This is a genomic window from Rhodococcus sp. X156, assembly GCF_004006015.1.
GTDB lineage: Bacteria > Actinomycetota > Actinomycetes > Mycobacteriales > Mycobacteriaceae > X156.
Genome location: NZ_CP034766.1, coordinates 907677 through 1020734 on the forward strand (window position 1 = coordinate 907677; position 113058 = coordinate 1020734).

Annotated in this window: 111 protein-coding genes and 2 pseudogenes (1 of these 113 cut by a window edge); 70 read left to right on the forward strand and 43 right to left on the reverse strand. The window is 71.7% G+C overall.

Translation table 11 applies throughout. From position 1 onward, the window contains the following. The first annotated feature begins 145 nt into the window (after positions 1-145). The 8 genes from ELX43_RS04305 to ELX43_RS04340 all read left to right on the forward strand — a co-directional run bounded on the left by ELX43_RS04305 (position 146) and on the right by ELX43_RS04340 (position 6188). Positions 146-703: a DNA starvation/stationary phase protection protein gene (locus tag ELX43_RS04305; protein ID WP_127782287.1), complete on the forward strand. Its 558-nt coding sequence runs from the start codon at positions 146-148 to the stop codon at positions 701-703. Positions 704-918: 215 nt separating this feature from the next. Beyond that, positions 919-2118, forward strand: coding sequence for an acyl-CoA dehydrogenase family protein (locus tag ELX43_RS04310; protein WP_127782288.1), 1200 nt, complete (start codon positions 919-921; stop codon positions 2116-2118). 87 nt (positions 2119-2205) lie between these two features. Beyond that, positions 2206-2721, forward strand: coding sequence for a general stress protein (locus ELX43_RS04315; protein WP_127782289.1), 516 nt, complete (start codon positions 2206-2208; stop codon positions 2719-2721). Positions 2722-2752: 31 nt separating this feature from the next. After that, positions 2753-3328 (forward strand): suppressor of fused domain protein, encoded by a 576-nt coding sequence (locus tag ELX43_RS04320; protein ID WP_127782290.1) that lies wholly within the window; start codon positions 2753-2755, stop codon positions 3326-3328. 165 nt (positions 3329-3493) lie between these two features. Then, the gene (locus ELX43_RS04325; RefSeq protein WP_127782291.1) at positions 3494-3997 is read left to right on the forward strand and encodes a MaoC family dehydratase; all 504 of its coding nucleotides are present in this window, start codon (positions 3494-3496) and stop codon (positions 3995-3997) included. Positions 3998-4090: 93 nt separating this feature from the next. Continuing rightward, the gene (locus ELX43_RS04330) at positions 4091-4963 is read left to right on the forward strand and encodes a PHP domain-containing protein (protein ID WP_127782292.1); all 873 of its coding nucleotides are present in this window, start codon (positions 4091-4093) and stop codon (positions 4961-4963) included. Continuing rightward, positions 4960-5865: a PD-(D/E)XK nuclease family protein gene (locus ELX43_RS04335; protein WP_206518105.1), complete on the forward strand. Its 906-nt coding sequence runs from the start codon at positions 4960-4962 to the stop codon at positions 5863-5865. Before ELX43_RS04330 ends, ELX43_RS04335 begins: the two co-directional genes overlap by 4 nt. Beyond that, positions 5862-6188: a hypothetical protein gene (locus ELX43_RS04340; protein ID WP_241249780.1), complete on the forward strand. Its 327-nt coding sequence runs from the start codon at positions 5862-5864 to the stop codon at positions 6186-6188. Before ELX43_RS04335 ends, ELX43_RS04340 begins: the two co-directional genes overlap by 4 nt. Here ELX43_RS04340 and ELX43_RS04345 read toward each other — a convergent pair. Continuing rightward, positions 6151-7035 (reverse strand): oxygenase MpaB family protein, encoded by an 885-nt coding sequence (locus ELX43_RS04345; protein WP_127782293.1) that lies wholly within the window; start codon positions 7033-7035, stop codon positions 6151-6153. The two genes, ELX43_RS04340 and ELX43_RS04345, sit on opposite strands and share 38 nt — an antisense overlap. A gap of 88 nt (positions 7036-7123) precedes the next feature. Here ELX43_RS04345 and ELX43_RS04350 point away from each other — a divergent pair, with 88 nt between their 5' ends. Beyond that, positions 7124-7921, forward strand: a complete 798-nt coding sequence (locus tag ELX43_RS04350; RefSeq protein ID WP_127782294.1) for a ParA family protein — start codon at positions 7124-7126, stop codon at positions 7919-7921. On the opposite strand, the gene ELX43_RS04355 is transcribed toward ELX43_RS04350, so the two are convergent. Both ELX43_RS04355 and ELX43_RS04360 read right to left on the reverse strand, forming a co-directional pair. Then, on the reverse strand, positions 7914-9155 hold the full coding sequence (locus tag ELX43_RS04355) for a hypothetical protein (protein WP_127782295.1): 1242 nt from the start codon (positions 9153-9155) through the stop codon (positions 7914-7916). The genes ELX43_RS04350 and ELX43_RS04355 overlap by 8 nt on opposite strands. Positions 9156-9166: 11 nt before the next feature. Beyond that, positions 9167-10798, reverse strand: coding sequence for a DEAD/DEAH box helicase (locus ELX43_RS04360; protein WP_241249859.1), 1632 nt, complete (start codon positions 10796-10798; stop codon positions 9167-9169). A gap of 376 nt (positions 10799-11174) precedes the next feature. Here ELX43_RS04360 and ELX43_RS04365 point away from each other — a divergent pair, with 376 nt between their 5' ends. Together ELX43_RS04365 and ELX43_RS04370 are read left to right on the forward strand one after the other, a co-directional pair. Continuing rightward, the gene (locus tag ELX43_RS04365; protein ID WP_206518106.1) at positions 11175-11846 is read left to right on the forward strand and encodes a ferritin-like fold-containing protein; all 672 of its coding nucleotides are present in this window, start codon (positions 11175-11177) and stop codon (positions 11844-11846) included. 157 nt (positions 11847-12003) lie between these two features. Further along, the gene (locus tag ELX43_RS04370; RefSeq protein WP_127782298.1) at positions 12004-12234 is read left to right on the forward strand and encodes a DUF3107 domain-containing protein; all 231 of its coding nucleotides are present in this window, start codon (positions 12004-12006) and stop codon (positions 12232-12234) included. A 60-nt stretch (positions 12235-12294) separates the two neighbouring features. On the opposite strand, the gene ELX43_RS04375 is transcribed toward ELX43_RS04370, so the two are convergent. Next, positions 12295-12981, reverse strand: coding sequence for a TetR/AcrR family transcriptional regulator (locus tag ELX43_RS04375; protein ID WP_127782299.1), 687 nt, complete (start codon positions 12979-12981; stop codon positions 12295-12297). Positions 12982-13114: 133 nt separating this feature from the next. Between ELX43_RS04375 and ELX43_RS04380 the strand changes: the two genes are divergently transcribed. The 14 genes from ELX43_RS04380 (at position 13115) to ELX43_RS04445 (ending at position 27648) form a co-directional block, all read left to right on the forward strand. Next, on the forward strand, positions 13115-14101 hold the full coding sequence (locus ELX43_RS04380) for an alpha/beta fold hydrolase (protein WP_127782300.1): 987 nt from the start codon (positions 13115-13117) through the stop codon (positions 14099-14101). 46 nt (positions 14102-14147) lie between these two features. Then, on the forward strand, positions 14148-15104 hold the full coding sequence (locus ELX43_RS04385) for a DUF3152 domain-containing protein (RefSeq protein ID WP_346773865.1): 957 nt from the start codon (positions 14148-14150) through the stop codon (positions 15102-15104). A gap of 127 nt (positions 15105-15231) precedes the next feature. Further along, a complete protein-coding gene (gene moeZ / locus ELX43_RS04390) occupies positions 15232-16416 on the forward strand; it encodes an adenylyltransferase/sulfurtransferase MoeZ (protein ID WP_127782301.1) in 1185 nt (394 codons plus the stop codon). Positions 16417-16564: 148 nt separating this feature from the next. Further along, positions 16565-17410 carry a TIGR02569 family protein gene (locus ELX43_RS04395; RefSeq protein ID WP_241249781.1) on the forward strand — a complete coding sequence of 282 codons (846 nt, stop codon included), beginning with the start codon at positions 16565-16567 and terminating at the stop codon, positions 17408-17410. 65 nt (positions 17411-17475) lie between these two features. Beyond that, a complete protein-coding gene (gene ilvA / locus ELX43_RS04400; RefSeq protein WP_127784672.1) occupies positions 17476-18702 on the forward strand; it encodes a threonine ammonia-lyase IlvA in 1227 nt (408 codons plus the stop codon). A 159-nt stretch (positions 18703-18861) separates the two neighbouring features. Further along, positions 18862-20355: a nitrate/nitrite transporter gene (locus tag ELX43_RS04405; protein ID WP_127782302.1), complete on the forward strand. Its 1494-nt coding sequence runs from the start codon at positions 18862-18864 to the stop codon at positions 20353-20355. Further along, entirely contained in the window at positions 20352-22916 is a 2565-nt protein-coding gene (nirB, locus tag ELX43_RS04410) for a nitrite reductase large subunit NirB (protein ID WP_127782303.1), read from the forward strand. The genes ELX43_RS04405 and nirB overlap by 4 nt, the downstream gene beginning before the upstream one ends. After that, positions 22913-23338, forward strand: a complete 426-nt coding sequence (nirD, locus tag ELX43_RS04415; protein ID WP_127782304.1) for a nitrite reductase small subunit NirD — start codon at positions 22913-22915, stop codon at positions 23336-23338. Before nirB ends, nirD begins: the two co-directional genes overlap by 4 nt. 29 nt (positions 23339-23367) lie before the next feature. Then, complete coding sequence (locus tag ELX43_RS04420) at positions 23368-24516, forward strand: uroporphyrinogen-III synthase (RefSeq protein WP_127782305.1); 1149 nt, start codon at positions 23368-23370, stop codon at positions 24514-24516. Next, positions 24513-25193 carry a sirohydrochlorin chelatase gene (locus ELX43_RS04425; RefSeq protein ID WP_127784673.1) on the forward strand — a complete coding sequence of 227 codons (681 nt, stop codon included), beginning with the start codon at positions 24513-24515 and terminating at the stop codon, positions 25191-25193. Before ELX43_RS04420 ends, ELX43_RS04425 begins: the two co-directional genes overlap by 4 nt. 72 nt (positions 25194-25265) lie before the next feature. Next, the gene (locus ELX43_RS04430; protein WP_127784674.1) at positions 25266-25601 is read left to right on the forward strand and encodes a metalloregulator ArsR/SmtB family transcription factor; all 336 of its coding nucleotides are present in this window, start codon (positions 25266-25268) and stop codon (positions 25599-25601) included. Beyond that, complete coding sequence (gene arsB, locus ELX43_RS04435; protein ID WP_127782306.1) at positions 25598-26701, forward strand: ACR3 family arsenite efflux transporter; 1104 nt, start codon at positions 25598-25600, stop codon at positions 26699-26701. The genes ELX43_RS04430 and arsB overlap by 4 nt, the downstream gene beginning before the upstream one ends. Next, a complete protein-coding gene (locus ELX43_RS04440) occupies positions 26698-27111 on the forward strand; it encodes an arsenate reductase ArsC (RefSeq protein WP_127782307.1) in 414 nt (137 codons plus the stop codon). Before arsB ends, ELX43_RS04440 begins: the two co-directional genes overlap by 4 nt. Positions 27112-27132: 21 nt before the next feature. Beyond that, complete coding sequence (locus ELX43_RS04445) at positions 27133-27648, forward strand: GNAT family protein (protein ID WP_127782308.1); 516 nt, start codon at positions 27133-27135, stop codon at positions 27646-27648. Positions 27649-27654: 6 nt separating this feature from the next. On the opposite strand, the gene ELX43_RS04450 is transcribed toward ELX43_RS04445, so the two are convergent. The 10 genes from ELX43_RS04450 to ELX43_RS04495 all read right to left on the reverse strand — a co-directional run bounded on the left by ELX43_RS04450 (position 27655) and on the right by ELX43_RS04495 (position 37115). Beyond that, entirely contained in the window at positions 27655-28089 is a 435-nt protein-coding gene (locus ELX43_RS04450; protein ID WP_127782309.1) for a VOC family protein, read from the reverse strand. 39 nt (positions 28090-28128) lie between these two features. Then, positions 28129-28845: a hemerythrin domain-containing protein gene (locus ELX43_RS18165; RefSeq protein ID WP_127782310.1), complete on the reverse strand. Its 717-nt coding sequence runs from the start codon at positions 28843-28845 to the stop codon at positions 28129-28131. Positions 28846-28885: 40 nt separating this feature from the next. Next, positions 28886-29722, reverse strand: a complete 837-nt coding sequence (locus ELX43_RS04460; RefSeq protein WP_127782311.1) for an SDR family oxidoreductase — start codon at positions 29720-29722, stop codon at positions 28886-28888. Between the two features lie 112 nt (positions 29723-29834). Next, the gene (locus tag ELX43_RS04465) at positions 29835-30758 is read right to left on the reverse strand and encodes a manganese catalase family protein (RefSeq protein WP_127782312.1); all 924 of its coding nucleotides are present in this window, start codon (positions 30756-30758) and stop codon (positions 29835-29837) included. Positions 30759-30872: 114 nt separating this feature from the next. Continuing rightward, on the reverse strand, positions 30873-31115 hold the full coding sequence (locus ELX43_RS04470) for an acyl carrier protein (protein ID WP_127782313.1): 243 nt from the start codon (positions 31113-31115) through the stop codon (positions 30873-30875). Positions 31116-31486: 371 nt separating this feature from the next. After that, on the reverse strand, positions 31487-32530 hold the full coding sequence (locus ELX43_RS04475; RefSeq protein ID WP_127782314.1) for a formamidase: 1044 nt from the start codon (positions 32528-32530) through the stop codon (positions 31487-31489). Further along, entirely contained in the window at positions 32527-33987 is a 1461-nt protein-coding gene (locus ELX43_RS04480) for an amidase family protein (RefSeq protein WP_206518107.1), read from the reverse strand. Before ELX43_RS04480 ends, ELX43_RS04475 begins: the two co-directional genes overlap by 4 nt. A 25-nt stretch (positions 33988-34012) precedes the next feature. After that, positions 34013-35350, reverse strand: coding sequence for a cytosine permease (locus ELX43_RS04485; RefSeq protein ID WP_127782315.1), 1338 nt, complete (start codon positions 35348-35350; stop codon positions 34013-34015). A 54-nt stretch (positions 35351-35404) separates the two neighbouring features. Further along, on the reverse strand, positions 35405-36079 hold the full coding sequence (locus ELX43_RS04490; protein ID WP_127782316.1) for an isochorismatase family cysteine hydrolase: 675 nt from the start codon (positions 36077-36079) through the stop codon (positions 35405-35407). A 163-nt stretch (positions 36080-36242) separates the two neighbouring features. Further along, positions 36243-37115, reverse strand: a complete 873-nt coding sequence (locus ELX43_RS04495; RefSeq protein WP_127782317.1) for an endonuclease/exonuclease/phosphatase family protein — start codon at positions 37113-37115, stop codon at positions 36243-36245. Positions 37116-37240: 125 nt separating this feature from the next. Here ELX43_RS04495 and ELX43_RS04500 point away from each other — a divergent pair, with 125 nt between their 5' ends. From ELX43_RS04500 to ELX43_RS04540, 9 genes and pseudogenes are all read left to right on the forward strand, one after another. Beyond that, the gene (locus tag ELX43_RS04500) at positions 37241-37798 is read left to right on the forward strand and encodes a hypothetical protein (RefSeq protein ID WP_241249782.1); all 558 of its coding nucleotides are present in this window, start codon (positions 37241-37243) and stop codon (positions 37796-37798) included. 176 nt (positions 37799-37974) lie between these two features. Further along, positions 37975-39612: pseudogene (locus tag ELX43_RS04505) on the forward strand (hypothetical protein); the annotation flags it as partial. After that, on the forward strand, positions 39609-39914 hold the full coding sequence (locus ELX43_RS04510) for an urease subunit gamma (RefSeq protein WP_127782318.1): 306 nt from the start codon (positions 39609-39611) through the stop codon (positions 39912-39914). The pseudogene ELX43_RS04505 and the gene ELX43_RS04510, both read left to right, overlap by 4 nt. 1 nt (position 39915) lies before the next feature. Beyond that, a complete protein-coding gene (locus tag ELX43_RS04515) occupies positions 39916-40698 on the forward strand; it encodes a hypothetical protein (RefSeq protein ID WP_127782319.1) in 783 nt (260 codons plus the stop codon). Between the two features lie 55 nt (positions 40699-40753). Next, positions 40754-41161 (forward strand): urease subunit beta, encoded by a 408-nt coding sequence (locus tag ELX43_RS04520; protein ID WP_127782320.1) that lies wholly within the window; start codon positions 40754-40756, stop codon positions 41159-41161. Further along, positions 41158-42897, forward strand: coding sequence for an urease subunit alpha (gene ureC, locus ELX43_RS04525; protein WP_127782321.1), 1740 nt, complete (start codon positions 41158-41160; stop codon positions 42895-42897). Before ELX43_RS04520 ends, ureC begins: the two co-directional genes overlap by 4 nt. A 5-nt stretch (positions 42898-42902) precedes the next feature. Continuing rightward, positions 42903-43610: an urease accessory UreF family protein gene (locus tag ELX43_RS04530; protein WP_241249783.1), complete on the forward strand. Its 708-nt coding sequence runs from the start codon at positions 42903-42905 to the stop codon at positions 43608-43610. A 57-nt stretch (positions 43611-43667) separates the two neighbouring features. Then, positions 43668-44285, forward strand: a complete 618-nt coding sequence (ureG, locus tag ELX43_RS04535) for an urease accessory protein UreG (protein ID WP_127782323.1) — start codon at positions 43668-43670, stop codon at positions 44283-44285. Beyond that, positions 44282-45235, forward strand: a complete 954-nt coding sequence (locus tag ELX43_RS04540) for an urease accessory protein UreD (protein ID WP_241249784.1) — start codon at positions 44282-44284, stop codon at positions 45233-45235. Before ureG ends, ELX43_RS04540 begins: the two co-directional genes overlap by 4 nt. A 7-nt stretch (positions 45236-45242) precedes the next feature. On the opposite strand, the gene ELX43_RS04545 is transcribed toward ELX43_RS04540, so the two are convergent. Beyond that, positions 45243-45836, reverse strand: a complete 594-nt coding sequence (locus ELX43_RS04545) for a TIGR03086 family metal-binding protein (RefSeq protein ID WP_127782324.1) — start codon at positions 45834-45836, stop codon at positions 45243-45245. Positions 45837-45911: 75 nt separating this feature from the next. Here ELX43_RS04545 and ELX43_RS04550 point away from each other — a divergent pair, with 75 nt between their 5' ends. From ELX43_RS04550 to ELX43_RS04560, 3 genes are all read left to right on the forward strand, one after another. Then, entirely contained in the window at positions 45912-46775 is an 864-nt protein-coding gene (locus ELX43_RS04550; RefSeq protein WP_127782325.1) for a helix-turn-helix domain-containing protein, read from the forward strand. A 153-nt stretch (positions 46776-46928) separates the two neighbouring features. Next, the gene (locus ELX43_RS04555; protein WP_127782326.1) at positions 46929-47300 is read left to right on the forward strand and encodes an SdpI family protein; all 372 of its coding nucleotides are present in this window, start codon (positions 46929-46931) and stop codon (positions 47298-47300) included. Between the two features lie 171 nt (positions 47301-47471). Then, complete coding sequence (locus tag ELX43_RS04560; RefSeq protein WP_127782327.1) at positions 47472-48014, forward strand: DUF732 domain-containing protein; 543 nt, start codon at positions 47472-47474, stop codon at positions 48012-48014. Between the two features lie 3 nt (positions 48015-48017). Here ELX43_RS04560 and ELX43_RS18170 read toward each other — a convergent pair whose 3' ends face one another. From ELX43_RS18170 to ELX43_RS04580, 4 genes are all read right to left on the reverse strand, one after another. Continuing rightward, a complete protein-coding gene (locus ELX43_RS18170; protein ID WP_127782328.1) occupies positions 48018-50021 on the reverse strand; it encodes a SpoIID/LytB domain-containing protein in 2004 nt (667 codons plus the stop codon). A gap of 82 nt (positions 50022-50103) precedes the next feature. Continuing rightward, the gene (deoC, locus tag ELX43_RS04570; protein WP_127782329.1) at positions 50104-50781 is read right to left on the reverse strand and encodes a deoxyribose-phosphate aldolase; all 678 of its coding nucleotides are present in this window, start codon (positions 50779-50781) and stop codon (positions 50104-50106) included. Positions 50782-50832: 51 nt separating this feature from the next. After that, positions 50833-51204, reverse strand: a complete 372-nt coding sequence (gene trxA / locus ELX43_RS04575) for a thioredoxin (RefSeq protein WP_127782330.1) — start codon at positions 51202-51204, stop codon at positions 50833-50835. An 82-nt stretch (positions 51205-51286) separates the two neighbouring features. Continuing rightward, positions 51287-51478: a hypothetical protein gene (locus ELX43_RS04580; RefSeq protein ID WP_164860528.1), complete on the reverse strand. Its 192-nt coding sequence runs from the start codon at positions 51476-51478 to the stop codon at positions 51287-51289. A 279-nt stretch (positions 51479-51757) separates the two neighbouring features. Here ELX43_RS04580 and ELX43_RS04585 point away from each other — a divergent pair, with 279 nt between their 5' ends. After that, on the forward strand, positions 51758-53380 hold the full coding sequence (locus ELX43_RS04585) for an acyl-CoA synthetase (protein ID WP_127782332.1): 1623 nt from the start codon (positions 51758-51760) through the stop codon (positions 53378-53380). Between the two features lie 67 nt (positions 53381-53447). On the opposite strand, the gene ELX43_RS04590 is transcribed toward ELX43_RS04585, so the two are convergent. The 4 genes from ELX43_RS04590 to ELX43_RS04605 all read right to left on the reverse strand — a co-directional run bounded on the left by ELX43_RS04590 (position 53448) and on the right by ELX43_RS04605 (position 56763). Beyond that, the gene (locus ELX43_RS04590) at positions 53448-54191 is read right to left on the reverse strand and encodes an SDR family oxidoreductase (protein WP_127782333.1); all 744 of its coding nucleotides are present in this window, start codon (positions 54189-54191) and stop codon (positions 53448-53450) included. A gap of 74 nt (positions 54192-54265) precedes the next feature. Next, positions 54266-55183 (reverse strand): 3-oxoacyl-ACP reductase, encoded by a 918-nt coding sequence (locus ELX43_RS04595; protein WP_127782334.1) that lies wholly within the window; start codon positions 55181-55183, stop codon positions 54266-54268. 184 nt (positions 55184-55367) lie between these two features. Beyond that, the gene (locus ELX43_RS04600) at positions 55368-55874 is read right to left on the reverse strand and encodes a nuclear transport factor 2 family protein (protein ID WP_127782335.1); all 507 of its coding nucleotides are present in this window, start codon (positions 55872-55874) and stop codon (positions 55368-55370) included. Then, entirely contained in the window at positions 55867-56763 is an 897-nt protein-coding gene (locus ELX43_RS04605; RefSeq protein WP_127782336.1) for an LLM class F420-dependent oxidoreductase, read from the reverse strand. Before ELX43_RS04605 ends, ELX43_RS04600 begins: the two co-directional genes overlap by 8 nt. A gap of 175 nt (positions 56764-56938) precedes the next feature. Here ELX43_RS04605 and ELX43_RS04610 point away from each other — a divergent pair, with 175 nt between their 5' ends. Together ELX43_RS04610 and ELX43_RS04615 are read left to right on the forward strand one after the other, a co-directional pair. Continuing rightward, positions 56939-57799, forward strand: a complete 861-nt coding sequence (locus ELX43_RS04610) for an alpha/beta fold hydrolase (protein ID WP_127782337.1) — start codon at positions 56939-56941, stop codon at positions 57797-57799. A 55-nt stretch (positions 57800-57854) separates the two neighbouring features. Beyond that, positions 57855-59033, forward strand: coding sequence for an acyl-CoA dehydrogenase family protein (locus tag ELX43_RS04615; protein ID WP_127782338.1), 1179 nt, complete (start codon positions 57855-57857; stop codon positions 59031-59033). Between the two features lie 69 nt (positions 59034-59102). Here ELX43_RS04615 and ELX43_RS04620 read toward each other — a convergent pair whose 3' ends face one another. Beyond that, positions 59103-60620 carry an MFS transporter gene (locus tag ELX43_RS04620; RefSeq protein WP_127782339.1) on the reverse strand — a complete coding sequence of 506 codons (1518 nt, stop codon included), beginning with the start codon at positions 60618-60620 and terminating at the stop codon, positions 59103-59105. A 127-nt stretch (positions 60621-60747) separates the two neighbouring features. On the opposite strand from ELX43_RS04620, the gene ELX43_RS04625 reads away from it, so the two are divergent. Further along, entirely contained in the window at positions 60748-61446 is a 699-nt protein-coding gene (locus tag ELX43_RS04625; protein WP_127782340.1) for a TetR/AcrR family transcriptional regulator, read from the forward strand. Here ELX43_RS04625 and ELX43_RS04630 read toward each other — a convergent pair. Continuing rightward, entirely contained in the window at positions 61443-62372 is a 930-nt protein-coding gene (locus ELX43_RS04630; protein ID WP_206518108.1) for a TIGR03619 family F420-dependent LLM class oxidoreductase, read from the reverse strand. The two genes, ELX43_RS04625 and ELX43_RS04630, sit on opposite strands and share 4 nt — an antisense overlap. Positions 62373-62417: 45 nt before the next feature. Next, on the reverse strand, positions 62418-63221 hold the full coding sequence (locus tag ELX43_RS04635) for an SDR family oxidoreductase (protein WP_241249785.1): 804 nt from the start codon (positions 63219-63221) through the stop codon (positions 62418-62420). A gap of 274 nt (positions 63222-63495) precedes the next feature. Between ELX43_RS04635 and ELX43_RS04640 the strand changes: the two genes are divergently transcribed. Continuing rightward, a complete protein-coding gene (locus ELX43_RS04640; protein ID WP_127782343.1) occupies positions 63496-64227 on the forward strand; it encodes a PaaI family thioesterase in 732 nt (243 codons plus the stop codon). A 13-nt stretch (positions 64228-64240) separates the two neighbouring features. On the opposite strand, the gene ELX43_RS04645 is transcribed toward ELX43_RS04640, so the two are convergent. Next, entirely contained in the window at positions 64241-65269 is a 1029-nt protein-coding gene (locus ELX43_RS04645; RefSeq protein ID WP_127782344.1) for an alcohol dehydrogenase catalytic domain-containing protein, read from the reverse strand. A gap of 287 nt (positions 65270-65556) precedes the next feature. Between ELX43_RS04645 and ELX43_RS04650 the strand changes: the two genes are divergently transcribed. After that, positions 65557-66345 (forward strand): SDR family oxidoreductase, encoded by a 789-nt coding sequence (locus tag ELX43_RS04650; RefSeq protein ID WP_127782345.1) that lies wholly within the window; start codon positions 65557-65559, stop codon positions 66343-66345. Between the two features lie 13 nt (positions 66346-66358). Here ELX43_RS04650 and ELX43_RS04655 read toward each other — a convergent pair whose 3' ends face one another. Continuing rightward, positions 66359-66874, reverse strand: a complete 516-nt coding sequence (locus tag ELX43_RS04655) for a nuclear transport factor 2 family protein (RefSeq protein ID WP_127782346.1) — start codon at positions 66872-66874, stop codon at positions 66359-66361. A gap of 221 nt (positions 66875-67095) precedes the next feature. Between ELX43_RS04655 and ELX43_RS04660 the strand changes: the two genes are divergently transcribed. The 3 genes from ELX43_RS04660 to ELX43_RS04670 are packed head-to-tail and all read left to right on the forward strand — an operon-like array spanning position 67096 to position 70561. Beyond that, complete coding sequence (locus ELX43_RS04660) at positions 67096-68784, forward strand: AMP-binding protein (protein ID WP_127782347.1); 1689 nt, start codon at positions 67096-67098, stop codon at positions 68782-68784. Positions 68785-68787: 3 nt separating this feature from the next. Continuing rightward, entirely contained in the window at positions 68788-69663 is an 876-nt protein-coding gene (locus ELX43_RS04665; protein WP_127782348.1) for an SDR family oxidoreductase, read from the forward strand. Positions 69664-69676: 13 nt separating this feature from the next. Continuing rightward, entirely contained in the window at positions 69677-70561 is an 885-nt protein-coding gene (locus ELX43_RS04670; protein ID WP_127784679.1) for an LLM class F420-dependent oxidoreductase, read from the forward strand. A 9-nt stretch (positions 70562-70570) separates the two neighbouring features. Here the strand turns inward: ELX43_RS04670 and ELX43_RS04675 are convergent, their stop codons facing one another. Continuing rightward, positions 70571-71032, reverse strand: a complete 462-nt coding sequence (locus ELX43_RS04675) for a nuclear transport factor 2 family protein (protein ID WP_127782349.1) — start codon at positions 71030-71032, stop codon at positions 70571-70573. Between the two features lie 240 nt (positions 71033-71272). On the opposite strand from ELX43_RS04675, the gene ELX43_RS04680 reads away from it, so the two are divergent. The 14 genes from ELX43_RS04680 to ELX43_RS04745 all read left to right on the forward strand — a co-directional run bounded on the left by ELX43_RS04680 (position 71273) and on the right by ELX43_RS04745 (position 87236). Next, complete coding sequence (locus ELX43_RS04680; RefSeq protein WP_127782350.1) at positions 71273-72439, forward strand: acyl-CoA dehydrogenase family protein; 1167 nt, start codon at positions 71273-71275, stop codon at positions 72437-72439. Next, on the forward strand, positions 72436-73428 hold the full coding sequence (locus ELX43_RS04685; protein WP_127782351.1) for an OB-fold domain-containing protein: 993 nt from the start codon (positions 72436-72438) through the stop codon (positions 73426-73428). Before ELX43_RS04680 ends, ELX43_RS04685 begins: the two co-directional genes overlap by 4 nt. Then, positions 73428-74543 (forward strand): acyl-CoA dehydrogenase family protein, encoded by a 1116-nt coding sequence (locus ELX43_RS04690; RefSeq protein WP_127782352.1) that lies wholly within the window; start codon positions 73428-73430, stop codon positions 74541-74543. The genes ELX43_RS04685 and ELX43_RS04690 overlap by 1 nt, the downstream gene beginning before the upstream one ends. After that, on the forward strand, positions 74540-75004 hold the full coding sequence (locus tag ELX43_RS04695) for a MaoC family dehydratase (protein WP_127782353.1): 465 nt from the start codon (positions 74540-74542) through the stop codon (positions 75002-75004). Before ELX43_RS04690 ends, ELX43_RS04695 begins: the two co-directional genes overlap by 4 nt. Continuing rightward, the gene (locus ELX43_RS04700; RefSeq protein WP_127782354.1) at positions 75004-76182 is read left to right on the forward strand and encodes a lipid-transfer protein; all 1179 of its coding nucleotides are present in this window, start codon (positions 75004-75006) and stop codon (positions 76180-76182) included. Before ELX43_RS04695 ends, ELX43_RS04700 begins: the two co-directional genes overlap by 1 nt. 5 nt (positions 76183-76187) lie before the next feature. Next, a complete protein-coding gene (locus tag ELX43_RS04705; RefSeq protein WP_241249786.1) occupies positions 76188-77015 on the forward strand; it encodes a MaoC/PaaZ C-terminal domain-containing protein in 828 nt (275 codons plus the stop codon). A 40-nt stretch (positions 77016-77055) separates the two neighbouring features. Beyond that, on the forward strand, positions 77056-77832 hold the full coding sequence (locus tag ELX43_RS04710) for an SDR family oxidoreductase (RefSeq protein ID WP_127782355.1): 777 nt from the start codon (positions 77056-77058) through the stop codon (positions 77830-77832). 136 nt (positions 77833-77968) lie between these two features. Beyond that, positions 77969-79591, forward strand: a complete 1623-nt coding sequence (locus ELX43_RS04715; protein ID WP_127782356.1) for an ABC transporter substrate-binding protein — start codon at positions 77969-77971, stop codon at positions 79589-79591. 145 nt (positions 79592-79736) lie between these two features. Further along, positions 79737-81359 carry an ABC transporter substrate-binding protein gene (locus ELX43_RS04720; protein ID WP_241249787.1) on the forward strand — a complete coding sequence of 541 codons (1623 nt, stop codon included), beginning with the start codon at positions 79737-79739 and terminating at the stop codon, positions 81357-81359. A 61-nt stretch (positions 81360-81420) separates the two neighbouring features. Next, positions 81421-82374 carry an ABC transporter permease gene (locus ELX43_RS04725; protein ID WP_127782357.1) on the forward strand — a complete coding sequence of 318 codons (954 nt, stop codon included), beginning with the start codon at positions 81421-81423 and terminating at the stop codon, positions 82372-82374. Beyond that, positions 82361-83482 carry an ABC transporter permease gene (locus ELX43_RS04730; protein ID WP_241249788.1) on the forward strand — a complete coding sequence of 374 codons (1122 nt, stop codon included), beginning with the start codon at positions 82361-82363 and terminating at the stop codon, positions 83480-83482. Before ELX43_RS04725 ends, ELX43_RS04730 begins: the two co-directional genes overlap by 14 nt. Further along, positions 83479-84582: an ABC transporter ATP-binding protein gene (locus ELX43_RS04735; RefSeq protein WP_127782359.1), complete on the forward strand. Its 1104-nt coding sequence runs from the start codon at positions 83479-83481 to the stop codon at positions 84580-84582. Before ELX43_RS04730 ends, ELX43_RS04735 begins: the two co-directional genes overlap by 4 nt. Then, entirely contained in the window at positions 84579-85580 is a 1002-nt protein-coding gene (locus ELX43_RS04740) for an oligopeptide/dipeptide ABC transporter ATP-binding protein (protein WP_127782360.1), read from the forward strand. The genes ELX43_RS04735 and ELX43_RS04740 overlap by 4 nt, the downstream gene beginning before the upstream one ends. Before the next feature lie 45 nt (positions 85581-85625). Continuing rightward, entirely contained in the window at positions 85626-87236 is a 1611-nt protein-coding gene (locus tag ELX43_RS04745; protein WP_127782361.1) for an ABC transporter substrate-binding protein, read from the forward strand. Between the two features lie 89 nt (positions 87237-87325). On the opposite strand, the gene ELX43_RS04750 is transcribed toward ELX43_RS04745, so the two are convergent. From ELX43_RS04750 to ELX43_RS04780, 7 genes are all read right to left on the reverse strand, one after another. Continuing rightward, positions 87326-88690 (reverse strand): HNH endonuclease signature motif containing protein, encoded by a 1365-nt coding sequence (locus ELX43_RS04750; RefSeq protein WP_127782362.1) that lies wholly within the window; start codon positions 88688-88690, stop codon positions 87326-87328. Positions 88691-88816: 126 nt separating this feature from the next. Further along, entirely contained in the window at positions 88817-89191 is a 375-nt protein-coding gene (locus ELX43_RS04755) for a hypothetical protein (RefSeq protein WP_127782363.1), read from the reverse strand. Between the two features lie 4 nt (positions 89192-89195). Next, positions 89196-89942, reverse strand: coding sequence for an ABC transporter ATP-binding protein (locus ELX43_RS04760; RefSeq protein ID WP_127782364.1), 747 nt, complete (start codon positions 89940-89942; stop codon positions 89196-89198). Then, complete coding sequence (locus ELX43_RS04765; protein WP_127782365.1) at positions 89939-90673, reverse strand: ABC transporter ATP-binding protein; 735 nt, start codon at positions 90671-90673, stop codon at positions 89939-89941. Before ELX43_RS04765 ends, ELX43_RS04760 begins: the two co-directional genes overlap by 4 nt. Then, entirely contained in the window at positions 90660-92975 is a 2316-nt protein-coding gene (locus ELX43_RS04770; RefSeq protein WP_127782366.1) for an ABC transporter permease, read from the reverse strand. The genes ELX43_RS04765 and ELX43_RS04770 overlap by 14 nt, the downstream gene beginning before the upstream one ends. 319 nt (positions 92976-93294) lie before the next feature. Further along, positions 93295-94704, reverse strand: a complete 1410-nt coding sequence (locus tag ELX43_RS04775) for an ABC transporter substrate-binding protein (RefSeq protein ID WP_127782367.1) — start codon at positions 94702-94704, stop codon at positions 93295-93297. A gap of 273 nt (positions 94705-94977) precedes the next feature. Further along, a complete protein-coding gene (locus tag ELX43_RS04780) occupies positions 94978-96402 on the reverse strand; it encodes an ABC transporter substrate-binding protein (protein WP_127782368.1) in 1425 nt (474 codons plus the stop codon). 714 nt (positions 96403-97116) lie between these two features. Between ELX43_RS04780 and ELX43_RS04785 the strand changes: the two genes are divergently transcribed. Next, positions 97117-97899, forward strand: coding sequence for an IclR family transcriptional regulator (locus tag ELX43_RS04785; protein WP_241249789.1), 783 nt, complete (start codon positions 97117-97119; stop codon positions 97897-97899). Positions 97900-97980: 81 nt separating this feature from the next. On the opposite strand, the gene ELX43_RS04790 is transcribed toward ELX43_RS04785, so the two are convergent. The 4 genes from ELX43_RS04790 to ELX43_RS04805 form a co-directional block, all read right to left on the reverse strand. Continuing rightward, entirely contained in the window at positions 97981-99411 is a 1431-nt protein-coding gene (locus ELX43_RS04790) for an NCS2 family permease (RefSeq protein WP_127782369.1), read from the reverse strand. 126 nt (positions 99412-99537) lie between these two features. After that, on the reverse strand, positions 99538-100389 hold the full coding sequence (locus ELX43_RS04795) for an SGNH/GDSL hydrolase family protein (protein ID WP_127782370.1): 852 nt from the start codon (positions 100387-100389) through the stop codon (positions 99538-99540). Between the two features lie 70 nt (positions 100390-100459). Then, positions 100460-101197 (reverse strand): peroxide stress protein YaaA, encoded by a 738-nt coding sequence (yaaA, locus tag ELX43_RS04800; protein WP_127782371.1) that lies wholly within the window; start codon positions 101195-101197, stop codon positions 100460-100462. Between the two features lie 108 nt (positions 101198-101305). Next, positions 101306-102241 carry a DoxX family protein gene (locus tag ELX43_RS04805; protein WP_127782372.1) on the reverse strand — a complete coding sequence of 312 codons (936 nt, stop codon included), beginning with the start codon at positions 102239-102241 and terminating at the stop codon, positions 101306-101308. Between the two features lie 120 nt (positions 102242-102361). Between ELX43_RS04805 and ELX43_RS04810 the strand changes: the two genes are divergently transcribed. Next, the gene (locus ELX43_RS04810) at positions 102362-104098 is read left to right on the forward strand and encodes a proline--tRNA ligase (protein WP_127782373.1); all 1737 of its coding nucleotides are present in this window, start codon (positions 102362-102364) and stop codon (positions 104096-104098) included. A 17-nt stretch (positions 104099-104115) separates the two neighbouring features. Here ELX43_RS04810 and ELX43_RS04815 read toward each other — a convergent pair whose 3' ends face one another. Genes ELX43_RS04815 through ELX43_RS17565 form a run of 3 tightly spaced genes read right to left on the reverse strand, consistent with a single transcriptional unit; the run spans position 104116 to position 105556 of the window. Then, positions 104116-104526 (reverse strand): secondary thiamine-phosphate synthase enzyme YjbQ, encoded by a 411-nt coding sequence (locus tag ELX43_RS04815; RefSeq protein ID WP_127782374.1) that lies wholly within the window; start codon positions 104524-104526, stop codon positions 104116-104118. Next, complete coding sequence (locus ELX43_RS04820; protein WP_127782375.1) at positions 104523-104990, reverse strand: DUF4439 domain-containing protein; 468 nt, start codon at positions 104988-104990, stop codon at positions 104523-104525. The genes ELX43_RS04815 and ELX43_RS04820 overlap by 4 nt, the downstream gene beginning before the upstream one ends. After that, a complete protein-coding gene (locus ELX43_RS17565) occupies positions 104987-105556 on the reverse strand; it encodes a hypothetical protein (RefSeq protein WP_164860583.1) in 570 nt (189 codons plus the stop codon). Before ELX43_RS17565 ends, ELX43_RS04820 begins: the two co-directional genes overlap by 4 nt. A gap of 94 nt (positions 105557-105650) precedes the next feature. Between ELX43_RS17565 and rimP the strand changes: the two genes are divergently transcribed. The 8 genes and pseudogenes from rimP to ELX43_RS04865 all read left to right on the forward strand — a co-directional run. Next, positions 105651-106319, forward strand: a complete 669-nt coding sequence (gene rimP, locus ELX43_RS04830) for a ribosome maturation factor RimP (protein ID WP_127782377.1) — start codon at positions 105651-105653, stop codon at positions 106317-106319. After that, entirely contained in the window at positions 106316-107371 is a 1056-nt protein-coding gene (gene nusA / locus ELX43_RS04835; RefSeq protein WP_127782378.1) for a transcription termination factor NusA, read from the forward strand. Before rimP ends, nusA begins: the two co-directional genes overlap by 4 nt. 74 nt (positions 107372-107445) lie before the next feature. After that, positions 107446-107724 (forward strand): YlxR family protein, encoded by a 279-nt coding sequence (locus ELX43_RS04840; protein WP_346773869.1) that lies wholly within the window; start codon positions 107446-107448, stop codon positions 107722-107724. A gap of 88 nt (positions 107725-107812) precedes the next feature. Then, positions 107813-110751: pseudogene (gene infB / locus ELX43_RS04845) on the forward strand (translation initiation factor IF-2). A gap of 78 nt (positions 110752-110829) precedes the next feature. After that, the gene (locus ELX43_RS04850) at positions 110830-111123 is read left to right on the forward strand and encodes a DUF503 domain-containing protein (protein WP_127782379.1); all 294 of its coding nucleotides are present in this window, start codon (positions 110830-110832) and stop codon (positions 111121-111123) included. Positions 111124-111248: 125 nt separating this feature from the next. After that, on the forward strand, positions 111249-111740 hold the full coding sequence (gene rbfA, locus ELX43_RS04855; RefSeq protein WP_127782380.1) for a 30S ribosome-binding factor RbfA: 492 nt from the start codon (positions 111249-111251) through the stop codon (positions 111738-111740). Further along, positions 111740-112711, forward strand: a complete 972-nt coding sequence (locus ELX43_RS04860; protein WP_127782381.1) for a bifunctional oligoribonuclease/PAP phosphatase NrnA — start codon at positions 111740-111742, stop codon at positions 112709-112711. Before rbfA ends, ELX43_RS04860 begins: the two co-directional genes overlap by 1 nt. After that, positions 112708-113058 carry the start of an MATE family efflux transporter gene (locus ELX43_RS04865; protein WP_127782382.1) on the forward strand. It continues 1026 nt past the right edge of the window, so 351 of the gene's 1377 nt are visible here — the first part of the coding sequence; it begins with the start codon at positions 112708-112710; its stop codon lies off the right edge, out of view. Before ELX43_RS04860 ends, ELX43_RS04865 begins: the two co-directional genes overlap by 4 nt.

A 113058-nucleotide genomic window follows, 5' to 3' on the forward strand; every position in this document is an offset into this window, starting at 1 on the left:
CCCGATCCTGGCCACAGCGGAACCACGCATTTCGGGCGTCGCGATCTTTGCACACCGGCGCGGCCTTGTCCCGCCTCATCTGCGAAGATGCGTTCGGCCGTCGACTCCTCCGGCGCGCGTCGTGGCGAAGAAGTATGGTGCACGCATGGCCAATTCACTTCATTACACAGTTCCCGGAATGAACCCAGAGGACGGCGCGACGGTGGCCGCGACCCTCCAGAAGCGGCTCTACGCACTCAACGACCTGCACCTGACCCTCAAGCACGTGCACTGGAACGTGGTGGGCCCGCAGTTCATCGCCGTGCACGAGATGCTCGACCCCCAGGTCGAGGCGGTCCGTGCGATGGCCGACGCGGTCGCGGAGCGCATCGCGACCCTGGGCGCCTCGCCCAACGGCACCCCGGGCGCGCTGGTGCGCGACCGCACCTGGGACGACTACTCCGTCAACCGTGCGGGCTCCATCGCCCACCTCGGTGCCCTGGACGTGGTCTACACCGGCGTCATCGGTGACCACCGCAAGGCGATGGAGGAGGTCGGCGAGCTGGACCCGGTGACCGAGGACCTGCTCACCGGCCAGTCCGGCGAGCTGGAGCTCTTCCACTGGTTCATCCGCGCCCACCTGGAGAGCGCCGGCGGCGAGCTGTCCACCGACGGTGCGAGCAGCGAGGCCGAGGCGGCCAAGGACGCAGCCGACGCGGTCTGACCTGGGCGACAAGGCTTCTCCGCACGCCACCCGTGGCGTGCTCGTGAGGGGGTGTGCATCAGCACACCCCCTCGCGGCGTTGTGGGTGCAGCCGCCATACTGGCGAGTAACTTGTACGGGACCCGGTGTGCAGCCGGCGCTCCGACACGTTCGCCGGCAACCCGTCGCAGCGCTCACCACGCTGCGGCGTCCGACCCCTTGGAAAGGTGTTCTCTATGGCACGGCTCGCCCAGACTGCGGACCTCACGGAGATCCAGCAGGAGATCCTCTCCACCGTCCGTGACTTCGTGGACAAGGAGATCATTCCCCGTGCCCAGGAGCTCGAGCACTCCGACACCTACCCGCAGGAGATCGTGGACGGGATGAAGGAGATGGGGCTGTTCGGCCTCATGATCCCGGAGGAGTACGGCGGCCTCGGCGAGTCGCTGCTGACCTACGTGCTGGTGGTCGAGGAGATCGCCCGGGGCTGGATGAGCGTCTCCGGCGTCATCAACACCCACTTCATCGTCGCCTACATGCTGATCCACCACGGCACGCCGGAGCAGAAGGAGTACTACCTGCCCCGAATGGCCACCGGCGAGGTCCGCGGCGCGTTCTCCATGTCCGAGCCGGGCCTGGGCTCCGACGTCGCCGCCATTCGCACCAAGGCCACCAAGAACGCTGATGGTGACTACACCATCAACGGCGCCAAGATGTGGCTGACCAACGGTGGCTCCTCCACCCTGATCGCCGCGCTGGTGAAGACCGACGAGGGTGCGGACAAGCCGTACAAGAACCTCACCACCTTCCTCATCGAGAAGCCCTCCGGCTTCGGCGAGGTGAAGCCGGGTCTCACCATTCCCGGCAAGCTCGAGAAGATGGGCTACAAGGGCGTGGACACCACCGAGCTGGTGTTCGACGGCTACCAGGCCAAGGCCAGCGACATCCTCGGCGGCGTGCCCGGCAAGGGCTTCGGCCACATGATGGACGGCGTCGAGGTCGGTCGCGTGAACGTGGCGGCCCGGGCCTGCGGCATCTCCATCCGCGCCTTCGAGCTCGCCGTGGCCTACGCCCAGCAGCGCGAGACCTTCGGCAAGCCCATCGCCCAGCACCAGGCCATCGCCTTCCAGCTGGCCGAGATGGCCACCAAGGTGGAGGCCGCGCACCTGATGATGGTGAACGCCGCGCGGCTGAAGGACACCGGCAAGCGCAACGACGTCGAGGCCGGCATGGCCAAGATGCTCGCCAGCGAGTACTGCGCCGAGGTCACCACCCAGAGCTTCCGCATCCACGGCGGCTACGGCTACTCCAAGGAGTACGAGATCGAGCGCCTCATGCGCGAGGCGCCGTTCCTGCTCATCGGTGAGGGCACCAGCGAGATCCAGAAGACGATCATCAGTCGGGGCTTGCTGAAGGAGTACGCGCAGCGGCGCTGATCCGGACGACGAACCGGGCACGAAACGCGTGCTCGGTTCGTTGCACCGGAGAGACTGCAGTCCGTATCCCGATAAGGAGCTGAACCGATGACCAGCCCCATGTCCAACCGTGCGCTGTCCAACCAGGGCAAGGGGTTGTCGATGCCGACCCCACCGACGGGATGGCCCATCGGCTCCTACCCGACCTACGCCGAGGCTCAGCGGGCGGTGGACTACCTGTCCGACCGCGAGTTCTCGGTGGAGGACGTGACCATCGTCGGGGTCGACCTCATGCAGGTCGAGCGGGTGCTGGGGCGGCTGACCTGGCCCAAGGTGCTGGGGGCCGGTGCCGCCTCCGGCGCCTGGCTCGGCGTGTTCGTGGGACTGCTGCTCAGCCTCTTCGGCGAGGGCGGCCTGGCGGTGCCGCTGATCACCGGCATCGTCGTGGGTGTGGTGTTCGGCCTCATCTCCGGAGCCATGACCTACGGAGCAACCAAGGGCCAGCGGGACTTCTCCTCCACCATGCAGCTGGTCGCGGGACGCTACGACGTGCTGTGCGAGCCGCGCACCGCCGAGCGGGCCCGCGACCTGCTGAGCAAGCTGTCGATGGGCAACCAGGGCTGAGCCAGCACGACACGACTGGTTCAATGGGGCAATGGCTGAGGTGCTCGACCAGGTAGACGTCCACTTGCGCACCCACATCGTCGGGCCGGCTCCCGAGCGGGCGTCGGTGACCTTTCTCGGGGTGCAGTCGCTGGACGTGCTGCGCTTCGGGCCCGACTCCGACCGGATGGTTCGCTACGCCACCGTGGGCTGCTCGCGCCACCCCATGGGTGACCCCGAGGCGATCATGACCGACAGCGTGCACGGGCCCCGCGCCGAGCTGGTGCTGTCAGTGCGGGGCGGGGTCGACGGCGTGGTGCGCACGCTGGCCATCCTGGCCGCTGCCCCCGTCGTCGAGGGACTGGTGCTGCAGCCCGACGCGCTGATCGACCTGCGCGAGCCGCTCTGGGAGGGCTCGGCCTTCACCGCGGTGGTGCTGGGCGAGAGCGACGTCCCGGAGCTGGCGCTGGCCGAGCCGATGGACCCGGTGCGCTTCCTCGAGGTGGTGCCGGTGACCGGCACCGAGGCGGCCTGGGTCCGGCTGCGCGGCGCCCAGGCGCTGCGGGAGGCGTGGGAGGAGGCGGGTGTGGACGTCCGCGACCCCGGCCGCTCCGCAGTCACGCTGTGACGGCCCTGGGCAACGTCGGGCTCCCCGCGACCGGGTAGCGCGGCGGGCGGGCCGCCTGCGGGTCGCCGCACGATGGCCTGGCTCACTCCGTCACACTGAGACGTCACGTCGGACAAAGATCAACCGGGGCACTGCGCCCCGTGGAACCCAGCCTGGAGGTAGACGGTGCAGTTCGGTCGGTACTACGAGGAGTTCGAGGTCGGCGATGTGTACAAGCACTGGCCCGGAAAGACGGTCACCGAGTACGACGACCACCTCTTCTGCCTCATCACCATGAACCACCACCCGCTGCACCTGGACACCAACTACGCCGAGGAGACCACCGACTTCGGCAAGAACGTCGTGGTGGGCAACTACATCTACTCGCTGCTGCTGGGCATGAGCGTCGCCGACGTCAGCGGCAAGGCGATCGCCAACCTCGAGGTGGAGTCGCTGCGCCACGTGAAGCCGACCTTCCACGGCGACACCATCTACGGCGAGACCGAGGTGCTGGACAAGACCCCGTCGAAGTCCAAGGACGACCGCGGCGTGGTGTACGTGGAGACCAAGGGCTACAAGCAGGACGGCACCGTGGTCTGCATCTTCCGCCGCAAGGTGATGGTGCCCAAGCGCTCCTACGGCGAGGCGCGCGGCGGCGAGCAGCCCGGCCGCCCCGAGCCGAAGGCCTAGCGCACCAGCGACAGTCGCTTTCTGTCCTACCCGGCGGGCACGTGCCCGCCGGGCAGGACAGCCGATCCAGGGACCAGGAAGGAGTGAGGACGCGTGCGCATCGACCTGCACACCCACTCGAAGGTCTCGGACGGGACCGACACCCCCGCCCAGCTGGTGACCGCCGCCGCCGCGGCGGGGCTGGACGTGGTGGCGCTGACCGACCACGACACCACCTCCGGGTGGGCGGAGGCTGCTGCTGCGCTGCCGGAGGGCCTCACCCTGGTGCCGGGCATGGAGCTGTCCTGCGCCTCCCCGGCCGAGGGCTTCGGGCCCGGCGCGGGTGGGCGCCAGGTCGCGGTGCACCTGCTGGCCTACCTGTTCGACCCCGAGCACCCAGAGCTGGCCGCCGAGCGGCTCCGGCTGCGCGGGGAGCGCACCCGGCGGCTGCGGGTGATGGCGGAGCGGATGGCTGCTGACGGCCTGCCCGTCGACCCCGACGCCGTGCTGTCGGCGGCGGGCCCCTCGGCGGGCCGGCCGCACCTGGCCCGCGCGCTCATGGAGGCCGGAGTGGTGTCCTCGGTGGGCGAGGCGTTCAGCGACCTGCTGTCCAGCCGTGGCCGCTACTACGTGCACAAGGAGGACACCCCGCTGCTGCGCGGGGTGCACCTGGTGGCCGCCGCCGGCGGGGTGAGCGTGCTGGCCCACTGCCGGGCGCAGAGCCGCGGCGCGATGCTCACCGACGACGCCATCGCCGAGCTGGTCCCGGAAGGGCTGGGCGGGGTGGAGGTCGACCACGTGGACCACGACGACCGTGACCGCCGCCACCTGCGCAGCCTGGCCGCCGAGCTGGGGCTGTTCACCACCGGCTCCAGCGACTACCACGGGCGCAACAAGGTGGTGCGCCTCGGCACGCACACCACCGGGCCGCAGGACTACGAGCAGCTGCTGGACGCCGCCACCGGCGCCACGGTGGTGCGGCGGTGAGCGGCCGACGTCGGGCGGTGGCCCCCGGGGGCAGCGACCAGCTGGGCCTCGACGGGATGCCCACGAGGCTGGTCAAGGTCACCCCGTCCAAGCTGGGCACCTGGACCGCCTGCCGCCGCCGCTACCGGATGACCTACCTGGACCGCCCCGCGCCACCCCGGGCCGGGGCGTGGGCGCACAACACCGTGGGCGCGGTGGTGCACGCCGCGCTGCGCACCTTCTTCGACCAGCCCGCCGCCCGCCGCACGGTGGAGGACGCCCGAGCGCAGGTGCGCACCGCGTGGAGCGCGGTGCAGGGCGCCAGCGGGTTCGCCGACGCCGAGCAGTCCGCGCGCTACCGCGAGCGTGCCCAGGACTGGGTGGCCGACTACGTGGAGTCCCTCGACGGTGGCGCGGCCGAGGTGGAGCCCGTGGGCCTGGAGCGCTGGGTGGCCGCCCCGGTGGGCGCCATCGTGGCGGAGGGCCGCGTGGACCGCATTGACGCCCGGGTGAACGAGCAGGCACCGGAGGGCACCGAGCTGGTGGTGGTGGACTACAAGACCGGGCGCCGCCCGCTGACCGTGGACGACGCGCGGGGCTCGCAGGCGCTGGCCCTGTACGTGCTGGCCACCCGGCGCACCCTGCGCAAGCCCTGCCGCCGGGTGGAGCTGCACCACCTGCCCACCGGCGAGGTGCTCGCCTTCGACCACACGCCGGAGTCCCTCGCCCGGCACCAGCAGCGGGCCGAGGAGTCGGCGCAGGAGATCCAGCTGACCACGGACACGCTCGCTGCCGGAGGCGACCCCGACGTGCTGTTCCCGCCGAGCCCGGGGGCGCAGTGCTCCTGGTGCGACGTCCGCCGCAGCTGCGACCTGGGCCGGCAGGCGCCGGAGCTGGCGCCGTGGGCGGGGTTGGCGCCGTGAGCACCGTGCGCAGGAGAGAGACGTACACCGGGGGCCCGAGCGCGGGCGAGCGCCTGGCTGGGCTGGTGCGGATGATCTCCGGGGTGCTCACCGGCGGCCTGGTGATCCTCGCCGTGGTGGTGGTGGGCGCCACGGTGCTGGCCGCGCAGCGCGGGGCCATGGGCCCACCGGCCACCATGATGGCCGCGCACCTGCTGGTGGCGCTGGCCGCGGTGCTGGTGCAGGTCTACGGCGACCGCCGAGGGCCGGCCGCGGCCGTGGGCTCCGCTGCGGTGGTGCTGGCGCTCACGGGTGGTCTGCTGTGGACCCAGTGGTGGAGCTAGCCGCCCGCGCCCAGGCCTGCTGAACGGGCGGGCCCACCCGCACCCGCTCCGGCAGCGCCAGCGCCACGGTGCGCAGCCCGCGCAGCAGCACCCCCGCCGCCAGGTCGGTGGTGGGCAGGCCGGGCAGCCGGTACATCCGCCGCGCCCAGGCCGGCAGCAGGCTGAACCCGAGCAGCGCCACCGCCGACCAGGCCGGGCGTGCCGGGGTGAGCAGCTGCACCCGCCACGGCATCGGCGGCACCAGCAGCACCCGGGCGGCGTCGCGGGTGGCCGAGCTGCACCGCAGCTGCGGGCGCACCCGCTGCAGGTACTGCGCCACCTCCGCCCGGCTGGCGGGCACCTCGTCCGCCCCGAGCAGTCGCGCCGCCCGGACCTGCTCGGCCAGGAACTGGTCCTGCTCGGCCCCGGTGAGCGTCAGGCCGCCGCGCCGCGCCGTGTGCAGGAAGCTGGACACCTCCGTCACGTGCACCCAGGTCAGCAGGTCGGGGTCCTGGGCGGAGTAGCGCAGACCTGTCACCGCGTCGGTGCCGTGCACCAGGGTGTGCATCTGGCGCACCCGGGCCGCCACGGACTCCACCTGCGCGGTGGGGCTGAACCCCACGGTGCTGACGTACTCGGCGGTGTGGCGCAACCGTGGCCAGAAGCTCGCCTGGTAGTCGGAGTGCTCGTAGACCCCGGCCATCGCCAGCGGGTGCAGCGCCTGCAGGAACAGCGCCCGCAGCCCGCCGATCCCCATGGCCGGGTCGGCCAGCACCCGCCAGGTGATGCTGTCCGGGCCGAACAGGCCGAGGTCCTCAGCCGGGTCGGTGGCTGCGCCCGGCTGTGGGTTCGCGGTGAGCGGGGGCATCGTCCCAGCATGGCCCTGGTGCGGGACGCGCGCTAGCAGAGCTGCGTTGCTGCGCCTGACCGCGGTCCCGGCGTGGGAGTATCTGCCGGTGACCTTCACCCTGGCGGTAGCGAACCAAAAAGGCGGAGTGGCCAAGACCACGACGGTGGCGTCCCTGGGGGCGGCGCTGGCGGCGCTGGGGCGACGAGTCCTGCTCGTCGACCTCGATCCGCAGGCCTGTCTCACCTTCAGCCTGGGCCACGACCCGGACGGGCTCACCGCCTCTGCCCACGAGGTGCTGCTCGGCGACGCCACCGCCGCGACGGTGCTGCTGGACGTGGTCGAGGGCCCGCGCCTGATGCCGGCGACCATCGACCTGGCCGGCGCGGAGGCGATGCTGCTGATGCGCCCGGGCCGGGAGTACGCGCTCAAGCGGGCGCTGGCCACCGTGGCCGACGACTTCGACGTGGTGATCATCGACTGCCCCCCGTCGCTGGGGGTGCTCACCCTCAACGGGCTGACGGCCGCCGACGCGGTGCTGGTGCCGCTGCAGTGCGAGACGCTGGCGCACCGCGGGGTGGGACAGCTGCTGCGCACGGTGGCCGACGTGCAGGCCATCACCAACCCTGAGCTGGCGATGCTGGGCGTGCTGCCCACGCTGTACGACTCGCGCACCACCCACAGCCGGGACGTGCTCGCCGACGTCGCCGACCGCTACCAGCTGCCCCTGCTGTCGCCCCCGATCCCGCGCACGGTGCGCTTCGCCGAGGCGTCGGCGTCGGGCAGCTCGGTGCTCACCGGTCCACGCAACAAGGGCGCCCAGGCCTACCGCGAGCTGGCGGAGAACCTGCTGGCGCACTGGGACGACGGGGCGCAGCTGGTGACGGTCGACGTCGCCGTCAGCTGAGCGCCACCACCGTCGCACCGCGCTGCTCCAGCACCACCGTCCCGGCCACCGCCAGCTCCAGCGCCTGGCCGGGAGGTACTGACCCCGCCGGACGCGGCACGTCGATGGTGCGCATCCGCAGACCGGTGGCGGGGGAGAGCACCGCGATGCCCTCCGGCACCGGCAGCAGCAGCTGCGTGGCCATCTCCACCCCGGGGCCCAGCGCACCGGGCTGCGCCCACGCGGTGGAGTAGTCGCCGGTGCCCAGCGCCACGGTGGCGCGACCGGTCCACCACAGCAGGGTGGAACCCAGCGTGGTGGTGGGCTCCACCAGGCGCGCACCCTCGGCTGAGCCGGTGCGCGGGGGCGGGGCGTCGGCGGCGGCCACCGGGACGGTGCTCACCGGCCGCGCGCCGGAGTCGTAGACGGTGAGGACGGGCTGCTCACCGGGCAGGTAGACCACGGTGCGGTCGCCGGCCTCGGCCACCGCACGGGCGCCGTCCACGCCCAGCAGGGTGGTCGCCAGCTCGGCGGGCTTGGTGGCGTCGTCGGGGGTGGGGCCGAACAGCGAGAGCCGTTCGCCGGCCTCGCCGGGGCAGGAGAAGACCACCGCGACGCGGCTGGTGGAGGAGGCCACCGATCGGATCGCGCACCCCTCGCGGGGCTGCGAGCCGGGGTTGACCGGGGCGTCCACCCGGCCCAGCTCCATGGTGCGCACCAGGTCCGAGCGCCACACCTCGGTGCGGGTGGAGCCGATGGAGGCGAGGTAGACCCCGTCGCCGAGCAGCGTCACCTGGTCGTCGGCCAGGCTGGTCCGCTGCGCGCCGCGGGCTCCGGTGGAGGCCTGCAGCGCGGTGACGTCGCTGCAGCCGCGGTTGGTGCGGTACACCGCGACCACCAGGCTCCACTGCCCGGCTGCGGCACACAGCGTGCTGTTGGCGCGGGTGTAGCTCCACCGGGTCTGCCCGGTGCTGGGCGTGCGCCCGGCCACCTCGGAGCCGTCGGCGGTGGCCACCACACCACCGGCGACCACCGGGGCGGTGGTGGCGGCTGACGGCGCCTGCCAGGACTCGCTCAGCGTCGGTGGCACCCTGGTCGCGGCGACCAGCGCGGCGGCGGGCTCCTCGGCGACCATCGAGGTGGTGGCCCGGGCGTCGCTGCGCCACCACAGCAGCGCTGCGGCCACCACGACGACCAGGACGATCGCCGTGGCGGCCAGCACGTCAGCTCGCGTGCGCCGCTCCGGTGCCAGCACGGGGGAGCAGGTCAGTCAGCGCTGACGGTGCTGGTGGCCGGCGTCTCGCCCGAGGCGTTGACGCCCGATCCGCCGCGACGGCGACGACGGCGCTTGCGGGGTGCGTCGCCGCCCTCGCCACCCTCGGTGCCTGCCGTGGACGGAGCGACCGTGGCCTGGGTGCCCTCACCCGTGCCGGCGGGCGCACCGTCGGCGGAGCCGCCCCGGGTGCGCTTGCGCGGTCCGCGGCGACCGGCCCCTGCGGGCTTGTCGGTGCCCTCCTGGCGGCTGCCGTGCTCGTGCCGGTCGCCGCCGGCGGAGCGGCCCTGGCCGCCGGAACGAGCGCTCTTGCCGCCGGTGCGGGAGCCGGGCAGGTCCTCGAGCACCTCGGCGCCGAGGCCGGCGCGGGTGCGCTCGGCCCGGGGCAGGCGGCCGGTGATCCCCTCGGGGATGTCGAGGTCGCTGAACAGGCGCGGCGAGTTGGAGTAGGTCTCCTCGGGCTCGGGCAGCCCCAGGCCGAGCGCCTTGTCGATCAGCTGCCACTTGGGCAGGTCGTCCCAGTCCACCAGGGTGACCGCCACACCGGTCTTGCCGGCCCGGCCGGTGCGGCCGATGCGGTGCACGTAGGTCTTCTCGTCGTCCGGGCACTGGTAGTTGACCACGTGCGTGACGTCGGTGACGTCGATGCCGCGGGCCGCGACGTCGGTGGCCACCAGCACGTCGATCTTGCCGGTGCGGAACGCGCGCAGGGCCTGCTCACGGGCGCCCTGGCCGAGGTCGCCGTGCACGGCGCCCACGGCGAAGCCGCGGTCGGCGAGCTCGTCGGCGACCTTCTGCGCGGTGCGCTTGGTGCGGGTGAAGATCATGGACAGGCCGCGGTCCTTGGCCTGCAGCACCCGGCTGAGCATCTCCACCTTGTCCATCGCGTGGGCGCGGTAGATGTGCTGGGTGGTGCGATCGTGCACCGCGGAGGAGTCCGGCTCCTCGGCGCGGATGTGCGTGGGCTGGGTGAGGAAGGTGCGGGCCAGGGTGATGATCGGGCCGGGCATCGTGGCGGAGAACAGCATGGTCTGACGCTTGTCCGGCACCATGCGCAGGATGCGCTCGATGTCGGGCAGGAAGCCGAGGTCGAGCATCTCGTCGGCCTCGTCGAGCACCAGGACGCCGATCTTGCCGAGCACCAGGTGGCCCTGCTGGGCCAGGTCGAGCAGGCGGCCGGGGGTGCCGACGACGACGTCGACGCCCTTCTGCAGCGCCGCGACCTGGGGCTCGTAGGGGCGCCCGCCGTAGATGGACAGCAGCCGGATGCCGAGGTGCTTGCCCGCGTCCTTGAGGTCCTGGGTGACCTGCACGCACAGCTCGCGGGTGGGCACCACGATGAGGGCGCGGGGGGTGCCGTCCAGGGTGGTGGTGCCGGAGCCGTCGGTGGTGATGCGGTGCAGCAGCGGCACGCCGAAGCCCAGGGTCTTGCCCATGCCGGTGCGAGCCTGGCCGATCAGGTCGTCGCCGGCCAGCGCCAGCGGCAGGGTGAGCTCCTGGATGGCGAAGGTGCGCTCGATGCCCACCTCGTTGAGGGCCTCGACGATCTCCGAGCGCACGCCCAGCTCGGCGAAGGACGGCGACTGCGGGGCCACCGGCGCGTCGCCCACCAGGGGCTTGGCGATGGCGTCCTCGGGGGCGGTGCCCGCGGCGGTGTGGTCGACGCTCTGGTCGACGACGTTCTCGTTCACGGCGGTGTCCGTGGAGGTGGTGTCTGTGTCGGAAAGCGGTGAAGTAGTCAGGGGTCGTGCCTCTCTCGGGCCAGCACGCACCTGACGGATCCGGTTGGCAGACCCGGCCTGCACTCCGTGAGGCGCCCCCGCTGCGGCTGCCGCTGAGCGGCTCCGGCGAGGCGCGGCAGCGTGGGAGGCTGGTGCGCGCGCAGTTTCTGAGCACCCGCATGTCGCTTGGTGCTCGAACTACATGGTAACCGCAACTGGCACTGAAGTGGTCTCACCATGACAGATGCGACACGCGTCGGCCGGACTAGGCTCACGCCCCATGAGCATCGCCGAGAGCGCCGAGGTCAGCGCTGCACTGCACCCGGGCGTGGTCGACCTGATGGGGGTGCTGGCCTACGGCGAGCTGTCGGCCTTCGACCGGCTCGCCCAGGACTCGCGCACTGCACCCACCCTCGACGGCCGGGCGGCGCTGGCGTCCATGGCCGCAGCGGAGATGGGCCACTACCACCAGGTGGAGGCCTTCCTGGCCGAGCGCGGGGTGGCGGTGCAGGAGGCCATGCAGCCCTTCATCGCCCCGCTGGACTCCTACCACGAGTTCACCGCTCCCGACTCGTGGCTGGAGTCGCTGGTCAAGGCCTACGTGGGCGACGGGCTGGCGGCCGACTTCTACCGGGAGATCGCCGGGGCGCTGGACGAGGAGACCGGGGCGACCGTGCGCGCCGTGCTGGCCGACACCGGCTACTCCGCCTTCGCCGAGCAGGAGGTGAGTGCGGCCTGCGCCGCCGACCCCGCGCTGGCCGCCCGGCTGACGCTCTGGGGGCGACGGCTGCTGGGGGAGGCCGTGACCCAGGCCCAGCACGTGGTGGCCCGGCGCGACGACCTCGCCGAGCTGCTCATCACCAGCACCTCCGGGCTGGTCGGCTTCGCCCAGCTGTTCCGGCGCCTGCAGAACCAGCACACCCGGCGGATGCGCGCCATGGGACTGGGCTGACGCTCTGCTCCTCGGCTGCGGGCCCCGGGTTCGCTGTGGGCCCGGGTTCGCTGGGGGCCCCGGTTTCGCTGACAGCACAGCCGCGGGGTGCGTCCAGCGAGGGCGGCTGCACTAGCCTTCGGGCCGTAGGTAGTTGTCTGTGGACCGGAGGTTCCCCGTGGAGGTCAAGATCGGCATTGCGGAAAGTCCGCGCGAGCTGCTGGTGAGCAGCAGCCAGTCGCCGGACGAGGTCCAGGAGCTGGTCGACGCTGCCCTCAAGGGTGCGCGCGACGGAGTGCTGGCCCTCACCGACGACAAGGGACGCCGCTTCGTGCTGCCGTCCTCGCGCATCTCCTACGTCGAGATCGGCCCTGCTGACGGCCGCCGCGTGGGGTTCGGAACAGCCTGATCGCCCACCCGGACGGGCCGACGGGGACGATCCTTGCCCCGCGGCTCGTCCGGCCGGGTCTCAGCTCGGTCCGGCCGGCTCCCGCTCCTGTCCCGCGTGCAGCGGCAGGTGGCCGACCCCGGCCCAGGCCAGCGAGCTGATGATCTCCACCGCCTCTTCCTTGGGCACGGGGCGGTCGGAGTCCAACCAGTAGCGGGCGCCCACCTGGCTGGCGCCCACCAGGCCGGCCGCCAGCAGCCGGGCCCGCTGCGGGTCCAGCCCCGCGTCCGCCATCACCGCCTCGGTGACCGCGTCGATGCACTGCTCGGTTCCCCGGTCCACCCGCTGCTGCACCGACGGCTCGCCCAGCAGGTCGGACTCGAAGACGAGGCGGTAGCCCTGGCCGTCGGCGTCGATGAAGTCGAAGTACGCCGCCACCGCCGCGTGCACCCGCAGCTTGTTGTCCGGCGTGGAGTTGATGGCCTCTCGCACCAGGCGCACCAGGTCGTCGACGTAGCTGTGCAGCAGGTCCAGGTAGAGGTCGAGCTTTCCGGGGAAGTGCTGGTAGAGCACGGGCTTGCTGACCCCGGCGCGGAGCGCGATCTCCTCCATGCCCGTGGCGTGGTAGCCCCGGGCGACGAAGACGTCCCGGGCGGCTGCCATCAGCTGCGCCCGTCGTGCGGTCCGCGGCAGCCGCGCGTTGCGCCGAGGCACCGGGGTCGACCTCGAGGAGCCTGCACTGGCCTGGTCCGTGCCCACGTCCGTCATCAACCCGCCTTCGCTCGCTGGTGTGCCCGCCCAGGTTACTCGCGGGTAATGAGCTCGGGACGCATTCCGCCCACAGGCCGGGACGGCGGCACTGAGTCTGCGGGAGGGGCGCAGATGCCGCATCCTGGTTGCCATGCGCAACGCAGCCCCGGCCACCGTGGTCGCCCCGACCGCCCTCTCCACCGACGTGCACGCCGAGCTGGGTGCCGTCGACCTGACCCGGACGGAGTGGCCGGGGGAGATGGTCGACGTCGGTGGTCGGGCGGTGCACGTGCGCACCACGCCCGGCCCGGAAGGCGCTGTCCCGGCCGTGTACGTGCACGGCCTGGGCGGCTCGGCCACCAACTGGACCGACCTCGCCGGTGCCCTGGCCCCCCTCATGCCGGGCTACGCGCTGGACCTGCCTGGCTTCGGCCGCAGCGAGCCTCCAGCCGACGGTGACTACTCCCTGCCCGGCTGCGCCGACCTGGTGATCGACTACCTCGAGCAGCAACCGGCACCGGTGCACCTCTTCGGCAACTCCATGGGTGGGGCCATCGCCATCCTGGTGGCGGCGCGCAGGCCGGACCTGGTGCAGACCCTCACGCTCGTCTCGCCGGCGGTGCCTGACCTGCGTCCGGACCCGCGGCGGGTGTCCGACCTGCGGATGGTGCTCGCGGTGGTCCCCATCATCGGACGGCTGGTGCGCCAGCAGCTGGCCGAGACCCCGGCCGAGCGGCGGGCCGAGCAGATGATCCGGCTGTGCTTCGCCGACCCGGACGCGGTGCCGGAGAACAAGATCGCGGCGGCGGTGCAGGAGGCCGACGAGCGGAAGGGGCAGTCGTGGGCGTCGTCGGCGCTGAACAAGTCCTTCAACGCCATCCTGCAGACCTGGGTGACCCTGCCGCACCGCTCGCTGTGGTCGGTGGCCGGCAAGGTGCAGGCCCCGACGCTGGTGGTGTGGGGCACCAAGGACCGGCTGGTGACCGTGGAGCGCGCCCCCAAGCTGGTCGCGGTGATCCGGCGCAGCCGCCTGCTGGTGTTCAACCAGGTGGGGCACGTCGCGCAGATGGAGCGGCCGGTGGCCGTGGCTCGGGCCGTCCGCGGGATGCTGCAGGAGGTGCAGGAGGGCCAGTGGTGAGCGTGCCTCGGCGCCGGGCACGGCCCGGTGTGGCAACCTGGGCGCCGTGAGCCGGCCACCGGAAGACCGCGACGGCGACGAGCGGCCGGTGCCCCGCCCGACCGGTCTGCCCGCTTCGCGCCGCGGACCGCTGGGCCGCTTCGTGGCCGCCTACGGCTGGCGGGCCTACGCCGTTCCGCTGCTGGTGGTGCTCACGGTGATCGCCAGCGTGGGCGTGGTGCGCTCGGGGCCCAGCACCGCCACCTCGGCGGAGTCCGCGCCCCCGCAGCCCGCCCCCGGCACCCAGCTGGCCGGCTCCGGGACGACTGCCGAGCAGAGCGCGGTGCCGGGTCCCCCGGGCGACGGCACCTTCGCCCCCGACGTCCCCTCCGGGGTGCTCCCGAACGGCGGCCCCGTGCCCGACGTGCCCACCCGCACCTGGCACGTGGTGCCGGGAACGGGTCCCCGGGTGGGCGCGGAGACCGCCCAGCTGACCACCTACTCCGTCGAGGTGGAGGACGGCATGGACACCGCCTCCTTCGGCGGCGAGGAGTCGTTCGCGCGGATGGTGGACGAGACACTCAGCAACCCCAAGAGCTGGACCGGCGAGCTCAAGCACGCCTTCCAGCGGGTGGACTCCGGTCAGCCGGCGCTGCGGATCTCGCTGGCCACGCCGACCACGGTGCGCGAGGTCTGCGGCTACACCATCAAGCTGGAGGTGTCCTGCTACACCAGCGACCTCGACCGGGTGGTGCTCAACGTGGCTCGGTGGGTCCGCGGCGCGGTGGACTTCCAGGGTGACATCGGCTCCTACCGGCAGTACGCGATCAACCACGAGGTGGGGCACGGCATCGGCTACGCCGCCCACCAGGCCTGCGCGTCCGACGGCGGCCTGGCGCCGGTGATGATGCAGCAGACCATCAGCACCGCCAACAACACCATCGCCACGGTGGACCCCGGCGGTGTCGTGCCCGCCGACGGGTTCGCCTGTCGCTTCAACCCGTGGCCGTTTCCGCGCGGCTGAACAGCTCGGGAAGCCCCACGGCACTCCGCGCGTTGCAGGGTTGGAGAATCGCTTCTCGACACGCACGCACGCTCACGCAACGTCGCGCACCCCGCACGTGCGACGCACCGCCCGAACAGGAGAAACCATGGCGAGCGCCACCCAGCTGCCACCGCTGGTCGAACCAGCCGCCGAGCTGACCAAGGAGGAGGTCGCCCGCTACAGCCGGCACCTCATCATCCCCGACGTCGGCATGGACGGACAGAAGCGGCTGAAGAACGCCAAGGTGCTGTGCATCGGCGCCGGCGGGCTCGGCTCGCCCGCGCTGCTCTACCTGGCCGCCGCCGGGGTGGGCACGCTGGGCATCGTCGACTTCGACGTGGTCGACGAGTCCAACTTGCAGCGCCAGGTCATCCACGGCCAGTCCGACCTCGACAAGCCCAAGGCCGTCAGCGCCAAGGAGTCGATCGAGGAGATCAACCCGCTGGTCAACGTGGTGCTGCACCAGGTGCGCCTGGAGGCCGACAACGTCCTGGACATCTTCCGCGACTACGACCTCATCCTGGACGGCACCGACAACTTCGCCACCCGCTACCTGGTGAACGACGCCGCGGTGCTGCTGGGCAAGCCCTACGTGTGGGGCTCCATCTACCGCTTCGAGGGCCAGGCGTCGGTGTTCTGGGAGGACGCGCCCAACGGCAAGGGCCTGAACTACCGGGACCTGTACCCGGAGGCGCCGCCGCCGGGCATGGTGCCCTCCTGCTCCGAGGGTGGGGTGCTGGGCATCCTGTGCGCCTCCATCGGCTCGATCATGGGCACCGAGGCCATCAAGCTGATCATGGGCATCGGCGAGCCGCTGCTGGGCCGGCTGATGGTCTACGACGCGCTGGACATGACCTACCGCACCATCAAGCTGCGCAAGGACCCCGAGGCCACCAAGGTCACCGAGCTCATCGACTACGAGGCGTTCTGCGGCGTGGTCTCGGACTCCGCGCGGGAGGCGGCGACCGGCAGCACCATCACCGCCCCTGAGCTCAAGGACATGATGGACGCCGGCAAGGACTTCGAGCTGATCGACGTCCGCGAGCCGGTGGAGTGGGACATCGTCCGCATCCCTGGCGCCAGGCTCATCCCCAAGGACCGCATCCTCTCCGGCGAGGCACTGTCGGAGCTTCCGCACGACAAGCCGATCGTGCTGCACTGCAAGTCCGGGGTGCGCTCGGCCGAGGCGCTCGCCGCGATCAAGAAGGCGGGCTTCTCCGACGCCACGCACCTGCAGGGTGGTGTGCTCGCCTGGGCCAAGCAGGTGGACACCTCGCTGCCGACCTACTAGGACCGGCCAAGCTGCACCACCGGGCATGCCTCGGTGCATGGTGTTCCCGGCCCTTGTCGCCCTTCTCTGGCGTTGCCAGGGGCGACAAGGGCCCGGAACGCCCCGGGGATCCGGTGGTCGACAGGGCCGCACCGGTAGCCTGCGACGAGTGAGTGTCACTGATGCGTCCACCCCGCAGGCGAGCCCTGCGGACGAGCCACCTCCGCACGTGCTGGCCACCTTCGGCCTGCGCAACGTGGAGCCGGAGCCGCTGGGCTCGGAGTGGAGCAGCGGGTGGCGCTGCGGGGACGTGGTCCTCACCCCGGGTGCCGACCACGCCCGCGCCACCTGGTCAGCCGGGGTGCGCGAGACGCTGGTGATCGACCGCGTCCGTCTGGCCCGCCCGGTGCGCTCCACCGACGGCCGCTGGGTGGTCTCCGGCTGGACGGCCGACACCTTCCTCACCGGTCAGCCCGAGCCCCGCCACCTCGAGGTGGTCGAGGTCGCCCAGCGTCTGCACACCGCGCTGGAGAGCGCCAAGCGTCCCCGGTTCCTCACCGGTGCCGTGGACCCGGCCGACTTCCTCGCCGTCGCCGACGCGGCGGCCTGGGCGGAGCGCCCGGCCGGTGCGGGCCTGGAGGTGCTGCTGGCCAGCGACCTGTGGCAGGAGCTGGCCGAGGCGCGCACGCCGGTGGAGTCCCCGGCGCAGCTGGTGCACGGTGACCTGTTCGGCACGGTGCTCTTCGCCGGTGCCGCCGAGCCCGGCATCACCGAGCTCACCCCCTTCTGGCGCCCGGCCGCGTGGGGCTCCGCCGTGGCGGTGGTGGACGCCCTCGCCTGGGGCAACGCCGACGAGGAGCTGCTGACCAGCGGGGAGCAGCTGCCGGAGTGGCCGCAGATGCTGCTGCGCGCGCTGCTGTTCCGGCTGGCGGTGCACGCCCTGCACCCGCACTCCACGCCCGAGGCGCTGGACGGGCTGCTGCACACCTCGGTCCTGGTCCGCGAGCAGCTGTGAGCACCCACCCCAGCACACCCCCGCCCAGCGCCGCTCCCGCCAGCGCTGGTGACGTCGATGCCGCGATGGTGGAGGACGCCGCCCAGCGCCTGGCCGGGCAGGTGCCCACCACCCCGGTGGAGGTCAACCGCCGGCTCTCCGCCCGGGTGGGCGGCACCGTGCTGCTCAAGCGCGAGGACCTGCAGGTGGTGCGCTCCTACAAGGTGCGTGGCGCCTTCAACTTTGTGGCGCAGCTCGACGACGACGAGCGCGCGGCCGGCGTGGTCAGCGCCAGCGCCGGCAACCACGCGCAGGGCCTGGCCTACGCCTGCGCCACCACCGGCGTGCGGGGCCGCATCTACGTCCCCCGCACCACCCCGCGGCAGAAGCGCGACCGCATCGCCGCGCTGGGTGGCGACATGATCGAGCTGATCGTGCTCGGCGACAGCTACGACGACTCCGCCGCCGCCGCGGCGGCCGACTCCGCGCGCACCGGCGCCGTGGTGGTGCCCGCCTTCGACCACCCGCGGACCATCGCCGGGCAGGGCACCGCCCTGGCCGAGGCACTGGCCCAGCTGGACGGCCCGCCCGACACCATCGTGCTTCCGGTGGGCGGGGGCGGCCTGCTCGCCGGCGCGCTGTCCTGGCTGCGGGAGCGCCACCCCGGCATCCGCGTGGTCGGGGTGGAGCCGGCCGGCGCGCAGTGCATGGCCGCCGCGCTGGCTGCGGGTGGTCCGGTGGGCCTGGCCGAGGTGAACCCCTTCGTCGACGGCGCCGCCGTGCGCCGCGCCGGCGAGGTGACCTACCCGATCATCCGCGACTCCGGCGCCGAGCTGGTGAGCGTCGCCGAGGGCCAGGTGTGCGTGGAGATGCTGGCGATGTACCAGACCGACGGCATCATCGCCGAGCCCGCGGGCGCGCTCGCCGCGGCCGCGCTGGGCACCGTGGTGGCGGTGGAGCCCGGCACCACCACGCTGGTGATGGTCTCCGGTGGCAACAACGACGTGAGCCGCTACGGCGAGATCGTCGAGCGCGCGCTGGTGCACGAGGGCCGCAAGCACTACTTCCTGGTGGACTTCCCGCAGGAGCCGGGTGCGCTGCGCGGCTTCCTGGACGAGGTGCTGGGCCCGGACGACGACATCACCCTGTTCGAGTACGTCAAGCGCAACAACCGGGAGCGTGGGCCGGCGCTGGTGGGCATCGAGCTGAGCCGCCCGGACGACCTGCCCGCGCTGCTGGAGCGCATGCGGCTGGCGCCGCCGGACGTGCAGCTGATCCCGCCGGAGAGCCCGATCTTCCGGTACCTGCTGTAGCACCGGGCGCCCGTTGAGCAGGGCCGACGGTGCCCGGCACCTCCTCACACCGTCGCGCGCACGGGCGTGAGGAGGTCGTGACGTCGGGTTCACCGGGCGCAGGCTGGGCGCAACACGACGTCCCTACTGTGGGCCTCCCGCGAGGAGGAGAGGCCCACAGTGACCACGACGCAGGACAGCCACGCGAGCGGCAGCCGGACCCGCAGGCGCAAGCACTACATCGAGCACTGGGACGCCGAGGACGTCGCCGCCTGGGAGGCCGGTGGCAAGAACGTCGCCCGGCGCAACCTCATCTGGTCGGTGGTCGCCGAGCACGTCGGCTTCTCCATCTGGTCGATCTGGTCGGTGATGGTGCTGTTCATGCCGATGTCGGTGTACGGCATCGACGCCGCAGGCAAGTTCTTCCTGGTCGCCGTGCCCACCCTGGTCGGTGCCGTGCTGCGGCTGCCCTACACGGTGGCCACCGCGCGCTTCGGCGGACGCAACTGGACCATCTTCAGCGCGCTGGTGCTGCTGGTGCCCACCCTGCTCACGCTGTACTTCATGCTCAACCCCGCCTCCTACACCACCTACCTGGTGATCGCGGCCTTCGCCGGGGTGGGCGGTGGCAACTTCGCCTCCTCGATGACCAACATCAACGCCTTCTACCCGCAGCGGCTCAAGGGCTGGGCGCTGGGCCTCAACGCCGGCGGCGGCAACATCGGGGTGCCGGCCATCCAGCTGATCGGCCTGCTGGTCATCGCCACCGCGGGCAACCGGTCCCCAGAGCTGGTCTGCGCGGTGTACCTGGTGCTCATCGCCTGTGCCGCCGTCGGGGCCGCGGTGTTCATGGACAACCTGGGCAACCAGCGGGTGAACCTCCGCTCGCTGGGTGACGTGCTGCACTTCCGCGACGCCTGGGTGATGTCCTTCCTCTACATCGGCACGTTCGGCTCGTTCATCGGCTTCAGCTTCGCCTTCGGCCAGGTGCTGCAGATCAACTTCCTGGCCGACCTCACCGGCGGCGGGGCGGTGGCGGCCACGCCGGCCATGCAGGCCGAGGCCGCCCTGCACTCCGCGCAGATCGCCTTCATCGGCCCGCTGCTGGGCTCGCTGTCCCGCCCGCTCGGCGGCATGCTCGCCGACCGCATCGGCGGCGGGCGAATCACCCTCTACACGTTCGTGTCGATGATCGCCGCCGCCGGCGTGCTGGTGGTTGCCGGAACGGTGGACGACGGCGCCGCAGGGGCGGCCAGCGGCACGGTGATGGTCGCCTTCGTCGTCGGCTTCATCCTGCTGTTCATCCTCTCCGGCATCGGCAACGGCTCCACCTACAAGATGATCCCGGCGATCTTCGAGGCCAAGTCGCGCGGTGTGGTCGAGGCCGGCGGCACCGCGGCGGAGGCGGCCGCGTGGTCGCGCACCATGTCCGGGGCGCTGATCGGCATCGCCGGCTCGGTGGGTGCCCTCGGCGGGGTGGCCATCAACCTGGTGCTGCGGGCCTCCTACAACTCCCCGGCCAAGTCGGCGACCATGGCCTTCTGGGTCTTCCTCGGGTTCTACGCGGTGTGTGCCCTGGTCACCTGGGCCATCTACCTGCGCCGCCCCACCCTGCCCGCCGCGAGCGTCGCCGCCAACACGCCCGCCGGTTCGGCCCGGGGCGGCGTCGCATGAGCAGCCGGACCGTGATCGTGGTCGGCCACGGCATGGTGGGCCACCGGTTCGTGGAGGCGCTGCGCGAGCGTGACGTCGACCACACCTGGCAGGTGACGGTGCTCAGCGAGGAACCCGTGGCCGCCTACGACCGGGTCGCCCTCTCCTCCTACGTGGGCGGCTGGGACGCGAGCTCGCTGGCGCTGGCCGGCAACGACTACGCTGGCGACGAACAGGTGCAGGTGCGCCTGGGGGAGACCGCCCTGGCCATCGATCGCGCCGCGCGCACCGTCACCACCACCTCGGGGGAGGTGCTCGGCTACGACGCGCTGGTGCTGGCCACCGGCTCCTCGGCCTTCGTGCCCCCGGTGCCCGGACGCGACTCCGCCGGCTGCTTCGTCTACCGCACCCTGGCCGACCTGGACGGCATCCGCGCCGCGGCTGAGGCGGCCGCGGCCCAGGGTCGTCCCACCGGCGTGGTGGTCGGGGGCGGGCTGCTCGGCCTGGAGGCGGCCAACGCGCTGAACCTGATGGGCATCACCCCGCACGTGGTGGAGTTCGCGCCGCGGCTGATGCCGCTGCAGGTGGACGCCGGGGGCGGCGCGCTGCTGCGCAACCTGGTGGAGAAGCTCGGGCTCACGGTGCACACCGGGGTGGGCACCCAGGAGATCACCGAGCTGCCCGAGGGTGGGCTGCGCGTCGGGCTGTCCGACGGCGGCACCATCGACGCCTCGCTGGTGGTGTTCTCCGCCGGGGTGCGGCCGCGCGACCAGCTGGCCCGCGACGCCGGCCTGGCCGTCGGCGAGCGCGGCGGCGTGCTGGTGGACACCGGCTGCCGCACCAGCGACCCCGCCATCTACGCCGTCGGCGAGTGCGCCGCCATCGAGGGCCGCTGCTACGGGCTGGTCGGTCCCGGCTACGCGTCGGCGGAGGTGGTGGCCGAGCGGCTGCTGCACCGCGAGGCGAGCTTCCCCGGCGCGGACCTGTCCACCAAGCTCAAGCTGCTCGGGGTGGACGTGGCCAGCTTCGGCGACGCCCAGGCGGCCACCCCCGGCGCGCTGGAGGTGGTGCTCAACGACGCCGTCGCCGGGACCTACGCCAAGCTCGTCGTCTCCGACGACGCCCAGACCCTGCTCGGCGGGGTGCTGGTGGGCGACAGCAGCGCCTACGCCACGCTGCGCCCGCTGGTCGGGCACCCGCTGCCTGCCGACCCCGCGGCGCTGATCTCCCCGGCCGGAGCGCAGGTGGGAGTGGGCTCGCTGCCCGACGACGCCCAGGTCTGCTCCTGCAACGCTGTCACCAAGGGCACCATCGGCGCGGCCATCGCCGGCGGCTGCTGCGACGTTGCGGGCCTGAAGGCGTGCACCAGCGCCGGCACCACCTGCGGCAGCTGCGTGCCCATGCTCAAGACGCTGCTGGCCTCGGCGGGGGTGGAGATGTCCACCGCGCTGTGCGAGCACTTCACCCAGAGCCGGGCCGAGCTGTTCGAGATCGTCCGGGCCACCGGCATCCGCACCTTCTCGGCGCTGATCGCCCAGCACGGCAAGGGTGCGGGGTGCGACCTGTGCAAGCCGGTGGTGGCCTCCATCCTCGCCTCGCTGGGCACGGGGCACGTGCTCGACGGTGAGCAGGCGTCGCTGCAGGACACCAACGACCACTTCCTGGCCAACATCCAGCGCAACGGCACCTACTCGGTGGTGCCGCGGGTGCCCGGCGGGGAGATCACCCCGGACAAGCTCATCGTCATCGGCGAGGTGGCCCGAGACTTCGGGCTGTACACCAAGATCACCGGCGGCCAGCGCATCGACATGTTCGGTGCGCGGGTGGAGCAGCTGCCGGCCATCTGGAAGCGGCTGATAGACGCCGGCATGGAGTCGGGCCAGGCCTACGGCAAGTCGCTGCGCACCGTGAAGTCGTGCGTCGGCTCCAGCTGGTGCCGCTTCGGCGTGCAGGACTCGGTGGCCATGGCCGTGGCCCTGGAGAACCGCTACCGCGGGCTGCGGTCGCCGCACAAGATCAAGCTCGGCGTCTCCGGCTGTGCGCGGGAGTGCGCGGAGGCGCGGAGCAAGGACGTCGGCGTGATCGCCACCGACCACGGCTGGAACCTCTACGTCGGCGGCAACGGCGGCTTCACCCCGCGCCACGCCGAGCTGCTGGCCCAGGACCTCGACGACGCGACCCTGGTCAGCTACATCGACCGGTACCTGATGTTCTACGTCCGCACCGCCGACCGGCTGCAGCGCACCGCGCCGTGGATGGAGTCGCTGGGCACCGACGGGCGCACCGGCCTGGAGCACCTGCGGCAGGTGGTGTGCGAGGACAGCCTGGGCATCGGCGCCGAGCTGGAGGCGGCCATGCAGGCCCACGTGGACAGCTACACCGACGAGTGGGCCGGGGTGCTCAACGACCCCGACAAGCTGTCCCGGTTCGTCTCCTTCGTCAACGCCCCGGCCGAGCCCGACCCCACCATCGCCTTCACCGAGGCCGACGGCCGCAAGGTGCCGGTGCTGCTCGGGCTGCCCATCCGCCGCGACGACCGCTCGCCGAGCGTTCCCGACCCCCAGCTGGAGGCAGCGCGATGACCGTCCTGGACACCCCGGCCACCACCTGGGTGGACGCCTGCCCGCTCGACCACCTCATCCCGGGCCGAGGGGTGGCGGTGCTGCTGCCCACCGGCAAGCAGGCCGCGCTCTTCCGGCTGGCCGACGGCAGCCTGCACGCGCTGTGCAACCTGGACCCGTTCTCCGGGGCCGCGGTGCTCTCCCGCGGGCTGGTCGGTGACCGGGACGGCGAGCCCACGGTGGCGTCCCCGCTGCTCAAGCAGGTGTTCTCGCTGCGCTCCGGGGTCTGCCTGGACGACGAGACGGTCGCCGTGCGCGTCTACGATGTCCGAGTCGTGGACACTGGTGCCGGACGAGCGACGGTGCAGGTCGGGGCGCCCCGGACAGCGGCACCCCGGACAGCGGCACCACTGACAGCGGCACCACTGACAGCAGGGCCGTGACGCCCGCACGAACCAGGACGGAGGACGCTGTGGCGGCACCAGCGCAGGACACCTCCGGCCAGCCCCAAGCCCTTGCCGGGTTCACCATCGGGATCACCGCTGCGCGCCGCGCGGAGGACCTGGCCGCGCTGCTGGTGCGCAAGGGTGCCGCGGTGCTGCACGGCCCGTCCATCCGCATCATCCCGGTCGCCGACGACACCGAGCTGGAGCAGGCCACCGAGGCCGTGGTCGCCCACCCGCCGGACATCGTCGTGGCCACCACCGGCATCGGCTTCCGCGGCTGGGTGGACGCCGCCGAGAGCTGGGGCGAGAGCGGCCGGCTGGTGGACGCGCTGCGCGGTTGCCGGGTGCTCTCCCGCGGCCCCAAGACCACCGGTGCCATCCGGGCGGCGGGGCTGCGCGAGGAGTGGTCACCCCAGGGCGAGTCGGCGGTCGAGGTGGCCGAGCACCTGGTGGCCGAGGGCGTGGCCGGCAAGCGCATCGCGGTGCAGCTGCACGGCACCAACACCGAGTGGGAGGTGCAGTACGACATCTGCGCCGCCCTGCGCGACGCCGGCGCCGAGGTGCTGCCCGTGCCGGTGTACCGCTGGCTGCCGCCGGCCGACCTGGCACCGATGGACCGCCTGATCGAGACCTGCGCGTCCGGTGGGCTGGACGCCGTCACCTTCACCAGCGCCCCGGCGGTGGCCAGCGTGCTCAGTCGCGCCAAGGACCTCGGGATCGTCGACCAGCTGAGGGACGCGCTCCGCTCCGGGATGCTGGTGGCGTGCGTGGGACCGGTGACCGCCGGACCGCTGGAGGCCATCGGCGTGCCCACCGCACAGCCCACCCGGGCCCGCCTGGGTGCGCTGGCCCGCTTCCTGGTGGACGAGCTGCCCAGCCGCGTGCCGCAGCTGCAGGTGGCCGGCGCACAGGTGAGCATCCGCGGCCAGGCCGTGGTGGTGGACGGCGAGCTCAAGGCGGTGCCGCCGGCGGGCATGGCGCTGCTGCACGCCCTGGCGCGCCAGCCCGGCCGGGTGCTGTCCATGCAGCAGCTGCTGGCCGAGCTGCCGGGCAACAGCGGCGACACCCACGCCGTCGAGGCTGCGGTGGGCCGGCTGCGTGCCGCGCTCGGCCAGCCCCGGCTGGTGCAGACCGTGGTCAAGCGGGGCTACCGGCTGGCGGTGGAGCCGGTCTGAGCGCACCCGTGCTGCTGCTGGTCGCGCACGGCACGCGTGACCCGCGCGGCGTCGAGCTCGCCAGGCAGCTGGCGAGCGTGGTGGCCGCCGACGGCACCGACGTGCGGCTGGCCTTCGCCGACGTGCTCGGGCCGACGGTGTCGGAGGTGCTGGCCGAGCTCACCGAGCCGGTGGTGGTGGTGCCGGCGTTCTTCGCCGCCGGCTACCACGTGCGCACCGACGTCCCGGCGCAGGTGCGGGCCAGCGGGCACCAGCAGGTGCACGTGACCGCGGCGCTGGGGCCGGACCCGGTGCTGGCCCAGGCCCAGCTGGCGCGGCTGCACGAGGCGGGCTGGCAACCCGGCGAGGCGGTGGTGCTCGCCGCCGTGGGCTCGGCCGACGACCGCGCTCTGGCTGACGTGCGGGCGGCCGGGGACCTGCTGGCCGAGCTGCTCCAGGCGCCGGTGCCGGTGGGCTACCTGGTGGCGGCCCAGCCGCCGGTGGCCGAGGTGGTGGCCGGGCTGCGGGCCGAGGGAGCGGGACGGGTGCTGGTCTCGCCGTACCTGTTGGCGCCGGGGCTGTTCCACACCCGCCTGGCCCAGGCGCGCGCGGACGCGGTGGCCGAGCCGGTGGGGGTGCACCCGCTGCTGGTGGAGCTGGTGCGCCGACGCTACGCGGACGCGCTCGCCGAGCACTGAGCCCACCCGGTTGCCCGCTGGTTCACGGTCGGTCAATATAGAGGCGTGTCTAACTATGAGAGTGCGTGCGGGATGCCGCTGGTGCGCGAGCCGCTGAGCCGGCAGCGGTCGGAGGAGCTCACCCGCGGCTTCAAGGCGCTGGCCGACCCGGTGCGCCTGCGGCTGCTCAGCCTGGTGGCCAGCCACGAGGGCGGGGAGGCGTGCGTCTGCGACATCTCCGCCAGCTTCGAGCTGAGCCAGCCGACCATCTCCCACCACCTCAAGGTGCTGCGCGAGGCGGGCCTGCTGGACTGCGAGCGCCGCGGCACCTGGGTCTACTACTGGGTGGTTCCCGCTGCGCTGCAGCAGCTCTCCAGCGTGCTCAGCCCCACCACCGGTGCCCCGGCTGCCGCTGCCGTGCCCGCATGAGCGCGCCCGTCCGCGAGCAGGAGACCGTGCTCGGCAAGCTGTCCGTGCTGGACCGCTTCCTGCCCGTGTGGATCGGCGTGGCCATGGTGGTGGGCCTGGTGCTGGGCACCAACGCCCCGGCCGTCACCGAGGCGGTGCAGAAGGTGCAGGTGGAGGGCATCTCGCTGCCCATCGCGCTGGGCCTGCTCATCATGATGTACCCGGTGCTGGCCAAGGTCCGCTACGACCGGCTGGGCTCGGTGACTGGCGACAAGAAGCTGCTGGTCAGCTCGCTCATCCTGAACTGGGTCCTCGGTCCGGCGCTGATGTTCGCCCTGGCCTGGCTGCTGCTGCCCGACCTGCCGGAGTACCGCACCGGGCTGATCATCGTGGGCCTGGCCCGCTGCATCGCCATGGTGATCATCTGGAACGACCTGGCCTGCGGGGACCGGGAGGCCGCGGCCGTCCTGGTGGCGATCAACTCGGTGTTCCAGGTGGTCATGTTCGCCGTGCTGGGCTGGTTCTACCTCTCGGTGCTGCCCGGCTGGCTGGGGCTGGACCAGACCACCATCGACGCCTCGCCGTGGGAGATCGCCCGGTCGGTGCTGATCTTCCTGGGCATCCCGCTGCTGGCCGGCTTCCTGTCGCGCCGGCTGGGGGAGCGGGTGCGGGGTCGGCAGTGGTACGAGGACACCTTCCTCCCGCGGATCGGGCCCTGGGCGCTGTACGGCCTGCTGTTCACCATCGTGGTGCTCTTCGCCCTGCAGGGCGAGCAGATCACCGACAACCCGTGGGACGTGGTGCGCATCGCGCTGCCGCTGCTGGTCTACTTCGCGGTGATGTGGAGCGGGGGCTACCTGTTCGGCGCGGCCGTCGGCCTCGGCTACGAGCGCACCACCACGCTGGCGTTCACCGCCGCGGGCAACAACTTCGAGCTGGCCATCGCGGTGGCGATCGCCACCTTCGGTGCCACCTCCGGGCAGGCGCTGGCGGGGGTGGTGGGCCCGCTCATCGAGGTGCCCGTGCTGGTGGCGCTGGTGTACGTCTCCCTGGCGCTGCGCACGCGCTTCCGGGAGCGTCCGGTCAGCGGCGCCGTCACGACCACGCAGGTCACGTCGTGAGCGGACGGCCGAGCGTGCTGTTCGTCTGCGTGCACAACGCCGGCCGCTCGCAGATGGCCGCTGGGTTCCTCACCGCGCTGGGCGGCGGCGCGGTGGAGGTGCGCTCCGCCGGCAGCGCCCCCGCCGACACGATCAACCCCGCCGCGGTGCAGGCGATGGCCGAGGTCGGTGTCGACATCTCCACCCAGGCACCGAAGGTGCTCACCCCGGACACCGTGCAGACCTCCGACGTGGTGATCACCATGGGCTGCGGCGATGCCTGCCCGGTGTTCCCCGGCGTGAGCTACCGCGACTGGGAGCTGGCTGACCCGGCCGGCCAGGGCGTCGAGGCCGTCCGTCCCATCCGCGACGAGATCCGCACCAAGGTGCAGGCGCTGCTGGCTGAGCTCGGCGTGGAGCACGCAGGCTGAGGTTGGACCTAGCGTGGAGAGATGACGACGCTCTCCGGCTCCCAGGTCACGCTGCGCCCAGCGACCACTGCGGACATTCCGGCGCTGGTCCCGATCCGCGAGACGCCCGAGGTGCACGAGCGGTGGCGGGGCGGGCCGGACCTGGCGGCGGCGGTGGCCGAGGACCTCGACGAGGCGGGCTCCACGCCCTACGTCGTCGAGCTGGACGGGCTGGTGGTCGGCTGGATCCAGTGGGGCGAGGAGGCCGAGCCGGACTACCGGCACGCGTCCATCGACGTCTACCTCGACCCGGCGGTGCACGGTCGCGGGGTGGGCACCGACGCGGTGCGGACCCTGGCCCGCCACCTCGTCGACGACCACGGCCACCACCGCATCGAGATCGACCCGGCGGCGGACAACGCCGCGGCCATCGCCTGCTACGCCAAGGTGGGCTTCCGCCCGGTGGGCACCCTGCGCCGCTCCGAGCGCGGCAACGACGGCAGCTGGCACGATGCCCTGCTGATGGACCTGCTGGCCGAGGAGCTCACCGACGGCTAGGCGCGCTCACGCCTGACCGAGGTCGGGGATGGTGATCGAGCCGTCCGCGGCCAGCGGGAAGCCGGGGTTGTGTGCGACCTCCCAGGCGTGCCCGTCCGGGTCGCAGAACACCCCGGCGTAGCCGCCGTAGAAGGTCTCCGCAGCCGGCCGGGTGACCCGTGCGCCCGCCGCGGCGGCGGCCGCCAGCACCTCCTCAACCTCCGGGCGCGAGCGCACGTTGTGCGCCAGGGCGATGCCGCCGAACCCACCCGGGCCCGCGTCGGGCAGCCCACAGTCGGCGGCGAGCTTGTCCCGGCTCCACAGCACCACGCCGATGCCCCCGGCCTGTAGGAACACCGTCTCCTGCACCTCCTGGCCGGTCCACCCCAGGGCGGCGTAGAAGTCGCGGGCCCGGGCCAGGTCGGTCACGCCGAGCGAGATCAGGCTGAGGCGTTGCTCCACCCGTCGCAACCTACCCACAGCCCCACCCCGGGGAAAGGGCTAGCGGCTGGTGGGTGCCTTGTCGCCCTTGCGCATGATCGGCAGTCGCTCCACCGCACCCGCGGCGGTGGCCAGTGCCTGGTCGGCGGGTCCGATGAGGTGGTTCATCCGGCGGTCGGTCCGCTCGTTGAGCACCTGGAGCGCGTCGCGGGAGCGGTCGAGCACGGTCAGGGGCAGTGCCGAGAGCACCTGACCCGGCGGGCGCCGGGACACCATCGGGTGCGGCCGGGTGGGCGAGGTGCGCCGCAGGGCCCACCACTGCCAGCCCTGCGCCCGCAGCTGCTGCGGCGTCATCAGCTCCTGCAGCCGGGGCAGGAGGCGATCCTCCTCGTCACGGACGTCCTGGTCCAGGACGGTGAAGGCCCGCTCCATCAGCGCGTGGCGGCCCGGGTCGCCGGGCTCGGAGCGGTCGAGCTCGGTCATCACCTCGTTCACCTCCTGGTGCTCCTCCTCGATCTCCAGGGTGAGCGGGTCGCCCTCGGGCAGCGCCTTCCTGGCTGCGGGGAACAGCACCGACTCCTCGGCGAACGCGTGGGTGAACACCAGTCGCGCCACCGCGCGCAGGACCTGCTCGTGCTCCAGTCCCCCCGCCGCCTCGGTCTCCCGCGCCCTGGTCATCAGGTGGTCCAGGCGCTCGTGGTCGGAGCGCTGGCGGGCGAGGATGCTGGTGGGCCCGCCCAGCTCCTCGATGCTCTGGTGCGCGATGGACGTGGTCATCGAACGTCTCCTCCAGTCGGTGGTGCGGCCGGGTCTGCGGTCACAGGATGGGTTGTCCGCCAGTCACGGCGACCCGGGCGCCGGAGACGTAGCTGGCCTCGTCGGAGGCGAGCATCACGTACACCGGGGCCACCTCGGCGGGCTGGCCGGGGCGGTTGAGCGGAACCTGGTTGCCGAACTCCGCCACCTGCTCCGGCGGCATGGTGGAGGGGATCAGCGGCGTCCAGATGGGGCCGGGAGCGACGCTGTTGGCCCGGATGCCCTTGCTGGCCAGCAGCTGGGCGAGCGCGGCGATCATGTTGGCGATGCCGGCCTTGGTCACGTCGTAGGGCATCAGGGTGGGCACCGGGTTGTCGGAGTTGACCGACGTCGTCCCGATGATGGAGGAACCGGGCTGCATGTGCGGCACCGACGCCTTGACCAAGTGGAACATCGCGCTGAGGTTGGTCGCGATGGTGTGGTCCCACTCCTCGTCGGGGATCTCCTCGACGGACTCGTGGGTCATCTGGAAGGCGGCGTTGCTCACCAGCACGTCCACCCGGCCGAGCTCCTCGACCGCCCGGGAGACCACTGCGCGACAGTGTGCGGGCTCGGCGAGGTCGCCCGGCACCAGGATTGCCCGGCGCCCGGCCGCCTCCACCCACTTGCGGGTGTCCTCGGCGTCCTCGTGCTCGTCGAGGTAGGAGATCACCACGTCGGCGCCCTCCCGGGCGTAGGCGATCGCCACGGCCTTGCCGATCCCGCTGTCCGCTCCGGTGATGACGGCGGCCTTGCCCTCCAGGCGACCCGAGCCGCGGTAGCTCTGCTCACCGTGATCGGCCCTGGGGGTGAGGTCCTGCTCGGTGCCCGGGGGCTGCTGCTGAGCTGGCTGGTTCATCGTGTCCTTCGGTGCTGGGTGGGGCCCTGCCGGCTCCGGGCCGGTCGCCACGCGGGGAAGCGGACGACCCGACCCGGAGCCGGGCAGGGCTGCTCAGGTGCCGGAGCGCCGGCTACTCGTCCGGCGTGAGCTTGTCCTTCACCTTGCTCACCACGTTCTGCGCCCCCTGCAGGTGCGCGCCGGCGGCGTCGCCGGTCTTGGGCGTGCCTGCGTTGCCGTCGTAGGTGACGAACAGCTTGGGGTCCGGCGGCGGCAGCATGCCGTCGTCCGCGCTCGGGGCAGGGTTGACCACGTAGTTGACGTCGGCATCACCGAGCATCGTGCGACCGTTGGCCCACATGCCCTCGTGGGCCTGGCTGTCGGGGTCGAAGCCGTAGTAGGTGCGGCCGGCCTCCTCGTTCTCGAACTCGGCGTTGCTGGTCTCGATCTCGCTCTCCACCAGGCCATCGGCGACGAGCTGCTCGATGCCGCGCAGCCACTGCTGCTGGTGGAAGGTGTCCCGGGCCAGGTTGAACGCCAGGGTCTGCTTCACCCCGTGGTCGTCGGTCATGTTGTAGAGGCGGCTGGTCATCACCCGGCTCTGCGCCTCGGCGGCCACGTTGGAGCGGAAGTCGGCCAGCAGGTTGCCGCTGGCGACGATGTAGCCGGCGTTCCACGGCACGCCCTGGCTGTCCCGGGGCAGGGCGTTGCCACCGCTGACGATGGCGTGCTGGGGGTTCATGCCGCCGATGACGGCGGCGAGCACGGGGTTGGCGGCGACGGACTTCTCCACGACCTCCGCGGGCGCACCCTCGAGGAGGCGGGCCAGCATCGTCGTGAGCATCTCGACGTGCCCGATCTCCTCGGTCGCGATGTCCATGATCATGTCCTTGTACTTGCCGGGCATCCGACAGGTGAAGCCCTGCCACAGGTACTGCATCATCACGGTCATCTCGCCGAACTGTCCGCCCAGGATCTCCTGGAACTTCATGGCGTAGAGGGCGTCGGCCTGCTCGGGCTTGCACTCGAACTGCAGTCCCTTGGTGTGGAGAAACATCAGCTACCTCCGAAAGGTGGTGCCTGGTGACGAGGACCTGTCCCTGCTGCGTCGCGAACGGCGCTGGACGAGCTCGGTGCTGAACCCGGAGACAGTGGGAAAGGTGCCCGGAGCTCAGCTGACCGCGGGGCCGGACGGAGAGCTGCCGCTGAGCTCGCCGAGGAAGTCGTGGCAGCGCGCGGCCCGCGCGGAGTCCTGCGACATCACTTCCTCGAAGAAGGACGCGATGTCCTCGCGCCCGGCGTTTCGGGCATCGCGGACGTACTGGCCGTAGTCGTGCCCGGCCTTGAGCGAGTGGTACTGGAGGGAGATCAGGTCGAACGACACGTCGTCGAAGCCAGTTTCACCGGTGGCCATGGGAGTTCGCCCTTCAGTGAGTGCTCTGCGGGAGCTGTTCACTGGCGCTCGGAGCCGGGAGCCGGGGTGCCCCTGGGGCGGGACCGCTGGACCGGGCGTCATCTGGCACGTGCGCGGCAGCCTGCTCGACCGCGACGTTGGGCTCGGGAACCACGCGGTGCGAACCGTGGCCGCCGGGCTGCCTCCTGTGTACCAGCGGCGGGCGGGCAGCGCTGGATGAGAACAGCGTGGTGCCCCCGTCGCGGGGACGGGGGCACCACGCTGTCGCCGACCAGTGTCCGGTCCTGCGCAAGGGGAAGGGCTCGCTCGAACCCTCCACTGTGCACCGACGAAGCTGGTCCACTGTGGAGGGCCGATGCGATCTGTGCCGGCTAGCCGGTGGTCTGCCGGGGAGCAGAGGCCGACTGGGTAGCCGTGGTGGTGCCCTTCTCCCGCGGCGGTCCGTGCCCGGCGCCGGTGCCGTCGGTCACCTCGACCTGGTCCTCCCACGGGACGCGGTACTGCTGTGCAGCCAGGTCGGTCATGTAGGTGTACGGGCAGTCGGTCGCACCGCCGCGCACGGCCACGTACCCACGGTGGCCCAGCTGGTAGATGTTGTTCTCCACTCCCCACCCGCGGCGAGCGGCGTCGGCGCGGGCGGGGACGACCTCACCGGTGACGATGCGGTCGGGGGTGTTGTCGCCCTGCTCGAGCACCACGCCGTCGACGTCGCAGATCATGGCCTCACCGATGGACCAGATCCCGGTGGCGTCGGCGCCGGCCAGCGCGACCGACGCCGTGTACGCCACGTTGGTGAAGGCGTTGACCTGGTTGGTGATGCGCCACTGGTGGCGGACCGGGTCGGTGTAGCCCGCCGTGCGCAGGATGACGTTGGCGCCCTTGTAGGCCGCCTCCCTGGCCATCTCCGGAAGCATCCCGTCGTGGCAGATGATCAGCGCGAGCGTGGAGCCGGCGGGTCCCTCGCAGACGGGTATGCCGAGGTTGCCCGGCTCCCACGGCTCCAGCGGCACCATGGGGTGCATCTTGCGGTAGTAGAGCGCGATCTCGCCGTCGGCGTTGACGATGATCCCGCTGTTGTAGGGCGCACCGTCGGGATTGCGCTCCATCAGCGAGAAGCAGCCCCAGACCGAGCTCTCCGCGCAGGCGGCGCGGAACAGCTGCACCTCGGGGCCGTCGAGCTCGCAGAGCATCTCCTCACGAGCCCACGACTGTGGGTTGAGCCCGTTGAGGCTGTACTCCGGGAAGACGAGCAGGTCCAGCGTGGGCAGGCCGGCCTTGGCGGAGCGCACCGTCGCGGCGATCTTCTCCGCGGTGCGCAGCAGGTCAGCCGGCTCGTCCACCACGGGGACCTGCTGCTGCACCAGGCCGAGCACCAGCGCCCCGGGTGAGGGGTTGAGCCCACCGAGGCCGGTCATGCGGCCACTCCCTCGGGCGTGCGGGCCAGCGTCGGCCACCGCTGCGCCCAGGGGGCAGCGGCCTCGAACGCGGCGGAGGCCCGCAGGACGCTGGCGTCGGCCAGGTGGCGCCCCACGATCTGCAGCCCGACCGGGAGCCCGGCGGAGGTGAAGCCCGCCGGCACGCTCGCCGCCGGCTGGCCGGTCATGTTGATCGGTGAGGTGAAGCCGAGCCAGGCGGTGGGCGGGACCATGCGCCCGTCCACCACCTCCGGGCCCTGCACGTGCACCGGGAACGCCGGCACGGTGAGGGTGGGGGTGAGCAGCAGGTCGTAGTCCGCCATGAAGCGCCACATGTGGTTCACCAGTCGTTTGCGGGCGGTGTCGGCGTCGGTGAGCTGCTCTGCGGTCCACGGCTTGCCCAGCAGCTCCACCAGGTGCGGCGACATCTCGTGGCCGTGCCGGCGCACCAGCTCCCGCATGCCGCTGAGGTCGGTGTCGGCCACCACCAGCGACCAGAACGCCTCAAAGGGGTCCTCCCAGCCGGGGTCGGCCTCGACCACCTCGCACCCCAGGTCGTCGGCGAACACCTGTGCGGCGCGCGCGGCGATCTCGCGAACCGCGGGGTCGACGGCGAGGTAGCCCCAGTCGGCGCTGAACGCGACGCGCAGACCCTTGATCCCGCCCCGCGGTGCCGTCAGCCAGCTGACGTCGTCGCACGGGATGGAGTGCCGGTCGCGGGGGTCCGGGCCGGCGAGGACCGACATCAACAAGGCTGCGTCGTCCACGGTGCGGGTGAGCGGACCGATGTGCTCGAGGCTCTCCCAGCTGGAGATGCCGGGGTATCGGTCGTCGCGGCAGCCCGGGTACAGCGGAACCCGGCCCATGGACGCCTTGAACCCGTACACCCCGCAGTGCGCAGCGGGGATGCGGATGGACCCGCCGCCGTCGCTGCCGAGCGCCAGTGGTGCCATGCCGGCCGCAACCGCCACGCCGGAGCCGGCGCTGGACCCGCCGGGTGTCATCGCCGGGTCCCACGGGTTGCGGGCGGTGGGCGACACCGGGCTGTGCCCGACGCCGCTGTAGCCGAGCTCCGGCACCGTCGTCTTGCCCAGGACCACCGCACCGGCGGCCTTGACGCGCTCCACCACGACGTCGTCCTCGTCGGGGATGAAGTCTCGGTAGGCGGGCGAGCCGCACCGGGTGGGGATGCCCTTGGTGGCGATGAGGTCCTTCACCGCGATCGGGACCCCGGCCAGCGGTCCGAGGGTCTCCCCGCGGGCCACTGCGTCGGCCACGGCCCGGGCCTGCTGGCGGGCCTGGTCGGCGGTCAGCTCGCAGAAGGCGTGCAGCTGGTCGTCGAGGGTGTGGATCTGGTCCAGGGCGGCCTCGGTCACGTCGACCGCGGAGACTTCTCCGGTGCGGATGAGCCGGGCGACCTCGGTCGCCGGCAGGGCGTGCAGCTCGTTCGGGTTCACGTCAGGCTCCTCGGTGGGGTGATGGTCACGCGGCCGGTACCGGCGCTGGTGCTGCGGTCTCCATGGTGGAGCTCCGGCCGCGGCTGAGCCCCTCGATGGCCAGGTAGGCCAGTCCGCCCAGCAGGATGCCGGCGATCGCCTCGCTCAGCTGCGGCGCCCACAGGTGCACGGCGTAGGCACCGGCGGCACCAATCACCCAGGCGGCGAACGGCTGCACGCGCAGCGTGCGCACGGCCCGGTTGCGGACCTTGCGCAGGACGAGCTGGTCGACGATGAGCACGGCGCCGATCGGTGGCACGAAGATGCCGAGCAGGTTGAGCCACTCGGAGAAGTGGCTCCAGACCCCGGCGAGGGCGGCGACCAGGCCGACGGCACCCAGCCCCAGGGTGAGCACCCGCATGCGGCCACCGCTGATCTGGCCCCAGCCCACCGCACCGTTGTAGAGGCAGTGGGTGCACACGGAGCCGAGGTTCACGAACACGAAGACGACGGCGAGCGAGGTGAGCACCGGGCCGTGGTCGGTGAGGATGGACAGGAAGTCGCCACCGTTGACCGCAGGGTCGATCGCGGCGCCGGCCGCCACGATGATCCCGCCCACCACCAGCGCGATGAAGTTGGCGACGGGGAAGGCGGAGAAGGCGGCCAGCACAGCCTCCTTGCCGGTGCGCGACCACCGGGTGAAGTCGGCGGTCATGGTCCCGGAGTCGGCGAAGGCGGCGATGACGATGGTGGCGGCCGCGCCGATGCTGAGCACGGTGGCGTCCGGGGCGCCGCCGGAGTAGGAGGTGATGCCGGACAAGCCCTGGTCGCGGGTGGCGAACCAGATCGCCAGCCCGCCGAGCACGACGAACAGCGGAGCGGCCACCAGGCCGATGATGGTGAGCGCCCGGATGCCGATGAAGGTGACTCCGATGTAGAGCACCCCGGCGAGCGCGATCATCGCGGTCTCGTTCCAGCCGAGCGCGGCGTTGAGGGTGGCCCCGGTGAGGCCGGTCTGGAAGGCGAACCAGCCGATCACCACGGTGGACAGGAAGCCGGCGGTGATGGTGGCACCCCTGGTGCCGAAGGTCTCCGCGGCGAGCAGGCCGAAGTTCTTGCCGGTCCGGCCGGCGGAGTAGCTGAGGGCGCCGACGTAGGCCATCAGCACCACGTTGCCCAGCACCATGGCGGCGAGACCCCGCCAGAAGCCGAGCCCGTAGACGATGGTGCCGCCGAAGATGGCGTTGGTGATGATCATGGGGAAGCCGAACCAGACGGCCGAGACCGAGCCGAGGGACCTGCGGTGGCTGGCGGGTACCGGCTCGTGCTCGAACTCCGACTCGAGGCCGTGCTCGACGGGTGGGGTGGTGGCGGTGCTAGTCATGGCGTGTCCTTCGGAGTGGAAGGGAGCAGGGGCGGAGAGGGAAGCGGGCTGGACTCAGAGCGCGGACAGCAGCTGCTCGGAGGTGGCGACGGCTCCGAAGACACCGCCCTGCATGGTGATCATGTTCAGGGCGGCCTCGTAGTTGTCCTTGTCGGTGGCGCCGGTGCAGTCGGAGAGCAGCAGGCACTCGAACCCGCGGTCGTTCGCCTCGCGCATGGTGGTGTGCACGCACACGTCGGTGGTGATGCCCGTGAGGATCAGGTGCGTGATGCCGCGCGTGCGCAGCACCAGCTCGAGGTCGGTGGCGTAGAAGGAGCCCTTGCCCGGCTTGTCGATGACGACCTCACCGTCCACCGGGGCGACCTCCGGAACGATCTGCCAGCCGACCTCGCCGCGGACCAGGATCCGCCCGCACGGGCCGGCGTCGCCGATCCCCGCCCCCATCTGCCGGGAGCGCCAGAGCTTGTTCGGTGGCAGGTCGGACAGGTCCGGTCGGTGTCCTTCTCGGGTGTGGATGACGAGCATCCCGGCGGCCCGAGCGGCGGCGAGCACCGTCTGGGTGGCGGGCAGCCCCGCCCGGGTCAGGGACAGGTCGTAGCCCATGGCGTCGACGTAGCCGCCCGGGCCGCAGAAGTCGACCTGCCAGTCGATGTTGACCAGGGCGGTGCGCTCGACGGACAGCTCGCCGTCGTACGGCCAGGCGTAGGGGTGTGCGGCGATCGTGGACATGGCAGCTCACAGTCGTGGGAGGAGAGAACGAGGACGTCGGCGCAGCCGTGTCGCGGTCGGCGGTGTCGGGGTCTGCGGCGTCGACTCGAGTGACGGTAGGGAGCACGCGTTTCGCGACGCGTACGTCCGTGTTACGGGCGCACACGTCCTCTCCGGATGCTGTTTACGGCTGGGTAAACCCGCTGGAGGCGGTGGCGGTGATGGTGGCCAGGACGGGGAAGTGGTCGGAGGCCTCGCGGTCGGCGGCAGGGGCCAGGGTGGTGCTGCTGACCCGCAGCCGGGGCGCCGCCCCGTCGCGGTGCAGCACACCGACGTGGTCGAGCACCTCCCGCACTCCCGGGTGCTGGGCGGCGGTGAGCGGGTTGCGGGTGGCGTCGAAGGTGGGCTCGTGGAGCTGGCCGTGGGTGAGCCCGCCCAGCACGCGGCACGCCTGTGCCCAGCGGCCGTCGGTGGCGCGGGCAGCCACGTTGAGGTCACCGGCCAGCACCACGGTGTGCTCCGGCGGGACGGTGGCGGTGACCAGCGCGCGCAGCTCGGCCAGCTGGGCCATCCGCACCTGGTGGGCGTCGCCGCGCTCGTCGGCCTGCAGGTGCGTGCCCGCCACCCAGGTTCCGGCGCCGGCCCCGCCCAGCGCCACCAGCACCACCCCCTTGTTCTCCAGCACCGACGAGGTGGTGCGGCGCTGCACGGCCCGGTAGACGTGCTGGTGGCACTGCTGCAGCGGCAGCCGGCTGAGCACGAACACCCCGCCGCCGACCAGCCGGCGCACCCCGCGCCGTCGGCCGCTCACCCCGGCCCACCGCCCACCGACGCCACCGAGGTAGGGAGAGCAGTGGTAGCCGGCCGAACGCAGCTGCGCCACCAGTGCGCGCGACGGTCGGTTGAACGCCTCGTTCAGCACCACCACGTCCGGGCTCGCGTCGAGGATCGCCTGCAGCGCCAGCTCGGCCCGGTGGCGTGACCCGCGCAGCCGCAGCTGCCAGAGGTTGAAGGTCATGACCAGCAGCGGGTCGTGCCCGGGCGCAGCAGTGCTCATCGGGATCCATGATCGTCGACCCGCCCCCTGGCGTGCGGGGGACTCGCTGGTGCAGAAAACTGGTGCGCACGAACGGGGCCGGTCGCGCCAGACCGGTCACCGCTGAGCAGGAGGGATGCACGCTCATGGCACACAGCTGGCACCGTCGGTCCGGGCTGAAGCAGATCCGCTGGACCCGGCAGGACGACACCGAGCCGATCGACGTGGGGCGGCGGGTCGGGCTGGGGGTCGCCAAGGGCCTGTTCGCCGGGGCCTGTGGGGTGGCGGTGATGACGCTGGGGGAGAAGGTGGAGCAGCGCCTCACCGGGCGGCCCGACTCCTACATGCCCGCGCACACCCTCGAGCGGCTGCTCGGCCGCCCGCAGAGCCCCGACTCCGAGCGGCACCTGATGAACCTGGGGATGCACACCGGGCAGGCCATCCTGCTCGGTGCCTGGCGCGGCGTCATGGCCGAGGGCGGGCTCCGGGGGCCGCGGGCGTCGGCAGCCTTCACCGTCATCCGGCTGTCGCTGGACCAGACCCTGGAGAACGTCACCGGCCAGGGTGCGCCACCGTGGACGTGGCCACGTCGGGAGCTGGTGGTGGACGTGCTGCACAAGGCGGTTTACGCATTTGTCACCGGAGCCGTGGCCGACGCGCTGGCGACGAATCCGCCGTCGTGGCAGGCCGCGCGCCAGCACTAGCCCGAATCGCCCGTGACTGATGTGTCCGATCGGCACAGGCGTTACGCATCGGAAACAAGGAGACACGGACAGGCAACACACCGTCACTAGGTTTCGCGGTCATGACGACGAGCAAGGGCGACACGGTCGCAACGGGTGGGGTGACGGCAGCGGGGCTGCCGCAGGGCTCGGACAAGATGCGCGAGACGCTGGAGGACTACACCCTCCGGTTCGCCCCGCGCAGCTATCGCCGCTGGAGCACCGGGGTGGTGGCCACGTCGGCCCTCGGGGGGATCGCCTACCTGGCCGACTTCTCGATCGGTGCGAACATCGGGATCTCCTACGGCACGGGCAACGCCCTGCTGGGGATCCTGGTGTTCGCGGTGGTCATCATGCTCAGCGGGCTGCCGCTGTCCTACTACGCGGCGCGGTACAACATCGACCTCGACCTGATCACCCGCGGCAGCGGGTTCGGCTACTACGGCTCGGTGGTCACCAACGTCATCTTCGCGACGTTCACCTTCATCTTCTTCGCCCTCGAGGGCTCGATCATGGCCCAGGGCCTGGAGCTGGGGCTGGGCATCCCACTGTGGCTGGGCTACGCGGTGTCCACCCTGATGGTCATCCCGCTCGTCATCTACGGGATGAACACGCTGGCCACGCTGCAGGTGTGGACCACGCCGCTGTGGCTGGTCCTGATGGTGGTGCCGGTGGGCTACCTCGTCATCCAGCACCCCGACTCGGTGGGGACCTTCCTGGCATACAGCGGGGAGAGCAACGAGGGCGTCAACTTCGGGTCCGTGATGCTGGCCGCCGGTGTCTGCCTCTCCCTCATCGCCCAGATCGCCGAGCAGATCGACTACCTGCGGTTCATGCCGCCCAAGACGCCGGAGAACTCCCGCCGGTGGTGGGCGGCGATGCTGCTGGCCGGACCGGGCTGGGTCATCTTCGGCGCCATCAAGCAGATCCTGGGCCTGTTCCTCGCGGTCTACCTCATCGCCAACGTCGCCGACGGCGCCGCCACGGCCAACCAGCCCGTCCACCAGTTCCTGGAGACCTACGAGAACATGGTCCCGCACTGGCTGGCGATGACCCTGGCCGTCGTGCTCGTGGTGATCAGCCAGATCAAGATCAACGTGACCAACGCCTACTCGGGCTCGCTGGCGTGGACCAACTCCTTCACCCGGGTGACCAAGACCTACCCCGGGCGCCTGGTGTTCGTGCTGTTCAACCTGGGCATCGCCCTGGTGCTGATGGAGGCGAACATGTTCGACTTCCTCAACACCATCCTGGGCTTCTACGCCAACTGCGGCATCGCCTGGGTGATCACCGTGGCGTCGGACATCGCCATCAACAAGTACCTGCTCAAGCTCTCGCCGATGGTCCCGGAGTTCCGGCGCGGGATGCTCTACAACGTCAACCCCGTCGGCTTCGTCTCCATGCTGCTCTCGGCGGGCATCTCCATCGCCGTCTTCTTCGGAGCGTTCGGCGACACCATCAAGCCGTACTCGCCGATCGTGGCCATCCTCATCGCCCTGGTCATGCCGCCGATCCTCGCGGTGGCCACCAAGGGCAAGTACTACCTGCGCCGCACCGACGACGGCATCGACCTGCCGATGTTCGACGAGCACGGCAACCCCTCCGGGGAGACGCTGCTCTGCCACCTCTCCGGCACCGAGTTCGAGCGCCCGGACATGATCGCCTCGGCGGTGCCCGGCCCGAACGGGGAGAAGCAGTACATCAGCTCGCTCATGCTCAGCACGGACAAGACTGGCGCACACGTGCTGCCGGAGCAGTCGAGCAGGACGAGTCCAGCGGTACGGTCCCAGGAATGAACCTCAGCCCGCGGGAGATCGACAAGCTGCACATCCACCTGGTGGCCGACCTGGCCCGCAAGCGCCGCGACCGCGGCGTCAAGCTGAACTACAGCGAGGCGGTCGGGTTGATCTGCGAAGCCATCGTGGAGGGTGCGCGGGACGGCAAGACCGTCGCCGAGTGCATGGAGCTGGGCAAGCACGTCGTCAGCAACGACGAGGTGATGCCCGGGGTGCGCGAGATGGCCGCCCTCATCCAGGTGGAGGCGACCTTTGTGGACGGGACCAAGCTGGTCTCCTGCCACGACCCGGTGGGGGCCTAGCTTGGCTGCTGCGGCCCCGGCCGTGGCCAGCGTCGTGCTGGTCGGCGGGCACGAGAGCGCGCACGGCCGTGACCTGCTCGGGCTGGTCCCCGGCGCGGTGGCGGTGCGGGCCGGCCGCGAGCTCGGGGCGGCGGTGCGGGCCGTCCTGCGCGAGAGCAGCGGGCCGGTGGTCGTGGTGCCGATGACCCTGGGCCGGGACCCGGCACTGGTGGCCGAGGCCGCCCGAGCCCTGCGGTGGCAGGGGGACGACGCGGACACCAGACGGTTGGCGCTGACCGAGCCGTTCGGCACCCCCGACCACCTGGTGGGCTGGTTGCGCGCCGCGGCCACCGGGGCCGCCGCGCGCTGGCCCGGCGACCGGGGTGCGCTGCTGGTGACGGCCGCGGCCAGCGGGCCGTTCGACGAGGCTGACCTGTTCCGGGTGGCCCGCCTGGTCCGCCAGCACGGACCACACCCCTGGGTGGAGGTGGCCCTGGCCGGCGGTGACCCGGACGTGACCGAGGGCCTGCGCCGGTGCGCGGTGCTGGGGGCCGGACGCGTCACCGTGGTGCCCGCGGCGTTCGGGCCGGCGCCCACCGCGGACGCGCCACCAGGAGTGCCGGTGCACGACGGCGGGCCGCTGCTGAGCACCGCCGCGGTGCAGGCGGTGGTGACGGCGCGCGTCACCGCGGCGCTGGACCACCTGGTGCTGGGCCACACCGGGATCGAGGCCGCCCTGCACGCCGAGCACGGCCACGGGTACGCCCACAGCCACGGCGCTGAACCCGCCCACAGCCACCACTAGCGACTCACCACCAGCGACTCACCACCAGCGACCCACGACCAAGGAGCTCACGACGATGTCAGCAGGTGCCAGGTATCTCTACGGCGAGGAGCCGGTGGAGATCAACGCCGGTCGGCGCACGGCCACGGTGCGGGTGAGCAACACCGGCGACCGCGCGGTGCAGGTGGGTTCGCACTACCACTTCTTCGAGGCCAACCGGGAGCTCGACTTCGACCGTGCCGCGGCCTACGGGATGCACCTGGACATCGCCTCCGGCACCGCGGTGCGCTTCGAGCCTGGTGACACCCGCGACGTGGCGCTGTGCAGCTACGGCGGCACCAGCCGGCTGATCGGCTTCAGCAACCTGGTGGACGGTGCGCTGGACAAGCCCGGCATCCGCGCCGCGGCGCTGCGACGAGCCGAGGCGCTGGGCTTCCTGGGTGCCTCCGACGGCGAGCTCGAGGCTGCGGAGGTGCAGCAGTGACCACGCTGCCGCGGCGCACCTACACCGACCTCTACGGCCCCACCGTGGGCGACCGCTTCCACCTGGCCGACACCAACCTCGTCGTGGAGGTGGAGCACGACCACAACCGCGGTGCCCACGGTGACGAGTCGGTGTACGGCGGCGGCAAGGCCATCCGCGACGGCATGGCGCAGGACCCGGCCGCCACCTCCGCCGCCGGAGCGCTGGACCTGGTGATCACCAACGTGGTGGTGCTCGACGCCGTGCTCGGGGTGGTCAAGGGCGACATCGGGATCCGGGACGGGCGCATCGTCGGCGTCGGCAAGTCCGGCAACCCGCAGGCCCAGGACGGGGTGCACCCGAACCTGCTGATCGGGCCGGGCACCGACGTCATCGCCGGTGAGCACCTCATCGCCACCGCCGGCGGCATCGACAGCCACATCCACTTCATCGCCCCGCAGCAGGTGGAGGAGGCGCTGTCCAACGGCATCACCACCCTCATCGGCGGCGGCACCGGGCCCAGCGACGGCTCCAAGGGCACCACCTGCACCCCGGGCCCGTGGAACATCTCCCGGATGCTGCAGGCGGTGGACGACCTGCCGGTGAACGTCGGGCTGCTGGGCAAGGGCAACGGCTCCCTGCCGGAGGCGCTGGAGGAGCAGGTCGTCGCCGGCGTCTGCGGGCTCAAGGTGCACGAGGACTGGGGCGCCACCCCGGCCACCATCGACACCGCGCTGAAGGTGGCCGACGCCTACGACGTGCAGGTGGCGCTGCACACCGACACCCTGAACGAGTCCGGGTTCTACGAGGACACCCTGGCCGCCATCGACGGCCGCGCCATCCACACCTTCCACACCGAGGGCGCCGGTGGCGGGCACGCGCCCGACATCATGCGGGTGGCGGGGGAGCGGCACGTGCTGCCCTCCTCCACCAACCCGACGCTGCCCTACACGGTGAACTCGGTGGACGAGCTGCTGGACATGGTGATGGTGTGCCACCACCTCAGCCACAACATCCCCGAGGATGTGTCCTTCGCCGACTCCCGGGTGCGGGCGGAGACCATCGCCGCCGAGACCGTGCTGCACGACGAGGGGGTCATCTCCATCATCTCCTCCGACTCCCAGGCCATGGGCCGGGTGGGGGAGTCGTGGACGCGGGCGTTCCAGACCGCCCACCACTGCAAGGACCAGCGCGGTCCGCTGCCGGAGGACACCGCGGCCGACGGCACCTCGCGCAACGACAACTTCCGGGTGCTGCGCTACGTGGCCAAGCTGACCATCAACCCCGCGCTGGTCACCGGGACCGCCGACCACATCGGGTCGCTGGAGCCGGGCAAGCTGGCCGACATCGTGCTGTGGCCGATCGACTCCTTCGGCGCCAAGCCGGCGCTGATCATCAAGGGCGGGATGATCTGCTGGTCGCAGATGGGCGACCCCAACGCGTCGCTGCCCACCCCGCAGCCGGTGTACTACCGACCGATGTTCGGCGCGCTGGGCAAGGCGGTGGCGCACACCCGCATCACCTTCACCTCTCAGGCGGCCCTGGACGCCGGCGTGCCGGAGCGGCTGGGGCTGACCAGCCGGGTGGTGGCCGTGCGCGGCTGCCGCACGGTGAGCAAGCAGGACATGGTGCGCAACAGCGGAACCCCGGTGATCGAGGTGGACCCGGAGACCTACCAGGTGACCCTGGACGGCGCCCCGGCCACCATCGAGCCGGCGCGCACGCTGCCGCTGAGCCAGCTCTTCTACCTGGTGTGAGCGACGTGAGCGACACCGGCACCGGCACGGGGCTGGGCTCCCTGCTGGTGAGCCTGCAGCTGACCGACTCGGCCTTCCCCAGCGGCTTCTACACGCTCTCCCACGGGCTGGAGGGCTTCGCCCAGGCGCGGGCGGTGGACGCCGCGGCGATGCCGGAGCTGCTGGCCGACGCCCTGCGCCACACCGTCGGTCCCGCCGACGCCACGGCGCTGGCCCTGGCCCACCGCGCGGCCGACACCGGCGACTGGGAGACCGTGGTGGCGGTGGACCAGCGCCTGCACGCCACCAAGCTCACCCGCGAGCTGCGGGTGGCGTGCACCCGCACCGGCGGCCAGGTGCTCGACGTCGCGCTGGCCTCCTTCGGCGGACCGATCCTGCAGCGGTACTCCGAGCTGGTCACCTCCCGCCGCACACCCGGCTGCCAGCCAGTGGCCGCCGGCGTGGCCTACGCGGGCACCGGGGTGCCGGTGGAGCACGCGGTGGCCTCGGACCTGTTCGCCTTCGCCACCAGCTTCGTGGGTGCGGCGCTGCGGCTGCGGCTCACCGACCACCGGGCCGCGCAGGCCGTGCTGCACCGCACCGCGGCGGTGATCGAGGAGGTCACCGCGGACGCGCTGCAGCGCGGGCTGGCCGACCTGGGCGGGTGCACCCCGATGTTCGACGTCATGTCCGGCCGGCACGAGCGGGCGGAGGCACGCATGTTCGCCACCTGATCCGCGCTCGAGCTCCCCACCCGCACCCCCACCACCCAGCAGAAGAAGGACCCCTCGATGGACAACGTGTTGAAGGTCGGCATCGGCGGCCCCGTGGGCACCGGCAAGACCGCCCTGATCGAGGCGCTCGTCCCGGTGCTCACCGCTCGTGGCCGCCGGCCGGCAGTGATCACCAACGACATCTACACCCAGGAGGACGCCCAGCACGTGCGCCGCACCCTCGCCGGCGTGCTCGACCCGGAGAAGGTGGTGGGCGTGGAGACCGGCGCGTGCCCGCACACCGCCGTGCGCGACGACCCGACGATGAACCTCGCCGCCGGCGCGGAGATGCTGCAGCGCTTCCCCGAGGTGGACACGCTGTTCTACGAGTCCGGCGGGGACAACCTGACCCTCACCTTCAGCCCGATCCTGGTGGACGTGTTCGTCTTCGTGCTGGACACCGGCGGCGGGGAGAAGATGCCCCGCAAGCGCGGCCCGGGCATCACCGACTCCGACCTGCTGGTGATCAACAAGATCGACATCGCCGAGCACGTGCGCACGAACCTGGACGTGATGGAGTCCGACGCCTACCGGGTGCGGGACAACCGGCCGGTGGCGCTGACCAACTGCCTCACCGGGCAGGGGCTGGAGCAGGTGGTGGCGTTCCTGGACGGCTACCGACGGGTGGCCGCGTGAGCCTGGCCCCCGAGCCGCTCGTGGTGGACCGCTTCGCCGCCGCCCACTACGCACCGCCGCAGATCCCGGTGGAGGTGCTGCGCCACACCGGCGTGCCGCAGACCCTGGGCGTGGGACGCCCGGGCAAGGTGGGGCTGCTGGAGCTGGGCTTCGAGGTGGTGGGCCCGCGCACCGAGCTGGTGCGGCACTACCAGAAGTCACCGCTGCAGATCATGCGCCCGCTGCACGTGGACCCGGGCCGGCCGGACCTGGCGGTGGTGTACCTGATGTCCACCGGCGGGGGCATCGTGCAGGCCGACCGGCTGCGCACCGACGTGGTGTGCGGCGCGGACACTGCGGTGCACCTGACCACCCAAGCCGCCACCAAGGTGCACCGGGCCGACGCCGACTTCGCCACCCAGCAGGTGAACCTGACCGTGGGTGCCGGCGGGTACCTGGAGCACCTGCCCGACCCGGTGATCCCGTTCGCCGGCGCGCGGCTGCACCAGCGCACCGTGGTCACCGTCGATCCCACTGCCACGGTGCTGCTCAGCGACACGCTGGTGGGTGGACGCCTGGCCCGCGGGGAGTGCCACGCCTACGACGTGGTGGCCACCGACCTGGAGGTGCGCCGCCCCGACGGCCAGCTGCTGGCGGTGGACACCGTGCGCCTGGAGCCCGGGCGTGCGGACGTGCGCGGCCCCGGCGTGCTGGCCGGGCACATGCTGATGGCCTCGTTCTACGTGGTGAGCCCGCTGGCCCCGGCCACCGACATCGCCGACGTGCTGCACGCCGCGCTGGCCGAGCACCCCGTGCAGCACGGGGTGAGCGTGCTGCCGCAGGACAGCGGCGCCTGGGCGCGGGTGCTCGGCAGCGACCCGCCGGCGGTGGCGGCAGCCATGGCGGCCGCGTGGGACGCGGTGCGCCGCTGCCTGATCGGGGTGCCCGCCCCACCGCTGCGCAAGGTGTAGGGCAGGGCTACGCCGGGGACCAGCGCGGGTCGCGGCCGGACAGCCCGAGCAGCTGGTCCATGGCCGGCGCGCTCGGCGGCACCGGTACCGGGTCGGCGAACATCTTGCCCTCGCCCTGGTAGTCGGGGCTGAGCATGCTCGGGGCGAACGCCACGATCTGGGCCGCGGCCGCCTCCGGAGGCGCCCACGGCTGTCCGGTGGCCCGCGCCAGGTCCCAGCCGTGCACCAGGTACTCCCAGAGGATCATGCCCAGCGCCATCTCCCCGGGCATGGCGTCGTCGCCGAGGTACAGCGGCTGCTCGGCGGCACCGGCCTGCAGCGATGCCACCAGCTGGTCGGAAGCGGCGCGCACCGCGGTCACGTGGTCGACGCTCGCACCGGGATCGGCCGGCGCCGCCTGCGCGCGGTTGTCGGGGTGGGCGAAGCCGTCGGCGAAGTTGCTCAGCCAGGCCAGCACGTGCTGGCGCAGCTGGGCCACGTCCATCTCGGTGCACGGGGTGGGATTGTGCAGCTGGCCGGGTCCGATGGTGGCGACGACGGTGCCGAGGTCATCGAGCACGGTGTCCAGCAGGGCGGTGGTGTGCTGCGTGGAAGAGGTCATGACCTCCACGGTAGAACCGCGCTGACCAGCACCGATTGAACAAAAGCGTCACCCGGCCGGGCTAGGGTCGCGGACGTGGTGAGGGAACCAGAGCCGGTGGAGCGGGACAGCCGCGGCATCCTCGACCCGTGGCTGCTGCGGCAGCGGGTGCGGCTCACCCGATACCCGGTGCAGCCAGAGCTGCTCGGGCTGGTCGACCGCTTCTGGGCGGTGCAGTGGGACCTGCCGGCCGGACAGGTGCACGCCCAGCAGGTGCTTACCCACCCTGGCGCCAACCTCTCGGTGGGCCATGCCGACGGGCGCAGCAGCAGCGCGGGCTCGGTGGTGGCGGAGTGCGCCGGGGTGTCCACCGGCCTGACCACCCGCACGCTCACCGGGCGCGGGTGGACCGTGGCCGCCCTGACCACCCCCGGCGGTCTGGGCGCCTTCCTGGACGCCGATGCCGCCACGCTGACTGATCGCACGGTGCCACTGGGGGCGGCGATCGGCGTGGACACCGACGCACTCGTGGCGCAGGTGTCCGGCGCCGCCGACGAGGCGGCCCGGGTGGGGGTGCTGACCCGGGCGCTGGTCGCAGCCGTGCGTCCCTCGCGGGCCGGCACGGCTCGGGAGGTGGCTCGGCTGGCCCGGGTGGCGGAGACCGACCGCACGGTGCGGGGGCTGGCGGACCTGTGCACGCGGGCTGCAGTCGGTCCGCGGACCCTGCAGCGCAAGTTCCTGCGCCACGCCGGGGTTCCGCCGACGTGGGTGCTCCGTCGCTACCGCCTGCTCGACGCCGCGGAGGCGGTGCGCGACGGCCGGCAGGTGGTGTGGGCGGAGGTGGCGGTGGAGATGGGCTACGCCGACCAGGCGCACCTGATCCGGGACTTCCGGGCGGCGCTGGGACAGACGCCCGCGGCGTACGCGCAGGCGCAGGCACGCCGGGCGGAGCGGGGCTAGGGCCTGGCTGACGGCTGCCGGTTCCGTGCCTGCGGTCGCGTCACCCGAACAGTTTGGCCCGCAAGCGGTTCGCATACAGTCAGGTGGTGCCCCAGCGGCACCTGAGCGGGGAAAGTTCGTGGTGGCAACACTCTGCCGAGAGGGGGCTGGACGGTGGGATCATCGGACTTGCTGGGTCTGACGACCTCGCTGACGGCCTCCACGCTCGTCGTCGCGCTCGTTGCCGGACTCATGCCGCGACTTGTCGGTGAGGAACCGAATCCCGTGGTGGGCATACGCACCAAGGCGACGATGTCGAGCCCCGAGGCGTGGCAGCTGGGCCATCAGGTTGCGCGGCCGCTTCTGCGCCGGACGGTGTGGACCGCCGGAGCGGGATTGTGCGTGCAGGTCGTGCTCGGTGTGGTGACCGGTTTCGGATCAGTGGTGTCGGCTGTCGCTGCACCATCGGTGTTTCTCGCAGTGTTCACCGTCCTGCTCTGTGCGGCGTTGAAGGGCAACGCCGCGGCGAAGTCGCTGCAGCGTTGATCCGGTCGTTCCCGGAGCTCCGGGTCGTGCTCGAAGTCGACGGGTTCGCCACCGTGGCGAGACGGTAGGGGCGCACCAGGCCGGGATGCCGGGTGGGCGAGGGTCGGCGGCGAGGTGCCGCAGCCGGGCGTACCTTGGCGCGGGCGCAACCCGACAGGCAAGGACGAGCCCATGCCAGTGAACACCCGGATCACCGGTGCGGTGGTCGCCCTCGCCGCGACGGCAGGGCTGGGAGCGACGGGGTGCGGAGCCGACGGCTCGTCCCCCGTGACGACCCCCTCGCCACCGCCTGCCACGACCCCGCCGGCCACGACCCCGCCTGCTGCCTCCCCGTCGGGCACCTCACCGCCGCTGGCAGCACCGCCGCCGGGGACCACGGTGTACGTGGTGCCGACTGGCTCCACCTACACCGAGTACGTGCCCTACCCGAGCTACCCCGGCTACGGCGGCTATCCCACCTATGGAAGCTCGTACTCCGACGCCGACTTCCTGGCTCGGATGCGCGCAAGGGACATCGTCACGCCCGACGACGCGGTGCAGGTGGTCGGCGCTCGCGGCGTGTGCCAGGGGCTGTCCCAGGGCAGCGGGCTGACAGCGGCGGCCAACGAGCTGATGGATCCGCCGTACGACTACTCCGCGGTGCTGGCCGGGTACTTCGCCGGCGAGGCAGTCAGGGTCTACTGCCCGCAGTACACCTACCTGCTGACCCCCTGAGGGTCAGCTGCGCACGACCTGCCCCGTGGCCCACGAGTAGGTCAGGGTGCCGCCCTGGAAGCGCGACGCCCGTCCGCCCGGCACGTCGTGCTCGTGGGAGGTGGGAAAGCCCAGCGAGCCGGTCTCCCAGCCACCAGCGGCCCAGGCCTGCCGGATCGCGCCGTGCACCTCGTGGGCCCCGGTGGCCGGCGACCAGTAGACCGACCCGCCCTCGAAGTGGTTGTACCGGCCGGTGCCCTTGCTGGTGGCCGTCTCACCGGTGGTGGGAAAGCCCAGGACGCCCGCCTCCCAGCGCTGCGCGGCCCACACGTCCCGGACAGCGCCGTAGACCTCCTGCGCGCCGGTGGCCGGCGACCAGTACAGCGACCCGGACTGGAAGTGGTTGTAGCGGCCACGACCGTTGGGTGTGCCCAGCTCGCCGGTGATCGGCAGGCCCAGGGGGCCGGCCTCCCGGCGCAGCCCCGCCCAGCGCTCCCCGATGGACCCGTAGACCTCACGGGCGCCGGTGGCGGGGGACCAGTAGATGGAGCCGCCCTGGAAGTGGTTGTAGCGGGCGACCCCGTCGGCGGTGCCCAGCTCGTTGGTGGTGGCCGCGCCGAGGATGCTGCGGGCGCCGCCCAGGGCCTGGTAGCGCTCGCCGATGGCGCCGCCCACGCTGAAGCCGGCGGGGGTGGTGCCCGGGACAGCGCCAGGGACAGCGCCAGGGACGGTGCCAGCGACCGCGATGCGGAACCAGTCAGAGCGCAGCCCCAGGGTGATGCGCACCTGGTCGCCGGTGCGGGTGACGGTGCCCTGGGTGCCGACGATGCGCACCTGCGTCGCCCGGCCGCCGTCGAGTCCGAGGCCGTTGCGGGCGCTGACGTCCATGCTCACCAGCTCGCCGATCCCGTAGGCGCGGGCGATGGAGCCGGCGGTGACGGTGGTGGTCCACGTGGCGTAGGGCGAGACGGCGTCGCCGGCGTCGGGCACCGCGGGGAACAGGCCACCCGCGGTGTGGCCGCCGGTGGAGGAGGAGAACTCGGCGCGCACCGCGGCGCCGCCCCGGGTGAGCACCACGCCGGCGGTGGCGAGGATGGCGGCGTCGCTGCGCCGGTCCTCGGCGCCGGAGCCGGTGTAGACCTGGCAGGACTGGGAGTCGCAGGTCTTGGCGTAGCGGTAGCGCGACTCCGACAGCGAGTACGACCGGGCGGCCACCGCCTGCGCTCGCAGCGCCGCCGCCCCGCCGCTGTCGGCCCAGCTGGCGGGGGACTCCGACGGCACCACCCCGCGCAGGTAGTCCTCCGTGGACAGCGAGCTGACGGTGCGCTGCACGCCGCCGTCGTTGACCGCCACCAGCGATCCGCGGTACCGGGTGCCGGTGCTGCACAGGCGGAGGTTCTCGGCGGTGGGGCGGTTCAGCCCCTCCACCGGCGGGTCGGCTCGGGTGCCCGCGGTGTCTCGCACCCAGTAGGTGCGTCCCCCGCAGCCGGCCGTCGCCGTCACCGTGGCGCCGCCGCTGGGCTTGGCGACCATGGTGACCGCGTCGCCAGGGGCGATCCAGGTACCACCGGCGTAGAAGCCGCGGTCGGAGAACACCGACATGGCGCGCCCGTCGCTGCCGGTCAGCCGCACCGTCATCAGCGGGTTGCCGACCTGGCTGAGCACGGTGTTGCCGTAGTAGTGCGCCAGGATCTGCTGGTGGCTCCAGCCGTGGCGGGTGGCGTAGCCGTAGGAGCCGTACTGGCCCATCCCGCGCCCGTGGCCGTAGCCGTGGCCGGTGATGGTGACCTGGGCGTCCGCGCTGAGGGCAGCCAGCCGGACCGGCGCCTCCACCGGCGGCGTGCCGGAGGTGGCGATCAGCGCGGCGGCCACCGACACGAGGGCGGCGGTGCGCGCGAACCGGCGGACGAACAGCCCACCGGCGCCGCGGCCCGGTGCGCGGGGCGTTACCAGGCGCGGCGGGCGGCGGCGAGCCGGCGCGCCGGGGTTGCGCAGGATTGAGCACAGTAAGTAATCAAAAGATGCCACAAGGTGACCATCGGCAGGGGCGAGCGCCCCATGAGCGCATCCCGGGACGGGGTCTGGGAGCGGGCGTGCCGGACTGCCCGGACTACTCGGGCAGCTCGGCCAGCACGGCCGCGGTGGCGCTCATGCCCAGCCGGGTGGCACCGGCGTCGAGCATCGCCTGGGCCGCCGCCAGGCTGCGGATGCCGCCGGATGCCTTCACCCCCAGCGCGGGCACGGACTGGTGCAGCAGCCGCACCGCCTCGGTGGTGGCGCCACCAGTGGGGTGGAACCCGGTGGAGGTCTTCACGAAGTCGGCGCCGGCCTGCTCGGCGGCCCGGCACGCGAGCACCACCTGCTCGTCGCTGAGCGCCGCGGTCTCCAGGATCACCTTGAGCACGTGGTCGGCCGGCGTGACGGCGCGCACGGCGGCGATGTCGTGCTGCACACCGACGAGGTCACCATCGACCACTCGGCCGAGGTCGGCGACCATGTCCAGCTCGGTGGCGCCCAGCGCGAGGGCCGCACGAGCCTCGGCGACCTTGCCCGCGGTGAGCACCGCGCCGGCGGGGAACCCGATCACCGTGCACAGCACGGTGCCGGTGTCCCGCACCACCGGGGCGGCGTCCACCAGGCGGGCGGAGCTGACGCAGACGGAGGCGCACCCCAGCCGAACGGCCTCGGCCGCAGCGGCGCGAACCGCTGCGGCCGAGGCCTCGGGCTTGAGGAGCGTGTGGTCGACCAGGCGCGCCAGTCCGGCGCGCGTGAGGGGTGCTGTCGGCATGGCCGGCACGCTACGGGTAGTGCGTGCCGGGCGATCCGCCAGCAGGCGGGCTCAGCTGGAGGCGCTGTCCGCGGTGGCGAGCTCGGCCCGCACCTTGTCCATGTCGAGCTCCTCCACCTGGGTGATGAGCTGCTGCAGCGACGCCTCGGGCAGGGCGCCGGGCTGGCTGTAGACCAGGATGCCGTCGCGGAAGGCCATCAGCGTGGGGATCGACATGATCTTCAGCGCCGCCGAGAGCTCGGGCTCGGCCTCGGTGTCGACCTTGGCGAAGGTGATCTCCGGGTGCTTCTCCGCGGCGGCGTCGTAGACCGGCGCGAACGCCCGGCACGGACCGCACCAGCTGGCCCAGAAGTCGACCAGGACCACTCCCGGCTCCTGGATCGCCGTGGGAAAGGTTTCCTTGGTCAGGTTGGTGGTCGTCATGACGTCCTTTCGGTGCTGATTACCCCGTGGCTCGGACAACGTCGCGACCCGGTGATTTCATCCCGGGCAGCGGCGCTCGTCCTCAGGCGCTGAGCAGCTCGCGCTCGTCGGCGGGCAGGCTGGGCAGGCAGTCACAGGCGCTGCCGAGCCGGTCGCAGGTGAGCAGCAGGTCGTGACGGGCGGAGTCCAGCACCACGCAGCCGTCCTCGGTGCACTCCAGGACGTGGCTGAGGTGCACGATCAGCGTGCCGTGGCAGTGGTCGCTCTCGCTCACGCAGTCAATGCACTGGTCACTCATCACACGCACCTCGCAGATCTGGGGGTCAAGCCTCGGTCAAGCTCTGCTGATGTTGGTACCACCAGGCCCTGACAGCTCCGCGCTCCTGGCCCGGCGTGTCGGCGAGCGCCCGGCCCGGCGTGGCGTGGTCCTGGTCTCACTGACCGGTAGCCGCGCTTGGTCGGCCCCCGCCGGGGTGCGGGAATGGCAGTGCCGCAGAACACACTGGCGCACCCGTGCCGCAGGCACCGCGCCGCCCGCTGACGAAGGACGACCATGTCGCTGAACCTCGCTGACCTGTACGAAGCCGTTTCGGACGCGATCCCGGACCGGGTGGCGCTGGTCTGCGACGGCCAGCGCAGGACCTACGCCGAGCTGGACACCCGGGCCACGCAGGTGGGGCACCAGCTGCAGGAGCTGGGGATCCGGCCCGGCGACCACGTGGGTCTGCACATGCGCAACAGCCTGGAGTTCGTGGAGTCGCTGCTGGGCTGCCTGAAGGCGCGGGCCGTGCCGATCAACATCAACTTCCGCTACACCGACGCCGAGCTGAGCTACCTGTACGGCAACGCCGAGCTGGTCGGCGTGATCGTGGACGGCGACCTGGCCGCCACCGCGGCCGCTGTGCTCCCGGCCTGCCCGACCGTCAAGCACGTGCTCACGCTGGGCCCCACCGACGCCGACCTCGGTGCGGTGACGCACGTGGACTACGAGCTGGGGGTGTCCGCCCAGTCCGCCGAGCGTGACTTCGGCGAGCGCAGCAACGACGACCACTACGTGATCTACACCGGCGGCACCACCGGGATGCCCAAGGGTGTGGTGTGGCGCCACGAGGACTTCTTCCACGCCGCGCTCGGCGGGGGCAACCACTATGGCGACTCCTACACCAGCGCGGCGGAGGTGGCCGCGGCCGCCGCTGCGGCGGAGACCCCGATGACCTTCCTGGTGACCGCGCCCCTGATGCACGGCGCCGCGGTGTACTCCTTGTTCAGCGGGTTCTTCATGGCCAGCAAGCAGGTGCTGATGCGCCAGTTCGACGCGGTCGAGGCGCTGCGCCTGGTGGAGGCGGAGTCGGTCAGCTGCGTGATGGTGGTCGGCGACGCCATCGCCCGGCCGCTGGCCGACGCCATCGCCGCCCACGCCGGTGAGCACGACCTCAGCTCGCTGTTCATGATCGGCTCCGGTGGCGCCCTGTGGTCGCGCACGGTGCAGGCCCAGCTCACGGAGCTGCTGCCCAACCTCTACCTGCGGGACAGCTTCGGCGCCTCGGAGTCCGGCGCCGACGGCACCTTGGCCATGGGGGAGGACGGGTCCATGCGCATGGCGCCCAGCGCCAACGCCGTGGTGGTGGACGAGACGCTGCAGCCGGTGGAGCCCGGTTCGGGCGAGCTGGGCTACCTCGCCCGGCGGGGCCACGTCCCGCTGGCCTACTACAACGACCCGGCCAAGACCGCCGCCACCTTCCCGGTGGTGGACGGTGTGCGGATGTCGGTGCTGGGCGACATGGCCCGGGTGGAGGCCGACGGCACCATCGTGCTGCTGGGCCGGGGCTCGGGCTGCATCAACACCGGCGGCGAGAAGGTCTTCCCCGAGGAGGTGGAGCAGGCGCTGAAGAGCCACCCTGCCGTGATGGACGCGCTGGTCGCCGGCGCCCCCGACCCGCTCTACGGCGAGCGGGTGGGCGCGGTGGTCCAGCTGCGCGAGGGCTTCGACGAGCCCAGCCTGGAGGACGTGCAGAAGCACTGCCGCACCCAGATCGCCGGGTACAAGATTCCCCGCTCGCTGGTGGTCGCACCGTTCATCGTGCGCTCGCCCAGCGGCAAGGCGGACTACCGCTGGGCCAAGGCCACCGTCGCCGAGGCCGGCGCCGAGGCAGCAGCGCCCAGCACCCGCGGCTAGCGCCGACGCGACAGGCCCGGACCTGCTGGTCCGGGCCTGTCTGCGTGCGTGGGGACGAGCGTGCAGCTCAGCGCAGCATGATGCTGCCGCCGTCGACCATCAGCGTCTGCCCGGTCATGTACCGCGCGTCGTCGCTGGCCAGGAACACCGCCACCCGGCCGATGTCCTGCTCGGGGTCGCCGAAGCGGTGCAGCGGAACACCGGAGAGCACCGCCTCGGCCATCGCCGGGTGCTCCTCCTGCCACTTGCGCACACCCTCGGTGGCAGCGAGCGGGCTGATGATGTTGACGGTGATGCCGTCGCGGGCCCACTCGTGTGCCGCCACCCGGCTGACCGCCCGGATGGCCTCCTTGGCCGCGGCGTAGGAGGTCTGGGTGGGTTGGCCGTTCAGGCCGGCCCCGGAGGCGAAGTTGATGACCGTGCCCCCGTGCTCCTTGAGCTGGGGGTGTGCGGCCTGCATCAGGTGCACCGTGGGGTAGAAGCCGGTGCCGAACGACAGGTCGAACATCTCCTGGGTGTGCTCCAGCAGCGGCGCCTGGCGAGAGGCGTGGGCGTTGTTGACCAGCACGTGCAGTCCGCCGAAGGCCGCCACCGCGGCGTCCACGATCTCCTGCGCCGCCTCGGGCCGGGAGATGTCGGTACGCAGGAAGCGCACCGACTCGCCCAGCTCCGACGCCAGGGCCTGGCCCGCCTCGTCGTTGACGTCGACGGCCAGGACCCGGGCACCTTCCTTGGTGAAGGCCTGCACGATGCCGCGGCCGATGCCGCCTGCCCCGCCGGTCACGATCGCGACTTTTCCGTCCAGGCGCATGGCGCTCCTAGCTGGTGCTGTAGGTCAGGCTCGGGTCCTGCGGGAGAGATCCGCGGGGAGGTGCCCGCTCGACGTCAGTCTATGGCGAGCGCGGGCTTCTCCAGCGCGGCGACGTTGTAGGCGGAGTAGGTCTCGTAGCGGCCGCGGCCGGAGAAGTACGGCGTCAGCTGGTCGTTCATCTCCTCGACGGAGAACGCCGAGCCCGCCGCGTCGAAGCGGTTCTCCACCTGCGGGGCGGCCATCAGCGCGACCATCTTGCCGTAGACGACGAACACCTGGCCGGTGATCTCCTCGGAGGCGGGGGAGGCCAGGTAGGCGACCAGGGTGCCGACGCGGTCCGGGGACAGCGGGTCGGCGCCGGGCTCGCTCTGCTCGCCGAAGGCCTCGGCGGTCATCGCGGTGCGCGCCCGCGGGCAGATGGCGTTGGCGCGGACGCCGTAGCGCTGCAGCCCCTGGGAGGTGGACAGCGTCAGCGCGGTGATCCCGGCCTTGGCGGCGGAGTAGTTGGGCTGGCCGGCGGAGCCGAACAGGAACGCCTCGGAGGAGGTGTTGATGACACGGCCGAAGATGGGGCCACCGGCGTCCTTGGACTTCTGGCGCCAGTGCACCGCCGCGGCGTGGGAGGTGGCGGCGTGGCCCTTGAGGTGCACCCGGATGACGTCGTCCCAGTCCGACTCCGACAGGTTGAAGATCATCTTGTCGCGCAGGATGCCGGCGTTGTTCACCAGGATGTCGAACGAGCCGAAGCTCTCCACCGCGGTCTGCACGAGCGTGTCGCCCAGCGACCAGTCGGAGACGTCGCCGAGGACGGCGACGGCCTGGCCACCGCTGGCCTTGATCTCGTCCACCACGTCGTGCGCGGCCGGGCCCATGTCGTTGACCACGACGGCGGCACCGGCACCGGCCAGCGCCAGCGCCTCGGCGCGGCCCAGGCCTGCGCCCGCACCGGTGACGACGGCGGCCTTGCCGTCCAAGCTCAGGGACTCAACCATTTGCGAACGGCTCCTTGTACGGGGGAGAGCAGGGGACTACCTGCCGGCAGATGCTAGGCAGGCTGACCGTGCGGCAGCGCCGACGTCCCGGTGATCGGAACACCTGGGTACGTCTGCAAGTACGCCCCAGCCGCCCCGCGCAGGTCAGCAACCGCTACCCACCACCGCCGCCCGGCGGCAGGGATCAGGGGCGCGAGACCGGCTGCCCGCCCACCCCGGCGGCCAGCATCTCGCGGGACTCGGGGCGGCCGTCCAGCACGCGACCGGTGCGCTTGGTGACCCGCCAGCCGTCGGCACCGCGGGCCAGCTCCCACCGGTTGGCGGTGAGCCGGGCGATGCGGAAGCCGGCGGCGTCCACCTTGTTCATGATCAGCTGCGTGTACTGGATCGCCACCGCGGTGTCGCCGTCCACGGTGACGCGGGCCGGCGCGGGGAAGTGGCCGCAGCCGTCGTGGATGTAGCCCTGGTGGGCCGAGGAGCCCACCATCGCCTCGATCTCCGCGCGGCCGTTCATCGGGCGCGGGTCCACGTCGTAGACGCCGTCCTCGGTCCACAGGCCCGACACCGTCGTCGCCGAGCCGCTGTCCACCGCCGCGGGGTAGGTGTAGATCAGCGTGGTGATGTCCAGGTGGTCCTGCAGCAGGGCGACCCGCTGCTCCAGGGCAGCCAGGCGGGCGTCGACGTCAGTCATCGAGGGATCCTTCGGTAGGCGGGGTGAAGCGCGCGCCGAGTGGTTCGGCGAGCTCGCGCAGGGCGTGCAGCTGGTCGCAGTAGTGCTGGGCGCCGGTGGCGTCGATCGCGACGCTCACCACGGTGGCGCCGGCGTCGCGCAGCCGGCTCAGCGCGGTGGCACAGGCGTCCGGGGCGCCCAGCGGGTCGAGCTGGCGGCCGGGGGAGAGCACCACCTCCAGCTGCGGGGGCAGCTCGGCGGCACCGAGCAGCTCGGTGAGCTCGCGCAGGCCCAGCCCGAAGGGCACCCACCCGTCGCCGTGCTCGATGGCGCGGCGCAGCGAGCGCGGGGTGCGGCCGCCGATCCACAGCGGGACCCGAGCCTGCTGGGCGTGCGGCGACACCAGGAAGCCCTCGTAGGAGTAGTGCTCGCCGTGGTAGCTCGGCTCCGGCTGCGACAGCGAGGCGCGCAGCGCTCGCAGCGCGTCGTCGGCGCGGGCGCCGCGGCCGCTGAACGGCGCGTCCAGCAGCTCGAACTCCTCGCGCAGGGTGCCCACGCCGAGCCCCAGCACCAGCCGGCCGCCGCTGACCACGTCCAGGGTGCCGTAGCGCTTGGCGATCTCCAGCGGGTGGTGGTAGCCGAGCACCAGCACCGTGGTGGTCAGCCGGACCTGGCGGGTGCGGGCGGCGAGGTAGCCGAGGGTGGCCAGCGGGTCCCAGTAGGTGCCGCCGCGCTCCTGGGCCACGTCCACCGGCACCGCCACGTGCTCGCTGCAGGTGAGGTGGTGAAAGCCCAGCCCGTCGGCGGCCTCGGCCACGCGCGCCAGCTCGGCGATGCCCGCGGAGCGCTCCCACTCGGACGTGGTGGACGGGTGCTGCACCACGATGGGTGAGCTGAGTCCGATGCGCACTGCTGGCACTTCCTCGGGGGCTGGGAGAGGTAAATGGACTAGGGCATGGTGTCGCGCCGCGCCGGGCGACCGGGTCGGGATCTCGCTGATCGGGACCGCGCGATTACCGGCGGGTTAGCGTGTCTAGCGTCACTGACGCGCAACGACGCGGCCGACTGTCACCTGAGGTGGATGAATGACTGATGTGAGCTTCGAGGGAACCCGGCGCGAGCTGGAGACCGACGCAGGCGTGCTGCGCTACCACGAGGCCGGCGACGGCCCCCCGCTGCTGCTGCTGCACGGCTCGGGTCCCGGCGTGACCGGCTGGCGCAACTACCGCGGCGTGCTCGGCGAGCTCGCGGAGGACTTCCGCTGCCTCATCCTGGAGTTCCCCGGCTTCGGCGTCAGCGACCCCACCGAGGGTCACCCGATGATGACCGCGGGCGTCTCCGTGGCCACCTTCCTGGACAAGCTCGGCCTCGGCGCGGTGGACATCATCGGCAACTCGATGGGCGGCATCGTCGGCGCCAACGTGGCGATCCACATGCCTCAGCGGGTGCACAAGCTGGTCACCATCGGCGGCATCGGGCGCAACATCTTCAGCCCCGGCCCCGGTGAGGGCATCAAGCTGCTGATGGAGTTCACCGACAACCCCACCCGCGAGGGCCTCGTCCGCTGGCTGCACTCCATGGTCTACGACCCGGCCGTGGTCACCGAGCAGCTCATCGAGGAGCGCTGGGCGCTGGCCACCGACCCGGAGACCCTGGCCGGCGCGCGCAAGATGTACAGCAGCAAGGCTTTTGCGGCCACCGCGGCGGCACAGAAGGACGCGACCCCGTACTGGGCGCAGCTGCACAAGATCACCGCGCCGACCCTGCTGACCTGGGGTCGCGACGACCGTGTCAGCCCGGTGGACATGGCGCTGCTGCCAATGCGCACCATCGCCGACGCCGAGCTGCACATCTTCCCCAACTGTGGCCACTGGGCGATGATCGAGGCCAGGGAGGCGTGGCTGCGCACAGTCAAGGCCTTCCTCACCCGACCCGACGCCAGCTGATCATCCCGCCCGCCATCCGGCGTCCGGCGAGCAACACCTAGAGGAGAACGAAGACATGGGCCAGGTTCTGGACACGATCATGGCGCGGGCGGACGAGATCCGGGCCAACGCCGAGGCGAACGAGGCGGGCGGCAAGCTCACCGACGCTGCCGCCAAGGTGCTGCGCGAGTCCGGCGTCATGCGGATGCTCGCCCCGAAGCAGTACGGCGGCACCGAGTCGCACCCCCGCGAGTTTGCCGAGACCGTGATGGCCACCGCCGCCCTCGACGGCGCGACTGGCTGGCTCACCGGCATCGTCGGCGTGCACCCGTGGGAGCTGGCGCTGGCGGACCCGAAGGTGCAGGAGGAGGTCTGGGGCGAGGACAACGACACCTGGACCGCGTCCCCGTACGCGCCGATGGGCATCGCCACGCCCACCGACGGCGGCTACATCCTCAACGGCCGCTGGTCGTTCTCCTCCGGCACCGACCACTGCCAGTGGCTGTTCATCGGCGCCATGGTGGGCAACCCCGACGGCACCCCGATCATGCCGCCGAAGGTCATCCACGTGCTGGTGCCGCGCCCCGACTACGAGATCGTGGACGGTAGCTGGGAGGTCGTCGGGCTCAAGGGCACCGGCAGCAAGGACGTCACCGTCAAGGGCGCGTACATCCCCGAGTACCGCACCATCGACGCCGCCAAGGTCGGCGACGGCACGCTGGTCAAGGAGCAGGGCCGCACCGAGACCCTGTACAAGTACCCGTACTGGGCCATCTTCCCGCTGGGCATCACCTCCGCCGTGATCGGCATCGCCGAGGGTGCGATGGCCTGCCACGTCGCGGCGCAGAAGAACCGCGTGGCGGTCACCGGCACCAAGATCAAGGAAGACCCGTACGTGCTCTACGCGATCAGTGACGCGGCGGCCGACATCGCCGCCTCGCGCGCCGCGCTGCTGGAGACCACCGACCGCTTCTTCGACGCCGTCGACGCCGGCAAGGAGGTCAGCTTCGAGGACCGCGCCCGGGGACGACGCACCCAGGTCGCGGCGGCCCGTCGGGCCGTGCGCGCGGTGGACGACATCTTCGACCGCTCCGGTGGTGGCGCGCTGCACCTGCACACCCCGCTGCAGCGCTTCTGGCGCGACGCCCACGCCGGGCTGGTGCACGCGGTGCACGTGCCGGGCTCGATCTACCACGCCACCGCGCTGCTCGAGCTGGGCGGCGACCCGCAGGGCATGATGCGCAACACCATCTGACCTGCGCCTGACGCACAGCAGCGGCCGTACCCCGGTGGGGTGCGGCCGCTGCTGCGTGGTGGAGGCTGGCTAGTGGGCCATGGCCGGCGCCCCGTGCGCGTCGTGGTTGGGGATCTCGTTGCGGTAGAGGATCGCCGAGAGCACCGCGCCGACGGCGAAGAACGCCGCGGCCAGCCAGAACGCGGAGTGGTAGCTGGACAGCGCGGCACCCTCGGCCAGGCGCTGCGCCAGCATGGCCGGGTCACCGCCGGCGGCCTGGGCGGCGGCCAGGTTGTCGCTGACGTAGCCCTCTGCGGCCGACGCCGCGACGCTGCTCAGCAGAGCCACGCCGATGGAGCCACCGACCTGCTGGGCGGTGTTGACGGTGGCCGAGGCCACGCCGGCGTCCTCGTCCTGCACCCCGCTGGTGGAGGCGGCGATGCCGTTGGAGAACACCTGGCCCATGCCGAGGCCGAAGAGGACGAGGCCGGGCAGGACACCGGTGACGTAGGAGCTGTCCACCTCGATGCCGGTGAGCAGCCCCAGGCCGAGCGCGGAGATGGCCATTCCCGCGCTGACCAGGATGCGGGGGCTGAACCGGGCGGACAGCGGGGCACCGAGCACCGACGCCGACACCGCGATGGCGGCGACCATCGGGACGAACGCACACCCGGTGACCACCGGGCTGTAGCCCAGCGTCTGCTGCATGTAGTAGGTGAGGAACAGGAAGATGCCGAACATGCCCACGGCGGCGATGAGCATCACCAGGTAGGACGTGCCGCGCAGCCGGTCGGCGACCACCCGCATCGGCAGCAGGGGGTGGCTCACCCGGGTCTCCACCCACACGAAGGCCGCGAGCAGCACCACGCCGAGCGCGAGGAACGTCAGGGTGAGCGTGTCCGACCAGCCGTGGGTCTCGGAGTGGGAGAAGCCGTAGACCAGGAAGAACAGGCCGCTGGTGGCCAGCAGCGTGCCCGGCCAGTCCAGCCGGTGCCGGTGGCCGCCCTCGGCCTTGCGGGGGAGGAACAGCACCGCGCCGACCAGGGCCGCGATCGCGAAGATCACGTTGACGTAGAGGCACCAGTGCCAGGAGAGGTACTCGGTGAGCACGCCACCGAGCAGCAGCCCGATCGCCCCGCCGGCACCGGCGATGGCGCCGAACACGCCGAAGGCCTTGGCGCGGTCGGCGGAGCCGGCGAACGTCACCGACAGCAGGGACAGGGCCGCCGGGGCGAGCAGCGCACCGAAGACGCCCTGCAGGGCGCGGGCGGCGACGAGCACCTCGAAGCTGGGGCCCCAGCCGCCGAGGGCGGAGGCGGCGGCGAAGCCGACCAGCCCGACGATGAAGGAGTTGCGGCGGCCGAAGAGGTCGTTGATCCGCCCGCCGAGCAGCAGCAGGCTGCCGAAGGCGAGGGAGTACGCGGTGACCACCCACTGGCGCTCGCTGTCACCGAACTCCAGCGAGCGCTGCGCCTCCGGCAGAGCGATGTTCACGATGGTGGCGTCCAGCACCACCATCAGCTGGGCAACGCTGAGCACCGCCAGGATCAGCCACCGGCGGCGGCTGTCCCCCTCGGTCGCTGGCGGTGTGCCGTGGGTCTGGGTCATGCGAAAAGGCCTCCGGGAGAGAAGCGGAACGAGAGATTCCGCGCCACGGTAACAGTCCGGAACGACAGGTTCCGCTTAGTTGCCGGTGGGGGCGCCGGCCCGAGATCACCCGCGTAGGGTCCGCGCCATGCCCCGCAACACCCCGGCGCTGCGCAGCGACGCGCGGGCCAACCTCGAGCGAATCCTGGACGCCGCCCGGCAGGTGTTCGCCCTGCGCGGGCTCGAGGCGACGCTGGCCGAGGTCGCCGAGCAGGCCCAGGTGGGCGTGGGCACCGTCTACCGGCGGTTCACCGGCAAGGACGAGCTCATCGAGCGCCTGTTCGTCTCCCGGCTGGAGGAGCTGATGGCCCTGGCCCGGTCGGCCACCGAGGTGGCCGACCCGTGGGAGGGGCTGGTGTCGTTCCTCACCGAGAACACCCGGATGCTGGCCGAGGACCGGGGGCTGCGGGACCTGGTGGTGGGTGGCCCGACCCGGGCCCTGTGCTCGGCCGACACGGCGACCCAGCGCGGCCTGGTGGACGCGGTGGAGCAGACCCAGCTGGTGCTGGAGCAGCAGGTGGCGCTGCTGGTGCGGCGGGCCAAGGAGGCCGGGGCGCTGCGGCCGGACGTCGAGGCCACCGACCTGCCGATCCTGGCGCTGTCGGTGCAGGCGGCCAGCGGCCACGTGGACGGCGGCCAGCCCGAGCTGTGGCGACGCACCCTGGGCATCGTGCTCGACGGGCTGCGGGCCAGCCGCGACAGCTGCACCGCGCTGGAGACCCCCGCGCTGAGCACCGAGCAGCTGCACACCACCATGCGCCGCATCCAGGGGCTGGGCTCGCGCTAGCGCACCGCCTCACCGGTGTGGGCCGAGGCGAAGGCCGCGGCCAGCGCCGGCAGCTGCTCGGCCGCCCGGTCGGGGTCCGGGTCGACCACCTGCAGCGCCACGTTGACGTCGGTGCAGCCCACCGCGAGCAGCGCGGCCGCGTCCGCGGCGGTGGCGTCCCAGTCGATCTCGCCGGACGCGCTGCGGGCCACCGCCAGGCGACCGCGCACCTGCAGCTGCTGCGGGTCCCGGCCGGCGTCGGCGAAGGCGCCGCGCAGCTGGTCGGCACCCCGGGCGATGTCGTCGTGGGTGGCGCCCATGATCGGGATCCACCCGTCGCCCCACGTGGTCAGCCGTCGCACCACCGGGGTGGACAGCGTCCCGGACACCCAGATCGGGATGCGGGCGCCGGCCGGCGGGCGGGGCATGCAGTAGGCGTCGCTGAAGGACACCGTGGGGGTGTCCACCGAGGCGGGGGCCTGCTCCCACAGGGCGCGGCACCCGGCGAGGGTGTCGTCGAGCAGCCGACCGCGGCGGGCGAAGTCCATCCCGGCGGCCTCGTACTCCTTGGCCTGCCAGCCGGTGCCCACGCCCAGGTCCAGGCGCCCGCCGGAGAGCAGGTCCAGGGTGGCGGCGGTCTTGGCCAGCACGGCGGCGCCACGCAGCGCCGCGATGACGATCCCGGTGCCCAGCCGGATGGTGCGGGTGCGCCCGGCCATCACCGACAGCACGGTGAGCGGCTCCAGCCACATCGCGTCCGGCTCGGTGGCGAAGGGGCCCCAGGTGTAGGCCGAGGTGTCGGGCCCCATCACCACGTGGTCGGTGACGTTGACGCGGTCGATCCCGGCGGCCTCGGCCTGCTCGGCCAGCTCGATGAGGTGGCGGTAGCCGTCGCGGGCCAGCAGCGGTCCGAAGTTGGGCACGTTCAGGCTGAGGGTGGGGCGCACGGGTGAGGATCCTTCGGCGTGGTCGGACGGTGGCAGGACAGGAGCTCAGGCGTTCATCGGTCGGTTGGTCCAGGAGCCGTCCGCGCGGGGGAACCAGCCGCCGGCGGCGTGGCTGCCGCCGTCCACGTGCAGCGTGGAGCCCGTCATGTAGCGGGACAGGTCGGAGGCGAGGAAGAGCGCGGGTCCGGCGACATCGGCGGGCTGGCCGGGTCCGCCGAGCGGGGCCCAGCGCGGCCACCGCTCGCGGTCCTCGGGCGCGACGAGGCGCTGGTAGGGCACCTGCGGGGTCTCGATGAGGTCGGGCGCGATGTTGTTCACCCGGATCTGGTGCCGACCGACCTCCAGGCTGAGGCTGCGGGTGAAGTGCCGCAGCGCCGCCTTGTAGGTGGAGTAGATGACGTGGCCGGGGATGCCGCGGTGGGCCTCCACGGTGGTGAGGTTGATGATCGAGCCGCCGCGGCCGCGGGCGATCATGCCCGGCAGCACTGCGTGGGTCAGCCGCAGCGCGTGGTTCAGGTTGACCTCCGCCAGGGGCTCCCACTCCTCGGGGGAGGCGTCGGCGAAGGTGACCGGCGCGCGCAGGAAGTGTCCGACGTTGTTCACCAGCACGTCCACCGGGTGCTCGGCCACCTGGGCCGGGAAGTCCGGGTCGGTGACGTCGGCGACCAGCGTCTGCACTCCTGGGGGCAGGTCCGCGAGTGCCGCCGCGTCGGTGTCCACGGCGAGCACGGTGGCGCCGTGGGCGGCGTAGAGGGTGGTGATGGCGGCACCGATGCCGGCGGCGGCCCCGGTGACCAGGGCGGTGCGGCCGGCGAGCAGCGCGGTGGGCGGTGCAACAGGGTCGGGCACAGGTTCTCCCTTGCTGAGGGTGTTCGCCGGCTCAGCCTGGCAGGCGCGCAGGGTGGTGTCCGAGCAGGTCTTGATCAGCGGAAGGCGCCTGCGGACAACGCGAACAGTGCCGCCGACCGGTGACAGGGACGGTGCGCGCCGGCCGCCGCAGCCGGGTGAGACGATCGGCGGGACCCGGCCACAGCGGTGGCTGGTGACCGGTGCTCGGGGGAGCGCGTTGGCCCCGGCGCGAGGTGCAGGCGGCGGTGCCTGTACGCGACCACGGAGGTCCAGCATGGACAGCAGTCCTTCCCCGCAGAGCCCTTCCCCACAGGACCGGGACACGCAGACGCCGTTCCTGGCCGGACCGGACCCGGTGGACCCGGACGGCGACGCCCGCGGCCCGGTGCTCACCTCTCCGCCCACCGGCGACCCCATCGACCGCGCCACCCGCGCCGCGCGGCGCCTCGTGGACGCCCTGCTGCGCACCAGCCGGGACAGCCCAGACCTCTCCCGGATCACCGAGGAGCTCGACTCCATCGCGGACAACCTGGAGGCGCACTGCCCCGAGGTGGAGGAGCGGCTGGCGGACATGTGGGGCGGCGAGGGCGTCACCCGGCACGACCCGGTGACCGGACCGGAGAACGCCATCGCCCCGCCGGTGGTGCTGGCGGGCAAGGACGACGGCTCCATCGAGGGCGTGGTCACGCTGACGCTGCCCTACCAGGGGCCGCCGCGGATGGTGCACGGTGGCGTGTCCGCGCTGCTGCTCGACCACACGCTCGGGGTGGCCAACTACTGGGCGGGCGACTCCGGCATGACCGCCGAGCTGACGCTGCGCTACCACCGGCCGACGCCGCTGTTCGAGCCGCTGACCATTACCGGGCGCCAGGTGTCGGTGGAGGGCCGCAAGATCCGCACCGAGGGCCAGATCGCCACGGCTGACGGGCAGGTGTGCGTCAGCGCCCAGGGGCTGTTCATCAACAAGCACCTGCCCCGTCCCGGTCACCAGCAGCCGGAGAGCTAGCGACCTCGCGCGCTCAGGGGACCAGGATCGCCCGGCCCAGCACGGTGCCGGCCTCCAGGTCGGCGAAGGCCTTGGCGCCGTCCTCCAGCGCGTACTGCTGAGCCTGCAGGTGCAGGTGTCCCTGCTCGGCCAGCGCGAGCACCGCGCGCTGGTCGCTGCGGGTGCCGGCGTAGGTGCGGCGCACGTCCACTCCCCAGGGCAGCGCGTCGGCGCCGGCGCTGTAGGGGAAGCTGCCGCCGGCCAGCCCGACGAAGCGCAGCGCACCGTCGGCGCCCACCACCGAGGTGGCCAGGTCCACGGTGGACTGCGAGCCGACGAAGTCCAGCACCACGTCGGCGCCGTGGCCGTCGGTGAGCTCCAGGATCGCCGCGGCGGTGGACTCGTCGCTGTCGAGCACCGCGTGGGCGCCGTGGCGGGCCGCCAGCTCACGCTTGTCCGGGGAGGGGTCTACGGCCACCAGCCGCGCCGCCGAGGTGGCCGCCAGGATCTGCAGGCCCACGTGCCCAAGGCCGCCGACGCCGAGCACGGCCACCGTGGCGCCGGGCTCCAGGCGCTGCCGCACCCCGTTGATGGCGTGGTACGGGGTGAGTCCCGCGTCGGCGAGCGGCCCCGCGGTCACCGGGTCGAGCGTGCCCAGCGGCTCCAGGAAGCGGGCCTTGACCGCGATGTACTCGGCCATCCCGCCGTCCAGGCCGAGACCCGGGCACGGTGGAAGTCCCTGGCGCCCGGCGGCGAGGCAGGCGTTGTCGCGGCCCTGCACGCACGCCCGGCAGGTGCCGCACGCCCACACCAGGTAGACCAGCACCGCGTCGCCCTCGGCGAAGCCCTCCACCGCCGGACCCACCGTGGCCACGTGGCCGGCCGTCTCGTGGCCCAGGGTCATCGCCCGTGGCGCGGGGAAGGGCAGGTGCAGCAGGTGCAGGTCGGAGTGGCACACGCCTGCGCCGGCCACCTTCACCAGCACCTCGTCGGGGGCGATGGGCGGCAGGTCGACCTCGCGGAGCGCCACCTGGCCGGGGGAGACGAGCTGCAGCGCCCGCACCTCAGCGACCCTCGGGGGAGGGCGCAGAGGCGCTGGGGTAGGACGGGCGGGCGAAACGGCTCACGGAGGTCTCCGGCGGGGTCGCGGGTCCGGGCGAGGCGGGTGCCCGGGGTGGACGGTGCTGCTCGGAGGCCCTGGTGGGCAGGACGCTATGACGGCGACACCGCGGTGTCAACGGTGCCGCACAGGAGTTCTCGGTGACCGAGATGCCCAGGTCAGCGCCTCGTCGTGGCACTTAGTGTCCGCGGAAAACGCACGCACCGTGACGGCAACGAGGAGCAGGAAACATGGGCAAGCTGGACGGTCGGGTCGCAGTCATCACGGGTGCGGGCATGGGCATCGGGCGCGGCATCGCCGGCGCGTACGCCCGCGAGGGTGCCTCGGTGGTGGTGGCCGAGATCGACGAGGCTGCCGGCCGCGAGACGGTGAGCTGGATCGGCGAGCAGTGGGGGACGCCGGCGGTGCTCGTGCCCGTGGACGTCACCGACAAGGCCCAGGTGCTGTCCATGGTGAACACCGCGGTGCAGCGCTTCGGCCGCCTGGACGTGCTGGTGAACAACGCCTGGCGCGGCAGCGGCTTCGCCCGGCTGGAGAAGATGACTGACGAGCAGCTGCGCGGCGGCTTCGACATGGCGGTGATGGCGGCGTTCTGGGCGATGCAGGCCGCGCTGCCGCACCTGCGCGAGCACGGCACCGGCCGGGTGATCAACCTCTGCTCGCTCAACGGCGTCAACGCGCACATGTACTCGGTGCAGTACAACGCCGCCAAGGAGGCGCTGCGCACCCTCACCCGCACCGCGGCCCGGGAGTGGGCCCCGCACCAGGTGTGCTGCAACGTCATCTGCCCCGGTGCGATGAGCGCGGCCTACCAGCGGATGGCCGCCGCCAGCCCGGAGAACGCGGCGGCGATGGCGGCGGGCAACCCGATGGGCCGCGTCGGCGACCCGCTGGAGGACATCGGTCCGGTGGCGGTGTTCCTGGGCGGCGACGACTGCCGCTACGTCACCGGCAACACCCTGTACGTGGACGGCGGCAGCCACATCAACGGCGTGCAGTGGGCGCCCACCGTCGACTGACGCTGAGCGCTCGCTAGCCGCGGACCGCGGCGCGGAGCTGGTCCACCGGGTCGGTGCCGTCGCGGCGTCCGCGCGGCCCCGCGGCCTTGGGCGGGACGAGCCGGCCCGCGTCGGAGCGGGTCCACTCGCGCACCGCCCAGCGCTCGGCGATGGCCCACCGGCCCTCGCGACGCTCCATCCGGTCCACGTAGCGGGCGCCGGAGGTGAAGCTCGCCTCCGGTGGTGCGTCCGGGGCTCCCCAGTGCGCGGCGCTCAGGTAGGTCTCGCTCACGGCCACGTCGCCGTGCAGCTCCACCAGGTGGTTGCCGACGTGGTGCATGGTGCCGCCCAGGCGGCGCAGCCCGCGCTCCACCCAGGCCAGGTACTCGTCCACGCCGCCGTCGAAGCCGGTGTGGTGATCGACGGCGTCGGGGTGGTAGCAGCTGCGGACGGCCTCCAGGTCCAGGCGGTCGATGGCGCGGCAGTAGCGCAGCACCACCTCGTAGATCGCCTGCTTGTCCAGCAGCTCCTGCAGCGCAGCGTCAGTCATGGGGCGAACGTCTCACGCAATCCTGCTGCCCACCACGGTGCTTCCGATGAGTGAGACGTTGCGGCCAGGGATCGCGCGCCGCCGCTAGCGTCCACCCCGACGCCCCTCGGGCGCGCGCCGGACGCCGGCCGTGACCACCAAGCCGCCCCCACCAGACGCGTCCCTGCGCGTCGCACGAGGAGACTTTTTCGTTGGCAAGCACGCAGGTAGCAAGCACCCAGTTGGCAAGCACCCAGGTCCCCAGCGCGCAGCAGCGCGCCACCGTCGCCGCCCAGCTCCTCGACCGCCTCGGCGACGAGCACCTGGGGCTGCGCACCCGTGAGCAGGACTGGACCTGGCACGAGGTGGTGCACGAGAGCGCCACCCGCGGCGCCCTGGCCCAGAGCCTGCGCCAGGACGGTCCGTTCCACGTCGGCGTGCTGCTGGAGAACACCCCCGAGTTCATCTTCTGGCTGGGCGGCGCCGCGCTGAGCGGGGCCACCATCGTGGGCATCAACCCCACCCGGCGCGGGGCCGAGCTCGAGGCCGAGGTGCGCTACGTCGACTGCCAGCTCATCGTCACCGACGCCGCGGGCATGGCCCAGCTTTCCGCGCTGGACCTGGGCCTGAGCGAGGACCGCTTCCTGCTGGTGGACAGCCCCGCCTACGCCGAGCAGCTGGCCGCGCACCAGGGCACGCAGCCCGCGGTCGCGCCGGGCGTGGACGAGCAGAGCCTGTTCCTGCTGCTGTTCACCTCCGGCACCACCGGCATGTCCAAGGCGGTGCGGTGCAGCCAGGGACGGCTGGCCCGGCTGGCCTACGCCAACGTCGCCAAGTACAGCCACGTCCGTGCCGACGTCGACTACTGCTGCATGCCGCTGTTCCACGGCAACGCGCTGATGGCGCTGTGGGCACCGGCGCTGGCCGTCGGCGCCACGGTCTGCCTCACCCCGAAGTTCACCGCCTCCGGCTTCCTGCCCGACGTCCGCTTCTTCGGCGCCACCTTCTTCACCTACGTGGGCAAGGCGCTGGGCTACGTGATGGCCACCCCCGAGCAGCCTGACGACGCCGACAACACCCTGGTGCGCGGGTTCGGCACCGAGGCGTCCCCGGAGGACAAGTCGGAGTTCCTCCGCCGCTTCGGTGCCGAGCTGTTCGAGGGCTACGGCTCCAGCGAGGGTGCGGGCTCGGTGGTGCTCGACCCCGCCGCCCCGTCCGGCGCGCTGGGCCGTCCCGCGCACGCCGACATCGCCATCGTCGACCCCGACACCCGGCAGGAGCGCGTCCGCGCCCGCCTCGGTGCGCACGGCCAGGTGCTCAACCCCGACGAGTCGATCGGGGAGATGGTGGACCGCGGCGGCGCCAAGCGCTTCGAGGGCTACTACAAGAACGAGGACGCCATCGCCGAGAAGATCCGGCACGGCTGGTACTGGACGGGCGACCTCGGCTACGTGGACGAGGACGGCTACATCTACTTCGCCGGCCGCAAGGGCGACTGGATCCGGGTGGACGGCGAGAACACCTCCGCCCTGATGATCGAGCGCATCCTGCGCCGCCACCCCCAGGTGATCGCCACCGGCGTCTACGCCGTGCCCGACCCCCGCTCGGGTGACCAGGTGATGGCTGCGCTGGAGGTGGCCGACCTGGACGACTTCGACCCGGCCGAGCTGGCCACCTTCCTGGGCGCGCAGGACGACCTCGGGTCCAAGGCCGCGCCACGCTTCGTGCGGGTGTCGCTGAGCCTGCCGATGACCGGCTCCAACAAGGTGCTCAAGCGGACGCTGCAGGGCGAGCGCTGGCGCTGCGACGAGCCGGTCTACCGCTGGGTGGGGCGTGGCGCGCCCACCTACACGCTGATGAGCGAGGCCGACAAGGACGCGCTGGACGCGGAGTTCACCACCCACGGCCGCCAGCGCTTCCTCGGGGTCTAGCCGATGAGCACCGGCAGGGTCGTCCTGGTCACCGGGGCCAGTCGCGGCATCGGCCGGGAGGTCGCGCTGAGCTTCGCCCGCGCCGGCTTCGACGTGGCCATCACCGCCCGCACGGTGCACGAGGGCGAGGGTGCCGTGGCCCCGCGGACCCGGTCGGACCCCGCCGGTCCCATCGCGGTGCCGGGCAGCCTGGACACCACCGCCGCCGAGATCACCGCGTGCGGGGTGCGGGTGCTGCCGGTGCCGATGGACCTGCTCGACCTTGCCTCGGTGCGGGCCGCCGGTGCCCGGGTGCTCACCGAGTGGGGCCGGGTGGACGTGCTGGTGAACAACGCCTACGCGCAGACCGCGGGCAACATGGACCGGCTGCTGGAGATCGACCTGGCCGACGCCGAGGCGATGGTGCGCGGCAGCTACCTGCACCAGCTCGCCCTCGTCCAGCAGGTGCTGCCGGCGATGGTGGCGGCCGGTGGCGGAGTGATCGTCAACCTGGCGTCGGGCTCGGCCACCACGGACCCGCCCGCCGCACCCGGCGAGGGTGGCTGGGGGCTGTCCTACGCCGCGTCCAAGGCCGCCTTCGGGCGGCTGGCCGGCGCGATCAACGCCGAGTACCGCAGCCACGGGGTCACCGCGCACAACCTCAGCCCCGGCTTCGTCATCACCGAGAGCGGGCGGGCCCGCGGCGGCACCGACGCCATCGAGAAGGCCGGCGCCACTGCTGTACCGGCCACGATGGCCGCGGACGCTGCCGTGTGGCTGGCCACCTCGCCGCAGGCGGACCGCTTCCTCGGCACGGTGGTCTCCGCGCCGCGACTGGTGCGGGAGCTGGCCGAGACACCGGCCGAAGACGTGGCACCGACAGGGAAAGAGGACCACTGAGATGACGTCCGACATGAAGATCGGCATGGTGATGCCGGTGGAGCTGGGGCAGGCCGGCGAGCCTGAGTGGATCCTGCGCTTCGCCAGGGCCGCAGAGTCGCTGGGCTTCCACGAGGTCTCCGCGGTGGAGCACTCCGTGGTGATCTCCCAGACCACCAGCACCTACCCGTACTCGCCCACCGGCAAGTCGCACCTGCCCGACGACTGCAGCCTGCCCGACCCGCTGGAGCTGCTGTCCTACCTGGCGGGGGCCACCACCACCCTGGGCCTGGCCACCGGCGTGCTGGTGCTGCCCAACCACAACCCGGTGGTGCTGGCCAAGCGGCTGGCCACCCTGGACCGCCTCTCCGGCGGGCGGCTGCGCATCTGCCTGGGGCTGGGCTGGATGCGCGAGGAGGTGGAGGCCTGCGGCGGTGACTTCGACCGGCGCGGCAAGACCGCCGACGAGGCGATCGCGGTGATGCGCGCGCTGTGGGCCGGCACCGACCCGGAGGGCGTCAGCTTCGACGGCGACCACTACTCCTTCCGCGGCGCGCACAGCTGGCCCAAGCCGGCCCGGGAGCACCGCGTCCCGCTGTACGTCGGTGGGCACAGCAAGGCGGCGGCCCGGCGCGCCGGACGGCTGGGGGACGGCTTCCAGCCGCTGGGCCTGGGCGGCGACGACCTGGCCGCGGCCGTGGCCGTCATGCGCGAGGCCGCCACCGGCGCGGGCCGGGACCCGCAGGAGGTGAGCCTGGTGCTCGGCGCGGGCCTGCACCGACTGGACGAGGCCAAGCTTGACTGGGCCCGCTCCCTGGGCTCCGACCGCATCCTGGTGTCGGCGTCGGGTCGGGCAGACAGCCTGGACAAGGTGATCGACGAGATGGCGGAGTGCTCAGCGCGGCTGGGCCTGGTGTGACGAGGCGGCTCAGCGCAGCAGGGTGACCGGGCGGTCCTCGGACAGGTCCACCACCAGCTCGCGGCGGCCGATGCGCCAGCCGTCGGCCACCCGGCGGTAGGTGTCCTGGTAGCGGAGGAACAGCACGTTGTCCCGGGTCTCCTCCCCGCGCTGGTAGAGGTGGTGGGCGGCGCAGTACGTCTCGCCGTGCGCCGTGTCGGGGTGCTCGCCGGCCTCGGCCAGCACCTGCTGGCTGACCACGTGGTGGGTGCCCAGCAGGTGCCCCGTCGCCTGCAGCAGGCCGGCCGCCACCGCCTCGGCGCCGACGATCTCCGCGCTGCGGCCCTTGCGGACGAGGGCAGCGGGCTGCACCAGCACCGCGTCGTCGGTGAACAGCGCCAGCAGCGCCGCCTGGTCGCGCCGGTCCACCGCCTGGGCGTAGCGGCCGGGCAGGTCGACCAGGGCCAGCTGGTCTGCGAGCGTGCGCGTCATCGGTGCGGTCTCCTGTGCTGGGCGGGTGTGACTGGAGGGGTGTGCCTGGAGGGGTGTGCCTGATGGGTGTGACTGCCATCTCAGCCGGTCGGGGCGTCGCCAGGCGAGCGCCCCTTCCGCTCACCGAGACACCGCACGGCGGGGGCAGGAGCGGCTGACTAGCGTCCGGGAGAGATGCGCGTGGTGGCCCCAGCGGCGCCGTGCCAGGTCTGGGTTGCACCGGTGATGAGGAGAGTGGTCATGGATCTGCGGGAGACGACCGAGCAGCGGGAGCTGCGCAAGGAGCTCCGGGAGTACTTCGCCACGCTCCTGCCCGAGGAGAAGCGACGCGCTGCCGGTGAGGGCGGTGTCGGTGGCTCCAGCTTCCGCGAGATCGTGAAGCTGCTGGGCAAGGACGGCTGGCTGGGCATCGGCTGGCCCACCGAGTACGGCGGCCAGGGTCGCTCCATCGAGGAGCAGTTCATCTTCTTCGACGAGGTGCAGCGCGCCGGTCTGCCGTTTCCCTTCGTCACCGTGAACACCGTCGGCCCCACGCTGATGAAGTACGGCACGCAGGAGCAGAAGGACCGCTACCTGCCCGGCATCCTGGCCGGCGACATCGTCTTCGCCATCGGCTACACCGAGCCCGAGGCGGGCACCGACCTGGCCTCGCTGAAGACCCGCGCGGTGCGCGACGGCGACGAGTGGGTGATCGAGGGCTCCAAGATCTTCACCAGCGGCGCCAACACCGCCGACTACGTCTGGCTGGCCGCCCGCACCGACGCCGAGGCGCCCAAGCACAAGGGCGTGTCCATCCTCATCGTACCCACCGACGACCCCGGCTTCTCCTGGTCGCCCATCGAGACCGTGGGCGGGCTCAAGGTCACCGCCACCTACTACAGCGGCATCCGCGTCGGTGACGGCGACGTCGTCGGCGACGTCAACGGCGGCTGGCGGCTGATCACCGCCCAGCTCAACCACGAGCGCATCGGCCTGGCCGCCATCGGCGGGCGCACCTACGGCCTGTGGCACCAGGTGCTGGACTGGGCCAAGGAGACCGGCGCGATCGAGCTGCCCTGGGTGCAGGCCGACCTGGCCCGCACGCACGCCAAGCTCGAGGCGATGCGGCTGCTGAACTGGAAGATGACCAGCGCCGTCGCCGCCGACACCCTCTCCGGTGCCGACGCCGGTGGCACCAAGACCTACGGCACCGAGACCCACATCGACGTCTACCGCACCCTGCTGGGCATCCTCGGCGCGGCCGGGCGCATCCGCCCGGAGTCCCCGGGCGCGGTGCTGGCCGGGCAGATCGAGCAGATCTCCCGCCAGGGCGTGGTGAACACCTTCGGTGGCGGCGTCAACGAGGTGCTGCGCGACATGGTCGCCACCATCGGCCTCGGCATGGCACGAGAGAAGAGGGTGAAGTGAGCGACTTCCTCACCAGGCTCAAGGCCTTCGAGGGCAAGACCCTGGTTCCCGCCACGTGGGGACCGGACGCGGTGAACACGCCGATGATCCGCCACTGGGTGGAGACGATGGGCGACACCAACCCGATCTACCTGGACGAGGCCGCGGCCAAGGCCACCGGACGTCCCGGCGTCGTGGCCCCGGCGATGATGCTGCAGGTCTGGACCATGAAGACCTTCGCCGAGAAGATGGCCGCCAACGCCGCCGCGGAGAGCGGTGCCGGCACCGGCGAGCCGTCGGTGGCCGAGCAGCTGCAGGCGGTCCTGGACGAGGCGGGCTTCACCTCCGTGGTGGCCACCGACTCCGACCAGGAGATCGTCCGCGAGCTGCGCCCCGGTGACGTGGTCAGCACCACCGAGGTGGTGGAGTCCATCTCGGACGAGAAGAAGACCGGCCTGGGCACCGGCCACTTCGTCACCACGCTGCGCACCTACCGCGACGCCGACGACGAGGTGGTGGGCACCCAGCGCTGGCGCCTGCTGCGCTTCAAGCCCACCGAGGCTGCCGCGTCCACCGAGGCTGCCGCGCCGGCACCCGAGCGTGCGCTGCGCCCCCGCCCGGCGCTCAACCAGGACAACCTCTTCTGGTTCGAGGCGGCCAAGGAGCACCGGCTGGTCATCCAGCGCTGCACCAGCTGCGGCACGCTGCGCCACCCCACCGGCCCCATGTGCGGGCAGTGCCAGTCGCTGGACTGGGACACCGTGGACGCCTCCGGGCGCGGGGTCGTCTACAGCTTCGTGGTCAACCACCACCCCAAGATCGATGCCTTCGACTACCCGCTGGTGGTCGCCGTCATCGAGCTCGAGGAGGGGACCCGACTGATCGCCAACATGACACACGTCCAGCCCGACGAGGTGACGATCGGCATGCCGGTCGAGCTGGACTGGATCGACGCAGACCCGGAGCTGACGCTTCCCGCGTTCCGGCCGGCCGCAGGAGAGAGCATCTGATGGACTTCACCCTGAGCGAGGAGCAGGAGGCCATTCGCGGCCTCGCTGCCGACATCTTCACCGGCAAGGCCACCACCGACCGGGTCAAGGAGGTCGAGAAGACCGCCGAGAACGTCGACCGCGAGCTGTGGCGCGAGCTGGCCAACAGCGGCCTGCTGGGCATCGCGCTCCCGGAGGACCTCGGCGGCGGCGGCCTGGGGCTGGCCGAGCTGTACGTGCTGCTGGAGCAGCAGGGCCGCCACGTGGCCCCGGTGCCGGTGTGGCCGCACACGCTGGCCGCGCTGGCCATCGCCGAGCACGGCACGCCCGCGCAGCGCACCGAGCTGGTCCCGGCCGCGGCCGAGGGCAGCATCATCCTGACCGTGGGTCTGGAGGAGTTCGGCACCTTCACCGACGGCGCCCCCACCGTGTCCGCCCGCCAGGACGCCGACGGCCAGTGGCGCCTCAGCGGCGCCAAGGCCGTGGTACCGGTGACCCACGTGGCCCACCGCGCCGTGGTCTCGGCCAGCACGGACACCGGCCCCGCGCTGTTCCTGCTCGACCTGGCCGCCGAGGGCGTGCAGGTGGAGCAGACGGTGTCCACCACCCACGAGGTGTGCGGCAACGTGGACCTCAGCTCCGCCCCCGCCGAGCTGGTCGGCGCCGCCGACGGCAGCACGGTGTCCTGGCTGCTCGACCGGGTGGAGCTGGCGCTGGCCGCCATCGCGATCGGCGTCGGCGACGGCGCCGTGCGCCAGGCCGTGGACTACCTCAACGGGCGCCACCAGTTCGGCAAGCCGCTGGCCACCTTCCAGGCCGTCGCCCACCAGATGGCCGACTGCTACATCGACCTGGAGGCCATGCGGGTCACCCTGTGGCAGGCCGCGTGGCTGCTGTCGGAGGGCCTGGACACCGGCACCTCGGTGCTGGTGGCCAAGTGGTGGGCCACCGACGGTGGACAGCGCGTGGTTCACCGCACCCAGCACGTGCACGGCGGCATCGGCGTGGACACCGACTACCCGGTGCACCGCTACCTGCTGTGGAACAAGCAGATCGCCGCGACCCTCGGTGGCGCCAGCTCCGACCTCGCCCGCCTGGGCGCGCAGCTGGCCGCCGGTGTCGAGGTGGCCTCGTGAGCGCCACCGCCGCAGCGCTGCAGGGCCGCAGCTACGACGACGTCCAGGTGGGGGAGCAGCTGCCCGAGCTGGCCGTCCCGCTCACCCGCACGCTGATCATCGCCACGGCGCTGGCCACCCGGGACTTCCAGGACGTTCACCACGACCCGACGCTGGCGGCCGAGCGTGGCTCCCGGGACATCTTCATGAACATCCTCACCAGCAACGGCCTGGTGGGCCGCTACGTCACCGACTGGGCCGGGCCGCAGGTCTTCCTGCGTCGGGTGAACATCCGGCTGGGTGCGCCCAACTACCCCGGCGACACCATGACCATGAGCGGTGAGGTGGTGTCCAAGCAGGACGGCGCCGTCGAGGTGAAGGTGGTCGGGGCCAACAGCCTGGGCAACCACGCCAGCGGCACCGTCACGGTCGTCTTCCCGACCGGCGCCTCCGCGGTCGCCACCGAAGGAGCGAACAGCTGATGGCTCCCAGCCCCCTGTCCGGCGCCGCCGCCATCGTCGGCATCGGCGCCACCGAGTTCTCCAAGGCTTCCGGGCGCAGCGAGCTCTCGCTGGCCTGCGAGGCCATCGTCGCCGCGCTGGCCGACGCCGGCATCGATCCGTCCGAGGTGGACGGGCTCTCCACCTACACCGCGGAGACCAACGGCGAGGTGCTGGTCGCCCGCAACTGTGGCCTGGGCGAGCTCAAGTTCTTCTCCCGCATCGGCTACGGCGGCGGCGCCGCGTGCGCCACCGTGCAGCAGGCGGCCATGGCCGTGGCGACCGGCGTGGCCGACGTGGTGGTCTGCTACCGCGCGTTCAACGAGCGCTCCGGGGTCCGCTACGGCCTCGGCCAGCACGACCGCCCGCTGGACAGCACCGCCGACCGGGCCGCCTACGCCTGGCTGACCCCGCAGGGGCTGTCCACGCCCGCGCAGTGGGTGGCGATGTTCGCCCGCCGCTACATGCACCAGCACGGTGCCACCAGCGAGGACTTCGGCCGAGTGGCCGTGGTGGCGCGCAAGCACGCGGCCAACAACCCCAAGGCGTGGTTCTACGAGCGCCCCATCACGCTGGCCGACCACCAGGCCTCGCGCTGGATCGCCGAGCCGCTGCACCTGCTGGACTGCTGCCAGGAGACCGACGGTGGCCAGGCGCTGGTCATCGTCTCCGCCGAGCGGGCCAAGGACCTCAAGCACACCCCCGCCATCATCAAGGGTGCGGCGCAGGGCTCGGGCAAGGACCAGCACATGATGACCAGCTACTACCGCCCGGACATCACCGGCATCCCGGAGATGGGCCTGGTCGGCCGGCAGCTGTACAGCCAGAGCGGGCTTGGCCCGGACGACGTGCAGGCCGCCGTCCTCTACGACCACTTCACCCCGCTGGTGCTCCCGCAGCTGGAGGAGCTGGGCTTCTGCGGCGTGGGGGAGGCCAAGGACTTCATCGCCGACGGCAACCTGGAGATCGGTGGGCGCCTGCCCAGCAACACCCACGGCGGCCAGGTCGGCGAGGCGTACCTGCACGGCACCAACGGCATCGCCGAGGCGGTGCGGGTGCTGCGTGGCACGTCCACCAACCAGCCCGAGGGCGTGCAGAACATGGTCGTCACGGCGGGCACCGCGGTGCCCACCAGCGGCCTGCTGCTCGGCCTGGCCTGAGCCCGGTGAGCACCACCACCGGCCTGGACCCACGGCCGGCGGGGGAGTGGGCCGGCACCGCGCTGGGCACCCGCACCGTCGCCTACGACGAGCGCGACGCGATCCTCTACGCGCTCGCCGTGGGCGCGGCGGCCACCGACCTCGACCTGGTCTTCGAGCGAGACCTGCGGGTGCTGCCCACGTTCGCGCTGTCCCTGGCGCAGTGGGCCCCGGACGCGCTGGGCTCAGCCGGCGGCTTTGACACCCGCACCTCGGTGCACGGGGCGCAGGAGCTGACGGTGCTCAAGCCGCTGCCCCGCTCCGGTGAGCTCACCATGTCCGCCTCGGTGGGGCAGGTGTGGGACAAGGGCGCGGCCGCGGTGTTCGAGGTCGCGGTGGAGAGCGAGTACTTCGTCGCCACCTGGTCGATCTTCGGCCCCGGCAGCGGTGGCTTCGGTGGCGAGCGCGGACCGGGCAAGCCGCCGGCGCCGAGCACGCCGCCCACCGACAGCCGCGCGCTGCCCACCTCACCACGGCAGGCGGTGCTCTACCGGCTCACCGGCGACCGCCACCCCATCCACGTCGACCCGGTGGCCGCCGCGGGCATCGGGCAGCCGCGGCCGATCATGCACGGCCTGTGCACCGTGGCGACGGCGATGCTGGGGGCCGCTGACGCCCTGGGCGCGCACCCGGCGGACCTCGCTGCCCTGGCTGGACGCTTCGCCGCGCCCGCCTTTCCCGGCGACACCCTGCGGCTGGACCTGTGGCAGCCGCAGGCCGGCCCGCTGGCGTTCGAGGTGCACGGACCCGACGGCGCCGCCGTGGTCAGCGCCGGCCGCCTCGCCTTCGCCTGACCCGAGCACCCCCCTCCGTCAACCCCTCTGGAGCGCACCCATGAGCACCGACTCCTCCCGCACGCTCGAGGGCAAGGTCGCCCTGATCACCGGTGCCGGACAGGGCGTGGGGCAGGGCATCGCCTTCGCCCTGGCCCGCCGCGGAGCGGCCATCGCGGTGGCCGGGCGCACCGAGCAGAAGCTGCTGGACACCTGCAAGGAGATCGAGGCGTTCGGCGGCCGGGCCGAGCCGGTGGTCTGCGACGTCAGCGTCGCCGCGCAGGTGGCCCCGGCCGTGGAGCGCACCGTGGAGCTGCTGGGCGGGCTGGACATCTTGGTGAACAACGCCAACTCCTCGGCCCTGGGGAGCCTGCTGGAGATCGACGTGGACCTGCTGGAGAAGGCGTTTGCCACCGGGCCGCTGGCAGCGCTGCGGCTGATGAAGGCCTGCCACCCGCACATGAAGGCCGCCGGCGGCGGAGCGATCATCAACATGGTGAGCTCGGCGGCGGTGCGCTGGGACACCAGCGGCTACGGCGCCTACGCCTCGGCCAAGGAGGCCATGCGCTCGCTCACCCGCACCGCGGCCAGCGAGTGGGGGGTCGACGGCATCCGGGTGAACGCCGTGGCGCCGCACGCGCTCTCGCCCGGCCTGAAGTGGTGGACGGAGAACCGCCCGGAGGAGGCTGCGGAGTTCGTCAAGACCATCCCGCTCGGCCGCATCGGTGACTGCGAGCAGGACATCGGCCGTGCGGTCGCCTTCCTGGTGGGACCCGACGCGGGGTACCTGAGCGGGGCGACCATCCCGCTCGACGGTGGTCAGGCCCGCTGGTCCTGACCCCGGCACGATCCCACTGAGCGGAATCCGGTGCCGCCGGGCTGATCTTTGCCACAAGATGGCGCATACCGAACGGGAAAGTGACCTGCGTCACTACGCCTGTTGCCGTGCAGGTGTGCCCCGTGGAGGTTTCCGGATGCTGCGTCCCCGTAAGAGCGTGGCCCGCCTTGGGCGCCTGGTGGCGGTAGCCCTGGCCGGCAGCGTGCTGCTGGCCTCGTGCGCCAGCACCAACGACGACGCCGACGGCGGTGCCGGCGCACCCGCCCCGGCCCCCGAGGCGGGGCTCGTCGGCAACCAGGACAACAGCGGGACGCCCGTCAAGGGCGGCACCATGACCTTTGCCCCCTACGGCTTCGTCGCCAGCCTGGACCCCACCAAGGCGCTGCCCGCCGGTGCCACCGGTGGCACCGAGGAGGCGGCGGTCTACGACCTGCTGATGCGCTACGACCACGACCGCAAGTCCTACGTGCCCAAGCTGGCCAAGTCCCTCGAGGTCAGCGACGACCAGCTGACCTGGACGCTCACGCTGCGGGAGAACATCACCTTCAGCGACGGCACTCCGCTGGACGCGGCCGCGGTGATCGCCAGCATCAACCGGTACAACGCCGGCCGCGGCTCGCTGAACGAGGTGTGGACCAGCACCGTCACCTCCGTCACGGCGACCGACCCGCAGACGGTGTCGATCACCGTGAACCAGCCGTACTCCGAGCTGCCGGCGCTGCTGGCCACCGGCCACGGCATGGTCCTGGCCCCGGCCGCCTACCGGGACCCCGCCAAGTTCAACCCGATCGGGGCGGGGCCGTTCACGGTGGAGCGCTTCACCGCCAACAACGAGCTGGTGCTCAAGGCCCGACCGGACTACTGGGACGGTGCGCCCCACCTGGAGCGGCTGCGCTTCGTGGCCATCAACGGCGAGCAGGCCAAGGCCGATGGGCTGAAGTCCGGTGGCAACACCGCGGCCTACCTGCGCAGCGCGGTGACCGTGGACGAGACCCTCAACGCCGGCTACCCCGGCTTCGTGGACGCCCCCGCGCTGAGCGCGACCGCCCAGATCAACACCCGGGCCGGCAAGCCCGGCGCCGACCTCACGGTGCGCCAGGCCATCGCCCACGCGGTGAACGAGAACGTCTTCAACGAGCGGGTCTGGGGCGGCAAGGGACTGCCCGGCCGCGACGTGTTCCCGGCGCACTCCGCGTGGAACACCGACGTCAAGGGTCTGGCCCACGACCCGGCCAAGGCCAAGGCGCTGCTGGAGGAGGCCAAGAAGAAGGGCTACGACGGCAGGCTCACCTACCTCGGACTGAACGAGCCGGCTGCGCAGCAGAGCGCGCTCGCCGTGCAGGCGATGCTCCAGGCCGTCGGCTTCACGGTGGACATCGCCTACGCCAACAACCTCACCGAGCTGGTCAAGAAGATGTACGTCGACCACGACTTCGACATCACCTACGGCGCATACAACGTCCAGGACGCCGCGCCGTTCACCCGGTTGAAGCCCGCCCTCACCACCGGGGCGTCCAACAACATCATGGGCTACAGCGACCCCGGGATGGACGCGCTGCTGCTCAAGCTGAAGAGCGCCGACGGCGACGACGCCAAGCGCACGGTGCTGGGCGAGATCCAGCAGAAGATCAACGACACCGTCCCGGTGGTGCCGATCGGGGCCTTCAAGACCTTCATCGCCTGGCAGCAGAACCTGCACGGGGTCAGCCCCAGCTCGGACGGCATCATGCTGTTCGAGAAGGCGTGGCTCACGCCCTGACCGGCCGCTCCGGTGTCCCACTGAGCGGAATCCGCCGCCGCCAGGCTGATCTTTGCCACAAGATGGCACCTGCCGAACAGTAATAGTGAAACGCGTCATAACGCTGCTGTTCCCCCAACTCACGTGTCGCCTGTGGAGGGTCTGAATGCTGCGTCCCCGAATGAGTCTTGGTCGCGCTGGTCGCCTGGTGGCGGTAGCCCTGGCCGGCAGCGTGCTGCTCGCCTCGTGCGCCAGCACCAACGACGAGGCTGACGGCGGTGCCGGCGCGCCGGCCGCGGCTCCGGTGACGGGGCTGATCGGCAACCAGGACGACAGCGGCACGCCCGTCAAGGGCGGCACCATGACGTTCGCGCCCTACGGGTTCGTCACCAGCCTGGACCCCACCAAGGCGCTGCCCGCTGGTGCCACCGGTGGCACCGAGGAGGCGGCGGTCTACGACCTGCTGATGCGCTACGACCTGGGCACCAAGCAGTTCGTGCCCAAGCTGGCCAAGTCCCTCGAGGTCAGCGACGACCAGCTGACGTGGACGCTCACGCTGCGGGAGAACATCACCTTCAGTGACGGCACCCCCTTCAACGCTGCTGCCGTGCTGGCCAGCATCAAGCGCTACAACGCCGCTCGTGGCTCGCAGAACGAGGTGTGGACCAGCACGGTCACCTCCGCCACCGCGACCGACCCGCTGACCATCAAGCTCACCGTGAACCAGCCGTACTCCGAGCTGCCGGCGCTGCTGGCCACCGGCCACGGCATGATCCTGGCCCCGGCGGCGTACCAGGATCCGGCCAAGTTCACCCCGATCGGGGCGGGGCCGTTCACGGTGGAGCGGTTCGCGGCCAACAACGAGCTGGTGCTCAAGGCCCGCCCGGACTACTGGGACGGTGCGCCGAACCTGGAGCGGCTGCGCTTCGTGGCCATCAACGGCGAGCAGGCCAAGGCCGATGGGCTGAAGTCCGGTGGCAACACCGTGGCCTACCTGCGCAGCGCCATCACCGTCGACGAGGTGCTCAACGCCGGCTACCCCGGGTACGTCGACGCGGCCGGACTGACCTCGATCCTGCAGATCAACTCTCGGGCCGGCAAGGCCGGCGCCGACCTCACGGTGCGCCAGGCCATCGCCCACGCGGTGAACGACCAGACGTACAACGAGCGGGTCTGGGGCGGCACGGGGCTGCTCGGACGGGAGGCCTTCCCTGCGCACTCCAAGTGGAACACCGAGGTCGACGGCCTGCCGCACGACCTCGCCAAGGCCAAGGCGCTGCTGGAGGAGGCCAAGAAGAAGGGCTACGACGGCAAGCTCACCTACCTCGGGCTGAACGAGCCGTCGGCGCTGCAGGGCGCGCTCGCGACGCAGGCCATGCTGCAGGCCGCCGGGTTCACCGTGGAGATCAGCTACGCCAACAACCTGACCGAGCTGGTCAAGAAGATGTACGTCGACCACGACTTCGACATCACCTACGGCGCCTACAGCGTGCAGGACGCGGCTCCGTTCACCCGACTGATGCCGGCGTTCACCACCGGGGCGTCCAACAACATCATGGGCTACAGCGACAAGGGCATGGACGAGCTGCTGCTCAAGCTGAAGAGCGCTGACGGCGACGACGCCAAGCGAGCGGTGCTGGGACAGCTCCAGCAGAAGATCAACGACACCGTCCCGGTGGCGCCGCTGGGTGCGTTCAAGACGTTCATCGCCTGGCAGCAGAACCTGCACGGGGTCCGCCCCAGCTACGACGGAATCATGCTGTTCGACAAGGCGTGGATCACCCCCTGACCGGCTCCGCCCGCAACACCTGCCATCAGCTCGTCACAAGAATCAGGAGGGGAACGCTCACATGGTGAGGACTGTCCTCAAAAAGCTCGGAGAGCTGCTGGCGGTGCTGTTCATCGTCAGCCTCGGCACCTTCGGGCTGCAAGCGCTCATCCCGGGCGATGCCGCCGTCACCCTGGTGGGTGAGGGCAAGCCGCCGGAGGAGTACCAACGGGTGCGCGACGAGCTGGGTCTGGACGACCCGTTCTTCCAGCGCTACTGGGACTGGCTGTGGGGCGCGCTGCACGGCGACCTCGGCCAGTCGCTGGTGCCGCCGCAGGACGAGATCACCGACCGCATCGGTGCGGCGCTCCCGGTGAGCGTGCAGATCGCGGTGATGGGCATCTTCCTGGCCCTGGCCTTCGCAGTGCCGCTGGCGCTGTGGTCGGCCAGGCACGCGGGCGGGCTCATCGACCGGGTGATCAGCGCCGGCACGTTCGCGGTGCTCTCGGTGCCCAGCTTCCTGGCCGGCCTGCTGCTGATCATGGTGGTGGTCAACGACCTCGGCTGGTTCCCGCGCTCGCAGTGGGTGCGCCTCAGCGAGGGGCTGGGCGACAACCTCTACCACGCGATCCTGCCGGCCATCACCATCGCGCTGCTGGAGATGGCGATCTTCATCCGAGTGCTCCGCAGCGACCTGATCACCACGCTGCAGGAGGAGTACATCACCGTCGCCCGAGCCAAGGGCATGTCCAACAAGCACATCCTGCTCAAGGACGCGCTGCGGCCGTCCTCGTTCTCGCTGCTGACCATGATGGGTCTGGCCCTGGGCTCCATGATCGGCAGCACCGTCATCGTCGAGACGCTGTTCTCCCTGCCCGGCCTCGGCACGCTCATCGTGCGGGCCGCCCAGCAGGGTGACATGCCCATGGTGCAGGGGGCGGTCCTGCTGATCGCCGTGCTGTACGTGGTCATCAACGGCGTCATCGACGCCCTCTATGGATACCTCGACCCGAGGAGCCGTCGTGCCCACGTCTAGCACTGCACCGGACGCGCTCGAGCCCGACCAGGTCGGCGAGCTGAGCAGCGTCATCGCGGGGGACAAGACCCTGCCCGACCCCGCCCAGCCGTCCGGCTCGGCCCGGCGCAGCTACCTGGTCGGCGCCGGTCTGCTGGTTGCCGGAATCGCCCTGGTCCTGGTGGGTGCGCTCGGAGTCCAGATCATGGTCGCCGTCCGCGTCCTGCTGGCCCTCGTGGGCCTGGTCCCGCTGTACAAGGGGATGCAGATCATCTGCCGCAGGCGGTTCGGGGCCCGCTTCGACCTCACCTTCTGGCTGTGCTGCACCTGGCTGGCGGTGCTGGTGGCCGCGGCGATCTTCGCCCCGCTGCTGCCGCTGGCCGAGCACGCGGACACGGTCAAGACGATCGCCGACCCCAGCTTCGCCTCGCCGGAGCTGTTCTCCGCGCACCCGCTGGGCACCAACAACTTCGGCCTCGACCTGCTCTCCCGGGTGATCTACGGGGCCAGGGCGTCGCTGGTGGTGGCGTTCTCCGCTGCGCTCATCGGGATGCTGGTGGGTGGTTCCATCGGGGTGCTCGCCGGCTACCTGCGCGGCAAGGTCGACACCGTGGTGGGCGTGCTCACCAACTCGCTGCTGGCCGTGCCCGCGCTGATCCTGCTGATCGCCCTGGCCTCGGTGCTGGCACCGACCATGCGCAACGTGGCGCTGGCGCTGTCCGTGCTGGCCATCCCGTCGATGATCCGGCTGGCCCGCGCCAACACGCTGACCTTCGCCCAGCGCGAGTTCGTGCTGGCCGCCCGGGCGATGGGCGCCACCCGGTGGCGGGTGATGTTCCGCGAGCTGGTGCCCAACGTGGTGCTCCCGGTGGCCTCGCTGGCCATGGTGATGATCTCGGTGCTCATCGTGGCCGAGTCGTCGCTGAGCTTCCTGGGCCTCGGCATCCAGCCCCCGCAGCCCACCTGGGGAAACATGATCGCCGAGGGTGAGGGCGGGGTCTTCGAGAAGCACCCGCACATCGTCCTGGTGCCCGGGCTGGTGCTGTTCCTCACCGTCTTCGCCTTCAACCTGGTGGGCGAGAAGGCCCGCCAGCGCGTCGGTTCCCAGCAGGAGCAGGTGCTCACATGACCACACAGTCCACGACAGCCACCGAGCCTCTGCTGCGGGTGGAGAACCTGCAGACGGCCTTCACCACCGAGCGCGGCGTGCTGCGCGCGGTGGACGGGGTCTCGCTCACCCTCAACCGCGGGGAGACCCTCGGCATCGTCGGTGAGTCCGGCTCGGGCAAGTCCGTGCTCGGGCGCACCATCATGGGGCTCACCTCCAACAGCGGCAGCACCCGCGTCACCGGCACGGTGTCCTTCGACGGCCGCGACGTGCACGCCATGAGCAGCGCCGAGCACCGTCGGCTGTGGGGGCCCCGGGTGGCCATGGTGTTCCAGGACCCGATGACTGCGCTCAACCCGTTCAAGCGGATCGGCGTGCACCTCACCGAGTCGCTCAAGGTGCACCTGGGGCTGCGCAAGGCCGAGGCACGCAGCCGGGCCACCGAGCTGCTGCGCAAGGTGGGCATCCCCGACCCCGCCCGCCGGCTGGACCAGTACCCGCACGAGCTCTCCGGCGGCATGCGCCAGCGGGTGGTCATCGCCATGGCGCTGGCCTGCGACCCCGAGCTGCTCATCGCCGACGAGCCGACGACCGCGCTGGACGTCACGGTGCAGAAGCAGATTCTGGACCTGCTGGAGTCGCTCAACGACGAGCTGGGCATGGGCGTCATCCTGATCAGCCACGACCTCGGGGTGGTCGCCGGCCGCGCTGACCGGGTGGCGGTGATGTACGCCGGGAAGGTGGTGGAGACCGCCGCCGCCGGTGAGGTGTTCAACCACCCGCGGCACCCGTACACGGAGGCGCTGCTGGCCTCCATCCCGCGGCTGGAGCAGCCGGCGCACACCCGGCTGGCCACGATCGGTGGTGGGCTGCCGGACATGACGCGCCCGATGCCGGGCTGCCGCTTCGCCGCCCGCTGTCGCTATGCCCAGCCCACCTGCCTGGAGAAGGAGCCGGACTTGCTGCCCTCACCCACCGTGGACGCGGCGGCGACGCCGCACAGCCACGCCTGCTTCTTCCCGGTCGGCACCCCCGAGGGGGAGCAGGCGCTGTCCGCCAACGCGGCGGCCGGCACGACCGCTGCCGGTCGCGAGCTGGCTCGGCCGGAGGTGGTGGCATGAGCGGCACGGACGTCGTGACCAGCCCGGCCGCGTCGCTGCCCACCGAGCAGGCGCCGGTGCTGGTGGTGGACGACCTGGTGGTGGAGTTCCCCGTCGGCCACGGCCAGACGGTGCACGCGGTGTCCGGGGTGAGCTTCACCCTGGGCGCCGGAGAGACGCTGGGCATCGTGGGGGAGTCCGGCTGCGGCAAGTCCACCGTGGGCAAGGCCATCATGCAGCTGCCCTCGCCCACCTCGGGCTCGGTGCGGCTCAACGACACCGAGCTCACCACCCTCAAGCCGGGGGAGCTGCGCCGCACCCGCACCCAGCTGCAGATGATCCTGCAGGACCCCATCTCGTCGCTGAACCCCCGGCGCAAGGTGAAGCACCTGATCACCGAGGGTCCGTCGATCTGGGGCGAGAAGGACAAGGCGGCCATCGAGCGCCGTGCCCGGGAGACGCTCACCGCGGTGGGCCTGGACCCGGACGTGGTGTGGGAGCGTCGCCCCCGCGAGCTCTCCGGCGGACAGTGCCAGCGGGTGTGCATCGCGCGTGCCCTCATGCTCGAGCCGACCCTGATGATCTGCGACGAGCCGGTGTCCAGCCTGGACGTGTCGGTGCAGGCGCAGATCCTCAACCTGCTCGAGGACACCAAGAAGCGCTACGGCCTGAGCCTGTTGTTCGTCGCCCACAACATGGCGGTCGTGAAGAACATCAGCGACCGCATCATGGTGATGTACCTGGGCAAGGTCTGCGAGATCTCGCCGTCGGACGGGCTGCAGGAGCAGGCGCTGCACCCGTACACCCGGCTGCTGCTGGCGTCGGTGCCAGGCCCGCGGACCCCGGGCGTCGAGGACGAGGCGCACGAGGTGGTGGGTGAGCTTCCGTCACCGCTGAACCCGCCGAGCGGCTGCCGCTTCCGCACCCGGTGCCCGCTGGCCACCGACCGCTGCGCGCAGGAGGAGCCGCTGCTGCGCCCGGTGGGGGAGAACCACCTGGTGGCGTGCCACCACGTCTGACCCGCTGTTTTCTGTCGTGATTCGGTTACCTGTGGAGGAAAAAACATGGCTCGACTAGCGCTCGTGCGCCTGGCCGGCGTGGCGATGGCGGGCAGCTTGCTGCTCGCGGGGTGTGCCGGGGGTGGATCTGACGACGACACCGCGGCCTCGCCCAGCGGTGACCAGGAGATCCAGCTCGGCCTGGTGGGCGACCAGCCCGACGGCGGGGACCCGGTGGCGGGAGGCACGCTCACCTTCGGCACCCAGGCCGCGGCCGCGACCATGGACCCGGCCAAGACCGCCGCACGCGGTTCCTCCGGTGGGTCGGAGCTGGCCGCGGTGTACGACGTGCTGGTCCGCTACAGCTCCGCGGACAAGAAGTTCGTGCCGCAGCTGGCCAAGTCGTTCGAGGCCAGCGCGGATGGGTTGACCTGGACGCTGAAGCTGCGCGAGAACGTGAAGTTCAGCGACGGCACCCCGCTGGACTCCGCCGCGGTGCTGTGGAGCTGGGACCGCTACACCCAGAACCGCGGCAACGGCAGCGAGCTGTGGAAGATGAACCTGGACAGCGCGGTGGCGGCAGACCCGTCCACCGTGGTGGTCAAGCTCAAGAAGGCCTGGCCCGAGCTGGAGGCCATGATGGCCCTGGGCCAGGGCATGATCGTGGCGCCCACCTCGATGAAGTCCGGCACCTTCCAGCCGATCGGCGCGGGTCCGTTCGTGCAGGAGCGCTACGCCCCCAACGAGGAGCGAGTGCTGGCCGCGCGTGCTGACTACTGGGGCGGCAAGCCGTACCTGGACAAGCTGCGGTTCGTGGCGCTCAACGGTCCCCAGGCCACCTGGGAGTCGCTCAAGAGCAACCAGCTGCAGGTCGGCTACCTGCGGGCCAGTGCCACGGCGATCTCGGACGCGCGGGCAGCGGGCCTGCCCGGCTACCTGAGCTTCCTCAACGCCGGAAGTGCCGAGATGATCAACAACCGGGAGGGCCGTCCGGGAGCCGACGTGCGGGTGCGGCAGGCCATCGCCTACGCCACCAGCCCGACCGCGGTCGACGACCGGGTGGACGAGGGCAAGGGCCGGCCCAGCTCGGGCCTGTTCGACCCGTCGTCGCAGTGGGCAGGCGACGTCAAGCCGGTCGCACACGACCCGGAGAAGGCCAAGCAGCTGCTGGCGGAGGCCAAGAAGGACGGCTACAACGGCGAGCTGAAGTACGTGGTGCTGCAGGAGCCGCGCGACCGGGCCATCGGCCTGGCCGTGCAGGCGCAGCTGCAGGCAGTGGGCTTCACCGTGACGATCATGCCGGCGAACAGCGCCGAGGACGTGGTGAACAACGTGTACATCAAGCGGGACTTCGACCTGGCGCACGCTGGGCTGGGCCTGTACGAGGACATCCCGTTCCTGGGTCTGTACACCACGCTGCAGAGCGCGTCGCCGTCCAACGTGGTCGGCTACAAGGACGCCCAGATGGACACCCTGCTCGGCGAGCTGCAGGCTGCGGGCACCGTGGACGCCAAGAAGGCGGTCATCGGCAAGATCCAGCAGCGGGCCAACGAGTCGGTGCCGTCGGTGAGCCTCGGCGCCATTCCGTCATACATCGCGTGGCAGAAGAACGTGCACGGCGTGACGCCGCACGCCACCGACATCATGCTGTTCGACAAGGCGTGGATGAAGCCCTGACACGTCAGCGCTGACGGTGTGCGGCCGGTTCCCCTTGCGGGGGACCGGCCGCACGCCGTTGTGCGGTTGGGTGGCTTTACCGGTGGTGGCTAAGCCGCGCCACGGTGGCACCGGGGTGGGTCGGGGTCGCTGAGGTCGGGTGGGTGGTGGATCGGGTTGGTGCGTGGAACCTGTTGTGGGTCAACGTGTCGGGGTGCGATCCACTCGATGCGGCCATGGCTGCCCATGCGGACGGTGAAGCCTTCGTGGGTGATGAGGCGGTGGTCGAACGGGCAGGCGAGCGCCAAGTTGTGCAGGTCGGTGGGGCCGCCGTGTTGCCACTCGGTGAGGTGGTGGACCTGTGTCCACTGGGCGGGCATCTCGCAGCCGGGCCGGGTGCAGCCACGGTCTCGGGCGTACAGGGCTAGTCGCTGTGCCGGGGACGCCAACCGCTGACCCTGACCGAGGTGAAGCACTTGCCCGGCGGAGTCCAGCACGCAGGGCAGCCACTTCGCGTCGGCGGCCATGCGGAGCACGTCGCGCACCGGCACCGTTCCGCCGGAAGCCGTTGATGCGGAACCCGCCCGGCGTTCCAGGTCCGCCAGTCCCATGGTCACCACCACCGTGGCCGGCAACCCGCGGTTGCTCGGCAGCTCACCACCCGCCAGCGCGTTGCGGCACAGCGTGGCCAGCGCGTCGTGGTGGCGCTGGGCGGCACTGCGCGGATCCGGCACGCCATCCTCGGTGACCGGCCGCGCGGCCGCGGAGAACGCCGCGTCCACCAGGGCACGCGTCATGGGATCGAGCTCGCCGCTGATGCGGCTCATCCCATCGGGGCGTTGCCTACCGATGGTGAACCCGCGCCGCCGCGCCCGATCGGCGTCTGAGGTTTCCCGCCCATCCGGGTCCAAGTAAGCCATCAGCCGCTCAGCGGCCTTGGCCAATTCCGACGGGCGCAGCGCGCAGGCCTGCGCGGCGAGGGTCTGCTCGGCCGCCCCGACAGTCTCGGCATCCAACGAGGCCGGCAGGTCGTGCATCGTCTTGGCGATGATGTCGGCGTGGCGCGGCGAGAGGGATCCTTCCGCCTCGGCTGCTGCTGTGGCGGGCTGCAGAGGACCGAGATCCTCACCGGTGAAGGACGTCCGAGGGCCCCGCACCAAGGCGGCTCGCACCCGAGCACGGGCCTCCTGGATGTCCAGGTGCAGCACTTCTGACAACAACCCCGCCGTGCCCCGGGCCAGGAACACCGTGGCCAAGGAACGGCACTCCATCTCCACAATCAGGCGGTGGTCCACCGTGGGCTTCATCCGGTGCACTCGCTCCACCTCGCGCACCACCGCCATCACCCCAGCATCGGACAGCCCGGCCAGCGGCAGCTGCTGCAGCCGCGCCATCATCGCGGCATGCTCAGCCAGCAGCGAGGAGACCTCGTCGGGGAGGTCCTCCACTGCCACCGCTGCGGCACTCGAACTCATGTTCGAATCATAGAACTCCGCCCCGACAGTTTCTGCCCCTGACCAGCAACGAAGCCCTGACAATGCAGAACCGCCGCCTCCCGGAGCGGGAGGCGGCGGCTTGCGTCCTGAGGATGACCAGCAAGGTCAGACGGTGGTCTTGTCCCTCTCGACACCGGAACCACCCAGGGCGGCGGCGAGCTGGTCCACGTGGGCCTGGCCCTCGTAGAGCTGGCGCAGCAGCCACAGCCGCAGCACCTTGGCCAGCGCACCGGCGAGGTAAAGCGCGGCACCGAGGACGGTGAGCGCGACGAACGCCAGGGTCAGCACCTGGGTGGACAGCACGTCCACACTGGTCTGGCTCAGCGACATGGAGTAGCAGACGAACGCGGCGATCACGCCGACGGCCATCCCGAGAACACCGAGTCCCTGCACCAGACCGTCGCGGCGGGAGCCACCGGTCTTGAGCTTGAGCTCGGCCACATCTGTCTTGAACTGCTCACGACGCTGCTCAGCAGTCATCAGGTCATCCTCCTAGGTAGCTGGTTGAAAGCTCGTTCTCGATCTCGTCCGGTGCGCCCACTCGCACCAGCCGGCCCTGCAGCATCAGCGCCGCCGAGTCCGCGATGGGCAGGACTGCCCGGGCGAACTGCTCGGCGACCAGGATGGTCAGCCCCTCTGCCGCCAGCTGGCCCACCGTGTCGTACATCTGCGACACGATCAGGGGAGCGAGCCCCATGGACAGCTCGTCGAGCAACAGGATCGTGGGGTCGGTGCCCAGTGCCCGGGACAGCGCCAGCATCTGCTGCTCACCACCGGACATGGACCCCGCCAGCTGGTTGCGGCGCTTGCCCAGGATGGGGAAGCGGGCGTACGCCACCTCCTCCATGTGCTCCAGGCTGGTGCCGGTGCCGGTGCCGATCCAGAGGTTCTCGCGGACGCTGAGGTTGGCGAACACCCCACGGCCCTCGGGGATGGAGCACACCCCGAGCCTGGCGAGGTCCGAGGCACCTGCGCCGTTGACGGCCCGGCCGGACAGCCGCAGCTCGCCCGAGCTGACCGGCACCAGGCCGGAGCAGATCTTCAGCGAGGTGGTCTTGCCGGCACCGTTGGGACCCAGCAGGGCCACCACCTGCCCGGGCAGCACCTGCAGGTTCACGCCGTGCAGCACCTCGATGGCGCCGTAGCCGGCGCGAACGTCGGCGAGCTCCAGGATCGGCTCGACGGCGGGGTGGGCCGGCCCGCTGCCGGGAGCGGTGAGCGTGTCGGTCATGCGACGTCCTCCGTGCCGATGTAGGCGGCGATCACTGCGGGGTCCTGGCGCACCTGCTCGGGCGTGCCCGAGGCGAGCAGCGAGCCGAAGTCCAGGACGTGGATCATCGAGCACACCCGCATCACCAGTGGCAGGTCGTGCTCCACCAGGCAGATGGCCAGGCCGCCGGCGGCCAGCTGGACCAGCAGGTCGGCGAACTGGTCGGTCTCGTGCTCGGTCTGGCCCGACGCCGGCTCGTCCAGCAGCAGCACGCGGGGCTCGGTCATCAGCGCCCGGGCCAGCTCGACCACGCGGGCACGGCCGGTGGGGATGTCGGAGACGTCCTGGGTGGCGATGTCGCCCAGCCCGCACAGCTCGAGCACCCGGTCGGTCTCGGCGTTGACGTCGATCCGCTTGCTGCGGCCGTTGGCGTTGTGGATGTCCCCGGCGACGCGGATGTTGTCCCGCACCGACAGCGACATGAACAGCTCCAGCCGCTGGAAGGTGCGGGCCAGGCCACGGTGCGCGCGCTTGGGCGGACGCATCTTGGTGATGTCCTCGCCGTCGAGCAGGATCTTGCCGGCGGACGGGCGCTGCAGCCCGGTGATGGTGTTGAACAGCGTCGTCTTGCCAGCACCGTTGGGGCCGATCAGCCCGGTGATGGTGGCGGGCTCGATGCTGATGCTCACGTTGTTGACGGCGACCAGGCCGCCGAAGCGGACCGTGATGTCGCGGCTCTCAAGCAGAGGCATTGGTGCTCAGCTCCTTGTTCTGGTCGGTGCCGTGGTGGCCGGCGGCGGGGGAGGCGGCGAGGCCGGTGGGGACCGCGCCGACGAACGCGGGCAGGCCGAGCTTCTGGTCCAGCGCGTGGCGGTCGCGCTCGGAGAACGGCACGTCCACCCCGATGAGCTCGGGCGGCGTGACCTTCCGGCGGGCGATCTCCTCCTTGCCGAGCACCGCCTCGGGCATCAGCATCTGGCCGAACACCGGCAGCAGGAAGACCAGGGTGATGGTCAGGATGCCGAACCACCACTTGTCGATGGTGTCGGTGTAGGCCAGCAGGTAGAGGATGACCTCGATGACCGCGCCACCGATGAGCACCGGCTTGGCGTTGCGCAGGGCGCGGTAGCCCTCGGTCACCTGGTGCACCGTGCCGCTGGGGTTGGCGCCGACACCGAGACCGATGAGGGCCGGGCTGACGGCGGCGATGTGGCCGAGCGTGGTGTACACCGAGGACAGGTTCTCGTGGTCCATCGCCAGGTCGTTGAACGTGGAGATGACCATCGTGAAGCCGACGCCGGACATGATGCCGCCGAACAGGGCGCCGGTGACGTAGCCGATGCCTGCCGCCACGGTGAGCATCAGCAGCGAGAGGCTGACCAGCACCGAGAAGCTGTCCGACTGGACCGAGCCGATGGCGCTGGACATCAGGATGCCGCCCAGGCCGGCGATGGCGGCGGAGATGACGAAGACGCTCAGCTTCAGCCGGACCAGGCTCTGGCCCAGGGTGGCCGAGGCCGCCTCGCTGTCCTTCATGGCGGCGAGCCGTCGTCCGTAGCCGCTGTTGCGCAGCGCCACCAGGCCGATGCCGATCAGCGCGAACAGCGCCGTGGTCGTCATCAGGAAGGTGTCACCGTCCTTGAGGTCCAGCGGGCCGACCTTGACCGGCGGGATCAGCAGGTTGCCGTCGGTGAACAGCGAGAACTTCTTGCCGAAGAGCTCGTGCTGGGAGATGTCGTTGAGGACCATGTTGGACAGGAAGACACCGAAGGCCAGCGTGGCCAGCGCCAGGTAGAGCCCCCGCAGTCGCAGTGCGGGCAGGGCGACGATGCCGCCGACCACCGCCGCGGCGGCCATGCCGAGCAGCACGCCCACCAGGGTGGTGCGGCTCTCGTAGCCGAACGTGGTGGTGCCGAAGTGGAAGACCACCACGGTGGCCACCGCGCCGAAGGAGATCGCCGCGAGGTTCATCTGCCCGGCGTAGCCGGTGAGCACGGTGAGCGAGAGGGCGATGATCGCGAACGTCATGCCGGTGGTGAGCAGGGTGACCGCGGAGTCGACCATGAGCAGCTTGATCAGGAACACCGCGACGACGAGGAACGCGCCCCAGGCGATGGCCGAGCGGACGGTGGGCACGTTGGCCCGCTCCCGGGTGCGCACCGCAGCGCCGGAGAGCCGGTCGTGCGGCAGCACGATGAGGACCATGAACAGCACGATCATCGGCAGCGAGATACGGAAGTTGCTGGTCCACGTCCAGGTGGAGGGGAAGTAGGCCAGCACGTAGGTGCTCGCCAGGCCCAGCACGATGGCGCCGACGAAGGTGCGGGGGATGCTCTTGAGCTTGCCGAACATCGCGGCGGCGAAGGCGTCGATGACGAGCAGCGTCAGCGCGTTGGCCTCCAGCGACCCGCCGCTGATGGGAGTGATGAGGATGCCGGCCAGCACGGCGAGCACGGAGCCCATGGCCCAGGAGGTGGCGGCGATGCGCTCGGGGTTGTGGCCGTTGAGGCGCAGCAGGTCCGGGTCGTCCACCGCGCCCCGCATGGACACGCCCATGCGGGTGCGGGTGAACATGATGCGCAGGCCGATTGCGATGAGCACGGCGACCACGAGGGCGATCAGGTCGTGGGTGCTGATGACCGACCCGAAGAGGTCGATCTGGCTGCTGTTGCCGAAGAACTTCTCCGAGCTGCGGGAGTCCTTGGGGTCCCAGAACCAGTGGGACAGGTAGATCGCACCCAGCAGGATGGACACCGTCACCACGATCTTGGTGACCTCGGCGGTGTTGCGCAGGCCCTTCATGATGAAGAGGTAGAGGCCCCAGCCCATCAGCGGGCCGATGACGCCGAGGGTGATGAGCAGAGCCACCGGGGTGGGCAGCCCCCAGCCGGAGCGCAGCTGCCAGTAGCAGAACGCACCGAGCATGGCCTGGGCACCGTGGGCGAAGTTGAAGATCCCCGAGGTGTTGTAGGTGAGCACGAGGCCGGACGCGGCAATCGCGTACACGGCACCGAGCACGAGTCCCAGGATCGTGAAGGTCACAAAAGCGTTCATCTACACACCTTCGGCAAGTGGGCTGGCTGGAGTGGCGCGGACTGCGGTGCCACTGGTGTTCAAGTTGTGAGCACCGGTGGTCGGCACTGGATCGTGGGGAGAGAGCTCCGAAAGACCTGCTCGGGGCAGCGCTGGGCCGTTCGCGCGGCCTGCTGAGCGCTGGACGGGCAGAACGCTATGGTGCGACCTAGGTCACTCCTGCACCCAGTCTCAGTGAGTGGGAGCACCGTGGTCACGTCCTGATCGGCCACGAGGGGTGGCACTCGTCGAATCGAGTGCCACCCCTCGTGGGCTGGTCCTGCCGCCGCTCGGGCCTGAGTCAGCTCTGCGGCAGGATCACGTTCGGCGTCAGGTACTTGGTGCTGATCCGGTCCGCGTTCAGCTGGGTGCCCCAGGCGGACTCCGAGATCTTGACCAGGTACTTGCTGTCGCAGTCGAACTCGGCGCGCTCCTTGGGCAGGATCTGGCTGAACTTGCCGTCCTCGAGCTTGACCGTGAGCGAGCAGTCGGTCGGCATGTTCTTGCCGGGGTCGGTCTTGGCGTGCAGCCCGCCACCGGTCCACTCGTTCACCGTGGACAGCTTGTTCACCATGCACTGGCGGGTGAGGTCGCTGCCGCACTCCTTGGCCGCGGTGGCCCACAGCAGGAACGAGGAGGTGGCCTGCATGCCCAGCAGAGCCGGCTTGGCGCCCGCGCCGTTGACCACGTCGAGGTACTTCTGCACCGCCGGCACCTTGTCGGCGTTCTCGAAGGGCTGGAAGGCCATGTCGATGTTCAGCTTGGGGATCTTGGTGGTGGCGTTCCACTTGGCGACGGCGTCGGTGTAGAAGGTGGTGCCCAGCATGTAGTTGGGCTGGACGCCGACCTGGTCGATGGCCTGCAGCAGGTTGTAGATGGCCGGGGTGCCGGCGCCGGTGTAGAACACCGTCTTCATCCCGCAGGACTTGTACTTCTCGGCGAACGGCACGAAGTTGGGCTCGCCGGCGTAGTTGGTGGTCACGCCGCAGTTCTTGGGGACGATGCCGGCGGCCTTGGCGCCCTCGGTGGCCTTGACGTTGGTGGAGATGACCGCGGGCAGCGTGGTCGCCATGATCTCGGTGCCGGCCTTGGCCTCCGGGTCCAGCTCGATCAGGTGCTGGAACTGGGAGTTGCTGAAGTAGTCCACCGGCGTCGGGAACGCCTCGTACATCATCGGGCCGTTGAGGGCGTCCGGGCTGACCACGAACCCGGGGACGGTCGCGAGGTTGCAGCCCACCCGGGTGGCCTCCCCGCCGGCGTCACCGGCGAAGCCCTGGCCGACCAGCATGAAGTCGCTCTTGCAGGCTTGCTGCATCACCGAGTTGACCTTGGTGATGGAGGCGTCGTACTGGTTGCCCTTGATCTCGCGGCCGTTGATCCCGCCCTGCTTGTTGCACCAGGCGATCATGGCCTTGACCGCGTCGCCCATCTCGGCGTTGAGGCCGGGGTTGATCGCGTAGCCACGGTCGTCGCCGTAGCCGATCGTGATCGACTGGTCGGTGACGCCCTGGTCGGTGGAGCCCTTGGCGTCGCCCTGGCCGCAGGGGGATTCCAGCGTGCCGAACTTCTCGGAGGCCGCGGTGACCGCGGTGGTGGGGGCGCCGGCGCCGGGGTCGCTGCCAGTGTCCGACCGGCTGGACGAACAGGCCGGGACCACCAGGGCAATCGCGGTCAGCGCCGCTGCCGTCTGGACGACTTTCCTCAGTCTCACAAGCTCTCTCCTCACCCTGTGCCCGAGGTGCCCCAGGCGTTGAACGGAACCTAGGGTGCGACGAACATCACGCCGGAAGCCTTCCCGTTGAGTGGGATGGACGTCGCCGTCAGGAGGAAGGTGTGGCAAGCGAACGACATGACAGACAGTGGCGTGGCGGCGCGCAGAGTCACTGCTTCTGGCAACGCAGAGGGGCGGCACCGCTCGCGCGGTACCGCCCCTCCGCCGGACCTGGGGGTCCGGCCAGCTCGCCTCAGATCAGCGCTGTCGTGATCAGCTCTGCGGCTTGATGGTGTTCGGTGTCAGGTACTTGGTGACGATCCTGTCCTCGTTCAGCTGGGTGCCCCAGGCCGACTCGGAGACCTTGACCAGGTACTTGCCGTCGCAGTCGAACTCGCCCTGCGTCTTGGGCAGGACCTGGTTGAACTTGCCGTCCTCGAGCTTGAGGGTCATGGAGCAGTTCGCCGGCTTGTTGGCGCCCGGGTCGGTGGTGGCGTGCATGCCGCCACCGGTCCACTGGTGCACCTTGGACAGCTCGTTCACCATGCACTGGCGGGTGAGGTCGCTGCCGCACTCCTTGGCCGCGGTGGCCCAGAGCAGGAACGACGAGGTGGCCTGCATGCCCAGCAGGGCGGTCTTGCCGCCGGTCGGGGTCACGATGTCCAGGTACTTCTGCACCGCGGGCACCTTCGACGCGTTCTCGAAGGGCTGGAAGGCGATGTCCACGTGCATGTTCGGAATCTTGGTGGCGGCGTTCCACTGAGCAACGGAGTCGGCGTAGAACGGCGTGCCCAGCACGTAGGTGGGCTGGGTGCCCACCTGGTTGATGGCCTGCAGCAGGTTGAAGATGGCCGGGGTGCCCGAGCCGGTGTAGAAGGCCGAGGTCATGCCGCACGACTTGTACTTCTCGGCGAAGGGCACGAAGTTGGGCTCACCGGAGAAGTTGGTGGTGATGCCGCAGTTCTTCAGCGTGAAGCCCGCCTCCTTGGCGCCCTCGACGGCCTTGAGGTTGGTCGAGGTGACCGCGGGCAGCGTGGTGGAGATGACCTCGGTGCCCGTCTTGGCGTCGGGACTCAGGGTGGCGAGGTGGTGGAACTGGGAGTTGTTGAAGTAGTCCGCCGGCGTCGGGAACGCCTCGTACATCATCGGGGCGTTGAGGGCGTCCGCGCTGGTCACGTACCCGGGCACGGTGACGAGGTTGCAAGCGACGCGGGTGGCCTCGCCACCGGCGTCGCCGGCGAAGCCCTGGCCGACCAGCATGAAGTCGCTCTTGCACGAGTCCTGCATCACCGAGTTCACCTTGGTGATCGCGGCGTCGTACTGGTTGCCCTTGATCTCGCGGCCGTTGATCCCGCCCTGCTCGTTGCACCACGCGATCATCGCCTTGACGGCGTCGCCCATCTCCTTGGACAGGCCGGGGCTCGCGGTGGCGCCGCGGTCGTCGCCGTAGCCGATGGTGATCGACTTGTCGGTGACGCCCTGGTCGGTGGCGCCCTTGGCGTCGCCCTTGCCGCAGGGGGAGTCCAGCGTGCCGAACTTCTGCGACGACGCGGTGCTGGCGCTCTCGCTGGACGAGGAGGTGCTGGAACCGCTGTCGGCGCCCACCGCAGTCTCGGTCCGGTCGGACGAACAGGCCGGGACCACCAACGCGATCGCGACCAGCGCTGCCGCCGTCTGCGCAGCTCTCTTGTATCTCACTGTTTCTCCTTCACCCTGTCCGCGCTCGCGGCAGGATCTGGTGCGCCTACTTGCAGGATCTGCCCAGACAGGGGCCCGGGTCCTGAGGAACCTAGGACGAGACCCAGGTCATACCGCGGGGCGTCTCAGTGAGTGAGATCACTCGAACTCACCGTCAGCGGGACCCGGATCGAGCGCTCCGACGTGCGGCAACGCGGTGACCATTGCCCGGCCGGGGGCGGTGTCGGAGGCGGTCCCGGGTTCCCGCCCGAGGTCGCCAGGGGGCCGCGAGCTCGCCCGCGGCGGGCGATGAGTGCGACGCACATCACACAGGGTGCCGTCTCGATGGCCGAGATCGTCGGTGTCACCGGGCGTGCTCCGGGTGCCGCCCTCGCGCGGTCGGGCTGGTGCGTCCCTAAGGGCCTGCTGAGAGCCCCTTGGCGACCGTTCGGACGGCTCTGCGCGGACCCGTGCGCGCGCGGTTCTAGACCAGTCTGCGACCCGCAACTCGCCGGTGTCCCGCTGTCTGGGAGCCTCGTCGCGACACGGACTAACAAGCACTCGCTTGGTTGTGATGCGCCCCACTGCTACAGTTTTCATAATTGAGTTCAGTTCTTCGGCGTTCCTGCAGGTGGGGGCCGTAATGAGTCAGACGGAGGCACGATGACAGCGGTCACGAACCCACAGGTTCAGGCAGCGGCCCGCCCAGCGCTCCCGCCCTCGATGGTGGAGCGGATGACGCTCATCGTCGATGCGTTCGACAGCCGCTTCACCCGGCTGAACCTCGAGCAGATCGCGTGTCGCACCCATCTGCCGCGCTCCACCGCGCACCGGATCCTCGACCAGCTCGTCCAGCTGAGCTGGCTGGAGCACACGTCCATGGGCTACAGCCTGGGCCGGCGGGCACTGGGCCTGGGCGGCCAGGACGGCGCGCACGGCGAGATCCGCAAGGCAGCGGCGGACGTGCTGCACAGCCTGCACCTGCGCACCGGCATGGTGGTGCACCTGGCGGTGCTGGACGGCTCCATGGAGATGTACCTGGACAAGGTGGGCGGCCGCTACGCCAGCGTGCTGCCCTCCAAGGTCGGCCAGCGCTCGGCGATCTACAAGACCACCGGCGGTCGCGCCATGCTGGCCTGGCTGGAGCCCGAGCGCGTCGACGACCTCGTCGGTGAGCGCATCACCCGTCCACCACAGCCGGGCAAGTGGGACCTGATGAGCCTGCACCGCGAGCTCAACCGGATCCGGGCCCGTGGCGGCATCTCCCTGGACCGCGGGGAGTTCACCGCGGAGTGCCCGAGCGTGGCCGCCGCCGTGCGCACGCACGAGGGACCGGTTGCCGCCATCAGCCTGTGCGCCGAGTCGGGCAGCGCCCAGCTCGACCGCGTGGTCCCGCTGCTGGCCGACGCCGCCCGCCGGGTCTCCCAGGCGCTGCTGCCCGACCCCGCACCGGCCAGCGCCTCCCGCTCCGTGCAGGCCCCCACGGTGGTTCCCCGCGGAGCAGCCGCCCGCCGCTGAGCCGTCCGGACCCAGCAACGCCAGACGCCCTGCCGCCATCCGTGAGGATGGGCGACAGGGCGTCTGTGCGTCCGAGGGGTGTCAGCCGATGAGGTCCTCGATCGGCCCGACGGCGAAGTAGGCGACGAACAGCAGCGCCACCACCCACAGCAGGGGGTTGATCTCCTTGCGGCGGCCGCGGGCGACCCGCAGCACCACCCAGGTGATGAAGCCGACGCCGATGCCGTTGGCGATGGAGTAGGTGAACGGCATGACCACGATGGTGAGGAAGGCCGGCAGCGCGATGGAGAGGTCGCTGAAGTCGATCTCCTTGATCTGGGCGATCATCAGCGCGCCCACCACCACCAGCGCGGGAGCGGCGGCCTCGATGGGGATCACCGAGTACAGCGGCGTGAGGAACATGGCCGCCAGGAAGAGCACGCCGGTGACCACGTTGGCCAGGCCGGTGCGGGCGCCCTCGGCGATGCCGGAGGCCGACTCGACGAAGACGGTGTTGGACGAGGCCGAGCCGACACCGCCGGCGATGGCACCCACGCCCTCGACCACCAGTGCCTTGCCGACACCGGGGAGGTTGCCGTCCTTGTCGGCCAGGTCGGCCTCCTTGGCCAGACCGGTCATGGTGCCCATGGCGTCGAAGAAGTTGGCCAGCACCAGGGTGAACACGAGCAGGCTGGCCGAGAGCGCACCGATGCGGGCGAAGGCGCCGAAGCTGACCTCACCGACCAGGCTGAGGTCGGGCAGGCTGGCGAAGACGTCCGGCAGGATCGGGACGCTGAGGTTCCAGCCCTTGGGGTCCACGCCGTTGGACGGGCCCACGTCGAAGATCGCCTGCAGGATGGCGGCGAGCACGGTGGTGACGACGATGCCGATGAGCAGGCCCGCGCGGACCTTGCGCACCACCAGCACGCCCATGAGCAGCACGCCGAAGACGAACACGAACGTGGGCCAGGACCCGATGGAACCCTCGATGCCCAGCCCGACCGGCACCGTGGTGTTGGCGGCGTCGGGCAGCCGGCGGACGAAGCCGGCGTCGACCAGGCCGATGAAGGCGATGAACAGGCCGATCCCGACGGCGATGGACGCCTTGAGCGCGCTGGGCACCGCGTTGAACACCCGGGTGCGCAAGCCGGTGAGCGCGAGCACCAGGATGATGATGCCGTCGATGACCACCAGGCCCATGGCCTCGGGCCAGGTCACCTGCGGGGCGATGGTGACCGCCAGCAGGGTGTTGATGCCGAGGCCGGTGGCGATGGCGAACGGGTAGTTGGCGATGACGCCGAACAAGATCGTCATCACGCCCGCCACCAGCGCGGTGACGGCGGCGACCTGGGCGACCGGGAGGATGTTGCCCACCACGTCGCGGTGCGCGCTGGGGGAGTCGGCGGAGAAGCTGCCGAGGATCAGCGGGTTGAGCACCACGATGTAGGCCATGGTCACGAAGGTGACGATGCCGCCCCGCACCTCACGGCCGACCGTGGACCCTCGTTCGGTGATCTTGAAGTAGCGGTCCATGAAGCTCGTCTGCGCCGGACGTGGCGAGGTCTGCGCCGTGGTCAAAGGTGTCTCCAGGGAGATGGGAAGTGGCCGCCGCTGCGATCGCTGCTGGCGTGGTGGTCACGCCGTTGTGACGCGGTGATACTAGCCGCAGGTGAGAGGGCCGATCGGCCGCAGTTCTGGGCGCTTGGCACCGAGCAGGTCGCCGGAGGACTCCCCCCGCATGCGCCGCTGCACCCAGGGTGCGAGGTGCTCGCGGGCCCATCGCGCCGTCTCCCTGGCGTTCTCGCGGCGGCTGGGCGTCGGCTGCACCGGCAGCGGGTCGGCCCACCCGGTCTCGGTGGGGGAGCAGCCCAGCGTGCTGAGCGCCTCGAGCGCCACGCGCCGGTGACCTTCGCTGGTCATGTGGATGCGGTCGTCGGCCCACATCCGCCAGTCCTGCAGCGGGGCGAGCCCCCACTGGTTGAGCACGTAGGCGTCGTGCTTGCGGGCGATGGTCCAGATGTGCGCGGTGTAGGTGGCCACCCGGCCGCGGGTGTGACGCACCACGGGCGCGCCCCGGGGGTCGGCGGGAGTGGCGATCAGCACGTCGGCCCCCGCGGCGCGCAGCCGGCCCACGGCGTCGTCGAGCTCGGCGGCCAGCGCCTCGACGTCGGCACGCGGACGCATGATGTCGTTGCCGCCCCCGCTGATGCTCACCAGGTCCGGGGCCAGCGCGATCGCCTCGTCGGTCTGGCGGCCGGCGATGTCCGCCAGCAGCCGGCCGCGGATGGCCAGGTTGGCGTAGGACAGCCCTGCGGCCGGGGTGTTCGCGTGCGCGGGGCCGCCGGAGCTGGCGCTGCCGTTCTCGGCGATGGCGGCCAGGTGCCCGGCCAGGCGGTCGGCCCAGCCCACGTAGTAGTCGGGCTGGTCGGGGTGGGCGTCGCTCATGCCCTCGGTGAAGGAGTCACCGATGGCGACGTAGCGGGTCCAGGGCCGGGACGGGCGGGCAGGCACAGCAGGGGTCTCCTGTCTGGGGGGGTGGAGCCGGGGGCGCCGGTGGGCGTGCCCGGAAGGCGAGGAAGCGTCAGGTGAGCAGGACGAGCTCGGTGGGACCGCTGACCTCCACCCGCAGCCCGGCGCGGCGCGCGACGGCGGCCACGCCGCGCACGTCGGCCGGCTCGGCACGGGTCAGGGCGAGCGCGCGGGCCAGCAGGCCCTTGTGGGACTTGTTGAAGTGGCTGACCACCTTGCGGCTGCCGTCGGGCTGCTCGGTGAGCACCGTGGCGGTGACCGCACCCGGCGCCGGACCGAGCGCGGCGTAGGCGCCGGAGCGCAGGTCCACCACCAGCCCGTCCACGGCCTCCAGCGCGGGCACCAGCACCGGGCGCCACCGGGCGCGCAGGGTGCCCACCTCGGGCAGCGTGGAGCCGGCGGAGAGCCGGTAGCGGGGGATGCGGTCACCGGCGCGGAGCAGGCCGAAGAGGGCGGAGCCCACGGCCAGGCGGGACAGCGCCCGGTCGCGCTGGGCGGCGGTGAACGAGCCGGCGTCGAGGGCGTCGTAGAGGACACCGGTGTAGCGGTCCAGCGCCGCGGTGGTGGGCGCCTCCCACAGGCGGGCGTTGTGCTCGGCCTCGTCGGCCTGCTTGGGGCCCAGGCCGAGCGCGGCCATCATCACCGGGGGGTCGGTGGCCAGCTTGGTGAGCGCGTCCAGCAAGCTGCGGCGCAGCTCGGTCAGCTCGGCGAAGCCGAGGGTGGCGAGGTCCAGCGGGAGTCCGTCGCCGCCGTGAGCCTTGGTCTCCGACGGCGGAAGCAGCACGAGCACTGACCTACCGTATCGCCGCCGGTCACGGCGGGACCGGGCGCCCCGACCGACCCCGGACAGACGCCGACGGCCCGGCAGGAACCTGCCGGGCCGTCGGTGATCGTCAGGTCAGAGCCAGCGACGCTCCGCCTTGCGACGCTGCTTCGCGCTCTCCTTGGCCAGCTCGGCGCCGCGCTCGCGGGCCTGCTCGGCCAGCTCGGCACCACGCAGGCTGGCGACGGTGGCGAGCTCGGCGCCACGGGCCCGGGCCAGGTCGGCCCACTCGGAGCCACGCTCGCCGGCCACGGCGGCGAGGACCGCGCTGCGGGCCTTGGCCTGCTCGGCCAGCACCGGTCCGCGGTCGCTGGCGACCTGGGCCAGCTCACCGCCGCGCTCGGCGGCCAGGCGGGCCAGCTCGGCGGCACGCACCCGGGCAGCCTGGGCCAGCTGCTCGCTGGAGGCCGACAGGCGCTTGGTGGTGTCGCTCTCGGCGACGCGGTGGGCCAGCTCCTGGCCACGCTCGGCGGCCTTGCTGGCGGCCCCGGCCAGGGACTCGCCCTTGCCGGAGGCGCCGGCGGCGGCGAAGGGGACCGCGGTGGAGACGGCGGCGCTGGCAGCCTTGGCGGCCTTGCGTCCGCGCCAGCCCAGCGAAGGCTTGCCCTCGGTGTCCACGGCGGCGAGCATCAGCCCGCCCAGCAGGCCCACGTTCTTGATGAACTGCTGCTGGTCAGCAGCCTTCTTCTTCGGGTCGGTGGCCTCCCAGAAGGGGTGGCCGGCGACCGTGGTGGGGATGAGCGAGGCCGCGAGCACGGTGGAGGCGAGGCGGGGTGCCTTGCCGGTGGCGAGCAGCAGCCCGCCCAGCACGTGCACGCCGGCGTTGATCTTCACCAGGGTGTCGGGGTCGGTCGGCACGTTGGCGGTGACGTCGTCGGGCAGGGCCTCCTCAGCCTTGGTGATGAGGGGGGTGGCCTGCTCGACCCGCGCGCTCGGGTTGCGCAGCGTGTTGATGCCCCCCGAGATGAACGAGGCGGCGAGCATGGGTCGAGCAAGACGACGGATCAGCACTGAATCCTCCTGTGGTGACGGTGATGGACCTGTAGGACCCTATTCGCCAACTCTACGAAGGGGAACGCCACTCCGCAGGACGGCGGGAGGCCCGCGCGTCGGCGACTACGCTGACCACCCGTGATCACCCGCCTGTCCTCCCTGTTCCTGCGCACCCTGCGCGACGACCCCGCTGACGCCGAGGTGCCCAGCCACAAGCTGCTGGTGCGCGCCGGCTACGTGCGCCGCATCGCTCCCGGCGTCTACTCCTGGCTGCCGCTGGGCCTGCGGGTGCTCCGCGAGGTGGAGCGGGTGGTGCGCGAGGAGATGGACGCCATCGGCGCGCAGGAGATCAGCCTGCCGGCGCTGCTGCCCCGCCAGGCCTACGAGACCACCAACCGGTGGACCGAGTACGGCCCGGCGCTGTTCCGGCTCAAGGACCGCAAGAACAACGACTACCTGCTGGGCCCCACCCACGAGGAGATGTTCGCGCTCACCGTGAAGGGTGAGCTGAACTCCTACAAGGACTTCCCGGTCACCCTCTACCAGGTGCAGACCAAGTACCGCGACGAGGAGCGCCCGCGCGCGGGCATCCTGCGCGGCCGCGAGTTCATCATGAAGGACTCCTACTCCTTCGACCTCGACGACGAGGGCCTGGCCAAGTCCTACGCCGCCCACCGCGGCGCCTACCAACGGATGTTCGAGCGCCTCGGCCTCAAGTACGTCATCGTCTCGGCCATGTCCGGAGCCATGGGTGGCTCGGCGTCGGAGGAGTTCCTGGCCGAGAGCGCGAACGGCGAGGACACCTTCGTCCGCTGCCTGGAGTCCGGCTACGCGGCCAACGTGGAGGCCGTCACCACGATGGCCCCGCCCGCCCGGTCGCTGGAGGGCCTGCCCGAGGCCCGGGTGCTGGACACCCCGGACACCGCCACCATCGACGCCCTGGTGACGTGGGCCAACGGTGCTGACCTGGGCCGCACCGTCACCGCGGCCGACACGCTGAAGAACATCCTGGTCAAGACCAAGCTCCCGGGCGGTGAGTGGGAGCTGGTGGGCGTCGGCATCCCCGGCGACCGCGAGGTGGACACCAAGCGGCTGGAGGCGGCGCTGGAGCCGGCCGAGGTGGTGCTGCTCACCGAGTCCGACTTCGCCAAGAACCCGTTCCTGGTCCGGGGCTACATCGGCCCGCGCGCGCTGGCCGCGAACGGCGTGCGCTACCTGGTGGACCCCCGCGTGGTCACCGGCACCGCCTGGATCACCGGCGCCGACGAGGCGGGCAAGCACGTGGTGGACCTGGTCTGCGGGCGCGACTTCACCCCCGACGGCACCATCGAGGCCGCCGAGGTCCGCGACGGCGACCCCTCGCCCGACGGCGGCGGGCCGCTGGTGGCCGCCCGGGGCATCGAGATCGGCCACATCTTCCAGCTCGGCCGCAAGTACACCGACGCGTTCACCGTGGACGTGCTGGGCCAGGACGGCAAGAAGGTCCGGCCCACCATGGGTTCCTACGGCGTGGGCGTGTCTCGCCTGGTCGCCGTCATCGCCGAGCAGTGCCACGACGAGCGCGGCCTGCGCTGGCCCGCCGAGGTGGCCCCGGCCGACGTGCACCTGGTGATCGCTGGCAAGGACGCCGACGCCACGGCGGGGGCGGAGCAGCTGGCCGCTGACCTCGACGCCCGCGGGGTGCGGGTGTTCCTGGACGACCGCAAGGCGTCTCCCGGCGTCAAGTTCGCCGACGCCGAGCTGCTGGGCGTGCCGGTGATCTGCGTGGTCGGCCGCGGCTGGAAGGACGGGATGGTGGAGCTGCGCGACCGCTTCGCCGGCACCAGCCGCGAGGTCCCCGCCGCCGAGGCACTGGAGCTGCTCAGCGGGCGGTAGCTCCCCGGAGGTCCGGCTCAGCCGCGCAGGTAGCTGAGCCGGACCTGGCGGGTGGTGTTGTCGCCGTTGGTGTCCACCAGGCACACCGACTGCCAGGTGCCCAGCGCCAGCTCGCCGCCGAGCACCGGGATGGTGGCGTGCGGGGCGACGAGCGCGGGCAGCACGTGGTCGCGGCCGTGGCCGGGGGAGCCGTGCCGGTGGCGCCAGCGGTCGTCGGCGGGCAGCAGCTCGCGCAGGATCGCCAGCAGGTCGGTCTCGCTGCCCGCGCCGGTCTCCAGCACCGCCACCCCGGCGGTGGCGTGCGGCACCCACACGTTGAGCAGGCCCTCGTCAGCGTCGCAGTCGGCGAGGAAGCGGGCGCAGTCGGCGGTCAGGTCGGCGACGGTCTCGGCGGAGCCGGTGCGCACCTCGAGCACGGTGGTCTTCATGGCTGTCCCGGGAAGGCAGTGGTGACGGGGTTGGTGGTCAGCGCGGCACGCCAGTAGGCGGCGCGCACCGCGCAGTCGGTGAGCGCCGCGGCGGCGGTGGCCCGCAGGCCGGTGGCGCTGGCGTCGGGCGCGGAGCGCTCCAGCACGGCCCGCCAGGCCACCGCGGTCTCGGTCTCCACCCGCACGCCCAGCTCGGCGGCCGTGATCGGGTCGTTGACCGCGACGGGCAGCGTGTAGCCGGCCGCGGCGTGCGGCGGGGTGGCGCCGGTGGCCCGCAGCGCCTCGCTGGTGGCGTCGCGGCGGGCGCGGTGTGCGGCGGAGACGGCGGTGACCCAGGCCTGGCGCTGCGGCGACGCGTGGGCGTCCACCACGCCGTAGGCGAACACGGCAGCGTGCTCGGCGGCCACGGCGTCGGCCAGGGCCTGCTGCTGCTCGGCGGCGTCGGGGGTGCGGGGGGTGCTCATGCCAGCACCGCCTGGTGGCTGGCGCAGGCGGCGGCGACGGAGCCCAGCAGCCCGGCGCGGTAGGCCGGCTCGGTCCGCGCCAGCTCGGCGGCGGCGCGCTCGTGGGCCTGCAGCTCGGTCTTGAGCTCGGCCACGGTGGCCGGGCCCGGGGTGGCCGGGGCCGTCGACCCGGCCGCGGACGTGGTGGCCGGCTGGGTGGTGCTGGTGGCCCCGGACTGCGGGGTGGCCGGGGTGGGGCCCGCGGCGCGGGTGACCTCCGCCTCGATGGCCTCGGCGTGCGCCGTGCGGTCGGCGGACACTGTGCTGAGCACCACAGCCTGCTCGGGAACGGTGGTGGCCAGCTGGGTGGCGGCGGCGGCGTCGGCACGGGCTGCGGCGGCGAGGGCGATCAGCGGGTCCACCCGAGGCTCGACGTCCTGTTCCTGCTGGTCAGGGCTGTCTGAACCGCCCAGCACCCCGCACCCGCTGGCCGCCAGGGTCATTGCCACCGCAGTGGCACCGAGCGCGAAGCGGCGGCGGGTGAGCACCGGCAGGACGGGGCTTGTAACGGGAGGCACGACGGTCATCTTGCCAGCCGCGAGCCGCTAGTCTGAGCATTCGCGGGCGCACTCCAGTCGCCTGCCACAACTGCACGCCTCAACCCAGCTGGGAGCCCCACTCATGCCCGTCCCGCCCCCAGACAAGGTCACCGAGCTCATCGGTGACGTCGTCGCCGGCTTCGCCTGCGACCTGGAAGGTGTCACGGTCTCCGCAGCGGGCCGTCGCAGCGTCGTCCGCATCATCGTGGACTCCGAGGACGGGCTGGAGCTCGACGAGGTCGCCGAGCTGAGCCGGGCCATCTCCGCGGTGCTCGACGCCACGCCCGGCGTGGCCGACTCCTCCTACACCCTCGAGGTCACCACACCCGGCGTGGACCGCCCGCTCACCCTGGAGCGGCACTGGCGCCGTGCCCGCGGCCGACGAGTCGCCGTGACCCTGGAGCAGGAGAAGGTGAGCGGCCGGGTGGGCGAGGTCGTCGACGGCACCGTGACGCTGGTGCTGACCGCTCGACCGCAGCCACAGGTGCGCACCGTCGCGCTGGCCGACGTCCGCTCCGCCGTGGTCGAGGTGGAGTTCTCCCGGCCGGACCCGGCCGAGCTGGCCATCACCGGAGCGCCCCGCGGTGCGGTCCCCGGGGAGCCGGTCGAGCTGGGGGAAGCGACCGGCGACACCCAGGACGACGACACCGAAGACCACGACACCGAAGACACCGAAGACACCGAAGACAGTGACGCGGGGGGATCGAGCACGGTGGACAACGCCGTGGCGGACAACGAGGAGAACAAGTGAATATCGACGTCGCGGCCCTGCGCGCAATCGAGTCGGAGAAGGGCGTGTCCATCGAGACCGTCATCTCGGCGATCCAGTCCGCGCTGCTCACCGCGTACAAGCACGTCGACGGCCACCAGCCGGACGCCCGCATCGACGTCGACCGGCGAACCGGCCTGGTCCGGGTGATGGCCCGCGAGGTCGACTCCGAGGGCAACCTCGTCTCCGAGTGGGACGACACCCCGGAGGGCTTCGGCCGCATCGCCGCCACCACGGCGCGACAGGTGATCCTGCAGCGGCTGCGCGACGCCGAGCACGAGCACACCTTCGGCGAGTTCGCCACGCACGAGGGCGAGATCGTCGGCGGCGTGGTGCAGCGCGACTCCCGGGCCAACGCCCGCGGCATGGTGGTGGTGCGCATCGGCAGCGAGGCCACCGGCGTGGAGGGCGTGATGCCACCGGCCGAGCAGGTGCCCGGGGAGAGCTACGAGCACGGCGAGCGGGTCAAGTGCTACGTCGTGGGCGTCACCCGCGGCCAGCGCGGGCCGGTCATCAGCCTCTCCCGCACCCACCCGAACCTGGTGCGCAAGCTCTTCGCCCTGGAGGTGCCCGAGATCGCGGACGGCTCCGTGGAGATCATGGCCGTCGCCCGCGAGGCCGGGCACCGGTCCAAGATCGCGGTGCGCACCAAGGTGGCGGGGCTCAACGCCAAGGGCGCCTGCATCGGTCCGATGGGGCAGCGCGTGCGCAACGTCATGAGCGAGCTGGCGGGGGAGAAGATCGACATCATCGACTACGACGACGACCCCGCCCGCTTCGTCGGCAACGCCCTGTCGCCGTCCAAGGTCGTCAGCGTCACCGTGGTGGACGAGGCGGCTCGCGCTGCGCGCGTGGTGGTCCCGGACTTCCAGCTGTCCCTGGCGATCGGCAAGGAAGGGCAGAACGCACGGCTGGCCGCGCGGCTCACCGGGTGGCGAATCGACATCCGCAGCGACGCGGCGCCGACCGACGAGACGGCCGCCGCGGGACCGGGTGAACGGGACGGTTCGTCGCAAGGCCGGCAGGAGCGCTAGACTTGTCCGTGGTCGAGCTTGACGCCCTGTGTTCCACTCGGTCCGCCGCGGCACACCAGCCGCAACGGACCTGTGTGGGGTGCCGGGTCCGGGCGTCGACCGCCGAACTGCTCAGGGTAGTTGCGCGAGGCTCGTGCGTGATCCCTGATCCGCAGCACAGGATGACCGGACGGGGTGCGTGGTTGCACCCCACCAGCCGGTGTCTGGACGCTGCGGAGCGGCGGCGAGCACTTCCCAGGGCACTGCGTGTTCCTGGTCCGCTCGACGTCAGTGCAGCAGCCGCCCTCGTGGCGGACAGTTCGGTGAGCACCACAGAGCATGCCCACCAAGGAAGACAGGCCAAGAACTCATGAGCACCCCGTGAAGTCTCAGTGATGAACGTCCGTCGGTTGTAACCGAGGTCGTGCGGATCTTGCCGCCGGCCTCCCAGTAAGGAGAGCAGTGGCAGGTAAGGCCCGCGTGCACGAGCTAGCGAAAGAGCTCGGTGTCACCAGCAAGGATGTTCTCGCCAAGCTCAAGGAGCAGGGCGAGTTCGTGAAGTCAGCGTCTTCCACGGTCGAGGCGCCAGTCGCCCGTCGACTGCGGGAGGCATTCCCCGGAGCGAACGGCAGCAGCGCGGCCCCCGCCGCGCAGCCCACGCCGGGTGGAGCCCGTCCGGGACCCCGTCCCGGCGCGCGTCCGTCCGCCCCCGAAGCGCCTGCAGCGCAGCAGCCGTCCGGCCCCCGGCCGGGCGCTCCCGCGCCGTCGCCGGCCCAGCAGGCTCCTGCCCCGCAGGCACCCGCCGCCCAGCGTCCGGAGCCGCAGGCCCCGGCCGCGCAGGCTCCGGCACCGCAGGCACCCGCGGCTCGGGCCACCTCGGCCAAGCCCGGTGCGCCCGCACCGCAGGCCCCCGCGGCAGCTCCGGCTCCCGCGCCGCAGGCTCCTGCCCCGCAGGCACCGGCAGCTCCGGAGCCCCAGGCCCCCGCGGCTCAGGCTCCCGCAGCCCAGGCTCCGTCGGCCCCGTCGCCGGCCGGACCCAAGCCTGGTCCCAAGGCTCCGGCGCCCAAGGCTCCGCGAGTGGGCAACAACCCGTTCAGCTCTGCCCCGACGCCGCCGCGCCCTGCGGCTGCCCCGCGTCCGGGTGCAGCGCCTGCCCCCGGTGCCGGTGCTCCGCGTCCGGGTGCACCGCGTCCGGCCGCCGGTCCTGGTGGACCGCGTCCGGCTCCTGGCGCCGGTGGTCCCCGGCCCAGCCCTGGCAACATGCCGCCGCGTCCCAGCCCGGGTGCGATGCCCCAGCGTGCGGCCCGTCCGGCTGCCGGTCCTGGTGGTCGTCCCGGTCGTCCGGGTGCTCCCGGCGGTGCTCGCACCGGCGGTCCCGGTGGCGGCGGCAACTACCGCGGTGGTGGCACCGGTGCGCCGGCAGGTCCCCCGCGGGCTCCGGCTTCCGGGGTCGTCCCGGTGGCGGCAACCGCGGTCGGGGTGCTGCGGCTGGTGCCTTCGGTCGCGCGGGCGGTCCCGTCCGTCGCGGTCGCAAGTCGAAGCGGGCGAAGCGCGCCGAGTACGAGAGCATGCAGGCGCCCGCCGTCGGCGGCGTGCGGCTGCCGCACGGCAACGGCGAGACCATCCGGCTCGCCCGCGGTGCCTCGCTGTCGGACTTCGCCGAGAAGATCGACGCGAACCCCGCTGCGCTGGTGCAGGCCCTGTTCCACCTCGGTGAGATGGTCACGGCCACCCAGTCGGTCAACGACGAGATCCTGGAGCTGCTCGGCTCCGAGATGAACTACGTCGTGCAGGTGGTCAGCCCGGAGGACGAGGACCGCGAGCTGCTCAACGCCTTCGACCTCACCTACGGCGAGGACGAGGGCGGCGAGGAGGACCTCGTCGTGCGTCCGCCGGTGGTCACCGTCATGGGTCACGTCGACCACGGAAAGACCCGACTGCTGGACACCATCCGCAAGGAGAACGTCCGCGAGGGCGAGGCCGGTGGCATCACCCAGCACATCGGTGCCTACCAGGTGCTCACCGAGCTCGAGGGCAACCAGCGACTGGTCACCTTCATCGACACCCCCGGTCACGAGGCGTTCACCGCCATGCGTGCCCGTGGTGCGAAGGCCACCGACCTGGCGATCCTGGTGGTTGCCGCCGACGACGGCGTCATGCCGCAGACGGTGGAGGCCATCAACCACGCCCAGGCAGCGGACGTGCCGATCGTGGTGGCGGTGAACAAGATCGACAAGGAGGGGGCCAACCCCGAGAAGATCCGCCAGCAGCTCACCGAGTACAACCTGGTGGCCGAGGAGTACGGCGGCGACACGATGTTCGTCGACATCTCCGCAAAGCAGGGCACGAACATCGACGCCCTGCTGGAGGCCGTGCTGCTCACCGCGGACGCGGCGCTGGACCTGCGGGCCAACCCGGACATGGACGCCCAGGGTGTGGCCATCGAGGCCCACCTCGACCGCGGCCGTGGCCCGGTGGCCACCGTGCTCATCCAGCGAGGCACGCTGCGCGTCGGTGACTCCGTCGTCGCCGGTGACGCCTACGGCCGGGTGCGCCGGATGGTCGACGAGCACGGCGAGGACGTCCTCGAGGCGACCCCGTCGCGCCCGGTGCAGGTCATCGGGTTCACCTCGGTGCCCGGTGCCGGCGACAACCTGCTGAAGGTCGACGAGGACCGCATCGCGCGGCAGATCGCCGACCGTCGCAACGCGCGCAAGCGCAACGCGCTGCAGGCTCGCTCCCGCAAGCGGATCAGCCTGGACGACCTGGATGCGGCGCTCAAGGAGACCAACGAGCTCAACCTCATCCTCAAGGGCGACAACTCCGGAACGGTGGAGGCCCTCGAGGAGGCGCTGTACAACATCCAGATCGACGACGAGGTGCAGCTGCGCGTCATCGACCGCGGTGTCGGTGGCATCACCGAGACCAACGTCAACCTGGCGGCCGCGTCCAACGCGATTATCATCGGCTTCAACGTCCGCGCGGAGGGCAAGGCCACTGAGCTGGCCACTCGCGAGGGTGTCGACATCCGGTACTACACGGTGATCTACCAGGCCATCGACGAGATCGAGAGTGCGCTCAAGGGCATGCTCAAGCCGATCTACGAAGAGGTCGAGCTGGGCCGCGCGGAGATCCGGGCACTGTTCCGCTCCTCCAAGGTCGGCACGATCGCCGGTTGCATGGTCAAGTCCGGCCAGGTCAAGCGCAACGCCAAGGCCCGGCTCATCCGGGACGGTCGCGTCATCGCCGAGAACGTCAACGTCACCTCGCTGCGGCGGGAGAAGGAAGACGTCACGGAGGTTCGCGAGGGCTTCGAGTGTGGTCTGACCCTGTCGTACTCCGACATCAAGGTCGACGACATCATCGAGACCTACGAGATGCGCGAGAAGCCGCGCGACTAGTCCGCAACGCGCGGGTTGGGTGTGCCACGAGCACACCCAACCCGCGCGGTTGTGGCTCGACCAGCCGGAGGTGCCGACGTGTACGTGGGTGTCCTCGAGCTGGACGTGCTCCTCGGTGACGTCGCCTCGCTCAAGCAGAAGCGCTCCGTGGTCCGGCCCGTGGTGGCCGAGCTGCGGCGCCGCTTCGAGGTGTCGGTGGCCGAGGCTGGACTGCAGGACCGGTACCGGCGCAGCGTGATCGGTGTTGCCGTCGTCTCGTCGGATGCTGCTCACATGCACCAGGTGCTGGACTCCTGCGAGCGTATGGTGGCCGGGCGGCCGGAGCTTGACCTGCTCTCGGCGCACCGCCGGGTCCTCGGCCCGCACGACTAGCCACCGCTGGTCTCAGTGGCACTGGCGGACAACGCTTCTCGTGCCGGGCCGGCGTCGGCCCCGCAGGCGCACGAACCCATACTGAACAACATTCATCCACGACACTGATGAGGACGGTGGCCGTCATGGCCGACCCCGCGCGGGCGCGCAAGCTTGCGAAGCGGATCTCCCAGATCGTCGCCACGGCGATCGAGCACGAGGTGAAGGACCCCCGGCTCGACCTGGTGACCATCACCGACACCAAGGTGACCGCGGACCTGCACGACGCGACGATCTTCTACACGGTGATGGGTGCCAAGGTCGACGAGGAGCCGGACTACCAGGGCGCCGCGATCGCGCTGGAGCAGGCCAAGGGTGCACTGCGCACCCGGGTGGGCGCCGGCACCGGCGTGCGGTTCACCCCGACGCTGACCTTCGTGGCCGACACGGTGCCCGACACCGCGCGCCACATGGAGGAGCTGCTTGCCAAGACCCGGGCCCGCGACGCCGAGGTGGCGGCCGCGGCAGCGCGGGCCGTCCCGGCCGGCGAGCCCGATCCCTACCGAGTCCCGCGCGTCCGCGAGGACGACGAGGACGTGGTGGACCGCAGCAGCCTCGGTGGTGCAGGCACCGACTGATGACCGCCTCGTCCGAGATCAGCGCGTCCGAGGCCGCCACCCTGCTGGGGACGGCGGAGGCTGTCACCGTGCTGTGCCACGTGAACCCGGACGCCGACGCGCTGGGCAGCGCGCTCGCCCTGGGCATCGCGCTGCGCCGCGCGGACATCGGGGTGCAGGTGTCCTTCGCCGACCCGGCGGTGCCCTCGGAGTCGCTGCGCTCGCTGCCGGGCCAGGACCTGCTGGTGCCGCCCACCGAGGTGGACCCCGCCCCCGGCCTGCTGGTGGTGGTGGACTGCGGCAGCAGCGGACGCCTGGGCGACCTGCGCGACCGGGTGGACACCGCCAAGCAGACGCTGGTGATCGACCACCACGCGTCCAACACCTACTTCGGCAGCGCCAACCTGGTGGACCCGTTCGCGGAGTCCACCACGGTGCTGGTGGCCGACGTGCTCGCCGCGTGGGGCGTGGAGCTCGACCGCGACCTGGCGTACTGCCTGTACGCCGGCCTGGTCACCGACACCTCCTCGTTCCGGCGCGCCCGGCCGCAGACCCACGAGCTGGCGTCCCGGCTCATCGCCACGGGGCTCAACCCGGTGGAGGTGGTGCGCCCGCTGATGGACACCCACCCCTTCGCCTGGCTGCAGCTGCTCTCCCGCGTGCTGGGCTCGGCGGTGCTGGAGCGCTCCGCCGCAGGTGGGCGCGGCCTGGCCTACGCGGTGGTCCCCTCGGCCGACATCGGGGGACTGCGGTCGGAGGAGACCGAGAGCATCATCGACCTGGTCGCCACCGCCTCGGAGGCCGAGGTGGCCGCGGTGCTCAAGCAGACCAGCGAGCTGGGCTGGACGGTGTCCCTGCGCGCCAAGAGTGAGGTGGACGTCGCTGCGGCGGCCACCGCGCTGGGCGGCGGCGGGCACCGGCTGGCCGCCGGGTACTCCGCGGTCGGCACGGCCGAGGAGGTCGTCGCCGCGCTGCTGGCCGTGCTCGGATGAGCCGCGCAGCAGACCGGGACGACCGCCCCACCCCGCAGGCCGCCGACACCCTCCCGCGCGAGGAGGGATCCGCCGGGCAGGTTGCGCGGCTGGCGCTGCCCGCGCTGGGCGTGCTGGCCGCCGAGCCGATCTACCTGCTGGTGGACACCGCCGTCGTCGGCCACCTCGGTGCGGTGCCGCTGGGTGCGCTGGCCGTGGGAGCGGTGGTGCTGGCCCAGGTCAGCACCCAGCTCACGTTCCTCTCCTACGGCACCACCGCCCGGGCGGCCCGGCTGCACGGTGCGCACCGCCGGGCGGACGCCGTCACCGAGGGCGCGCAGGCCACCTGGCTGGCCATGGCCATCGGG

Bases quoted from the DNA above. Each gene is read 5' to 3' on its own strand.
- ELX43_RS04305 (WP_127782287.1), top strand. From the start codon at position 146: ATGGCCAATTCACTTCATTACACAGTTCCCGGAATGAACCCAGAGGAC.
- ELX43_RS04310 (WP_127782288.1), top strand. From the start codon at position 919: ATGGCACGGCTCGCCCAGACTGCGGACCTCACGGAGATCCAGCAGGAG.
- ELX43_RS04315 (WP_127782289.1), top strand. From the start codon at position 2,206: ATGACCAGCCCCATGTCCAACCGTGCGCTGTCCAACCAGGGCAAGGGG.
- ELX43_RS04320 (WP_127782290.1), top strand. From the start codon at position 2,753: ATGGCTGAGGTGCTCGACCAGGTAGACGTCCACTTGCGCACCCACATC.
- ELX43_RS04345 (WP_127782293.1), bottom strand. From the start codon at position 7,035: ATGCCCCCGCTCACCGCGAACCCACAGCCGGGCGCAGCCACCGACCCG.
- ELX43_RS04365 (WP_206518106.1), top strand. From the start codon at position 11,175: ATGAGCATCGCCGAGAGCGCCGAGGTCAGCGCTGCACTGCACCCGGGC.
- ELX43_RS04375 (WP_127782299.1), bottom strand. From the start codon at position 12,981: ATGACGGACGTGGGCACGGACCAGGCCAGTGCAGGCTCCTCGAGGTCG.
- ELX43_RS04380 (WP_127782300.1), top strand. From the start codon at position 13,115: ATGCGCAACGCAGCCCCGGCCACCGTGGTCGCCCCGACCGCCCTCTCC.
- moeZ (WP_127782301.1), top strand. From the start codon at position 15,232: ATGGCGAGCGCCACCCAGCTGCCACCGCTGGTCGAACCAGCCGCCGAG.
- ilvA (WP_127784672.1), top strand. From the start codon at position 17,476: ATGGTGGAGGACGCCGCCCAGCGCCTGGCCGGGCAGGTGCCCACCACC.
- nirB (WP_127782303.1), top strand. From the start codon at position 20,352: ATGAGCAGCCGGACCGTGATCGTGGTCGGCCACGGCATGGTGGGCCAC.
- nirD (WP_127782304.1), top strand. From the start codon at position 22,913: ATGACCGTCCTGGACACCCCGGCCACCACCTGGGTGGACGCCTGCCCG.
- ELX43_RS04430 (WP_127784674.1), top strand. From the start codon at position 25,266: ATGCCGCTGGTGCGCGAGCCGCTGAGCCGGCAGCGGTCGGAGGAGCTC.
- arsB (WP_127782306.1), top strand. From the start codon at position 25,598: ATGAGCGCGCCCGTCCGCGAGCAGGAGACCGTGCTCGGCAAGCTGTCC.
- ELX43_RS04445 (WP_127782308.1), top strand. From the start codon at position 27,133: ATGACGACGCTCTCCGGCTCCCAGGTCACGCTGCGCCCAGCGACCACT.
- ELX43_RS18165 (WP_127782310.1), bottom strand. From the start codon at position 28,845: ATGACCACGTCCATCGCGCACCAGAGCATCGAGGAGCTGGGCGGGCCC.
- ELX43_RS04460 (WP_127782311.1), bottom strand. From the start codon at position 29,722: ATGAACCAGCCAGCTCAGCAGCAGCCCCCGGGCACCGAGCAGGACCTC.
- ELX43_RS04465 (WP_127782312.1), bottom strand. From the start codon at position 30,758: ATGTTTCTCCACACCAAGGGACTGCAGTTCGAGTGCAAGCCCGAGCAG.
- ELX43_RS04470 (WP_127782313.1), bottom strand. From the start codon at position 31,115: ATGGCCACCGGTGAAACTGGCTTCGACGACGTGTCGTTCGACCTGATC.
- ELX43_RS04475 (WP_127782314.1), bottom strand. From the start codon at position 32,530: ATGACCGGCCTCGGTGGGCTCAACCCCTCACCCGGGGCGCTGGTGCTC.
- ELX43_RS04485 (WP_127782315.1), bottom strand. From the start codon at position 35,350: ATGACTAGCACCGCCACCACCCCACCCGTCGAGCACGGCCTCGAGTCG.
- ELX43_RS04490 (WP_127782316.1), bottom strand. From the start codon at position 36,079: ATGTCCACGATCGCCGCACACCCCTACGCCTGGCCGTACGACGGCGAG.
- ELX43_RS04495 (WP_127782317.1), bottom strand. From the start codon at position 37,115: ATGAGCACTGCTGCGCCCGGGCACGACCCGCTGCTGGTCATGACCTTC.
- ELX43_RS04500 (WP_241249782.1), top strand. From the start codon at position 37,241: ATGGCACACAGCTGGCACCGTCGGTCCGGGCTGAAGCAGATCCGCTGG.
- ELX43_RS04510 (WP_127782318.1), top strand. From the start codon at position 39,609: ATGAACCTCAGCCCGCGGGAGATCGACAAGCTGCACATCCACCTGGTG.
- ELX43_RS04520 (WP_127782320.1), top strand. From the start codon at position 40,754: ATGTCAGCAGGTGCCAGGTATCTCTACGGCGAGGAGCCGGTGGAGATC.
- ureG (WP_127782323.1), top strand. From the start codon at position 43,668: ATGGACAACGTGTTGAAGGTCGGCATCGGCGGCCCCGTGGGCACCGGC.
- ELX43_RS04545 (WP_127782324.1), bottom strand. From the start codon at position 45,836: ATGACCTCTTCCACGCAGCACACCACCGCCCTGCTGGACACCGTGCTC.
- ELX43_RS04560 (WP_127782327.1), top strand. From the start codon at position 47,472: ATGCCAGTGAACACCCGGATCACCGGTGCGGTGGTCGCCCTCGCCGCG.
- deoC (WP_127782329.1), bottom strand. From the start codon at position 50,781: ATGCCGACAGCACCCCTCACGCGCGCCGGACTGGCGCGCCTGGTCGAC.
- trxA (WP_127782330.1), bottom strand. From the start codon at position 51,204: ATGACGACCACCAACCTGACCAAGGAAACCTTTCCCACGGCGATCCAG.
- ELX43_RS04585 (WP_127782332.1), top strand. From the start codon at position 51,758: ATGTCGCTGAACCTCGCTGACCTGTACGAAGCCGTTTCGGACGCGATC.
- ELX43_RS04590 (WP_127782333.1), bottom strand. From the start codon at position 54,191: ATGCGCCTGGACGGAAAAGTCGCGATCGTGACCGGCGGGGCAGGCGGC.
- ELX43_RS04595 (WP_127782334.1), bottom strand. From the start codon at position 55,183: ATGGTTGAGTCCCTGAGCTTGGACGGCAAGGCCGCCGTCGTCACCGGT.
- ELX43_RS04600 (WP_127782335.1), bottom strand. From the start codon at position 55,874: ATGACTGACGTCGACGCCCGCCTGGCTGCCCTGGAGCAGCGGGTCGCC.
- ELX43_RS04610 (WP_127782337.1), top strand. From the start codon at position 56,939: ATGACTGATGTGAGCTTCGAGGGAACCCGGCGCGAGCTGGAGACCGAC.
- ELX43_RS04615 (WP_127782338.1), top strand. From the start codon at position 57,855: ATGGGCCAGGTTCTGGACACGATCATGGCGCGGGCGGACGAGATCCGG.
- ELX43_RS04620 (WP_127782339.1), bottom strand. From the start codon at position 60,620: ATGACCCAGACCCACGGCACACCGCCAGCGACCGAGGGGGACAGCCGC.
- ELX43_RS04625 (WP_127782340.1), top strand. From the start codon at position 60,748: ATGCCCCGCAACACCCCGGCGCTGCGCAGCGACGCGCGGGCCAACCTC.
- ELX43_RS04640 (WP_127782343.1), top strand. From the start codon at position 63,496: ATGGACAGCAGTCCTTCCCCGCAGAGCCCTTCCCCACAGGACCGGGAC.
- ELX43_RS04650 (WP_127782345.1), top strand. From the start codon at position 65,557: ATGGGCAAGCTGGACGGTCGGGTCGCAGTCATCACGGGTGCGGGCATG.
- ELX43_RS04655 (WP_127782346.1), bottom strand. From the start codon at position 66,874: ATGACTGACGCTGCGCTGCAGGAGCTGCTGGACAAGCAGGCGATCTAC.
- ELX43_RS04665 (WP_127782348.1), top strand. From the start codon at position 68,788: ATGAGCACCGGCAGGGTCGTCCTGGTCACCGGGGCCAGTCGCGGCATC.
- ELX43_RS04670 (WP_127784679.1), top strand. From the start codon at position 69,677: ATGAAGATCGGCATGGTGATGCCGGTGGAGCTGGGGCAGGCCGGCGAG.
- ELX43_RS04675 (WP_127782349.1), bottom strand. From the start codon at position 71,032: ATGACGCGCACGCTCGCAGACCAGCTGGCCCTGGTCGACCTGCCCGGC.
- ELX43_RS04680 (WP_127782350.1), top strand. From the start codon at position 71,273: ATGGATCTGCGGGAGACGACCGAGCAGCGGGAGCTGCGCAAGGAGCTC.
- ELX43_RS04690 (WP_127782352.1), top strand. From the start codon at position 73,428: ATGGACTTCACCCTGAGCGAGGAGCAGGAGGCCATTCGCGGCCTCGCT.
- ELX43_RS04700 (WP_127782354.1), top strand. From the start codon at position 75,004: ATGGCTCCCAGCCCCCTGTCCGGCGCCGCCGCCATCGTCGGCATCGGC.
- ELX43_RS04710 (WP_127782355.1), top strand. From the start codon at position 77,056: ATGAGCACCGACTCCTCCCGCACGCTCGAGGGCAAGGTCGCCCTGATC.
- ELX43_RS04715 (WP_127782356.1), top strand. From the start codon at position 77,969: ATGCTGCGTCCCCGTAAGAGCGTGGCCCGCCTTGGGCGCCTGGTGGCG.
- ELX43_RS04720 (WP_241249787.1), top strand. From the start codon at position 79,737: ATGCTGCGTCCCCGAATGAGTCTTGGTCGCGCTGGTCGCCTGGTGGCG.
- ELX43_RS04725 (WP_127782357.1), top strand. From the start codon at position 81,421: ATGGTGAGGACTGTCCTCAAAAAGCTCGGAGAGCTGCTGGCGGTGCTG.
- ELX43_RS04735 (WP_127782359.1), top strand. From the start codon at position 83,479: ATGACCACACAGTCCACGACAGCCACCGAGCCTCTGCTGCGGGTGGAG.
- ELX43_RS04740 (WP_127782360.1), top strand. From the start codon at position 84,579: ATGAGCGGCACGGACGTCGTGACCAGCCCGGCCGCGTCGCTGCCCACC.
- ELX43_RS04745 (WP_127782361.1), top strand. From the start codon at position 85,626: ATGGCTCGACTAGCGCTCGTGCGCCTGGCCGGCGTGGCGATGGCGGGC.
- ELX43_RS04750 (WP_127782362.1), bottom strand. From the start codon at position 88,690: ATGAGTTCGAGTGCCGCAGCGGTGGCAGTGGAGGACCTCCCCGACGAG.
- ELX43_RS04755 (WP_127782363.1), bottom strand. From the start codon at position 89,191: ATGACTGCTGAGCAGCGTCGTGAGCAGTTCAAGACAGATGTGGCCGAG.
- ELX43_RS04760 (WP_127782364.1), bottom strand. From the start codon at position 89,942: ATGACCGACACGCTCACCGCTCCCGGCAGCGGGCCGGCCCACCCCGCC.
- ELX43_RS04765 (WP_127782365.1), bottom strand. From the start codon at position 90,673: ATGCCTCTGCTTGAGAGCCGCGACATCACGGTCCGCTTCGGCGGCCTG.
- ELX43_RS04770 (WP_127782366.1), bottom strand. From the start codon at position 92,975: ATGAACGCTTTTGTGACCTTCACGATCCTGGGACTCGTGCTCGGTGCC.
- ELX43_RS04785 (WP_241249789.1), top strand. From the start codon at position 97,117: ATGACGCTCATCGTCGATGCGTTCGACAGCCGCTTCACCCGGCTGAAC.
- ELX43_RS04790 (WP_127782369.1), bottom strand. From the start codon at position 99,411: ATGGACCGCTACTTCAAGATCACCGAACGAGGGTCCACGGTCGGCCGT.
- ELX43_RS04815 (WP_127782374.1), bottom strand. From the start codon at position 104,526: ATGAAGACCACCGTGCTCGAGGTGCGCACCGGCTCCGCCGAGACCGTC.
- ELX43_RS04820 (WP_127782375.1), bottom strand. From the start codon at position 104,990: ATGAGCACCCCCCGCACCCCCGACGCCGCCGAGCAGCAGCAGGCCCTG.
- ELX43_RS17565 (WP_164860583.1), bottom strand. From the start codon at position 105,556: ATGACCGTCGTGCCTCCCGTTACAAGCCCCGTCCTGCCGGTGCTCACC.
- rimP (WP_127782377.1), top strand. From the start codon at position 105,651: ATGCCCGTCCCGCCCCCAGACAAGGTCACCGAGCTCATCGGTGACGTC.
- rbfA (WP_127782380.1), top strand. From the start codon at position 111,249: ATGGCCGACCCCGCGCGGGCGCGCAAGCTTGCGAAGCGGATCTCCCAG.
- ELX43_RS04860 (WP_127782381.1), top strand. From the start codon at position 111,740: ATGACCGCCTCGTCCGAGATCAGCGCGTCCGAGGCCGCCACCCTGCTG.